The 115343-nt window shown below is 74.1% G+C and carries 96 protein-coding genes and 1 pseudogene (1 of these 97 running past the window's edge); 33 read left to right on the forward strand and 64 right to left on the reverse strand.

Annotated features, from left to right (window positions below):
• Window positions 1–224 precede the first annotated feature (224 nt).
• Entirely contained in the window at window positions 225–1682 is a 1458-nt protein-coding gene (locus P696_RS51210) for an MFS transporter (protein ID WP_157430208.1), read from the forward strand.
• 121 nt (window positions 1683–1803) lie between these two features.
• Here P696_RS51210 and glpK read toward each other — a convergent pair whose 3' ends face one another.
• The 6 genes from glpK to P696_RS51215 all read right to left on the reverse strand — a co-directional run bounded on the left by glpK (window position 1804) and on the right by P696_RS51215 (window position 9045).
• Window positions 1804–3321 carry a glycerol kinase GlpK gene (glpK, locus tag P696_RS0139455; protein ID WP_026416635.1) on the reverse strand — a complete coding sequence of 506 codons (1518 nt, stop codon included), beginning with the start codon at window positions 3319–3321 and terminating at the stop codon, window positions 1804–1806.
• A 43-nt stretch (window positions 3322–3364) separates the two neighbouring features.
• Window positions 3365–4213, reverse strand: a complete 849-nt coding sequence (locus P696_RS0139460; protein WP_026416636.1) for an MIP/aquaporin family protein — start codon at window positions 4211–4213, stop codon at window positions 3365–3367.
• A 370-nt stretch (window positions 4214–4583) separates the two neighbouring features.
• A complete protein-coding gene (locus P696_RS0139465) occupies window positions 4584–6266 on the reverse strand; it encodes a thiamine pyrophosphate-binding protein (RefSeq protein WP_026416637.1) in 1683 nt (560 codons plus the stop codon).
• On the reverse strand, window positions 6263–7075 hold the full coding sequence (locus P696_RS0139470; protein WP_245627981.1) for a cyclase family protein: 813 nt from the start codon (window positions 7073–7075) through the stop codon (window positions 6263–6265). The genes P696_RS0139465 and P696_RS0139470 overlap by 4 nt, the downstream gene beginning before the upstream one ends.
• Before the next feature lie 84 nt (window positions 7076–7159).
• A complete protein-coding gene (locus P696_RS0139475) occupies window positions 7160–7723 on the reverse strand; it encodes a MarR family winged helix-turn-helix transcriptional regulator (RefSeq protein ID WP_051468862.1) in 564 nt (187 codons plus the stop codon).
• Entirely contained in the window at window positions 7723–9045 is a 1323-nt protein-coding gene (locus tag P696_RS51215; protein WP_051468864.1) for an FUSC family protein, read from the reverse strand. The genes P696_RS0139475 and P696_RS51215 overlap by 1 nt, the downstream gene beginning before the upstream one ends.
• A gap of 158 nt (window positions 9046–9203) precedes the next feature.
• Here P696_RS51215 and P696_RS0139485 point away from each other — a divergent pair, with 158 nt between their 5' ends.
• The gene (locus tag P696_RS0139485; RefSeq protein ID WP_084338897.1) at window positions 9204–10070 is read left to right on the forward strand and encodes a siderophore-interacting protein; all 867 of its coding nucleotides are present in this window, start codon (window positions 9204–9206) and stop codon (window positions 10068–10070) included.
• A gap of 60 nt (window positions 10071–10130) precedes the next feature.
• Here P696_RS0139485 and P696_RS0139490 read toward each other — a convergent pair whose 3' ends face one another.
• The 19 genes from P696_RS0139490 to cseB all read right to left on the reverse strand — a co-directional run bounded on the left by P696_RS0139490 (window position 10131) and on the right by cseB (window position 32895).
• Window positions 10131–11489: an ABC1 kinase family protein gene (locus P696_RS0139490; protein ID WP_026416641.1), complete on the reverse strand. Its 1359-nt coding sequence runs from the start codon at window positions 11487–11489 to the stop codon at window positions 10131–10133.
• Between the two features lie 97 nt (window positions 11490–11586).
• Complete coding sequence (lysX, locus tag P696_RS0139495) at window positions 11587–14862, reverse strand: bifunctional lysylphosphatidylglycerol synthetase/lysine--tRNA ligase LysX (RefSeq protein WP_245627982.1); 3276 nt, start codon at window positions 14860–14862, stop codon at window positions 11587–11589.
• 49 nt (window positions 14863–14911) lie between these two features.
• Complete coding sequence (locus P696_RS51220; RefSeq protein WP_084338901.1) at window positions 14912–15844, reverse strand: phosphatase PAP2 family protein; 933 nt, start codon at window positions 15842–15844, stop codon at window positions 14912–14914.
• 78 nt (window positions 15845–15922) lie between these two features.
• On the reverse strand, window positions 15923–18208 hold the full coding sequence (locus P696_RS51225; protein ID WP_084338903.1) for an MMPL family transporter: 2286 nt from the start codon (window positions 18206–18208) through the stop codon (window positions 15923–15925).
• A 165-nt stretch (window positions 18209–18373) separates the two neighbouring features.
• Window positions 18374–19135 carry an acyl-CoA-like ligand-binding transcription factor gene (locus P696_RS51230; protein ID WP_064744284.1) on the reverse strand — a complete coding sequence of 254 codons (762 nt, stop codon included), beginning with the start codon at window positions 19133–19135 and terminating at the stop codon, window positions 18374–18376.
• A gap of 170 nt (window positions 19136–19305) precedes the next feature.
• Entirely contained in the window at window positions 19306–21126 is a 1821-nt protein-coding gene (locus tag P696_RS53455; protein WP_051468865.1) for a serine/threonine-protein kinase, read from the reverse strand.
• A 50-nt stretch (window positions 21127–21176) separates the two neighbouring features.
• Window positions 21177–22334, reverse strand: coding sequence for a 4-hydroxybenzoate 3-monooxygenase (locus tag P696_RS0139520; protein ID WP_026416643.1), 1158 nt, complete (start codon window positions 22332–22334; stop codon window positions 21177–21179).
• A 92-nt stretch (window positions 22335–22426) separates the two neighbouring features.
• Entirely contained in the window at window positions 22427–23263 is an 837-nt protein-coding gene (locus tag P696_RS51240) for an IclR family transcriptional regulator (RefSeq protein WP_064744286.1), read from the reverse strand.
• 5 nt (window positions 23264–23268) lie between these two features.
• Complete coding sequence (pcaC, locus tag P696_RS57715) at window positions 23269–23661, reverse strand: 4-carboxymuconolactone decarboxylase (RefSeq protein WP_026416644.1); 393 nt, start codon at window positions 23659–23661, stop codon at window positions 23269–23271.
• Window positions 23658–24431: a 3-oxoadipate enol-lactonase gene (gene pcaD / locus P696_RS57720; protein WP_026416645.1), complete on the reverse strand. Its 774-nt coding sequence runs from the start codon at window positions 24429–24431 to the stop codon at window positions 23658–23660. The genes pcaC and pcaD overlap by 4 nt, the downstream gene beginning before the upstream one ends.
• Window positions 24428–25633, reverse strand: coding sequence for a 3-carboxy-cis,cis-muconate cycloisomerase (gene pcaB / locus P696_RS0139540; RefSeq protein WP_245627983.1), 1206 nt, complete (start codon window positions 25631–25633; stop codon window positions 24428–24430). Before pcaB ends, pcaD begins: the two co-directional genes overlap by 4 nt.
• The gene (pcaG, locus tag P696_RS0139545) at window positions 25623–26174 is read right to left on the reverse strand and encodes a protocatechuate 3,4-dioxygenase subunit alpha (protein ID WP_026416647.1); all 552 of its coding nucleotides are present in this window, start codon (window positions 26172–26174) and stop codon (window positions 25623–25625) included. The genes pcaB and pcaG overlap by 11 nt, the downstream gene beginning before the upstream one ends.
• A complete protein-coding gene (pcaH, locus tag P696_RS0139550) occupies window positions 26174–26839 on the reverse strand; it encodes a protocatechuate 3,4-dioxygenase subunit beta (protein ID WP_026416648.1) in 666 nt (221 codons plus the stop codon). Before pcaH ends, pcaG begins: the two co-directional genes overlap by 1 nt.
• Entirely contained in the window at window positions 26836–27477 is a 642-nt protein-coding gene (locus P696_RS0139555) for a CoA transferase subunit B (RefSeq protein WP_026416649.1), read from the reverse strand. The genes pcaH and P696_RS0139555 overlap by 4 nt, the downstream gene beginning before the upstream one ends.
• Window positions 27477–28265: a CoA transferase subunit A gene (locus P696_RS0139560; RefSeq protein ID WP_034489138.1), complete on the reverse strand. Its 789-nt coding sequence runs from the start codon at window positions 28263–28265 to the stop codon at window positions 27477–27479. Before P696_RS0139560 ends, P696_RS0139555 begins: the two co-directional genes overlap by 1 nt.
• A 209-nt stretch (window positions 28266–28474) precedes the next feature.
• On the reverse strand, window positions 28475–29452 hold the full coding sequence (locus P696_RS0139565) for a sigma-70 family RNA polymerase sigma factor (protein ID WP_026416651.1): 978 nt from the start codon (window positions 29450–29452) through the stop codon (window positions 28475–28477).
• Between the two features lie 123 nt (window positions 29453–29575).
• A complete protein-coding gene (locus P696_RS51245) occupies window positions 29576–30505 on the reverse strand; it encodes a D-alanyl-D-alanine carboxypeptidase family protein (protein WP_034489140.1) in 930 nt (309 codons plus the stop codon).
• 379 nt (window positions 30506–30884) lie between these two features.
• Window positions 30885–32165 (reverse strand): sensor histidine kinase, encoded by a 1281-nt coding sequence (locus tag P696_RS0139575; RefSeq protein ID WP_026416652.1) that lies wholly within the window; start codon window positions 32163–32165, stop codon window positions 30885–30887.
• A 34-nt stretch (window positions 32166–32199) separates the two neighbouring features.
• Window positions 32200–32895 (reverse strand): two-component system response regulator CseB, encoded by a 696-nt coding sequence (gene cseB, locus P696_RS0139580; RefSeq protein ID WP_026416653.1) that lies wholly within the window; start codon window positions 32893–32895, stop codon window positions 32200–32202.
• A gap of 376 nt (window positions 32896–33271) precedes the next feature.
• Between cseB and P696_RS51250 the strand changes: the two genes are divergently transcribed.
• The 3 genes from P696_RS51250 (at window position 33272) to P696_RS53460 (ending at window position 36318) form a co-directional block, all read left to right on the forward strand.
• Complete coding sequence (locus tag P696_RS51250) at window positions 33272–34573, forward strand: terpene synthase family protein (protein ID WP_157430209.1); 1302 nt, start codon at window positions 33272–33274, stop codon at window positions 34571–34573.
• Window positions 34574–34683: 110 nt separating this feature from the next.
• On the forward strand, window positions 34684–35526 hold the full coding sequence (locus tag P696_RS0139590; protein WP_026416654.1) for a geranyl diphosphate 2-C-methyltransferase: 843 nt from the start codon (window positions 34684–34686) through the stop codon (window positions 35524–35526).
• A gap of 234 nt (window positions 35527–35760) precedes the next feature.
• Window positions 35761–36318, forward strand: coding sequence for a universal stress protein (locus P696_RS53460; RefSeq protein WP_026416655.1), 558 nt, complete (start codon window positions 35761–35763; stop codon window positions 36316–36318).
• A gap of 73 nt (window positions 36319–36391) precedes the next feature.
• On the opposite strand, the gene P696_RS0139600 is transcribed toward P696_RS53460, so the two are convergent.
• Both P696_RS0139600 and P696_RS0139605 read right to left on the reverse strand, forming a co-directional pair.
• Window positions 36392–39646: a GH92 family glycosyl hydrolase gene (locus tag P696_RS0139600; protein WP_034489144.1), complete on the reverse strand. Its 3255-nt coding sequence runs from the start codon at window positions 39644–39646 to the stop codon at window positions 36392–36394.
• A gap of 169 nt (window positions 39647–39815) precedes the next feature.
• Window positions 39816–40868 carry a LacI family DNA-binding transcriptional regulator gene (locus P696_RS0139605; protein WP_026416657.1) on the reverse strand — a complete coding sequence of 351 codons (1053 nt, stop codon included), beginning with the start codon at window positions 40866–40868 and terminating at the stop codon, window positions 39816–39818.
• A gap of 199 nt (window positions 40869–41067) precedes the next feature.
• Here P696_RS0139605 and P696_RS0139610 point away from each other — a divergent pair, with 199 nt between their 5' ends.
• From P696_RS0139610 to P696_RS0139630, 5 genes are read left to right on the forward strand one after another with little or no spacing between them, the layout of a single operon-like run.
• On the forward strand, window positions 41068–42099 hold the full coding sequence (locus P696_RS0139610) for a class I mannose-6-phosphate isomerase (RefSeq protein ID WP_026416658.1): 1032 nt from the start codon (window positions 41068–41070) through the stop codon (window positions 42097–42099).
• Window positions 42096–42884 (forward strand): ATP-binding cassette domain-containing protein, encoded by a 789-nt coding sequence (locus P696_RS0139615; RefSeq protein WP_026416659.1) that lies wholly within the window; start codon window positions 42096–42098, stop codon window positions 42882–42884. The genes P696_RS0139610 and P696_RS0139615 overlap by 4 nt, the downstream gene beginning before the upstream one ends.
• Window positions 42881–43900, forward strand: a complete 1020-nt coding sequence (locus tag P696_RS0139620) for an ABC transporter permease (protein ID WP_026416660.1) — start codon at window positions 42881–42883, stop codon at window positions 43898–43900. The genes P696_RS0139615 and P696_RS0139620 overlap by 4 nt, the downstream gene beginning before the upstream one ends.
• Window positions 43901–43934: 34 nt before the next feature.
• Window positions 43935–44909, forward strand: a complete 975-nt coding sequence (locus tag P696_RS0139625) for an ABC transporter substrate-binding protein (RefSeq protein ID WP_026416661.1) — start codon at window positions 43935–43937, stop codon at window positions 44907–44909.
• Entirely contained in the window at window positions 44906–45811 is a 906-nt protein-coding gene (locus tag P696_RS0139630; RefSeq protein ID WP_211245979.1) for a carbohydrate kinase family protein, read from the forward strand. Before P696_RS0139625 ends, P696_RS0139630 begins: the two co-directional genes overlap by 4 nt.
• A gap of 31 nt (window positions 45812–45842) precedes the next feature.
• Here P696_RS0139630 and P696_RS0139635 read toward each other — a convergent pair whose 3' ends face one another.
• From P696_RS0139635 to P696_RS58975, 4 genes and pseudogenes are all read right to left on the reverse strand, one after another.
• Window positions 45843–46910 (reverse strand): acyl-CoA dehydrogenase family protein, encoded by a 1068-nt coding sequence (locus P696_RS0139635; protein ID WP_026416662.1) that lies wholly within the window; start codon window positions 46908–46910, stop codon window positions 45843–45845.
• Window positions 46907–48100: an acyl-CoA dehydrogenase family protein gene (locus tag P696_RS0139640; protein ID WP_026416663.1), complete on the reverse strand. Its 1194-nt coding sequence runs from the start codon at window positions 48098–48100 to the stop codon at window positions 46907–46909. The genes P696_RS0139635 and P696_RS0139640 overlap by 4 nt, the downstream gene beginning before the upstream one ends.
• Window positions 48101–48170: 70 nt before the next feature.
• Entirely contained in the window at window positions 48171–50276 is a 2106-nt protein-coding gene (locus tag P696_RS0139645; RefSeq protein WP_026416664.1) for a HelD family protein, read from the reverse strand.
• A gap of 127 nt (window positions 50277–50403) precedes the next feature.
• Window positions 50404–50472, reverse strand: a pseudogene (locus P696_RS58975) (SAM-dependent methyltransferase); the annotation flags it as partial.
• An 80-nt stretch (window positions 50473–50552) separates the two neighbouring features.
• On the opposite strand from P696_RS58975, the gene P696_RS0139650 reads away from it, so the two are divergent.
• Window positions 50553–51374 (forward strand): ATP-binding cassette domain-containing protein, encoded by an 822-nt coding sequence (locus P696_RS0139650; protein WP_245627984.1) that lies wholly within the window; start codon window positions 50553–50555, stop codon window positions 51372–51374.
• A 143-nt stretch (window positions 51375–51517) separates the two neighbouring features.
• On the opposite strand, the gene P696_RS0139655 is transcribed toward P696_RS0139650, so the two are convergent.
• Window positions 51518–52318: a class I SAM-dependent methyltransferase gene (locus P696_RS0139655; RefSeq protein ID WP_342669061.1), complete on the reverse strand. Its 801-nt coding sequence runs from the start codon at window positions 52316–52318 to the stop codon at window positions 51518–51520.
• A gap of 151 nt (window positions 52319–52469) precedes the next feature.
• On the opposite strand from P696_RS0139655, the gene P696_RS51260 reads away from it, so the two are divergent.
• Both P696_RS51260 and P696_RS51265 read left to right on the forward strand, forming a co-directional pair.
• A complete protein-coding gene (locus P696_RS51260) occupies window positions 52470–53078 on the forward strand; it encodes a TetR/AcrR family transcriptional regulator (protein WP_034489146.1) in 609 nt (202 codons plus the stop codon).
• 164 nt (window positions 53079–53242) lie between these two features.
• The gene (locus tag P696_RS51265; RefSeq protein WP_051468871.1) at window positions 53243–54412 is read left to right on the forward strand and encodes a cytochrome P450; all 1170 of its coding nucleotides are present in this window, start codon (window positions 53243–53245) and stop codon (window positions 54410–54412) included.
• 38 nt (window positions 54413–54450) lie between these two features.
• Here P696_RS51265 and P696_RS0139670 read toward each other — a convergent pair whose 3' ends face one another.
• Entirely contained in the window at window positions 54451–55515 is a 1065-nt protein-coding gene (locus P696_RS0139670; protein ID WP_026416667.1) for a saccharopine dehydrogenase family protein, read from the reverse strand.
• Window positions 55516–55586: 71 nt separating this feature from the next.
• Here P696_RS0139670 and P696_RS0139675 point away from each other — a divergent pair, with 71 nt between their 5' ends.
• Window positions 55587–56561 carry a helix-turn-helix domain-containing protein gene (locus P696_RS0139675; RefSeq protein WP_211245980.1) on the forward strand — a complete coding sequence of 325 codons (975 nt, stop codon included), beginning with the start codon at window positions 55587–55589 and terminating at the stop codon, window positions 56559–56561.
• A gap of 59 nt (window positions 56562–56620) precedes the next feature.
• On the opposite strand, the gene P696_RS0139680 is transcribed toward P696_RS0139675, so the two are convergent.
• The 8 genes from P696_RS0139680 to P696_RS0139715 all read right to left on the reverse strand — a co-directional run bounded on the left by P696_RS0139680 (window position 56621) and on the right by P696_RS0139715 (window position 69746).
• Window positions 56621–57046 carry an acyl-CoA thioesterase gene (locus P696_RS0139680; RefSeq protein ID WP_034489148.1) on the reverse strand — a complete coding sequence of 142 codons (426 nt, stop codon included), beginning with the start codon at window positions 57044–57046 and terminating at the stop codon, window positions 56621–56623.
• Window positions 57043–62514 carry a type I polyketide synthase gene (locus P696_RS0139685; RefSeq protein WP_051468873.1) on the reverse strand — a complete coding sequence of 1824 codons (5472 nt, stop codon included), beginning with the start codon at window positions 62512–62514 and terminating at the stop codon, window positions 57043–57045. The genes P696_RS0139680 and P696_RS0139685 overlap by 4 nt, the downstream gene beginning before the upstream one ends.
• Entirely contained in the window at window positions 62511–63572 is a 1062-nt protein-coding gene (locus P696_RS51270; protein ID WP_051468875.1) for a hypothetical protein, read from the reverse strand. The genes P696_RS0139685 and P696_RS51270 overlap by 4 nt, the downstream gene beginning before the upstream one ends.
• Window positions 63569–65539 carry an FG-GAP repeat domain-containing protein gene (locus P696_RS0139695; protein ID WP_051468877.1) on the reverse strand — a complete coding sequence of 657 codons (1971 nt, stop codon included), beginning with the start codon at window positions 65537–65539 and terminating at the stop codon, window positions 63569–63571. The genes P696_RS51270 and P696_RS0139695 overlap by 4 nt, the downstream gene beginning before the upstream one ends.
• Window positions 65536–66456 (reverse strand): DUF1702 family protein, encoded by a 921-nt coding sequence (locus P696_RS51275; RefSeq protein ID WP_170026720.1) that lies wholly within the window; start codon window positions 66454–66456, stop codon window positions 65536–65538. The genes P696_RS0139695 and P696_RS51275 overlap by 4 nt, the downstream gene beginning before the upstream one ends.
• Before the next feature lie 298 nt (window positions 66457–66754).
• Entirely contained in the window at window positions 66755–68080 is a 1326-nt protein-coding gene (locus tag P696_RS51280) for an ABC1 kinase family protein (protein ID WP_051468880.1), read from the reverse strand.
• 13 nt (window positions 68081–68093) lie between these two features.
• The gene (locus tag P696_RS0139710) at window positions 68094–68813 is read right to left on the reverse strand and encodes a hypothetical protein (protein ID WP_026416672.1); all 720 of its coding nucleotides are present in this window, start codon (window positions 68811–68813) and stop codon (window positions 68094–68096) included.
• Window positions 68814–69092: 279 nt separating this feature from the next.
• Entirely contained in the window at window positions 69093–69746 is a 654-nt protein-coding gene (locus tag P696_RS0139715; protein ID WP_026416673.1) for a crotonobetainyl-CoA--carnitine CoA-transferase, read from the reverse strand.
• A gap of 242 nt (window positions 69747–69988) precedes the next feature.
• On the opposite strand from P696_RS0139715, the gene P696_RS0139720 reads away from it, so the two are divergent.
• The 7 genes from P696_RS0139720 (at window position 69989) to P696_RS0139750 (ending at window position 79710) form a co-directional block, all read left to right on the forward strand.
• A complete protein-coding gene (locus tag P696_RS0139720) occupies window positions 69989–71491 on the forward strand; it encodes a TldD/PmbA family protein (protein ID WP_051468882.1) in 1503 nt (500 codons plus the stop codon).
• The gene (locus P696_RS51285) at window positions 71488–72975 is read left to right on the forward strand and encodes a metallopeptidase TldD-related protein (RefSeq protein WP_051468884.1); all 1488 of its coding nucleotides are present in this window, start codon (window positions 71488–71490) and stop codon (window positions 72973–72975) included. Before P696_RS0139720 ends, P696_RS51285 begins: the two co-directional genes overlap by 4 nt.
• Before the next feature lie 61 nt (window positions 72976–73036).
• Window positions 73037–74434, forward strand: coding sequence for an aminotransferase class V-fold PLP-dependent enzyme (locus tag P696_RS51290; protein ID WP_157430210.1), 1398 nt, complete (start codon window positions 73037–73039; stop codon window positions 74432–74434).
• Window positions 74431–75693: a DUF885 domain-containing protein gene (locus P696_RS0139735; protein WP_064744290.1), complete on the forward strand. Its 1263-nt coding sequence runs from the start codon at window positions 74431–74433 to the stop codon at window positions 75691–75693. Before P696_RS51290 ends, P696_RS0139735 begins: the two co-directional genes overlap by 4 nt.
• Window positions 75690–77168 (forward strand): NDP-hexose 2,3-dehydratase family protein, encoded by a 1479-nt coding sequence (locus P696_RS0139740; protein ID WP_026416676.1) that lies wholly within the window; start codon window positions 75690–75692, stop codon window positions 77166–77168. The genes P696_RS0139735 and P696_RS0139740 overlap by 4 nt, the downstream gene beginning before the upstream one ends.
• A gap of 31 nt (window positions 77169–77199) precedes the next feature.
• Window positions 77200–78405 carry a class I SAM-dependent methyltransferase gene (locus P696_RS0139745; protein ID WP_026416677.1) on the forward strand — a complete coding sequence of 402 codons (1206 nt, stop codon included), beginning with the start codon at window positions 77200–77202 and terminating at the stop codon, window positions 78403–78405.
• Between the two features lie 12 nt (window positions 78406–78417).
• Window positions 78418–79710: a hypothetical protein gene (locus tag P696_RS0139750; protein ID WP_026416678.1), complete on the forward strand. Its 1293-nt coding sequence runs from the start codon at window positions 78418–78420 to the stop codon at window positions 79708–79710.
• Here the strand turns inward: P696_RS0139750 and P696_RS51295 are convergent.
• Together P696_RS51295 and P696_RS0139760 are read right to left on the reverse strand one after the other, a co-directional pair.
• Window positions 79694–80731 (reverse strand): Gfo/Idh/MocA family protein, encoded by a 1038-nt coding sequence (locus tag P696_RS51295; protein ID WP_245627985.1) that lies wholly within the window; start codon window positions 80729–80731, stop codon window positions 79694–79696. The genes P696_RS0139750 and P696_RS51295 overlap by 17 nt on opposite strands.
• Before the next feature lie 17 nt (window positions 80732–80748).
• The gene (locus tag P696_RS0139760; RefSeq protein ID WP_026416679.1) at window positions 80749–81891 is read right to left on the reverse strand and encodes a nucleotide disphospho-sugar-binding domain-containing protein; all 1143 of its coding nucleotides are present in this window, start codon (window positions 81889–81891) and stop codon (window positions 80749–80751) included.
• 257 nt (window positions 81892–82148) lie between these two features.
• Here P696_RS0139760 and P696_RS51300 point away from each other — a divergent pair, with 257 nt between their 5' ends.
• From P696_RS51300 to P696_RS51305, 4 genes are read left to right on the forward strand one after another with little or no spacing between them, the layout of a single operon-like run.
• Window positions 82149–83315 carry an ATP-binding cassette domain-containing protein gene (locus P696_RS51300; RefSeq protein WP_051468886.1) on the forward strand — a complete coding sequence of 389 codons (1167 nt, stop codon included), beginning with the start codon at window positions 82149–82151 and terminating at the stop codon, window positions 83313–83315.
• Window positions 83312–84178, forward strand: a complete 867-nt coding sequence (locus P696_RS0139770) for an ABC transporter permease (RefSeq protein WP_051468889.1) — start codon at window positions 83312–83314, stop codon at window positions 84176–84178. Before P696_RS51300 ends, P696_RS0139770 begins: the two co-directional genes overlap by 4 nt.
• A 30-nt stretch (window positions 84179–84208) precedes the next feature.
• A complete protein-coding gene (locus P696_RS0139775; RefSeq protein ID WP_026416681.1) occupies window positions 84209–84601 on the forward strand; it encodes a nuclear transport factor 2 family protein in 393 nt (130 codons plus the stop codon).
• Complete coding sequence (locus P696_RS51305) at window positions 84598–85416, forward strand: SAM-dependent methyltransferase (RefSeq protein WP_051468891.1); 819 nt, start codon at window positions 84598–84600, stop codon at window positions 85414–85416. Before P696_RS0139775 ends, P696_RS51305 begins: the two co-directional genes overlap by 4 nt.
• A gap of 88 nt (window positions 85417–85504) precedes the next feature.
• Here the strand turns inward: P696_RS51305 and P696_RS53465 are convergent, their stop codons facing one another.
• On the reverse strand, window positions 85505–86383 hold the full coding sequence (locus P696_RS53465; RefSeq protein ID WP_051468892.1) for a class I SAM-dependent methyltransferase: 879 nt from the start codon (window positions 86381–86383) through the stop codon (window positions 85505–85507).
• A gap of 165 nt (window positions 86384–86548) precedes the next feature.
• Here P696_RS53465 and P696_RS51315 point away from each other — a divergent pair, with 165 nt between their 5' ends.
• The 4 genes from P696_RS51315 to P696_RS51320 all read left to right on the forward strand — a co-directional run bounded on the left by P696_RS51315 (window position 86549) and on the right by P696_RS51320 (window position 91265).
• On the forward strand, window positions 86549–87784 hold the full coding sequence (locus tag P696_RS51315; RefSeq protein WP_157430211.1) for a cytochrome P450: 1236 nt from the start codon (window positions 86549–86551) through the stop codon (window positions 87782–87784).
• A 19-nt stretch (window positions 87785–87803) separates the two neighbouring features.
• Complete coding sequence (locus tag P696_RS0139795) at window positions 87804–88955, forward strand: nucleotide disphospho-sugar-binding domain-containing protein (protein ID WP_026416682.1); 1152 nt, start codon at window positions 87804–87806, stop codon at window positions 88953–88955.
• A 94-nt stretch (window positions 88956–89049) separates the two neighbouring features.
• The gene (locus tag P696_RS0139805) at window positions 89050–90249 is read left to right on the forward strand and encodes an SAM-dependent methyltransferase (RefSeq protein ID WP_157430212.1); all 1200 of its coding nucleotides are present in this window, start codon (window positions 89050–89052) and stop codon (window positions 90247–90249) included.
• Window positions 90246–91265: a Nif3-like dinuclear metal center hexameric protein gene (locus P696_RS51320; RefSeq protein ID WP_051468896.1), complete on the forward strand. Its 1020-nt coding sequence runs from the start codon at window positions 90246–90248 to the stop codon at window positions 91263–91265. The genes P696_RS0139805 and P696_RS51320 overlap by 4 nt, the downstream gene beginning before the upstream one ends.
• A gap of 4 nt (window positions 91266–91269) precedes the next feature.
• On the opposite strand, the gene P696_RS0139815 is transcribed toward P696_RS51320, so the two are convergent.
• Complete coding sequence (locus P696_RS0139815) at window positions 91270–91536, reverse strand: ubiquitin family protein (protein WP_026416684.1); 267 nt, start codon at window positions 91534–91536, stop codon at window positions 91270–91272.
• A gap of 1 nt (window position 91537) precedes the next feature.
• Window positions 91538–92455 carry a formylglycine-generating enzyme family protein gene (locus tag P696_RS51325; RefSeq protein ID WP_245627986.1) on the reverse strand — a complete coding sequence of 306 codons (918 nt, stop codon included), beginning with the start codon at window positions 92453–92455 and terminating at the stop codon, window positions 91538–91540.
• A 48-nt stretch (window positions 92456–92503) separates the two neighbouring features.
• Between P696_RS51325 and P696_RS0139825 the strand changes: the two genes are divergently transcribed.
• Window positions 92504–93298, forward strand: a complete 795-nt coding sequence (locus tag P696_RS0139825) for a methyltransferase domain-containing protein (RefSeq protein ID WP_026416685.1) — start codon at window positions 92504–92506, stop codon at window positions 93296–93298.
• 18 nt (window positions 93299–93316) lie between these two features.
• Here P696_RS0139825 and P696_RS53470 read toward each other — a convergent pair whose 3' ends face one another.
• The 8 genes from P696_RS53470 to P696_RS0139865 all read right to left on the reverse strand — a co-directional run bounded on the left by P696_RS53470 (window position 93317) and on the right by P696_RS0139865 (window position 101948).
• A complete protein-coding gene (locus tag P696_RS53470; protein ID WP_051468901.1) occupies window positions 93317–94201 on the reverse strand; it encodes a class I SAM-dependent methyltransferase in 885 nt (294 codons plus the stop codon).
• 13 nt (window positions 94202–94214) lie between these two features.
• Window positions 94215–96026, reverse strand: a complete 1812-nt coding sequence (locus P696_RS0139835) for a hypothetical protein (protein WP_026416686.1) — start codon at window positions 96024–96026, stop codon at window positions 94215–94217.
• Window positions 96027–96134: 108 nt separating this feature from the next.
• Entirely contained in the window at window positions 96135–96902 is a 768-nt protein-coding gene (locus tag P696_RS0139840; RefSeq protein ID WP_051468903.1) for a sugar phosphate nucleotidyltransferase, read from the reverse strand.
• A complete protein-coding gene (locus tag P696_RS0139845) occupies window positions 96899–97783 on the reverse strand; it encodes a class I SAM-dependent methyltransferase (RefSeq protein ID WP_026416688.1) in 885 nt (294 codons plus the stop codon). The genes P696_RS0139840 and P696_RS0139845 overlap by 4 nt, the downstream gene beginning before the upstream one ends.
• A 1-nt stretch (window position 97784) precedes the next feature.
• A complete protein-coding gene (locus P696_RS0139850) occupies window positions 97785–98702 on the reverse strand; it encodes a homocysteine S-methyltransferase family protein (RefSeq protein WP_026416689.1) in 918 nt (305 codons plus the stop codon).
• Window positions 98702–99868, reverse strand: coding sequence for a trans-sulfuration enzyme family protein (locus tag P696_RS51335; protein ID WP_051468975.1), 1167 nt, complete (start codon window positions 99866–99868; stop codon window positions 98702–98704). Before P696_RS51335 ends, P696_RS0139850 begins: the two co-directional genes overlap by 1 nt.
• A 53-nt stretch (window positions 99869–99921) precedes the next feature.
• The gene (locus P696_RS0139860; RefSeq protein ID WP_026416690.1) at window positions 99922–101166 is read right to left on the reverse strand and encodes an aminotransferase class V-fold PLP-dependent enzyme; all 1245 of its coding nucleotides are present in this window, start codon (window positions 101164–101166) and stop codon (window positions 99922–99924) included.
• Window positions 101163–101948, reverse strand: a complete 786-nt coding sequence (locus P696_RS0139865) for a hypothetical protein (protein WP_051468905.1) — start codon at window positions 101946–101948, stop codon at window positions 101163–101165. The genes P696_RS0139860 and P696_RS0139865 overlap by 4 nt, the downstream gene beginning before the upstream one ends.
• 91 nt (window positions 101949–102039) lie before the next feature.
• On the opposite strand from P696_RS0139865, the gene P696_RS0139870 reads away from it, so the two are divergent.
• Window positions 102040–103815, forward strand: a complete 1776-nt coding sequence (locus tag P696_RS0139870; RefSeq protein ID WP_051468907.1) for an ABC transporter substrate-binding protein — start codon at window positions 102040–102042, stop codon at window positions 103813–103815.
• A gap of 78 nt (window positions 103816–103893) precedes the next feature.
• Here P696_RS0139870 and P696_RS0139875 read toward each other — a convergent pair whose 3' ends face one another.
• The 6 genes from P696_RS0139875 to P696_RS0139900 all read right to left on the reverse strand — a co-directional run bounded on the left by P696_RS0139875 (window position 103894) and on the right by P696_RS0139900 (window position 109497).
• Window positions 103894–104634 (reverse strand): DUF899 family protein, encoded by a 741-nt coding sequence (locus tag P696_RS0139875; RefSeq protein WP_084338911.1) that lies wholly within the window; start codon window positions 104632–104634, stop codon window positions 103894–103896.
• A gap of 48 nt (window positions 104635–104682) precedes the next feature.
• On the reverse strand, window positions 104683–105198 hold the full coding sequence (locus tag P696_RS0139880) for a hypothetical protein (RefSeq protein WP_026416694.1): 516 nt from the start codon (window positions 105196–105198) through the stop codon (window positions 104683–104685).
• Between the two features lie 29 nt (window positions 105199–105227).
• Complete coding sequence (locus tag P696_RS0139885) at window positions 105228–106553, reverse strand: ABC1 kinase family protein (protein ID WP_245627987.1); 1326 nt, start codon at window positions 106551–106553, stop codon at window positions 105228–105230.
• Window positions 106546–107190: a YncE family protein gene (locus P696_RS0139890; protein WP_245627988.1), complete on the reverse strand. Its 645-nt coding sequence runs from the start codon at window positions 107188–107190 to the stop codon at window positions 106546–106548. Before P696_RS0139890 ends, P696_RS0139885 begins: the two co-directional genes overlap by 8 nt.
• Window positions 107187–108062: a class I SAM-dependent methyltransferase gene (locus P696_RS0139895; protein ID WP_026416697.1), complete on the reverse strand. Its 876-nt coding sequence runs from the start codon at window positions 108060–108062 to the stop codon at window positions 107187–107189. Before P696_RS0139895 ends, P696_RS0139890 begins: the two co-directional genes overlap by 4 nt.
• Before the next feature lie 235 nt (window positions 108063–108297).
• On the reverse strand, window positions 108298–109497 hold the full coding sequence (locus P696_RS0139900; protein ID WP_026416698.1) for a DUF6004 family protein: 1200 nt from the start codon (window positions 109495–109497) through the stop codon (window positions 108298–108300).
• A gap of 670 nt (window positions 109498–110167) precedes the next feature.
• On the opposite strand from P696_RS0139900, the gene P696_RS0139910 reads away from it, so the two are divergent.
• Both P696_RS0139910 and P696_RS0139915 read left to right on the forward strand, forming a co-directional pair.
• Window positions 110168–110701 carry an SRPBCC domain-containing protein gene (locus tag P696_RS0139910; RefSeq protein ID WP_026416699.1) on the forward strand — a complete coding sequence of 178 codons (534 nt, stop codon included), beginning with the start codon at window positions 110168–110170 and terminating at the stop codon, window positions 110699–110701.
• A gap of 130 nt (window positions 110702–110831) precedes the next feature.
• Entirely contained in the window at window positions 110832–111875 is a 1044-nt protein-coding gene (locus P696_RS0139915; protein WP_026416700.1) for a cobalamin-independent methionine synthase II family protein, read from the forward strand.
• Window positions 111876–111891: 16 nt separating this feature from the next.
• Here P696_RS0139915 and P696_RS0139920 read toward each other — a convergent pair whose 3' ends face one another.
• From P696_RS0139920 to P696_RS0139935, 4 genes are all read right to left on the reverse strand, one after another.
• A complete protein-coding gene (locus P696_RS0139920) occupies window positions 111892–112452 on the reverse strand; it encodes a carboxymuconolactone decarboxylase family protein (protein ID WP_026416701.1) in 561 nt (186 codons plus the stop codon).
• 3 nt (window positions 112453–112455) lie between these two features.
• Window positions 112456–113559 (reverse strand): o-succinylbenzoate synthase, encoded by a 1104-nt coding sequence (gene menC / locus P696_RS0139925; protein WP_026416702.1) that lies wholly within the window; start codon window positions 113557–113559, stop codon window positions 112456–112458.
• Window positions 113560–113569: 10 nt separating this feature from the next.
• Complete coding sequence (locus P696_RS51340; RefSeq protein WP_051468910.1) at window positions 113570–114403, reverse strand: hypothetical protein; 834 nt, start codon at window positions 114401–114403, stop codon at window positions 113570–113572.
• Between the two features lie 96 nt (window positions 114404–114499).
• A protein-coding gene (locus tag P696_RS0139935) for a cytochrome P450 (protein ID WP_026416703.1) crosses the window boundary here: on the reverse strand, window positions 114500–115343 show its 3' portion. 386 nt of this gene lie beyond the right edge of the window; the window shows 844 of its 1230 coding nt (coding positions 387–1230); the start codon falls outside the window, past its right edge; it ends in the stop codon at window positions 114500–114502.

Below are 115343 nucleotides of genomic sequence, written 5' to 3' on the forward strand. Positions count from 1 at the left end.
GATCCAGGTGCTGTCAATACCAGGATCGACCACCACCTGATTGTCCGATCGCGTTCATACCGGCAAGAACGCCACATCACCGGGAAATTGCGGACTTGCAAGCCGGACGGCCACACCTGCCTGCCGGACACGCCGTCGGACGCATGGCGTGCGAGCCAGGTGGTGTCAGTACCAGTATCACGGGGCTCTCGGCACCCGTATCGCATCGGACGGAAGCTACATGCATGACATTTCCGACCGAACGCATGAAGGGCGTGCGGGCGTCCTCCGCACGGTCTACCGGCCCGATGCTGGCGTTGCTGCTGCTCGGGCAGTTCATGGCCATTCTCGACGTCAACATCGTCAACGTCGCGCTGCCCACGCTGCGCGCGGACCTGCACGCCAGCGGCGCCAGCCTGCAGCTGGTGGTCGCCGGATACATCATCGCCTACGCGGCGCTCCTGATCACCGGGGCCCGGCTCGGCGACCTGCTCGGGCACCGCAGGGTGTTCCTCGGCGGGCTCGCGGTCTTCACGATCGCCTCCCTGGCCTGCGGGCTCGCGCCCACGACCGGGTTCCTCATCGTCGTGCGGTTCCTGCAGGGCATCGGGGCGGCGCTGATGACGCCGCAGGTGATGAGCATGATCCAGCGCGGGTTCCAGGGTCCCGCGCGGGCCCGGGCGCTCAGCATGTACGCGATGGTGATCGCGGGCGGTGTGGTCGTCGGGCAGGTGCTCGGCGGACTGCTGGTCAGCGCCGACCTGTTCGGGTCGGGCTGGCGCCTGGTGTTCCTGGTGAACGTGCCGATCGGGGCGGTGCTGTTCGCGGCCGGGCCGCGGCTGCTGCCCAAGGCGGACGAGGACCGGCGCGGCGGCCTGGACCCGGTGGGGCTCGCCGTCCTCACCCCGGCGCTGGTCCTGCTCGTCGTGCCGCTGATCCTGGGGCACGAGCTGGGCTGGCCCGCGTGGGGCTGGGCGGCGCTGGCGGCCAGCGCCGTGCTGTTCGTCGTGTTCGCGCTGGTCGAGCGGCGGTTCGCGGCGCGCGGCGGACGTCCGCTGATCTCCGGGCGGGTGCTGCGGGCGCCGGGCGTCGTGGTCTGCGCGTTCACGCTGCTGTTCGGACCCGGATCGTGGGGCTCGTTCCTGTTCACCACCACCCTGCACCTCCAGGGCGACCTGAAGATGACGCCGCTGCGGTCCGGCCTGGCGTTCGTGCCGTGCGTGCTGGCCTTCGCCGTCGTCAGCCTCTACTGGCAGCGCATGCCCGTGGGCTGGCACCGTCGGGTGGTCCCGATCGGGTTCACGATCGCGGCCTTCGGCTACCTGTGGGTCGGGCCGCTCGCGTCCGGGGGCGCGGCCTACCTCGCGCTGACCGCGGTGATCGGGTTCGGGCTCGGCGTGATGCCGATCGTGATGACGATCGCGCTGGCGGACGTCCCTCCCGAGGACGCCGCCGACGCCAGCGGGCTGCTGCTGACCGTCATGCAGGCCGGGCAGGTGCTCGGCGTCGCGACGATCGGCACGCTGTTCCTCGTCGGGTACGAGGACAGCGGCTCCACCCGGCACGCCGAGTACGCGACCGGCTGGTCGCTGGCCGCGCTGGCGGCGGTCGCCGCGTTCGGCGCGCTGCTGATGAACCTGCGCCGGAAGGCCCCCGCCCCGGACGGCGAGGCGGAGCGCCGCCCCGTCGCCGTCGAGGTGTAGCCGTCGGGGTGTGGCCGTCCGGAGTGGCCATGGCGGGACGCGGAACCGCCCGCACCGGATGTCACGGTGCGGGCGGTTCCACGTTCACAAGGCGGTTGTTCCGGCAGGACGGGCTAGGACGTCACTCGACGTCGACCCAGCCGTAGGTGCGTTCGACGGCCTTGCGCCAGCCCGCGTAGCCGGACTCGCGCTGCGCCTCGTCCCAGCGGGGGGACCAGCGCTTGTCCTCGTTCCAGTTCTGCCGCAGCTCGTCGGTCGAGTTCCAGAAGCCGACCGCCAGGCCCGCCGCGTACGCGGCGCCGAGCGCGGTGGTCTCGGCGACCACCGGACGCGACACCGGGACGCCGAGGATGTCGGCCTGCATCTGCATGCACAGCTCGTTCGCGGTGACGCCGCCGTCCACCTTCAGCACGTCCAGCGAGACCCCCGAGTCCTCCCGCATCGCCTCCACGACGTCGCGGGACTGGTAGCAGATCGCCTCCAGGGTCGCGCGGGCCAGGTGGGCGTTGGTGTTGAAACGGGACAGCCCGACGATCGCGCCACGCGCGTCGCTGCGCCAGTACGGGGCGAACAGGCCGGAGAACGCGGGGACGAAGTAGACGCCGCCGTTGTCCTCGACCTGCGCGGCGAGCGCCTCGCTCTGCGCCGCGCCGGAGATGATGCCGAGCTGGTCGCGCAGCCACTGGACGGCCGATCCGGTGACCGCGATCGAGCCCTCCAGCGCGTACACCGGCGCGGCGTCGCCGAGCTTGTAGCAGACGGTGGTGAGCATGCCCGCCTTGGAGCGGACGAGTTCCTGGCCGGTGTTGAGGAGGAGGAAGTTGCCGGTGCCGTAGGTGTTCTTGGCCTCGCCCGGGGAGAAGCAGACCTGCCCGACGGTGGCGGCCTGCTGGTCGCCGAGGTCGCCGGTCAGCGGCACCGCGCCGCCGAGCGGGCCGTCCGGGCGGGTCGTGCCGTAGGGGTCGGGCGCCGACGACGGCCGGATCTCGGGGAGCATCGCGCGCGGGACGCCGAAGAACGACAGGAGCTGGTCGTCCCAGTCGAGGGTCTCCAGGTCCATCAGCATCGTGCGGCTGGCGTTGGTGGGGTCGGTGACGTGCACGCCGCCGTCGGTGCCGCCGGTGAGGTTCCACAGCAGCCAGGTGTCGATGTTGCCGAAGACGGCCTCGCCGTTCTCGGCGGCCTCGCGGACGCCGTCGACGTTCTCCAGGATCCACTGGATCTTGCCGCCGGAGAAGTAGGTGGCGGGCGGCAGCCCGGCGCGGTGCCGGATCGTCTCGCCGCGCCCGTCGCGCTCCAGGGCGGAGGCGATGCGGTCGGTGCGGGTGTCCTGCCAGACGATCGCGTTGTAGTAGGGACGGCCCGTCCGCCGGTTCCACACCACGGTCGTCTCGCGCTGGTTGGTGATGCCGAGCGCGGCGAGGTCGGTGTGGGACAGGTTCGCCCGGTTGAGGGTGGACTGGATGACGGCGCGGGTGCGCTCCCAGATCTCGGTCGGGTCGTGCTCGACCCAGCCCGCCCGGGGCAGGATCTGCTCGTGCTCGAGCTGGTGGCGGGCTATCTCGTTGCCGCCATGGTCGAAGATCATGAAGCGGGTGCTCGTGGTGCCCTGGTCCAGGGCTCCGACGAAGTCGGCCATCGGCACTGCTCTCCTCGCTGGTCGGGGTGGGGGCGGACGGCGGTCAGGCCTTGCTCGGCACGTCGTACTGCGGTTCCGGGTGCTCGCCGGGGCCCTCGGCCTCGTCGGGCCCGGGGAGGTGGTTCCCGATCAATACCAGGTAGAGGCCCGCGCCGACGACCCCGCCGATCAGCGGGCCGACGATCGGCACCCAGAAGTACAGGTCGTGGTTCTGGTCGCGCCACGCTCCTCCGTAGCCGGTGATGTACTCGGCCAGGCGCGGGCCGAAGTCGCGGGCGGGGTTGATGGCGTACCCGGCGTCGGTGCCCCAGGCCATGCCGATCGCGACGACGAGCAGGCCGATGATGACGGGCGCGAGGTTGGCGAGCGGCGGCTGGTTCTTCAGGTCGGTGAGGGCGAGGACGAGGAACAGCAGGATCGCGGTGCCGATGATCTGGTCGCGGAGCGCGCCCCAGGTGCTCACCGGGAGCGTTCCATTGCCGGGCAGCGTGGAGAACACGCCCTGGGTCTTGACGGTGTGGCCGGGATCGGCCTTGGCCAGCACCTCGGTGTAGTTCCACCGGACGATCAGCGCGGCCACGAACGCCCCGGCGACCTGGGCGGCCGCGTACGGGACGACCTTGCGCCAGGAGAAGCCCTTGAACACCGCGAGGGCGAGGGTGACGGCCGGGTTGAGGTGTCCGCCGCTGATGGTCGCGGACGCGTACACGCCGAGGGTGACGCCGAGGCCCCAGGCCCAGGCGATGCTGTCGTGGTTCCCGATCCCTCCCGCGACGACCTGGGCCACCACGCCGACGCCGAACAGGATGAGGATCAGGGTTCCGGCGAACTCGGCGGCCATCTCTCGGCCCAGCCCGGTCAGCCGGAAGGACGTTCTCAGTCGTTCCGCCATGGTCTCCTCCTCAGGGGCGGTGTGACGTGAGACACAACTGCCGCGAAGGTAAGTTCGGCGGGCGAAAACGGTCAAGCCCTATCCCCCGAGCCGGATCGGGTATATGGGCGGCGTTGGCCGACCGTGTTCCGCCGGGCATGAGGGCCGTCGCGGCGATCACGTGCGGGACGGCCGAGGACGTGCCCCGTCCCTGACGTCCCCCCGGGAAGGTGCTGCTGTGGCCTGCGGTGGCCGTGTGGGGCGTTGTGGCGGCCGGTGCGGCGCGGACACAGGTCCGCGCGAATCAGGGGCTCCACGGAGACTGATCGGCTCTCAGAAAGCGCGTCAGCGGCGGCTGGGCGCGACCGGCGCGGCGTTCGGGAGGCGGGCGTCAGCGGGGGCGGAAGGCCTCCGCCAGCCACCAGGACGGGTGGTCGGAGGTGACCTTCGCCTGGACCACCATCGGACGGTCGCGGGGCCCGGACAGCCAGTCCCGCACCGGTTCGAGGTCCTCCACCCGCCGGACGGCCAGCGCCTCGCAGCCGTAGGCGCGGGCGACCCCCGCGAGGTCGGCGGGCGGGAACGTGACCGTGTCCAGGGGGTGCCCGTGCGGGCCGAAGTGGTGCACCTCCGCGCCGTACGCCTCGTCGTCGTAGACCACGACGAGCAGGCCGAGGCCGAGCCGGGCGGCGGTGTCCAGCTCGACCGCCGACATCATCGCGCCGCCGTCGCCGAGCGCCGCGACCGTCAGCCGGTCCGGCCGGGCGAGCGCCGCGCCGACCGCCGTCGCGAGGCCGAGGCCGATCGCCTGGAACCCCTGCGTGAAGACCAGGCCGTCCACGTCGGGGACGTCGAGGTACATCGTGGGGTACCCCATGAAGTTGCCCGAGTCGACGGCGACGGTGCGCTCGGCGGGCAGCAGGTCGTCCAGGGCGACGCTGAGGGTGCGCGGGTCGATCCGGACGCCGTCCGAGCGGTCCTTGAACGGCAGGTCGCGCCAGCGGCCCTCGGCGGCGACGCGTCCGGCGACCGCGCGGGTGCGGTAGCCGCGGATCCGGTGGCCGCGCCGGGCGAGCTCGGCGTCCGCGGCGAGCGCGGTCTCGGCGGCGTCGCCGATGAGGCTGAGGTCCACCGGGCGGTGCGCGCCGAGCGCCTCGGCCTCCACGTCGACCTGGACGAGCCGGGCGCCCTCCCCCACCAGGTCGCCGTGCCGCAGCGTCCAGTCGTTGAGCGCGCAGCCCCAGCCGACCAGCAGGTCCGCGCGGCGGATCAGCTCCGCGGCGACCGGGGTGGCGAACCCGCCGCTGACGTCCAGGTCGAAGGCGTCGCCCCGGAACAGGCCGCGCGCGACCGCCGAGGTGGCCAGCAGCGCGCCGCAGCGTCCGGCGAGCGTGCGGAGCGGGACGCCCGCGCCGGACAGCCGGGCGCCGCGTCCGGCGAGGAACACCGGGCGCTCGGCCGAGGCGAGCGCGTCGGCCAGCCGGGCGAGCGCGGCGGGCGGCGGCACCGCGAGCGGCGGGACGGCGGGCTGCCAGGCCGTCCCCGTCGCGTGCGGGGCCTGCGGGACGCACTCGTCCGGCCCGTCGTAGGGCGCGGCCTGGACGTCCAGCGGCAGGCCGAGCACCACGGTCCGGCGGGCGGCGACGGCCGTCCGGCAGGCGCGGGCCAGGTCCGACAGCGCCGTCTCCGGCGAGTGGATCCGCTCCGGGACGGCCCCGACCGCCCGCGCCAGCGCCCCCTGGTCGATCCGGAAGTTGGACCGCACCGCCGACGCGGCGACCTCGCCGGTCAGCACCAGCAGGGGCGTGCGGCTCTTGGCGGCCTCGGCGATGCCGGTGAGCGCGTTGGTGAGGCCCGGCCCCTGGTGGACGCTGAGCACGCCGAGCCCGCCGCCGGCCCGCGCGTAGGCGTCCGCCATCGTCGCCGCGCCGCCCTCGTGCCGGGCCGCGACGAACCGGACGCCGCCCTCGACCAGCGCGTTCGTCACCTCGGAGTTGCCGCTGCCGACGACCCCGAACACCGTCTGCGGGCCGAGCCGGGCCAGCGCCCGCCCGACCGCCCGGGCGACGTTCACCGGTCGACCAGCGCGAGGACCCGGCAGGGGCTTCCGGAGCCGCCGACGATGGGCAGCGGCGCGGCGACGAGCACCGCGCCGCGCGCCGGGAGGCGGTCCAGGTTCCGGAGCTGGGTGAGGCCGTACTTGCCCGCCCCGAGGAAGTGCGAGTGGCAGGGGAACGGCGGGTCGAAGCCGTGCGCCGCGCCCGCGTCCGTGCCGACGGTCTCGACGCCGATGCCGAGGATCGGGGTCTCCTCGGCGAGCCAGCGGGCGCATCCGGTGGAGATGCCCGGCCAGACGCCGCCGTTGAGGAACGCGCCCGCGTCGTCGGAGCGCGCGTCCCAGCCCGTCCGGTAGAGGAGCCAGCCGCCGTCCGGCAGCGGCCCGTGCCGCTTCTCCCACTCCCGGACGTGGTCGCTCTCCAGCAGGAAGCCCGGGTCGTCGGCGGCGTGCCCGGACGCGTCGAGCACGACGGCGGGCGCGACCAGGCGGCTCGGCGCGACCTGCGAGACGTCCTCGCCGCCGCGTCCGGTCGCCCAGTGGACGGGCGCGTCGAAGTGCGTCCCGACGTGCTCGCCGGTGACGATGTCGTTCCAGTACCAGGCCGGTCCGCGCTCGTCGTAGCGGCTGATCTCGCGCAGCGAGAAGGGGACGGTGTTCGCGAACGGCTCGGGCAGCTGGAGGATCGGCGTCCGCTCGGTCAGGGGCGCGGTCAGGTCGACCACCTCGAGCGAGCCGGCCGCGACGGCGGCGGCCACGGCTCCGGCTGAGAACGCGGACTCGGTCACGGCGGCCTCCTCGATCCCCGGGATGTGCGCGACGCTCACGTCTCCCCGAACGTAACCGGACCGCTGCGCCTTGAAAAGGATCCTTCCCGGCCCGGCGGGTTCACCCCACGTGACGGCCGAGGTTCACCCCACGTGACGGCCCAGGCTGCCCTCCAGGAGCGCCAGCAGCTCCGCCAGCGCGGACGCCAGCTCGGCGTTCCGCTCCGCGCCGAGGCCGTCCAGCAAGGACGCCTCATAGGCGACCTGCTCGGACAGCAGCCGGTCCAGCAGCGCCCGGCCGTCCTCGGTCAGGGACACGTGCTGGACGCGCCGGTCGCGGTCGTCGGCGCGGCGCTCGACCAGGCCGCGTTCGGTCAGCGCGCGCAACCGCTTGGTGACCGCCGCGCCGGACGCGAACGTCTCGCGCGCGAGACGTCCCGGGGTCACGTCCGGGCCGAGCCGGTACAGCGCGGTGAGCGTGTCGTATTCGGGACGGGCCAGCCCGGCCCGGCCGAGCGGGGTGTCGGTGGCGTGCTGGAGCAGCGCCGCGCACCGGGTCACCCGCCCGATCACGGCCATCGGCGTGGTGTCCAGGTCGGGCCGCAACTCCCGCCACTGCCGCAGCACCTCGGTCACCGCGTCCCGCGTGGGCGGACGTCCGGCCGTGTCCCCTGCGTGCTCTTGGCGCTCTGCGTGCTCAGCGGTCATCAGGCGGCCTCTCGGTCGGCGCGGGTGGTGGCGGCGAGGGTGGCCAGGGCCCGGCGCCCGGCGCGTTCGGCCCGCTCGACGCGCTCGGCGGGGAGGGCGCGCTGCCACCACTCGCCCTCGGCGACGGCCACGGCGTCGCGCAGGTCGGCGAGGGCTGCGGTGACACGGTCGCGGAGCGCCGCAGCCGTCCCGGGCGCCACGCCGGTCAGGGCGTGCGTCTCGGCGACGGCGGCACCCAGCCGGTCCAGCGCGCCGTCGACGCGCGCGGACGCGCGCCGGTTGGTGATCAGGACGCAGCCGAGCAACCCGACCGCCGCGCCCACGCACGTGTCGAGCCACCGGTCGCCGACCAGCTCGCCCGCGGGCCGGTACCCGGCGAACTCCACCATCGTCAGGGCCATCGGCGTCACGAACACCGAGCCCAGCCAGTAGTTGCGGGACATCGTCGCCTCCGCGGCGAACTGCGTGGCGAGCGCGACGAGGACCAGCGCGAGCGGGCCGATCCCGATCATCGGCAGCAGCGCGGTGAACAGCGCGAGGCCGAGCAGGTTCCCGAGCACCCGCTGGAGGGCGCGCCGCCAGGTCAGCACCAGGTTCGCCTGGAAGATCGCGGCGGCGGTGACGACCGCCCAGTAGGGACGTCCGACGCCGAGCAGCATCGTCAGCCAGCCCGCGGCCGCCGCGCTCACGCCGACGCGGGTGGCGACGGGCAGCAGCGGCGAGCCCCAGCGCAGCTCGGCCAGGACGGCCCGCGTCCCGGGCTCGCGGTCCCCCGTCCACACCCTCAGGGCCGCCGGGAGGGAGCGTGGCCCGTCCTCGCGGACGAGGGCGGGGGCCATGCACACCAGCCAGGAGATCACCGCCCCGGCGAGGCCCAGCAGGACGTGGACGGGCACGTCCGCGAGCCTCTGCGGGACGAACGCGCAGCTCGAGGCGACGAAGGTGAAGATCACGTTGCCGGGCGGGCCGAACCGGGCGGCGTCGCCCGCCAGCTTGTGCCCTGCGGCGAGCAGGGCGGCGACCGCGACGCGGACCGCCACGTCCTCGGTCAGCGCGGCGGTGCAGAGCGCGACCGCGAGGCTCACCAGCATGACCAGCGCGACCCGGGCGAGCGTGCGGGCGCGGGCGGCGTAGGGGCGGTCGTGCGCGTAGAGCGCGACGAGCGAGCCCGCCGAGGTGTAGAGCGCGAGGTCGAGGCGGCCGAGCGCGAGCAGCGTCAGGTTCGGGATCGCCGACGCGACGACCGCGCTCGTCGCCGCCCGGTGCCAGGTGTCCGAGCGCCGGCCGAGCCTCAGCACGCCGCTCACCGGCAGCGGGCGCACCGGCGGCCCCTGCCTCGGCCTCGTTCCGGCCCCTTCCGCCACGTTCCCCCTCACATCTTTACAAGTATTTCACTTGTAAAATATCAGACAGAACGGGATGCTGTCGACAAGGGGTGGATTAGGCTTACCTAAGAAGACACGAGAACAGCGGAGGGCGCATGGCAACCGAACCAAGGACGGCGGAGCGCGAGCGCAGGGGCGGCCGGAAGACGCATCGCGGCGTCGTGCTGCGCACCGAGCGGCTCACCCCGCACATGGTCCGGGTCGTCCTCGGCGGGGACGGGCTGGCGGAGTTCGAGGCGGGCGAGTACACCGACCACTACGTGAAACTGATGTTCGGACGGCCCGGCGTGGCCTACCCCGAGCCGTTCGATCTGGAGCGGATCCGGGCCGAGTTCCCCCGCGACCAGTGGCCGACCACGCGCACCTACACGGTCCGCTCCTGGGACGCCGAGACCCGCGAGCTGGCCATCGACTTCGTGATCCACGGCGAGGAGGGCCTCGCCGGACCGTGGGCGGACGCGGCCGCGCCGGGCGACGAGATCTCCTTCATGGGCCCCGGTGGCAAGTACGCGCCGGCCGCCGACGCCGACTGGCACCTGTTCGCCGGAGACGAGAGCTCCCTGCCCGCGATCGCGGCGGCGCTGGAGCGCGTCCCGTCCGGCGTGCGCGCCTTCGCCTTCGTCGAGGTCCCGGACACCTCCGAGGAGCAGGAGCTGTCCACCCCGGCCGACGCGAAGATCGTCTGGCTGCACCGCGGCGACCGCCCGGTCGGCGCGGCCCTGGTCGAGGCCGTCCGCGAGCTGGACCTCCCGGACGGCCGCGTCCAGGCGTTCGTGCACGGCGAGGCCGGGTTCGTCAAGGAGCTGCGGCGCTACCTGCGGGTCGAGCGGACGCTCCCGATGGATCTGATGTCGATCTCCGGCTACTGGCGCGTCGGCCGCGACGAGGACGGCTGGCAGGCCGGCAAGCGCGTCTGGAACCAGCAGGTCGAGCAGGAGGAGGAGCGGGCCCTCTCCTCCTGACCCCACCCTCCGTCCTCAGAACCTCGGCCTCCCCAACCCCCGGCCTCCCGGCGGCCGGGGTCAGGACGCGGCCTCGGCCTCCAGCTCGCCCGGATCGGGGTCGTCGTCCGCGAAGCCGGGCAGCCAGCGGATCGCCTCGTCCCGGAACCGGCCCTCGGCCTCCAGCTGGCACAGCACTCCGCCGCAGCCCGCCATCGCCCGCCACACCGCGAGGTACTGCGGCGGCAGCCGGAGCTGCCGCGCGATGCCGCCCGGCCGCATGTCGGTCGCCATCGTGAGGCTCCGGCCGGTCTCCCGGCGCAGCCACTCCCGGGTGTACTGGAAGGTCTCCTGGGCGAACGGCGTGGCGTGCGGGACGACCAGGTCGGCGAACTGCTCCGGGTCGACGTCGGCGTCCTGGGCGAGGAAGCCCTCGGCGACGGCGTTCTCGACCATCTCCTCCGGGTCGCCGCCGGTGCCGATCGCCACCATCCGGCCGAGCGACCAGAGCAGCTCGTCCGAGACGTGCGCGGCGCCGCCGAAGTCCATGACGCCGAGACGGCCGTCCGGGAGCAGCCGGAAGTTGCCCGGGTGCGGGTCGATGTGGATCAGCCCGCACCGGGACGGCCCGGACAGCAGGAACCGGAACAGCAGCACCCCGGCCCGGTCGCGCTCCTCCTTGGTCCCGGACGCGATGACCTTCGACAGCGGCGTGCCGTCCAGCCACTCGGTGACCAGGACGTTCCCGGACTGCGCGACGACGGCGGGGACGACGAAGTCGGGGTCGCCGTCGTAGGCGTCGTGGAAGGCCGTCTGCGCGGCGGCCTCGTCCACGTAGTCGAGTTCCTTCTCCAGGCGGCGCCGCAGGTCGGCGATCACCGGCTTGGCCTCGATGCCGGGGAACAGCGGGTTGATCAGGCGGCTGAGCCGGGAGATCTGGTTGAAGTCGCTCATCAGCGCCGCGCCCGCGCCCGGGTACTGCACCTTGACCGCGACCGTCCGGCCGTCCTCCCAGACCGCCTTGTGGACCTGCCCGATCGACGCCGCCGCCGCGGGCCTGTCGTCGAACGAGGCGAACCGGTCGCGCCAGTCGGCGCCCAGCCCCTGCGCCAGGACCTTGTGCGTGGTCGCGGCGGGCATCGGCGGGGCCGCCTCCTGCAGCCGGGTGAGGCTCGCGCGGAACGGCGCGGCCAGCTCGTCCGGCAGGCCCGCCTCGAAGATCGACAGCAGCTGGCCGACCTTCATCGCGCCGCCCTTGAGCTCGCCGAGCACCGAGAACAGCTGCTCGGCGGTGCGCCGCTGAACCTCCAGCGCGACCGCCTCGGCGGGTTTGCCCAGCGTCCGCTTGCCCAGGCCGAGCGCGGTGCGGCCGGCGAAGCCGAGGGGCAGGCTCGCCAGCTTGGCGGTGCGGGTGACCGCACGCCGGGGGATGTCGCTCACGTCGCGGACCGTCCTCACTCCCGTAGGGAATCCATCCCTATTTTCCCCGTCTTCCTCCGAAATCGTCATAGCGAACGGGAAGATCGCCGGTCCTCTCTCAGCGGCTCGGCCTGACCAGCGGGAACGCGATCGTCTCCCGGATCGACCGTCCGGTGAGCGCGATGAGCAGCCGGTCGACGCCCATGCCCATGCCGCCCGCCGGGGGCATGCCGTACTCCAGGGCGCGCAGGAAGTCCTCGTCCAGCTCCATGGCCTCGGGGTCGCCGCCCGCCGCGAGCAGCGACTGCTCGGTGAGCCGCTTGCGCTGCAGGACCGGGTCGATCAGCTCGGAGTAGGCGGTGCCGAGCTCCATGCCGAAGACGATGAGGTCCCACTTCTCGGCGAGCCGCGGATCCTTGCGGTGCGGGCGGGTGAGCGGGGAGGTCTCGGCCGGGAAGTCGCGGACGAACGTCGGGGCGGCGAGGTGGTCCTCGACCAGCGCCTCGTACAGCTCCTGCACGACGCGTCCCTGGCCCCATCCGGGGTCGACCTCGACGCCCGCGCGCGCCGCGTGCCGGACGACGTCCGGCCGCGGGGTGTCGGTGGTGACCTCCTCGCCCAGCGCCCGCGACACCGAGCCGTACACGGTGATCTGGTTCCAGGGCTCGGCGAGGTCGTGCTCCACGCCGTCCCGGACGACCACGGTGGTGCCGAGCGCGGCGCGGGTGCCCGCCAGCACCAGCTCGCGGGTCAGCTCGGCCATCGTGTCGTAGTCGCCGTACGGCTCGTACGCCTCGAGCATCGTGAACTCGGGGTTGTGGGTGGCGTCCACGCCCTCGTTGCGGAAGTCGCGGCCCATCTCGAAGACCTTGCCGAGCCCGCCGACCAGCAGCCGCTTCAGGTACAGCTCCGGCGCGATCCGCAGGTAGAGCCGCATGTTGTAGGCGTTGATCCGGGTCGTGAACGGACGGGCCGTCGCGCCGCCGTGGATCGGCTGCAGGATCGGCGTCTCGACCTCCAGGTAGCCGCGCGCCCGCAGGACGTCCCGGACGGCGCAGACCGCGTCGCCGCGCATCCGCAGCATCCTCCGCGACGCGTCGTTGACGATGAGGTCGACGGCCTTGTGCCGGACCCGCGCCTCGGGGTCGGCGAGCCCGGCGCGTTTGTCCGGCAGCGGGTGCAGGCACTTGGCGGTCAGCTTCCAGCCGGACGCCAGGACCGACAGCTCGCCCGTCCGGGTCGTCATGACCTCGCCGGTCACGCCGACCTGGTCGCCGAGGTCGACCAGCGTCTTCCAGCGGCGCAGCGCGTCGCGGCCGAGGACGTCGGCGGCCAGCATGACCTGGACGTCGCCCGACTCGTCGCGCAGCTTCGCGAACACCAGCCCGCCGTGGTCGCGTTCGAGCATGACCCGCCCGGCGATCGCGGCCGTCTCCCCGGTGCGGGTGTCGGGGGCCGGAGCGCCGAACCGCGCGCGCAGATCGGCGGCGAGGCCGGTGCGGTCGAACCCGAGCGGGTAGGGCTCGATGCCCGCGGCCTCGATCCGCTCCAGCTTGTCGTGCCGGACGCGCTCCTGCTCCGACAGGCGGCGGCGCGGGGCGCGGTCCTTCTCGGCGGCCTCCTCCAGCCGCTCGATCTCGGCGACCAGCTCGGGGCTCGGCGCGGCGTTCGCGGCCCGGTCCAGGCGGCGGCGGGACAGGCTCGGCAGGAAACCCTCGGCGCGGGCGTAGCCCAGGCCGAGGTGGATGAGGCCGCCCGCGCCGGAGCTGAAGCAGACGTACCGCGGCACCCACTCGGGGTGGTACTTGGCGTTGGACAGGTACAGCGACTCCAACTGCCAGAACCGGGACGCGAACGACAGCGCCCGGTAGGCGGCGCGGACCAGCGGCCCCGCGCCGATCTGCGAGCCGCGCTCGAACACCGAGCGCAGCATCGCGAAGTTCAGCGAGATCCGTCCGGCCCCGACCGACCCGGCCTTCTCGATCAGCCGGACGACCATGAACTCGTTCAGGCCGTTCTCGGCGGCCCGGTCGCGGCGCATCAGGTCCAGCGACAGGCCCGTCCGGCCCCACGGGACGAACGACAGCAGCCCGCGCAGCCGTCCCTCGGCGTCGAACGCCTCGACCATCACGCAGTGGCCGTCGGCGGGGTCGCCGAGGCGGCCGAGCGCCATCGAGAAGCCGCGCTCGGTCTCACCCTCGCGCCACTGGTCGGCCCGCTGCACGATGCCGGCCATCTCGGCCGCGGGGATCTGCGCGTGCCGCCGGATCCGCACGGTGTACCCGGCCCGCTCCACCCGCCGGACGGCCTGCCGGACCTGCCGCATCTCCCGGCCCTCGAGGTTGAACTCGGCCACGTCGATGATCGCCTCGTCGCCGAGCTCCAGGACGCCGAGCCCGTGCCGGCGGTACTCGACGGCGGCGCGCTCGCCGACGCTGACCGCGCCGGGCGTCCAGGAGTGGCGGCGGCACTCGGCGAGCCACGCCTCGATGGCCTGCCCCCACGCCTCGGGGGCGCCGAGCGGGTCGCCGCTGGCCAGGCAGACCGAGCCCTGCGCTCGGTAGGCGATCCCGGCCCTGCCGTTCGGGGCGGTGATGAAGTCCTTGTCGCGGCGCAGCGCGAAGTAGCCGAGCGAGTCCTCGTCGCCGTAGCGCAGCAGCAGCTCGCGGGCGCGCAGCTCCTCCCCCGGGCTGAGCACCGCGTCGCCGCGTGAGGGCCGGAACAGCGCCCACACGGTCGCGACGAGCAGGCCGCTGCCGAGGACGCCGAGGATCAGGTCCACCCAGCCGGGGACGTCCACGTCCAGGGTGTGGCCGGTGACCCGGGCCCCGAGGACGGTCTGCAGCGCGGCGTAGAGCGGCTGGGTCGAGAACCCGCCCGCCGGGTTCCGGTCGGTCAGGGCCACCAGCAGCGTGCCGATGACCCCGCTGACCAGCACCATCGCGCCGCCGACCCGCCAGGCCAGGCGGAGGTTGGCGCGGTCCGGCAGGGCGGTGAACTCGTGCCGCGCGGCCCACACCCCGACCAGCGCGAACGCGTAGCAGACCGGCGCGACGTAGTCGCCGACGCCGAGCGGGACGTCCGGGTCGGGCGCGATGGTGAAGACCACCGCGATCGCGAGGTAGAGCAGGAAGAACAGGCCGAGCAGGGCCAGCGTCAGCCGCCAGGCGGACTTCTTGCGCCGCCGCACCCCGGTCGCCAGCAGCATCAGCAGCAGGCCCCAGGTCATACTGGGCACCCAGGCGAAGTAGCCGATCCAGCGCAGCAGCCAGATGGCGTCCAGGTCCTCGATGAGGCCCGCCGACAGCCAGGACAGGACCGACACGACGCCCGACAACGTCAGGTACCACGACAGTCCCGTCGGAACGGCCTGGATCACAGCTCTGGCTCGCACTCGTCCCCCGACACGATCGCCCCGAAGGCCCGTCCCACCGGGCCCCCGGTCAGCGTACCCGCGCGTTCCCGGGGTCGGCCCGCACCCCCGCCACCTGCGCGGACCGCGCCGCCCGGTAGAACGGGAGCAGCGCCAGCATGGTGATCGCCAGGAGGACGGAGACGACGATCCCGTCCAGCCAGTAGTGGTTCGCGGTGCTCACGACCACCAGGACGGTGAGGACGGGGTGCGCCAGCCACAGCCAGCGCCAGCGCGTCCGGCAGGCGACGATCAGCCCGACCGCCACGATGATCGCCCAGCCGATGTGCAGGGACGGCATCGCCGCGTACTGGTTGGCGACCGTGTCGTTCTGCGGCGCGCCGTAGACCGACGGCCCGTACTCGGCGGCGGTGTCGATCAGGCCGGTGAAGGTGAGCATGCGCGGCGGCGCGAGCGGGACGGTCAGGTGCAGGACGAGCCCCGCGCCGGTCAGCCCGACGACGACCCAGCGCACCCACCGGTAGTAGGCGGGACGCCGCAGGTACATGAACAGCAGGAACGCGGCCGTCGCAGGGAAGTGCACGTAGGCGTAGTAGGAGTTCGCCACCTCGATCAGGGTCTGGCTGTGCAGCAGGCCCTGCTGGACGTCCAGTTCGTTCGGGAGGTGCAGCCAGCGCTCGATGTCCCAGACGTCGCGGGCGTTGCGGAACGCCTCGGAGACCCGTCCGGTGGCCGCCAGGCGGCCCGCCTTGTAGACGCCGAAGAGCACCGCGATCAGCAGCAGTTCGCGGAGGGCGTGGGGCCGGGACACGCGGGCCGGGCGCTCCCGCTTCCCCGGGGTCTCCGGGTTCTGCGGGGCCTGTGGGGCGCCGGAGGCGTCGGGTGGGGCCGAGGCGTCCGGAGAGACGTCCGTGGAGGTGGCGGGCGACGGCTCCGCGCCCGTCCCGGACTCGCGGCGCGGTGAGGGTACGCGCGGCCAGACCGGCTGCGGGAGGAGGTTCATGTCCGGTTCCTTGGGGGGTGGGCGGAAGGGAGGGAGAAGAAGGGCCGCCGCCTCGGATCACGAGGCGGCGGCCCTGGGTCATCTGCCGGACGTGACGGACCGGCGCGCCCCGGCGGAGGGCGCGTCTCCGTCCCCGCCATGGCCGCCGTCGGCGTCGTACCCGGAACCGGCGCCGTCACCGGAACCCGCGCCGTCACCGGAACCCGCGCCGTCGCCGAGGACGTGGCGCAGCTTCTCGCCCTCCACGTCCACGTCGGGCAGGAGCCGGTCCAGCCAGCGCGGCAGCCACCAGGCGGCCTTGCCGAACAGCGCCATCACGGCGGGCACCACGGTCATCCGGACGACGAAGGCGTCGAAGAACACCCCGGCCGCGAGGGCGAAGCCCATCAGCTTGATCATCGACTGGTCGTCGCTGATGAACCCGGCGAACACCGCCATCATGATCACCGCGGCGGCGGCGACCACCCGCGCGCCGTGCCGGAACCCGGCGACGACCGCGTCCCTGGGCTCCGCGCCGTGCACGTGGTCCTCGCGCATCCGGGTGACCAGGAACACCTGGTAGTCCATGGCGAGCCCGAACACCACGCCGATCATGAAGATCGGCATCAGGCTCATGATCGGCCCGGTGGTGTCCACGCCGATCAGCGACGCGCCCCAGCCCTTCTGGAACACCGCGACCACCACGCCGAAGGTGGCCGCGACGGTGAGCAGGAAGCCCAGGGTCGCCTTCAGCGGCACCAGGATCGACCGGAACACCAGCATGAGCAGGATGATCGCGAGCCCGACGACCAGCGCGAGGTAGGGCGCGAGCGCGCCGGACATCTTCGCCGAGATGTCGATCCCGATCGCGGTCTGGCCGGTGACCATCGCCTCGGCGCCGGTCGACGCGCGCAGCCCGTCGCTCATGTCCCGGATGTCCGAGACCAGATTCTCGGTCGCCCTGGTGCTGGGACCGCTCTTCGGCACCACGGTGAGCAGCGCGGTGTCGCGCGCCTGGTTGGGCACCGGCGGGGTGACCGTCGCGACGTCCGGCATGCCCTTCAGCCGGCCGGACAGCTCACCGGCGGCCTTGGTGACGTCCCCGGATCCGTGCACCACGACCATCAGCGGGCCGTTGAAGCCGGGGCCGAAGCCCTCGGAGACCATCTGGTACGCCTTGTGCTGGCTGCTGGACGTCGGCGACGCCTCCTCTCCCGGCATGCCGAGCCGCAGGTCCAGCGCCGGGAGAGCGAGCACGCCGAGCCCGACCACCGACAGCAGCAGCACCGCCAGCGGGCGGCGGACGACGAACCGCGCCCAGCGCTCCCCCGCCGCGGCCTTCCCGGGCTTCGGGCCGCCGCGCAGGCCGGGGATCCGGCCGCCGACGACGCGGCGTCCGGCGAAGCCGAGCATCGCGGGCAGCAGGCTGAGCGCGATCAGCACCGCGACGATCACCGCGAACCCGGCGGCGACGCCCATCTCGGTGAGGATCGGGATGCCGACGACGCCGAGGCCGACCAGCGCGATCACGACGGTCAGGCCCGCGAACACCACGGCCGACCCTGCGGTACCCACGGCGCGTCCGGCGGCCTCCGCGCCGGATCTGCCCTCGGCGAGCTCGTGCCGGTAGCGGGAGGTGATGAACAGGGCGTAGTCGATGGCGACGGCCAGGCCGAGCATCAGCGCGAGCGTCGAGGTCATCGAGCTCATCTCGATCAGGCCCGTCGCGGCGGTGATCCCGGCCATCGCGATCGCCACGCCGAGGATCGCGTTCAGCAGCGGCAGCCCGGCCGCCACCAGCGAGCCCAGCGTGATGAGCAGGACGACGGCGGCGACGGCGAGGCCGATCAGCTCCGACGCCCCCTGCTTGGGCATCGCCTCGGTGGCGCTGCCGCCCATCTCGACGGTCAGCCCGGCGGCGCGTCCGGCGTCGGCGGCGTGGTCCAGGGCGTCGCGCGAGGAGTCCTTCACGTCCACCGGGGTGACCTTGTAGGTCACCTGGGTGAGCGCGGTGCGCTGGTCCTGGGAGAGCGCCTTCGCCTGGTAGGGGTCGACGACCTGGCCGACCTGCGGGTCCGTCCGCAACTTGCCGACGACGTCCTCGACGGCGGCCTTGGCGGTGGGCTCGGCGAGGGTGTGACCGGCGGGCGCGCGGATCACCACGCGCGCGGTCGCGCCGTCCGCCGACGCCTGGGGCATCTTGTCCTGGAGCAGGTCGATGGCCCGCTGGGCCTCGGTGCCCGGGATGGAGAAGTCGGTGGACGTCGGGCCCTTGAGCACGGCCGCGCCCACGCCGAACAGGACGAGCAGCCCGACCCAGAGCAGGGCGACGAGGCCACGCCGTCGGTAGGAGAACCGGCCGAGCCGGTAGAGGAAGGTTGCCAAGAGAGGAGATCCCATTCGATGCCGGACGCGCCGGGGGCGGTCAGGACTCACGGACGATGCACGGTCGATGACCCGACGACGGCTGGTCGTCAGGCTCTCAGGGGTGGGTCCGCCGAAGGGGGGTGTCCGGACGGGGCAGGGCGGCGAGCCCCGGCCGGAGGCGTGTCATCCGGACGGATCGGCCGAGGCCGCCGCTCCGACGGCCATGCGATCCGGGTCGTCCGGATCGGCCGTGGGGAGGCCGGTCGAGGGCCGACCCGCGGTCGGCTGGTCCGGGACGGCCCGGTCCGGACGGGGCTGGTCCGGGGTGGGCCGGTGGGGCGCCGAAGGGTTCGGCGCGGGCAGGCCCGCGCGGAACTGGGCCAGGGCCGAGTCGATCAGCTCGGGCAGGTCGGCGGTGCCGCCGCCGTCCACCCAGAGGTTGACGACGACCCGCATCGTCATCCCCATGACCCCGGCGACCAGGTGGGGGTACAGGTCGCACGCCGGGTCGGTGCCGGTGCGGGCGGCGATCACGGCCGCCGCCTCCGCCTGCATCTGGCCGAGGCCGCAGAGCTGGGACGCGACGAGCGAGGGGTCGGCCTTGACGATCCGCATCAGCGCGACCGTCTCCTCGAACAGCTCGGGCGGCGCGACCACCTCGTGCAGGACGGCGCGGACCGAGTCCCAGACGGGCTCGTCCGCGGGACGGCCGGCGAGACCGGCGAGCAGCGCCCGCGCCCGGTCGGTCAGCGGGGCGACGATCGCCTCCTCCTTGCCGGGGAAGTAGTTGTGGAAGGTGCGCGCCGACACGCCCGCCGAGGCGGCGATCGCGTCGACGGTGACGCCCTCCACGCCGTGCTCGAGCGCCAGCCGCGTCGCGGCGCGGCTCAGCGCGTCGCGGGTCGCGGCCTTCTTGCGCTCGCGCAGGCCCATCTCCACCGTCATGCCATCGACTCTAGGACTTCTTTGCAGGCTCTGCAAAATTACAGAGGCTGTCTTCTTGCGTGACGTGCAGCACACCGCACGCCACACCGCACGCCGAAAAGCCGACCGCCCGGCCCTCCGACCGGGGAGGTCGGGGGCCGGGCGGTCGCTCGGGCCGGTGGTGAGGGCCGTCAGTAGGTGAGGGTGGGGCTCTCCCGCCCGTCCCCCTGGTAGATGTTCTGGTACGAGAACTTCGGCAGGGTCCGGTAGTCGCCCTTCGGGGGGACGGTGGAGACGTCGAACGTGCAGACCAGCGTGGTACAGGGCGGGGAGGTCCAGTTCCCGGCGTTGGTCTGGTCGGCGGCCCGCTTGAGCACCAGCATGATCTGCATGTGGTTGCTCGCGATCAGCTTGGGATCATCACGGGACGCCACCGGGTCCAGGATCCCGCGCAGCCACACCTGGTGGCCGTCGTAGCGGATGCACGCCGTCAGGTAGTGGCTCCTCCGGTCGGCCATGACGCGCGGACCGCACATCCAGCCGGTGGGCTGCCGGGCGTTCCCGCCGCCCGCCCCGGAGCCGGAGCCCTGCTTCGGCGCGCCCGAGGAGGGGGACGCGCCCGGCGAGTCGCCCGGCGACGCGGAACCCGAGCCGGACGCCGACGGCGTCGCCCCGGGCGAGCGCTTCTTCCCCTTGCCCGAGGGCGTCGCCGAGCCGTTCGGCTTCCCGGACACGAGGCTCCCGGTGGGCGCCTGGCCCGCCGCGGCGACCTGCTCCTTCTTGGGGTCGCCGTCCCCGCTGGTGAGGGCGAGCGTGACGCCCGTGGCGGTGACCGCCGCAACGACGGCCGCGCCCACGCCGATCAGCGCGCCGCGCCGGGGGCCTCCGCTCTTCGGAGGCCCGGCGAGCGTGCCGTCCAGGGAGCCTGCGGAGCCGGGAAGCCCGCCCTGGTTCATCGCGGACGCGCCCTGCGGCATGAACACGCCCTGAGGCAGGGAGGCTCCCTGAGGCAAGGACGACCCGGGCGGCAGGGTGACGCCCTGCGACAGCGAAGCCCCGTTGGGCAGAGAGGCGCCGTTCGGAAGCGACGCGCCGTTCGGAAGCGACGCGCTCAGCGTTCCGGACGGTCGGCCCGGCGCGGACGGCGTCCGCGAACCGGCCGGAACGGTGATCGCGAACCGGCCCTGGTGGTTCGCGCGGGCGTAGTCCATCAGGCGGCGGCCCAGGTCGTAGGCGCCGATGCGGGCCATGGGCTGCTTCTCGAGGCTCTGCTCGAGAAGCGTCCACAGCTCGGCGGGCAGGCCGGGCAGCGGGGGCGGTGGGACGTGCAGGTGCTCGTGGAGGACCGCCGAGATGCTGCCGCCGCCGAACGGCTGGCGTCCGGCGAGCAGCTCGTACAGGGTGACGCCCGCGGCGTAGACGTCGGCGGGCGGTCCGGGCTCGGCCCCCTCCAGCACCTCGGGCGCCATGTAGCGGGGCGTCCCGACGATGTTGCCGGTGGCGGTGAGGTCGTCGCCGGACGCGATCCGGGCGACGCCGAAGTCGGCGAGCCGCACCGGCGCCTCCGGCGCGGTGTGGTCGAGGAGCACGTTCGCGGGCTTGAGGTCGCGGTGGACCAGGCCCGCCTCGTGCACCGCGACGAGGGCCGCGCAGACCTGCCCGACCAGCCAGGCGGCCTCGGCGGGCGCCAGCGCGCCCCCGCGCCGCCCCCGGTACTCGCCGAGGTCCTCACCGGTCACAAGGTCCATGACCAGGGCGAGCCGGTCGCCCTCCACGACCAGGTCGTGGACGGCCACCACGCTCGGGTGCCGGACCCGCAGCAACGCCGTGCGCTCCCGGACGAACCGGGTCACCGCGGCCGGGTCGGCGGCCAGCTCCGGCCGCAGCACCTTGACCGCGCGTTCCTCGCCGGTCACCCGGTCCACCGCCCGCCACACCACGCCCATGCCGCCCTGGCCGATCATGCCGGCCAGTGTGTAGCGGCTCCCGAGCGCCGTGCCGTCCCCGTCCATCCTGCCCTACCCCCATAGTGTGAAGATCAGGTCATTATGGCGGTGACCGGTCACTTCAAGGGAAGGCCTGCATAGTTTTCTGCAAGCGAGGCCAAGGCGGACGCCGATCCCGCCACGTACTCCAGGTGGGCCCGCTGCAGCCGCCGGGCGAACGCGTCCGCTTCCGGATCGGCGTGCAGCAGCGTCGTCATCCAGTACGAGAAGTGCTCGGCCCGCCACACCCGGCCCAGGCACGTCGCCGAGTACGCGTCCAGCAGGGCGCTCGAGCCGGAGGCGTACCGCTCGGTCAGCGCGCGGGCGAGGATCGTCACGTCCGACACCGCGAGGTTGAGGCCCTTGGCCCCGGTCGGCGGGACGATGTGCGCGGCGTCCCCGGCGAGGAACAGCCGGTCGTGCCGCATCGGCTCGGCGACGAAGCTGCGCATCGGCGTGACCGACCGGTCGGTGATCGGGCCGGTCCGCAGCTCCCAGCCGCCGGGCGCGCCGAACCGGGTGGCCAGCTCGTCCCAGATCCTCTGGTCGGACCATGCGGCGAGGTCCTCGTCCGGCGCGACCTGCAGGTAGAGGCGGCTGACCGACGGCGAGCGCAGGCTGTGCAGCGCGAAGCCGCGCTCGTGCTGGGCGTAGATCAGCTCGTCGGTGGACGGCGCGACGTCGGCGAGGACGCCGAGCCAGGCGAAGGGGTAGTCGCGCGCGAACGTCCGGACGTCCGGGACGGCCGCGCGGCTGACGCCGTGGAAGCCGTCGCAGCCCGCGATGTAGTCGGCCTCCAGTTCGCGGGTCACGCCGTCCTGCCGGAAGGTGACCGTCCCGGTGGACGGGTCGACCCCGAGCACCTCGGCCTCGTACCGGACGTCGCCGCCGTCCGCGACGCGCAGCGCGGCCAGGTCCTTCACGATCTCGGTCTGGGCGTAGACGGTGACCGTCCGGCCGGTGAGGTCGGTGATCGGGACCCGGTGCCCCGCGCCGCCGAACCGCAGCTCGATGCCGTGGTGGACCAGGCCCTCCCGGTCCAGCCGCTCGCCCGCGCCGCTGTCGCGCAGCACGTCGGTGGTGCCCTGCTCCAGCATTCCGGCGCGCTGCCGCCGCTCCACGTAGGCGCGGTCGCGGCTCTCCAGCACCACCGACGCGACGCCCTGCCGGTGCAGCAGGTGGGACAGCAGCAGACCCGCCGGTCCTCCGCCGACGATCGCGACCTGCGTGCGCATGGATCCTCCTAGGTCCGGCCGTCCCGCCCGGGGGGCGGCGGACGGCCCTCTGCCACGGGAGCGGGTCCCGGGGTTCGGTCGGTGGGCTCGTTCTACTCCGCGTCCGGTTCGGAGGCGGAGTCAAGGGGGTCCGGCGTGAAGACGGCGTCCTGCCGGAGGGCGGCGGCGCCCGCGTCCCAGTGGACGGCCAGGTCGCGGGACAGGGCGCGCGCCGCCGTGGCGAGGGGTGGCAGGAGCCGCCGCGGGTCGGAGCCGCGCGTGCGCGCGACCAGCGACAACGCGGCGACGACCTCGCCGTCCCTGTCCCGGACGGGCACGCCGACCGAGGACGCGCCGGCGGTCATCTCGTCCCGTGTCACGGCGTAGCCCCGGCGGCGCGTGGCGGCGAGGTCGCGGCGCAGCTCGCCGGAGTCGGTGAGGGTGGTGGGGGTGTGCCGGGTCAGCGGCGCGGCGAGGACGGCCTCCCGCACGGCGGCGGGCGCGTACGCCAGCAGCACCTTGCCCGCGCCGGTGGCGTGCAGCGGCAGGTCGGAGCCGACCACCGTCACCACCGGCACCGAGCGGCGCCCGCGCAGCCGCTCCACGAACAGCGCCCGCCCGTCGCGCAGCACGGCGAGCTGGACGTTGTCGTGCGTCGCCTCGTACAGGTCCTCCATGTGCGGCAGCGCCAGCTCGCGCAGGCCGCTGACGGCCGGGGCCCGGCTGCCGATCCGCCACAGCCGGGTGCCGATGCGGTAGGTGCCGTCGTCCGGCGTCCGCTCCAGGAACCCGCCCGCCGTCAGCTCGCCGACCAGGCGGTGCCCGGTGGACGGCGGCAGCCCGGCGCGCCGGCAGATCTCGCTCAGCGTGAGCCGGACGTCCCCGGGCGCGAACGCGTCCAGGATCGCCATGACCTTGCCCGCCGCCGTCGGCGGACGCCGCGCGTCCACGCCCGCTACCCCCGCTCGTCGATCTCGGCCAGGACCCGCTGCGCGACGGCGAACGCCGAGTTCGCGGCGGGCACGCCGAGGTAGATCGCGGTCTGCAGCAGGACCTCCTTGATCTCGTCGCGGGTGAGGCCGTTGCGCAGCGCCGCGCGGATGTGCATGGCGAGCTCGTCGTGATGCCCGCCCGCCACCATCGCCGTGAGGGTCACGCAGCTGCGGGTCCTGCGGTCGAGGCCGGGACGGGACCAGATCTCACCCCACGCGTAGCGGGTGATGAGGTCCTGGAAGTCGGCGGTGAAGTCGGTCGTGCGGGCGACCGCGCGGTCGACGTGCGCGTCCCCCAGGACCTCCCGGCGGACCGTCATCCCGTCGGCGTGCCGCTGGCTGTCGTCGCCGGTCACTCGGCGGTCCCCTTCCAGGTTCGGGTGAGGTGGTGCAGGAGCGCGTCGGTGACGGCCCCGGGCTGTTCGACGTTGGCGAGGTGCCCGGCGTGGTCGGCGATCGTCAGCACCGAGTCCGGGATGTGTGCGGCGAGGACGTCGGCGTGCCCGCGAGGCGGGGTCGCCACGTCCTGCGCGCCCGCGACGACCAGCGTCGGCGCGGTGATCCGGTCGAGGCGGCCGGTGAGGTCGAAACCGGCGAGCGCCTCACAGCAGGCGGCGTAGCCGTCGGGCGCGGCCGTCCGGTTCATCGCGACGTACGGTTCGGCGCCCTCGGGCGCGAAGTCCGGCGTGAACCAGCGGGACGGCGCGGACGCGGCGACGCTCTCGACCCCCTCACGCCGCACGAGCGCGGCACGGTCGCGCCACGGTCCGGGCTCGCCGAACCTCGGCGACGTGCAGAGCAGGGCGAGGCTCGCGACGCGTTCCGGCGCGCGCAGGGCTGCCGTCATCGCGACGGCCCCGCCGAGCGAGACCCCGGCGACCGCCGCGCGCGCCGCGTCCGCGCGGTCCAGCAGGTCGATCACGGCGTCCGCGAGGTCGTCTATGCCGAACGGGCCGTCCGGGACGGGCGCGCCGCCGTGGCCGGGCAGCTCGTAGCGCAGCACGCGCCAGTGCCGGACGAGCGCGGGGAGCTGCGGTTCCCAGAGCGCGGACGTCGTGCCGAGCGAGGGCCCGAGGACGACCAGAGGGGCGTCCTCCGGGCCGTCGAGGCGGTGGACGAGTTTCACGTGCGGGTCTTCCTGTACTCGATGAGGGCGCGGTCGGTCAGGACGCCCGCCGCGCGGACGTCGGCGGACGGGTCGTGCCCGGGGAGCAGCGCGACGAGGTCGTCCAGGTGCGCGCGCATGCGGTCGGGACGCACCTCGAGTCCGTCCAGGAGCTCGGCGGTGGTCGCGGCGGCGCCGCCGGTCAGCCGCAGGCACTCGCGAAGCGGCTGCCATTCGGCGTGCCACTCCCCCGCCGGACGCTCGTGCCCGGCGGCCTGCGCGGTCAGCAGCACCTGGACCTGCGCCGGGACCTGGAGCGCCGCCGACCGGACGAGCGTCGCGAGCGCCGGGTTCCGCTTGTGCGGCATGGCCGAGGAGCCGCCCCGGCCGGGCGCGGCCGGCTCGGCGAGCTCGTCCACCTCGCTCTGCGCGAGCAGCGTCACGTCCGTCGCGATCTTGCCGAGTGCCCCTGTGACCAGCGACAACGCGGTGCCGAGCTCGGCGATCGGGGTGCGCCGGGTGTGCCAGGGCAGGACGGCCCGGTCGAGTCCGAGCTCGTCGGCGAACGCGTCGGCGAGCGCGGGACCGTCCGCGCCGTAGGCGGCGAGCGTGCCTACCGCGCCACCGAGCTGGACGGGCAGCGCGACCGCCGCCAGCCGGTCGCGCGCGTCCAGGCAGCCGAGCAGCCACTGCGCCGTCTTGAGCCCGAACGTCGTCGGCAGCGCCTGCCGGGACAGCGTTCGCCCCGGCATCGGGGTGTCCCGATGCCGTTCGGCGAGGCCCGCGAGCAGCGCCAGGACGCGGTCGAGCGTCCCGGCGATCTCCCGGCGGGTGCGCGCGGCGACCAGCATGGCGGCGGTGTCCATGACGTCCTGGCTGGTCGCGCCGTGGTGGACGTGCCGTCCGGCGTCTCCGGCGAGCGCGCGCAGGTCGGCGACCAGCGGGACGACGGGGTTGCCCGCGCCGCGGGCCCTTCGGGCGAGCCCGGCGGGGTCGGGCCGCGCGGCGCGGGCGGCCTGGGTGATCGCGTCCGCGGCGTCCGCCGGGACGAGGCCGAGCCGCGCCTGCGCGCGGGCCAGCGCCGCCTCGGCGTCCAGCAGGGCGCGCAGCCACGCGGCGTCGCCGGTCAGCGCCTCGGCGGCCGTCCCGGCGCGGACCGGGGACAGCAGGCCGGCGTCCACCGGCCCCTCCCCGGCGGCCCCGGACGGCTGGTCAGATGTCAAGGAAGACCGTCTCCCGCTCGCCCTGCAGCTGGATGTCGAAACGATACGTCCGGGCGTCCTCCGCCTCGGCCACCAGGGTCGGACGGCGTCCGGCCGGGACGGCCGCCAGCAGCGGGTCGTTCGCGTGCGCGTCGGCGTCCTGCGGGAAGTACAGCCGCGTCCGGACGGGCTTCAGCAGCCCGCGCGCGAACACCAGAACCGCGATGTGCGGGGCGTCCTGGCCGTTCGCGCCCGGCTTCACCGTCCGGAACCAGTACCGGCCCGCCGGATCGGTGCCGCAGCGGCCGAAACCGGAGAAGTCGTGCGACTCGCGGCGTAGCCCGCCGAGCCCGGACGGGGTCCGGCCCTCGGCGTCGGCCTGCCAGATCTCGATCAGGGCGTCCGGGACGGGGTCGCCCGCGCCGTCCAGCACCCGGCCCCGGACGGTGATCGCGTCCGGGTGCCAGCCCGGGACGACCTCGGGGCCCTCCGCGTAGGGCAGCGCGTAGCCGAAGAACGGCCCGACCGTCTGCGAAGGCGTCGGCTCGAGGATGTCGGTCATCACGCCTCCATCGGGGTGTCGCCGAGAACGATGTCCCACTGGTAGCCGAGGGCCCACTCGGGCGTGGTGGTGTCCAGGTCGAGGCGGGACACCAGCCGGTCGCGGTCCTTCTGCTCGGGGATCGACCGCAGGATCGGGTCGTAGGCGAACAGCGGGTCGCCCGGGAAGTACATCTGCGTGACCAGGCGCTGCGTGAACGCCGTCCCGAACACCGAGAAGTGGATGTGCGCCGGACGCCAGGCGTTCGTGTGGTTGCGCCACGGGTACGCGCCGGGCTTGATCGTGACGAACCGGTAGCGGCCGTCGTCGCCCGTCAGGCAGCGTCCCGCGCCGGTGAAGTTCGGGTCGAGCGGGGCCGGGTGCTGGTCGCCGAGGTGGGCGTACCGCCCGGCGGCGTTGGCCTGCCACAGCTCGACCAGCGCGCCGCGCACCGGACGGCCCGACGCGTCCAGCAGCCGTCCGGTCACGATGATCCGCTCGCCGAGCGGCTCGCCGGAGTGCTGCCTGGTCAGGTCGTCGTCCAGGCGGCCGAGCTCCTGGTGCCCGAACACCGGGGACGCCAGCTCGATGCTGTCCGGCCCCAGCCGGGGCATCACGAGGTCCTGCCCGGGCGCGCGCAGCACCGTGCTCTTGTAGTCCGGGGACAGGTACGGGGGGTGGGTCATGCTCTCTCCTCCACGCGGACGGGTGCGGCGGTCCGCTCGCGGACCTCGGCCTCGGTGACTCCGGGGGCGGTCTCGACGAGCACGAGGCCGCCGGGGGTGACGTCCAGGACGGCGAGGTCGGTGATGATCCGGTCGACGCACGCCGCGCCGGTCAGCGGCAGCGTGCAGGTCTCCACGACCTTGGACGCGCCGGACCGGTCGGTGTGCGTCATCACCGCGATCACCCGGCGCGCGCCGTGCACCAGGTCCATCGCGCCGCCCATGCCCTTGATCATCTTTCCGGGGACCGACCAGTTGGCGAGGTCGCCGCGCGCCGACACCTGCATCGCGCCCAGCACGGCGACGTCGATGTGCCCGCCGCGGATCATCCCGAACGACAGGGACGAGTCGAAGTAGGCCGCGCCCGGGAGCACGGTCACCGTCTCCTTGCCCGCGTTGATCAGGTCCGGGTCCACCTCGTCCTCGGCCGGGTACGGGCCGACGCCGAGGACGCCGTTCTCGGCGTGCAGCACCACGTCACGTCCGGCCGGGACGTGGTTCGGGATGAGCGTGGGCAGGCCGATGCCCAGGTTGACGTACGCGCCGTCCGGCAGCTCGGCCGCGGCGCGCGCCGCGATCTCGTCTCGGCTCCAGGGCATCAGTCCCGCACCTCACTCGCAGTCCGGGCGGTCCGGACGGTCCGCTTCTCGATCGGCTTGTCGGCGGCCTGCTCCCGTGTCAGCGCGACGACCCGCTGGACGAACACGCCGGGCAGGTGGACGTGGTCGGGGTCGATCGCGCCGGGCTCGACCAGCTCCTCGACCTCGGCGATCGTGACCCGGCCGGCCATCGCGGCCAGCGGGTTGAAGTTGCGGGCGGCCTTGTCGAACACGAGGTTGCCGTGCCGGTCGCCCCGGGCCGCCCGGACCAGCGCGAAGTCGGTGGTGACGGACTCCTCGAGCACGTACGGCCGGCCGCCGAACTCGCGCACCTCCTTGGCGGGGGACGCGACCGCGACCGAACCGTCCGGCGCGTACCGCCAGGGCAGCCCGCCCTCGGCGACCAGCGTCCCGACGCCCGCGGGGGTGTAGAAGGCGGGGATGCCCGCGCCGCCCGCGCGCAGCCGCTCGGCGAGCGTGCCCTGCGGCACCAGCTCGACCTCGATCTCCCCGCCGAGGTACTGCCGCGCGAACTCCTTGTTCTCGCCCACGTAGGAGCCCATCGCGCGGGCGATCCGGCCGGCCCCGAGGAGCCGCCCGAGGCCCCGGCCGTCCAGCCCGCAGTTGTTGGACACCACGCGCAGGCGCTCCGAGCCGCGCTCGTACAGCGCGTCGATGAGCACCGCGGGGACCCCGCAGAGCCCGAACCCGCCCACCGCGAGCGAGGCGCCGTCGCCGACGTCGGCGACCGCCTCCGCCGCCGAGGCCACGACCTTGTCCGAACCCACTGCCGTTCCGCCTCCCGATCGCCCGACCCGCCCGAACCGCTCCGGGACGTCCGGCGGTGCGCGCGGAGGCGCGGGACCGCCGGGAGTGCCCGTCGGCACACACCCTCCCAGCGGCACGCGAACGGACAAAGCCCACTTTTCCGCCCAGCGGAAAGCCCGCTGGGCGGAAAAGTGGGCCCGCGGGGCTCCAGGCCCCGTCCCGTCAGGGATCAGGCGGTCTCAGGCAGGCCGAAGAACGCGAACAACCGGGTGTCGAAGAACACCGAGGCGTGCTGGATGCCACCGCGCGCGATGTCGAAGACCTGGATCTGAAAAGGGCGGTACGCCCCGTCGCCGCCGCGCTTGTAGACCGCGTAGGCGGGCTGCCCGTTCGCGCCGGTCGGCAGCAGCCGGAACGTCGCGGGCTCCGGGCCGCACTTCGACCTGATGAGCCGCGCGATCCGCTCGGGCCCGACGAACCACTCGGGGTAGGGCGGCATCTCCCACACCGCGTCCTGCTTGAACAGCTCGACGAGGCCGTCGATGTCGGACTCCTCGAACGCCTTGGCGTAGCGCTCCAGCAGGTCGCGCTGCTCCGGGTCGGTCGGCTCGACGAGCCGGTCACGCTGCGGGCCGACCTCCGCCAGCTGCGCGCGGGCCCGCTGGAGGGCGCTGTTCACGGCGGCGGTGCTGGTGCCGAACAGGTCGGCGACCTCGGCCGCCCTCCACTTCAGGACGTCCCGCAGGATCAGCGTGACCCGCTGCCGCGCGGGCAGGTGCTGCAGCGCCGCGACGAACGCGAGCCGGGTGCTCTCCCGGGCCGCGACGATCGACGCCGGGTCGGCCGGGTCGGCGCCGAGCAGCCCGTCCGGCGCGGGCTCCAGCCACGGCACCTCCGGGGTGGCGACGACCGGGCGCTCCGGCTCGTCGGTCGGCCCGCCGAGCCCGGTCGGCATGGGCCTCATGCCGCGCTGCTCGATGGCCGTCAGGCAGGCGTTCGTCGCGATCTTGTACAGCCAGGTGCGCAGCGAGGACCGCCCCTCGAAGCGCCCGTAGGACCGCCAGGCCCGCAGGTAGGTCTCCTGGACCAGGTCCTCCGCGTCGTGGACCGAGCCCAGCATCCGGTAGCAGTGCGCGAGCAGCTCGCGACGGTACGGATCGACGAGCTCCTCGAACTCCCGCTCCTGCGTGGCGGTGTTGTTCGCCATTCGGGGTCACCCTCACTGACCGAGGCGGTGGGTGTCGGATCGACGCTCCGACCGTAGGCGCCGCCACCGACATTTTCAGCCGAAGCCACGCACCAGCCCCCTCACCTCCCACGAACCCCCAGCTCAGAGCCCGTCCCCAGCACTCTGCGCGGCATTCTGCGCGGCGAGCAGGCGGCGGGCGGCCGCGAGCAACCGGCGGCTGCCGTCGAAGGCGGCCCCCAGCTTCCGGTCGAGGCCCGCCTCCGAGCCGCCCTGCCGCAGGACGACCCCGAGGACCAGCCGCGCGCGGTCCCCGGACGGCACGCGCGCCGCCCACATCAGCGCGCCGCCCGCCGGAGTGCTGGACCCGGTCTTCAGGCCGACCACGTCCGGCTCGTCGAGGAGCCGGTTGGTGTTCCGGACGACCCCGACGCCCGGCACGGTCGCCTCCTTCGCGGCGACGACCGCGGCCAGCGCGGGTTCGCGCATCGCCGCCCTCGCCAGCGCGAGCTGGTCGACGGCCGTGCTGACCGTGCTCGCCTCGTAGCCGCTGGCGCCGGTGTAGACGGTGTCGCGCATGCCGAGCCGCGCGGCGGTCGCGTTCATCTTCCGGACGAAGGCGTCCTCGGACCCCGCGTCCCAGCGGGCCAGCAGCCGCGCGACGTTGTTCGCCGAGGGGAGCAGCATGAGCTGCAGCATCCGCCGCTGGCTGAACCGCTGCCCCTCCCCCAGGTAGACCGTCGACTCGTCCCGGTTGCCCGATTCGTTCGACGCCGTCCGGTCGATCTCGATGGACGGGCCGTCCTCGCCCGCCCGCAGCGGATGGCCGCTCAGGACGACGTAGGCCGTCATCACCTTCGTGACGCTGGCGATCGGCACCCGCTTCCGCTCGCCCCCGGCGACCGGCCCGCCCATCCCCTCGATCTCGACCGCCGCCTGCCCGGTCTTCGGCAACGCCGATTCCAGCCGGTTCCCGGCCTCCGCGTCGCCCGCACCCGGAACCGGCCCCAGCCCAAGGCCGAACGCGAGCCCCGCGGCCAGCAGCCCGACGAGCAACGCACCGACCAGAACCATCAGGGCAAGCGCCCTGGAGCGCCCGCCGCGCCGGGCAGACGAAGGAGTGGTCACGACATGCCTCCAAGTGATCGACGTGCGCCTCTCGCGCACACCGACCACCCTCCGACCAGCGCATATCAGCGCCGTCGAAGCCATGTAGCAACCAGCGCTTGACCACGTATCAGCCGTGTATCACCGCCAACGCGCCACTCAGCCCCGCGCCACCCGGCCGCGCCCCGCCCGGCCTCACGCCATCCGGCAGCGCGCTCCACCCGGCAGCGCCCCGCCCGGCGGCGCGTGCAACCCGGCCCCGCGCCACCCGGCGGCGCGTGCCGCCTGGCAGCGCTCCACCCTCAGCGCGCGCCACCTGGCGGGGCGCGCCGCCCGGCAGGGCGGCTCACCCGGCGGCGTCGATCGTCGGAGAGTCGGAGGCGGGGAGGCGGAGGGTCACGAGTGCTCCGCCGTCGGGGGTGTTCGCGAAACGCAGGCGTGCGCCGATCACGGCCGCCTGTCCGGCGGCGATGGTCAGGCCGAGGCCGTGCCCCCGGCCGCGCTCGGGCGTCCCGGTGCGGAACCGGCGCGGGCCGTCCGCCCGCAGCTCGGCGAGCAGTTCGTCCGGAAAGCCGGACCCATGGTCACGGACGGTGACCACGACGTCCCCGCCGTCCGCCGCCACCCGCACCTCCACCGGCGGGCTGCCGTGCCGGTGCGCGTTGATCACCAGATTCGCCACGATCCGGTCGAGCCGCCGCGGATCGGTCTCGGCGACCGGCGCGCCGTCCACCTCGACCCGCGCGACCAGGCCCGTGCGCCGCACCGACTCGGCCACGATCTCGCCCACCGGCACCGGCGCGAGGTCGGCCCGCTCGACACCCGCGTCCAGGCGGGAGATCTCCAGCAGGTTCTCCACCAGCGCGCGCAGGACGCCGACCCTGTCCCGCACGAACCCGGTCGCCTCCCCCTCGGGCAGCAGCTCAGCGGATGTCACCAGCCCCATCAGGGGCGTGCGCAGCTCGTGCGCGACGTCCGCGGTGAAGGACCGCTCGGCGCGCAGCCGCTCCTGAAGGGCGGCGGCCATCGTGTCCACGGCCGCCGCCATCTCGGTGATCTCGTCGTGGACGCGGCCGGTCGCGCCGATGCGCGCGTCCAGGTCGCCGTCCGCGATGCGCCGGGCCGTGGCCGCCGCGCCCCGGACCCGCCGCCGCAGCCGCAGCGCGACCAGGATCCCGGCCGGGACGACGACCGCGAGCGCGAGCGCGCCCGCCCCGACGAGGTTGCGGTCGAGCGCCCGGAGACTGCGCCGCTCGGCGCTCATGTCCACCCACGCGGCCACGACCCCGCCGCCGTCCAGGGGACGGACCGCCCACATCCGCGGGCCGTTCCGGACACGCTCGTCGTACCAGACGCCCTCCTGCCCGGAGCGTCCGATGGCGGCGACCTCGGGCGGCATCTCCGCCGGGTCGATGATCACGTCCCGCATCTCCGCGCCGGTCCGCTCGTGCGTGCTGATCTCCTGCGTCAGGCTCGACATCGCGCGGGCGCGCCCCTCGCCGAGCATCCGGTCATGGCTCAGCCGGTGGACGAGCAGCCCGTCGGCCACCGCGACCGCCAGCGCCGCCGCCGCGACGAGCGAGCCGAGCTTCCACGGCAGGGACCGGAACGCGAACCACCGCGCCACCGGGCCCCACCCGCCGGTCCTCCCCGTCCCCATGTCAGCGCCGCAGCTTGTAGCCGAAGCCGCGGACCGTCTCGATCCGGTCGGCGCCGATCTTGGCCCGGAGCCGCTGGACGGCCAGGTCCACGACCCGGCTGTCGCCGTCCCAGGCGTGGTCCCACACGCTGCCGAGCAGCGTCCGGCGGCCGAGGACGACGCCGGGCTGCGCGGCGAACTCCAGCAGCAGCCGCAGCTCGGTCGGGGTCAGCGGCACCGGACGGCCGCCGCGGCGCACCTCCATGCCCGCGGTGTCGACGGCGACATCGCCGAAGGTCAGCACGGTCGCGGACTCCCCCGGCACGGTGGCGGCGGCCCAGTCCGAGCTGCGCCGCAGCACCGACCTGATCCGCGCCACGAGGACGGCCGTGTCGACCGGCTTGACCACGTAGTCGTCCGCGCCCGCCTCCAGCCCGGACACCACGTCGAGCCCGTCGCCGCGCGCCGACATCATCACGATCGGGACCAGGCTGGTCTCCCGGATCCGGCGGCACAGCCCGATCCCGTCCAGGCCCGGCAGCATGACGTCCAGCACCAGGACGTCGTGGCGCGGCCCCCGGTCGCCGCCCGCGCGGAACGCCTCCAGCCCGGCGAGCCCGTCCGGCGCGGTCTCGACGGTGTAGCCGTAGCGCTCCAGCGTCAGCCCGACCGTCCTGCGGATCACCTCGTCGTCCTCGACGAGGAGCACGTGCGTCATCGCACCCCGTCCCCCTGTGTCGTCCCCGGCGCACGAGGCTACCCGCCCCCTTCCACACCCATGTGACCCGCAGGACCGATGGACCTCACCCAAGGGTTATTCACGTCGGGAATCCACGTCACTACGTTGTGTAATCGCGGCGTGGCGGTCACGTCCGGTCGTTCCGGCGGAAGGCAGGTCAGTGGTGGACACCCGTTCCGAAACGACCCCGGCGGCACCCCCGACCCACCTGACGGCCCCGGCGGCCCTGCCGGACCCGGCGAACCTAGCGGCCCTGGCAGACCTGACGGTCCTGGCTGACCCGGCGGACCTGGCGCCTCCAGCGGACCTGCCGGAGCCCGTGGACCTGTCGGCGCCGGTGGCCCCGTCAGCCCCCATGGTCCTGCCGGAACGGATCGGCGGCCTGCCCAGCGGGCCCAGCGGGCTCGGCACCTCCGGCTGCCGGATCGGCCCGATCACGCCGGTCCTCGACGTCCCCGAGCCCCCGGCGCCACCGGCCCCGCCGCCGACGCCGGAACCCGTCGAGGTCCTGGAGACCCCTCCCGTCCAGGTCCCGGAGACCCCTGAGGCGTCGCCCGTCGAGGTCGCCGCCCCTGCCGAGCCCCAGCCCGAACTCCGGTCCGACCTCCAGCCCGAGCTCCACGCCGACGTCCGCGTCGCGCCGGAACCGTCCTCTCCGTCCGAGGACGGCGAGGACGTCGAGTCCCGGCGCATCAAGGGTCTCAAGTTCCACCCGCCGCTCCGCGACGACCGGGGCCTGGCCGACCGGGTCAACGAGCGGCTCATGGAGTGGGCCGAGAAGGAGGTCGAGCTCTACCCCGACGACGAGCTGCGCGCGATGTTCCTCGCCTTCGACCCCGGGCGCTCGGTCGTGATGTGCCATCCGGACTCGGCGTCCTTCGAGCACCTGGTCGCCGCCGGGATGCTCTACATCGGCGAGAACGCCGTGGACGACTACTTCTGCGAGCCCGACCTCGGCGGCACGCCCGACGGGCTCGGCGCCCGGCTGCTGGTCGCGCAGACGGCGATCGACCCGCTGCACACGGCCAAGGAGCAGGTCCCGAAGTGGCTGGCCGGGATCGCCTCGCACCCGGCGCTGCGCTGCATGCGGTCGGCCATGAACTACTTCGAGCGGATCGCCACGCCCGCGCAGGCGCACCGGTACCGGCATGACATCTGCAACCTCTACCTGGGGTACTGCGCCGAGGCCGCCTGCATCCAGACCGGCCGGACGCCCGCCGTCTGGGAGTACCTGGCGCACCGGCAGTTCAACAACTTCCGGCCCTGCCTGACCATCACCGACGCCGTCGGCGGCTACGAGCTGCCCGCGGGGATGTTCGCCCGCCCGGACGTGCAGCGCGCGACCGGGCTCGCCTCGAACGCCAGCACGATCGTCAACGACCTGTTCTCGCTGCGCAAGGAGATGGCGCAGGAGCGCGTCCACCACAGCCTGCCCACCGTCATCGCCGACGAGGAGGGCTGTGACATCGACGAGGCGTTCCAGAAGACCATCGACATCCACAACGAGCTGATGGACGACTTCGAGTCGCTGTCGGCGCTGCTCGCCCCGACCGACCCCGTCCTGGCCCGCTACCTGGCGGGACTGTCGAACTGGGTCGCGGGCAACCACGAGTGGCACTCCGGGCTGGTCGGCACCAGGTACGCCACGTCCCCCTGAGCCGGCCGCCCGAGCCGTCCGAGCCGTCCCACCCGGCGGCCCCGGCACCGGGGCCGCCGCCTCCAGCCTCTCCTTCCCCCCTTTTCCGAGAACCAACGAGGAGATCATCCATGTCCCAGCCCGCTCTGACCTCCTACCAGGGTGACGTCGCCGCCTACTGGAACGCCGAGGCCGACCCGGTGAACATCCGGCTCGGCGAGGTGGACGGGTTCTTCCACCACCACTACGGCATCGGCGAACCGACCCCCGGCGTCGCCGAGGCGGGCGACGAGGCGGTGATCGCCGACCTGCACCGGCTGGAGTCCGCGCAGGCGCAGCTGCTGCTGGACAACCTGGGCTTCGCGGGCGGCGGGCTCGGCCCCGCGCACCGCGTCCTGGACGCAGGGTGCGGGCGGGGCGGCAGCAGTTTCCTCGCCAACCAGCGGTTCGGCTGCCGGGTGGACGGGGTGTCCATCTCCGCCAAGCAGGTGAACTTCGCCAACGAGCAGGCCGCGCAGCGCGGCGTCGCCGACCGGGTCACGTTCCACCTGGCGAACATGCTCGACACCGGCCTGCCCGCCGGGGAGTTCCACTCCATCTGGAACAACGAGTCCACCATGTACGTCGACCTTCACGACCTGTTCGGGGCGCACGCCAGGCTGCTGGCGCGCGGCGGACGCTACGTCACGATCACCGGCTGCTACAACGACGTGTACGGGCAGATCCCGTCCAAGGCGGTCTCGACGATCAACGCGCACTACGAGTGCGGCGTCCACTCGCGACGGACCTACTTCGCCGCGCTGGCCGCGAACCGGCTGATCCCCGCCCGCGTCCTCGACCTGACCGCCGCGACCATCCCCTACTGGGAGCTGCGCGCGAGGTCGTCGGTGGCGACGGGGATCGAGGAGGCGTTCCTGTCGTCCTACAAGGACGGGTCGTTCCAGTACCTGCTGATCGCCGCCGACCGGGTCTGAGCCGTCCCGGTCCGAGCGACCGGGTCCGAGCCGACCGGGTCTGAGGGGCGCCGGAAGACGTCGGAACGCGGCCCGCTCGGAGGCCATCCGGCGGGCCGCGCGGGTCAGGTGGACGTCTCCGGCGAGAAACCCGCGGTTCAACGCGTGTAAACACTTCCACCCGAGCGGGTAAGGCTGCACCCTGGATGGCACACATGCCGCAGGGACGGTGGCAGGCTCCCGCAGGAGGGGACCGTGATCGTGAGACCGGAGGGCGGACCGCGCGTCGTCGTGGGCGTGGACGACTCGCCCGGGGCGCGCTGCGCCCTGTCATGGGCCATCGGCGAGGCCCGGCTCCGGGGCCTGCCCTTGCTGGTGGTGCACGCCGCCCCGCTGCCGCCGCACGTGTCGGCCGCGGGGCAGATCGGCTGCGGCATCACCGAGGCGCTGCGCGCCGCCGGGGCCGAGTTGATCTCCCGGACGCTCGCCGAGGTCGCGGGCGGCACCCCGCCCGGGGTGGAGCTGACCGAGCTGGCGCTGGTCGGCGAGCCGGGCGCGACGCTGGTCCGGCTGGCCCGCGACGACGACATCCTCGTGGTCGGGCACGGCGACCGGAGCCTGCTGTCCCGGATCGTCCGGCCGTCGGTGCGGCTGCACTGCGCCCGGCGGACGCGGGCGACGCTGGTGTGCGTCCGGCCGCCGTCGTTCGACTCGCTGATCGACTCGCTCACCGTCCCGGACCATCCGGAGGCCACGGCGTCGGACCCGCCGCTGTTCCGCCGCCTGGCCCGCCGTCGCCGCCGGACGGTCTGACCCCGCGCTTCGACGTCAGAGAGCGGCCCCCGGAACCGGCAGCGGTTCCGGGGGCCGCTCTCTGACGTCCGGGTCAGGAGAAGGACCAGGCGAAGACGTGCAGTGAGCCGCCGCTCGCCGGGGCGTTCAGCGTGAAGCTCTTGACCTGCTTGCCCGCCGCGAGGTCGATCGGCGTCGCGGCGAACACGTAGACGTTGATCTTCTGCGTGCCGCCGTCGGCCGAGTTCCGGTAGGGGGTCTTGAGGACGGTCTGGTTGCCGTACCGGGGCGGGTAGGCGTCCGCGCCGAGCGCCCAGTCGGAGAACGCCAGGTCGGACTTCTGCGTCGTGCCGTCGGTGTAGGTGATCGTGACGCTGGACGGGCTGTCGCCGTTGCCGCCCGCGCCGAGGAACGCCAGTCGCGTGCCCTGCGGAGGCTGCGGCAGGTCGACGGTCTGCCCCTGCGCCTGGACGTTGTCGAACTGGCCGGGCCGCCGGGACGGCCAGGTGAAGGTGAAGCCGTTCCAGGTCAGCGGCGATCCGGGCTTGGCCCCGGCGGACGCCAGCGCCTGCGAGGAGTAGGACCAGCCGCCGCCGTCGAAGTCGGCCGCGCCGGACGTCCCGTCGGACGAGATTCCCGGGTTGTTCTGGTACCACTCGATCGTGCCCTTGTGCGCGACGTTGACCGACACCGCCGCCTCGCCCGCGCCGGAGATGTCGAACGGCACGGAGTGGACGTCGACCTGGGCGTCGGCGGCGACCGACAGCGTGACCGGCTGTTCGGCCTGGCCGTGGTCGGGCACGGTGAGCGTCCCGGAGGACGGGCTGACGGTGACGCCCGCCGGGGGCCTGGCCGTCCAGGACACGGTCCCGCCCTTGGCGAGCGCCTGCACCTTCAGGGTGGTGGTCGCGGTGCCGCCCGGCTCGACCGCGACGATGCCCGGGTCGGCGGCCGAGATGAACGCGTGCGCGCCCTCGTTGAAGGACGGCGGCTGGTCGCCGTCGGCCGTGCCGAGTGTCGTGTTCGGCTGCGCGCCCATGGTGAGGTCGAGCCGTCCGCCGCCGGTGGCGAACGACTCGGGCACCCACAGCCTGGACGAGTCCTGGCCGTTCACCTTGAGGGACTGGATGTAGGGGGCCGTGGACGCGCCCGGCGCGTTGATCGTGAAGCGCTGCCCGGACGAGCGGCTGATCTCGACCCTGTCGAAGGCGGGTCCGTTCACGACGAGGTCGGCGCGTCCGGGGGTCACCGGGAACATGCCGATGGACGCCCACACGTACCAGGCGGACATCGTGCCGAGGTCGTCGTTGCCGACGAGGCCGCCCGGCGTCGGCTTGTACAGCTCGTTGCGCGCGCGGTTCACGACGTCCTGGGTCTTGTAGGGCGTGCCGCTCCACGCGTAAAGCCAGGGCGTCTGGATGGACGGTTCGTTGCCGAGGTAGGCGTACGGCTCGTGCGGACCGGCGTTGAGCTTGGTGAAGAACCCGTCGAGCCGTTTGGCCGCGGCGTCCCGTCCGCCGATGAGGTCGAACAGGCCGCCGACGTTCTGGTAGGCCATCCAGCTGTACTGGGCGCCGTTGCCCTCGACGTACTGGCTGGAGTCGCCCGGGTCGAACGGGCTGAGGAAGGAGCCGTCCGACAGGCGCGGCTGGATCCAGCCGTTCGACGGGTTGAAGACGTTCTGCCAGTTCTGCGCGCGGCTCATGAACGTGTCGGCGGTGCTCGTGTCACCGAGCCGCTTGGCGAGCTGCGCGATTCCGAAGTCCGCGAGGCCGTACTCCAGCGTCGTGGACGTGTCGCCCGGCACGAAGCCGCGCTGGAGGTACTGGGCGTTGCCCGGACGCTCGGTGTAGCCGGACTTCGCGCCGACCCGGTTCGCGCCGTCCACCATGGCGGCGAGCGCGCCCCTGGCGTCGAAGTCGCGCGCGCCGAAGGCGTACGCGGACGAGACGATCGAGTGGTAGGGGTCGCCGACCATGACGCCGGTGACGGTGTTCTGGTGCGACCAGCGGTCCCACACGTTCCCGATCTGGTGCGCGTCGTCGTACATCGACTGGGCGATGTCGGAGCCGACGTCCGGGGCGAGGAACGAGATGAGCTGGGCCTCGCTGCGGTAGATGTCCCAGCCCGAGAACGTCGCGTACTGATGGTGGCCGGGTCGCACCTTGTGCGTGCGGTAGTCGAAGCCGGTGTAGGTGCCGTCCGCGTCGTCGAACACGTACGGCTGGAGCAGCGCGTGGTAGAGCGCGGTGTAGAACGTGCGCAGGCGGTCGTCGGACCCGCCGGTGACCCTCACCTGGCCGAGCCTGCTCCGCCACGCGTCGGACGCGGACGAGCGGACCTGGTCGAAGCCGCGTCCGCCGATCTCGGCCTTGAGGTTGGCGCGCGCTCCGGCGACGCTCACGTACGACAGCCCGGCCCGCATCTGGACGGGCTTGCCGGGATCGAACTGCAGGTAGACGCCAGAGCCCGGGCCCTTGACGTTGACGCCGCCGGTGAAGGCGCGCTGGTTCTGGACGGGCTTGCCGGTCGGCGTGTTGTTCAGGCGTCCGTTCGGTTTGGGCGACTGCGGGACGCGGTCGGGCGACGTGCCCCGGGCGACGGCGTCACCCGGCTCGACCGAGTCGTCCTTCCAGGTGCCGAACGCCTTCACCGGCTGGTCGAAGGTGGCGTGGAAGTACACGTAGTAGCGGGTGCCCGCGCCGCAGAAGCCGCCGGTCTTGGCCCAGCCCTCGACGGTGTTGCCGTTGACGGTGGCCTCGGCGTCGTCCACACCGTGGATGGAACCGGTGACGTTCAGCAGGAGCGTGCCGGGCTTGCCGGTCGGGAAGGTGAACCTGCCGACACCGCCACGGGTGGACGCGGTCAGCTCGGTCTTCACGCCCGCGTCGTCGGTCACGGAGTAGTAGCCCGGGTCGGCCTGCTCGTTGTCGTGCTTGAACGTCCGGACGTAGTCGTCGCCGTGGGTGGCGGGTGAGCGTCCGACCGTCCCGGACAGGGGGATGACGGGGAAGTCCTGCGCGCCGGTGCAGCCCGGGCCGGAGATGTGGGTCATGGAGAAACCGCGCAGGCGGTCGTCCTCGTACTTGTAGCCGCCGCCCGCGTTGCGCACGGTGTCGGGGCTCCACTGCATCATGCCGAACGGGGTGACCGCGCCGGGGAAGTTCTCCCCCGCGCCGCCGCCGTGGCCGAAGTCGGGGCCGCCGTCCTGGGTGCCGACGAACGTGTTGACGTAGGAGACCGGATCGGACGCGGCCTGGACGGTCTGCGCGACCGCGACCGGAAGCAGAGGGATCAGGAGCAGGGCGGACGGGACGGCGAGGCGCCTTCCGAGGCGGGATCCTTGCATACGCGCTCCCTCGAGACAACGTTGTCAGGACGCCCTAGATCGTGCGGCCCGACCTCGGGCGCGTCAAGGGCCCAATCAAGCATCAAGGACCTCAACCAGGCCGAAAACACACACCGGCCTCGGCCAATACCGATGACAACGTTGTCCTGATCTTGACCGTTCGGGCCGGTCAGGAAGCGGGGCGGCGGGGGCCGCGGCGGACGAGCCGGGTGGGGAGGACGGTCTCGGCGGGCCAGGAGCGGTCACCGCCGATCCGGTCGAAGAGCCGCGCGGCGGCGGTGCGGCCGAGTTCGCCCACGTCGTAGGCGATGACGGTGAGGGGGCGGGGCATGAGGTCGGCGAGTTCGAAGTCGTCGAAGCCGAGCAGGTCCACGTCCGTGTCACCACGAGTGTCACCGCGCGCGTCGTGGTCGCCGTCCAGGCGGCCGAGGGCGGCCAGCACGCCGACGGTGATCCGGTTGTTGCCGCAGAAGAACGCGGTCGGCGGATCGCCGCCGCGCATCATCGCGGTGGCGGCTGCGGCGGCCTGGTCCGGGTGCGCGACGTCCGTCCTGACCAGGGCGTCGTCGTAGGGGACGCCCGCCCCGGCGAGGGCTGCGCGGACCCCGGCGAGGCGTTCGCGGGCGGTGTAGATCGTGGTGGAGTCGCTGATCACGCCGATCCGGCGGTGGCCGCGGCCGAGCAGCGCCTCGACCCCGGCGCGGGTGCCGCCCGCGTTGTCGATGAGGACGCTGTCGGCCAGGATGCCCGCGGGCGGCCGGTCCAGGAACACCACCTGGGTGTTCATCTCCAGCTCGGGACGCATGTAGGAGTGGTCGCCGCCGGCCGGGACGATGATCAGGCCGTCCACCCGGCGCTGGCACAGTTCGAGGAAGAGCCGCCGTTCGAGCTCGGGGCTCTCCTCGGAGCTGGCGGTGATGAGGTGGGTGCCGCGTTCGCGCGCGTACCGTCCGACAGCGGCGGCGAGCGCGGAGTAGAACGGGTTGGCCAGGTCCTCGATGATGAGGCCGATCGTGGCGGTGGCCTGGCCCGACCTCAGCGAACTGGCGATGTGGTTGCGGCGGAAGCCGAGCTCGCCGATCGCCGCGAGCACCCGCTCGGTGACCTCGGGACGCACCGAGGGGGCGTTGTTGATGACCCGGGACACCGTCTTGACGCTCACCCCGGCGGCGGCGGCCACGTCGGAGATCGTCGGGCGGCGGGGCTTGTCCTCGTTCGTCACGGTCCAACGTTATCCCCGGCGGGCTCGGGCGGGACGGGCGCGGCGGCGGATCGTCCGGTTCCGGAGAGGCCGTGCGAGCGGGGGTTTCAGGGGACCGCGAGGGCCAGGGAAGGCCGTGGTGTCCGGCCGGGGTGTTGACAACGATGTCATTCGGACCGAGGGTGTCGGCGACGGCCCCGAGCGAGAGGCGGACCGACGCGTGCGACCCCTCCCCCTGCCCGCCAACCAGCCGCGCCACTTCTACCGGGGCGGTTCGTCGATCGCCCGGTTCCGGGGCCTGCGGCCTCCCGACGACCGGCGTCCCGAGGACTGGGTCGGCTCGGCGACCGGCCGGATCGACGACGCGTCCGCCGGGGTCACGGTGCTCCCGGACGGCCGCAGGCTGCCCGACGCGGTCGCCGCCGACCCGCTCGCCTGGCTCGGCCCCGGGCACCTGCGCCGCTGGGGGACCTCGACGGCGCTGCTGGTCAAGCTGCTCGACGCCGGGCAGCGGCTCCCGGTGCACTGCCATCCGAGCCGGGCGTTCGCGCGGGCGCACCTCGGCAGCGCGTTCGGCAAGACCGAGGCGTGGCTGGTGCTGGAGACCGCCGATCCCGGCGGCGGGTGGGTGCGGCTGGGGTTCCGCGACGAGATCCCCGAGGAGCGGCTGCGGGTCTGGTCGGCCGAGCAGGACGTCGGCGCGATGCTGTCCGCCACCAACCTGGTGCGGGTGCGGGCGGGCGACGCGGTGCTGATCCCGGCAGGGCTTCCGCACTCGATCGACGCGGGCGTGTTCGTCGTCGAGCTCCAGGAGCCGACCGACTTCAGCGTCATGCTGGAGTGGAAGGGGTTCGCGCCGGACGGCGACGAGTCCGGGCATCTGAGGCTCGGATGGGACGTCGCGTTGCGGTGCGTCGACCGCAGGGCCTGGACTCCCGATCGCGTGGCCACGCTCGTGCGCACGCGCGACCAGACGCCCGTCACCGGCGGGGGCGCGCGACGCGTCCTGCCGGAGGCTGCCGATCCGTTCTTCCGTGCCGAACTCGCTGGGGACGAGACCGTGTTCTCGCCGAGTTTCGCGGTGCTGGTCGTCCTGCGGGGTGAGGGCGAGCTGCGGTTCGACGGCGGGAGCCAGCGGGTGCGGAGCGGGCAGACCGTCCTGGTGCCGTACAGCGCGGGCCCGACGAGCCTGCACGGGCGCGGGCTGGACGTCCTGCGCTGCCTGCCGCCCTCCCCAGAGGAGGCCGGATGAGCGGCGCCGGATCGGACGCGCCGCTGCTGGAGGCCGTCGGCGTCGTGAAGAGCTACGGGCACGTGGAGGCGCTGCGCGGCGCGGACTTCGCCGTCCACGCGGGCGAGGTCGTCGCGCTCATCGGCGACAACGGCGCGGGCAAGTCCACCCTCACCAAGATCCTCTCCGGGGTGGAGCGGCCGGACGCCGGGACGATCCGGATGGACGGCGCGCCCGTCGCGTTCGACCGGGTGGAGCGGGCCCGCGCGGCCGGGATCGAGACCGTCCACCAGGACCTCGCGCTGTGCCCGCAGCTCACCCCGGCCGCCAACTTCTTCCTCGGCCGGGAGGTGCTGCGCGGCGGGCCGCTCGGGAAGCTCGGCTTCCTGGACCATCGCGCGATGCGCGAGCGCGCCCGCGCCGAATGCGAGCGGCTCGGCGTCCGGCTGAGGTCCGACACGGTCCCGGTCTCGGCGCTGTCGGGCGGGCAGCGGCAGGGCGTCGCGGTGGCGCGGGCGGTGACCTGGGCGCGGCGCGTGGTGTTCATGGACGAGCCGACCGCCGCGCTCGGCGTCGTCCAGACCGGGCGCGTGCTGGACCTGATCCGGCGCGTCCGGGACACCGGGGTCGCGGTCGTCCTGATCAGCCACAACATGCAGGACGTCACGGCGGTGTCGGACCGGATCGAGGTGCTCCGGCTGGGCACGCGCGTGGCGCGCTTCGACACCGCGCGGGTCTCCATGGAGGAGCTGGTGGCCGCCATGACCGGCGCCACGTCGGGCGCCCGGCCCGGGGAGGACGGATGAGTGTGGAGGTCGGCGGGCCGGTGACCGCGCGCGAAGGGCGCGTGCGAGGCCGGGCGGTGCTCGAGCGGGTCGCGGGCAGCCAGGTGGTGTGGATCGCGCTGGTCCTGGCCGTGATGCTCGTGGTGTTCGGGGTGCTGCGCCCGCACAGCTTCGCGACGAGCTTCAACCTGCTGAACCTGGTGAGCGACGCGGCGATCCTGCTGCTGCTCGCGGTCGGCATGACGTTCGTGATCGTCACGTCCGGGATCGACCTGTCGGTGGGCGGGGTGCTGGTGTTCTCCGGCGTGACCGCGGCGAAGGCCATGAGCGCGGTCGGCGCGGAGTCCGGGACGGCGCTGTGGCTGGGGCCGCTGGTGGCGGTCGCGACCGGCCTCGCGTGGGGCCTGCTGAACGGGTCCGTCGTGGCGTACGGGCGGATCCCGGCGCTGATCGTCACCCTCGGGACGCTCGGCATGTCGCTCGGCGGCGCGCTGCTCATCACCGGCGGGGTGGACCTGCGGGCGTCCGGCCGGCTGAACCTCGGCCTCGGGCTCGACAAGGACCTCGGCGTCCCGGACATCGTGTGGATCTCCGCGGCGGTGACCGTCGCGCTCGCCGTGCTGCTCGCGCAGTGCCGGTTCGGGCGGCACACCTACGCGATCGGGTCCGACACCGAGGCGGCGCGGCGCGCGGGCGTGCGGGTCGAGCGGCAGCTGGTGAAGGTGTACGGGCTGGCCGGGCTGCTGGCGGGACTCGCCGGGTACCTGTCACTGGCCAAGTACGGGATCACCGGGGTGTCGGCGCACTCGACCGACAACCTCCAGGCGATCGCGGCCGTGGTGATCGGCGGGACGAGCCTGTTCGGCGGGGCCGGCACCGTCCTCGGCACGGTCATCGGCGTGTTCATCCCGGCCGTGCTGCAGAACGGCTTCCAGATCCTCGGGGTCAAGCCGTTCTGGCAGCAGGTCGTCGTCGGCGCGGTGCTCATCGTCGCCGTCTACCTGGACCAGTGGCGCCGCCGTTCGGGCGACCACTGACCTCTCTCCCCCCCCCCCGACAGAAAGGCGAACCATGCGCAGGTTCATCGGCGTGCTGACGGCGGCGGCGCTGGTCGCGGCGGCGGCCACGGCGTGCTCCGACTCGGGCTCCGGGTCCGGGTCCGGCGGCAGGGTGAGGCTCACGCTCGTGCAGGGCATGGCGGGCGAGGAGTTCTACGAGACGATGGCGTGCGGCGCGAAGCGGCAGGCCGCGGCGATGGGCGTGGACCTGAAGGTGCAGGGCCCGCAGAAGTTCGACCCGACGCTCCAGACCCCCATCGTGAACTCGGTGGTGGCGAGCCGTCCGGACGCGATGCTCATCGCGCCGACCGACACCAAGGCGCTCATCGCGCCGCTGAGGCAGGCCAAGGCGGCGGGCGTCAAGACCGTCCTGGTCGACACGGTCGTGGACGACCCGTCCATCGGCGTGTCGCGGATCAGCACCGACAACCTGAAGGGCGGGGCGACCGCCGCGACGGCGCTGGCGAAGCAGGTCGGCGACAAGGGCAAGGTGCTGGTGATCTCCACCGATCCGGGAGTGAGTACGGTGGACGCGCGGATCAAGGGATTCGAGCAGGAGATCAAGGCGAGCCATCCGAACGTGACGTACGTGGGCGTGCAGTACTCGCACAACGACGTGTCCGAGGCGAGCAGGATCGTGAACGCGGCGCTGGCCCGGAACCCCGACCTCGCCGGGGTGTTCGCCACGAACCTGAACTCGGCGACCGGGGCCGGGTCGGCGCTGCAGCAGGCGGGCAGGCTGGGGAAGGTGAAGATGGTGGGGTTCGACGCGGGCCCGGCGCAGGTGAAGCAGCTCCAGGACGGGGTGGTGCAGGCCCTCGTCGCGCAGCTGCCGGGCGAGATCGGCGCGAAGGGCGTCCAGCAGGCCGTGGCGGCGGTGCGGAAGCAGGCGGTCACGCCGTCCATCCCCACGGACGCGACGGTCGTCACCAAGGACGACCTGACCCGGCCCGACATCCAGAAGATCCTCTACAAGGCGACCTGTTGAACCGCGTCACCGTTCTCGGCGAGGCGCTCGTGGACCTGGCCCCGGCCGGGGACGAGCGCCTCTTCCGGGCCGTCCCGGGCGGGAGCCCCGCCAACGTCGCGGTCGGGCTCGGACGGCTCGGCGTCTCGTCCTCGCTGGTCACCGGCCTCGGCGCGGACGCGTTCGGGCGGCTGGTCGTCCGGCACGTGGAGGACGCGGGCGTGTCGGTCGTCGTCCAGCCGTCGCCGTTCACCGGCATGGCCGTGGTGACGCTGGACGACGCGGGCCGCGCGTCCTACGACTTCGCGCTGTCCTGGGAGCCCGCCGAGGAGCCGCTGCCGGACGGCACGGTCGCCCTCCACACCGGCTCGCTCGCCGCCGCGCTCGGCGACGGGCCCGCGCGCGTCGAGGCCGTGATGGAGGCGGCGCGTCCGGTCGCGACGGTGTCGTTCGACCCGAACATCCGTCCGGCGCTGATGGACGACCTGGGGCGCGAGGTCGACCGCGTGGTGCGGCAGGTCGCGCTGAGCGACGTGGTGAAGGCCAGCGAGGAGGACATCGCCTGGCTCCATCCGGGCGTGGATCCGCTGGACGTGGCCCACGGCTGGCGCGCGCTCGGCGCCGCGCTGGTCGTGGTGACGCACGGGGCGGGCGGCGCGACGCTGGTGGGCGACCAGGAGGTGCACCGGCCCGCTCCCCCGGTGCCGGTCGTCGACACCGTCGGCGCGGGCGACGCGTTCACGGCCGCGTTCCTGGCCGGGCTGGACGACGCCGACCTGCTCGGGCCGGACCGCCGGGACGCCCTGTCCTCCGTGCCCGTGGACGTCCTCGAGCGGGCCGTCCTCGCAGCGTCCCTGACCTGCACGCGGCCCGGCGCGGATCCGCCGACCCGCGCCGAGCTGGACGCCTTCGCCGCCGTCTGACCCGCGCCCCGGCTCGTGCGCGGGCCGGGGATCAGGCGGGCGGGAGGTCCACGAGGCGGGCCAGGGTGGCGCGGTGGTGGCCGGGGGTGCCGAGGGCGATGGCGTCGGCCTTGGCGCGCTTGAGGTAGAGGTGCGCGGGGTGTTCCCAGGTGAAGCCGATGCCGCCGTGCATCTGGACGCACTCCTCGGCGGCGCGGACGGCCACCTGGGAGCAGTGCGCCTGCGCGAGCGCGGCGGCGACCGGCAGGTCGGCGTCGCCGGTCGCGAGGCAGGACGCCGCGTGGCGGGCGACCGCGCGGGCCTGAGTGATGGACGTCCAGAGGTCGGCGAGGCGGTGCTTGAGCCCCTGGTACGAGCCCACCGGACGGCCGAACTGGTAGCGCGTCCTGAGGTAGGTCGTCGTGGTCTCCAGGCAGCGCTCGGCCAGGCCGAGCTGCTCGGACGCCAGCATCGCCGCGCCCGCCGTGAGCGCGGCCCGGACGGCCTCCTCACCCTTCGCGACGACGCGTCCGGGGGCGCCGGTGAGGGTGAGGTCGCCGAGCCGCCGGGTCATGTCCAGCGAGGTGACCGGGGCGCGGGTGACGTCGGCCGCGTCCACGGCGTAGAGGGCGTCCGGCGCGGGGACGAGCAGGACGTCGGCGGTCAGGGCGTCGGCGACGTCGCGGATCTCGCCGGTCAGGCGGCCGTCGATCGCGTTGACGGAGGGCAGCGGCCCGTCCGGGGCGGTCCCGAAGGGGAGGGCGAGGACGGCCGTCCGCTCCCCCGAGGCGAGCGCGGGCAGCAGCTCGTCACCGGCCGCGAGCAGCGCGGCCGTCGCGATCACAGAGCCGGTCAGGAACGGGACGGGCGCGACCGCACGCCCCAGTTCCTCCATGACGACGGCGGTCTCCCGCCACGTCGCCCCGCCGCCGCCCCGCTCCTCGGGCGCGGGCAGGGCGAGGACGCCGAAGTCGGTCAGCACGCGCCACAGGGACGCGTCGGACGGCTCGTCCTTCTCGGTGCCCGCGAGGACGTCCGGCCAGGCGCAGCGCTCGTCGAGCATGCCGCGCAGGCCCGAGCGCAGGTCGTCCTCGATCTCGCCGTACAGCAGGTCGCTCACTTCGGCAGGTCCTTCCACGGGACGTCCTTGTCCACCCGGATCTCGCCGGGCAGGCCCAGCACGCGCTCGGCGATGATGTTGCGCAGGATCTCCGACGTGCCGCCCTCGATGGAGTTCCCCTTGGCGCGCAGGTAGCGGTAGCCGGGCGAGCGGCGGGTGAAGTCCACCTCGGTCGGGCGGCGCATCGTCCAGTCGTCGTAGCGCAGGCCCTCCGAGCCGAGCAGTTCCAGCTCCAGGCCGGAGATCTCCTGGTTGAGGCGGGCGAAGGCGAGCTTGGCGGCCGAGCCCTCCGGGCCGGGGCCTCCGGCCGCGAGCTGCTGGCGGAGCCGCTCGCCGGTGAGCCGGGCCGCCTCGGTCTCCACCCACAGCCTCATCAGCTCGTCGTGCGCGGCCGGGGTGCGCAGCTCCGGACGGTCGCGCCAGAGGCCGGTGACGACGCCGATCATGCCGCCCTCGCGCGGGGCGGCGCGTCCGCCGATCGCGACGCGCTCGTTCATCAGCGTGGTCGTCGAGACCCGCCAGCCCTCCCCGACCTCGCCGAGGCGGTGCTCGTCGGGGATGACGACGCCGGTGAGGAAGACCTCGTTGAACTCGGCCTCGCCGGTGATCTGCCGCAGCGGCCGGACCTCGACGCCCGGCGCGCGCATGTCGCACACGAAGTACGTCATGCCCCGGTGCTTGGGGACGTCCGGGTCGGTGCGGGTGACCAGGATGGCCCAGCGCGCCTCGTGCGCCATGGACGTCCAGACCTTCTGGCCGTCGACCGTCCAGGAGTCGCCGTCCCGGACGGCGCGGGTGCCGAGCGCGGCGAGGTCCGAGCCCGCGCCGGGCTCGGAGAACAGCTGGCACCAGATCTCCTCGCCCGTCCAGAGCGGGCGCAGGAAGCGGCGCCTCTGCTCCTCGGTGCCGAATGCCAGGAGGGTCGGCGCGGCCATCCCGAGCCCGATGGCGTTGGCCTCGGGACGGTTGGACGGCGCGCCCGCCCGCTCGAACGCCGCGTCCACGGCCTGCTGGAGCGCGACCGGCGCGCCGAGCCCGCCGTGTCCCTCCGGGAAGTGGACCCAGGCGAGCCCGGCGTCGAACCGCGCGCGCAGGAACGCGAGCGGTTCGGTCTCGGCCGGGTCGTGCGCGGCGAGGAACGCGGCGACGCGCCGTTCCAGTTCCTCCGCGCCGGGCGGTGCAGTGCTCACGGACGGACCTCCGCAGGGGACATACCAACCGGTCGGTACGCGTCACCCTAGGGAGCCGTCCGCGCACCCGTCAACGAACCGGCGCCGCCGACAGGGGCCCGGGGAGCGGTTCGGCGTGCAGGACGGTCAGGGAGGTCACCGCGCGGGTCAGCACGACGTACAGCCGGGCGAGGCCGCGCTCCTCGGCGGCGGCGATCGCGGCGGGCTCGGCGACCACGACGTGGTCGAACTCCAGGCCCTTGGCGAGCGTGGCCGGGACGACCTGGAGCCGCTCGTCCTCGCCGGTGGACTCGGTGTCGAGGACGCCGTGCGCGATCCCGGCGGCGACGAGGGCGGCGGAGTGCGCGATGACGCCGGCGTCCGGGACGATCAGCCCGACCGTCCCCTCCAGCTCCAGCAGGCCGCGGGCCGTGTCGGCCGCGTCCCTCTCCGGGGCGGCGCTCGGCCGGACGGTCAGCGCTCCCGCCCCCGGACGCAGCGAACGCGGCGCGGCGAGGCCGGACGCGATGTGCGGGAGCAGCGCGGCGGCGAAGTCGAGGACGGTCCCGGGGACGCGGAACCCGACGGCGAGCTCGGTGACCTCGCCCTCCTGCCCGAGGTGGCCGAGCACCTCGTCCCAGGAGCGCGCGGACCAGGGGGTCGTGCCCTGCGCGATGTCGCCGAGGACGGTCGCGGACCCGGCGGCGCAGCGGCGGCCGAGGGCGCGCAGCTGCATGGCGGACAGGTCCTGCGCCTCGTCCACGACCAGGTGGCCGAGGGAGCGGGTGCGCTCGATGAGGTCGCCCAGCTCGTCCAGGAGGGCGCGGTCGGCGGCGGTCCACTTCGCGGACCGGTGCGAGCGCGGCGGCCTGGCCCACAGGATCGTCGCCTGCTCGTCGTCGGTGAGGATCCCGCGCGCGGCGGCACGGAGGGCGTCGGCGTCGGACAGCAGGCCGTGCAGGACGATCTCGGGCGTGACCTTGGGCCAGACCGCGTCGAGCAGCCGCTTCATCGGACGCGACCGGACGACCTGGTCCTGGACGCGGTCGTCGGGCGCCCCGCCGCGCCGCTCCATCAGGACGAGGACCCGGTGCGCGAGCCGCTGCGCGAACATGTCGCGTCCGGCGGCGTAGCGGGTCGTCCCGCGCAGGCCGGCGGCGATCTCCCGCACCTCGTGGTCGGGGACCCGGAACTTGGCGACCCCGCTCGTGTGGACCAGGCCCTCCTCGGGCTTGCGGATGTGCCGCCACAGGGCCTTGCGCAGCACCTCGGCCATCCGGGCGTCGCCCTTGACGGCGGACGCCTCGGCGGGCTCGGTCCCGGTGGGCGCACCGAGCAGGTCGTCCACGGTGGCCTGGTCGACCCGGACCTCGCCGAGCGCGGGCAGGACCGACGAGATGTAGGCGAGGAACGCGCGGTTCGGCCCGACGATCAGCACCCCGGACCGGGCCAGCCGCTCCCGGTGGGTGAACAGCAGGTAGGCGGCGCGGTGCAGGCCGACGGCGGTCTTGCCGGTGCCGGGCGCGCCCTGGACGCACACCGTCCGGCCGAGGTCGGCACGGACGATCACGTCCTGCTCGGGCTGGATGGTGGCGACGATGTCGCGCATCGGGCCGGTGCGCGGACGCTCGATCTCGGCGGTGAGCAGCGCGGAGGTGTGGACGGGCGCGTCGAGCGGCTCGTCCTCGAACGCGGTCAGCTCGCCGCCGTGGAACCCGAACCGGCGGCGCAGCGCCCAGCCCATCGTGTCGGCCGGGCCCGCCTGGTAGAACGCGCGGCAGACCGGGGCCCGCCAGTCCAGCACCAGGGGGCGCCGCTCGCCGCCGTCGTCGTGGACGTGCCGCCGCCCGACGTACATCAGCGGCAGCCCGGCCTCCTCACCGGACTCCAAGGGACCGCCGGACTCGCCGCGGGACGCCGACTCGTCGTCCGGGCTGTCGCGGGCCTGCTCGGCGTCGCGGTCCATGCGGCCGAAGAACAGGGGCGTGTCGGGATGGTCGGCCAGCGCGGCGACCCGCTGGTCGAGCAGCGACTCCAGATACTGCCGCGACACCCAGTCGGCGGCCATGTCGGCCGACAGGCTCGCGGCGTGTTCGCGCATCCGCCGCAGGGCCTCGCGGGCCGCCGCGAGATGGGCGCGTTCGGCGGTCAGGACGTCGGGCGACGCTCCTGCTGGCTGGGGTGTTCCTCCGGGCATGCGAACAGACCTCCGGTCGGAGAAGGGTCGATGGCGAAACCATCAACATTACCGGCCCGGACGGCCCGCGACCTCCTCGAGCATCGCCGCCACGGCCTGCGGGACAGGGCTTCCCGGGCGCGAGGACGATCGGGTCGTTGTCGACGTAGACGACGCGGGCGGCCGGGACCGTCCGCTGCGCGATCTCGTGGACGTCCCGTCCGGAGGGGTCGCTCCGGGGTCGGCCGCGCCGTTATCGTAGGCTCGTCGTGATCTGGATCACGTGACGGAGTTCACATGGCGATGCGGATGAGTGAGCGGCGGGCCCCGGTCCCGGCGGCCCCAGGCGAGGGGCTGAGGGCGGCGGGCGTGACGGTGCGGTTCGGCGGGCTCACGGCCGTGGACGGCGCGGGGCTGACCGCACCGCCCGGCGCGGTGACCGGGCTGCTCGGCCCGGACGGCGCGGGCAAGACGACGCTCTGCGACGTGATCTGCGGGCTGCGCCGCCCGGCGTTCGGCAGCGTCCGGCTGGACGGGGCGGACCTGCTCGGCCGCTCCCCAGGCGAGGTCGCCCGGCGCGGCGTCGCCCGCACCTTCCACCGGCCGCCCCCGCCCCGCGGCCGGTCGGCCCGGCGGACCCTGCGCGACGCCGTCCAGGCCGCCGCCGAGGCCGAGGTCGCCCGCCGCGAGATCGCCGGACGCGACCGTCTCGACGCCCGGCGGCGGCGCCGGGACGCGCTGGCGCGCACGGGCGAGACCGCCGACGCGCTGCTCGACCGGCTCGGCATCGCCGAGTTCGCCGCGCACCGGGCGGGCGCCGTCCCACCCGAGGTCGCGCGGCTCGCCGAACTGGCGGGCGCCCTCGCGGCCCGTCCGCGCGCGCTGGTGCTGGACGAGCCGTCCACCGGACTCGGCGAGGCGGCGGCCCGCTCGCTGGAGGTGCTGCTCCGCGACCTCGCCGCCGAGGGCCTCGCCGTCGTCCTGGTGGAACGCGACCTGGAGCGGGTCCTCGGCGTGTGCGACACCGTCCACGTCCTGTCGCGGGGACGCGTCGTCGCGTGCGGACCACCGGCCGAGGTCCGCTGCGACCGCTTCGTCCGGACGGCCTGCGCGGGCTGACCTGAAGCGAGCGCGCGAGGCCGTCCGGCGGTGGCGTGGGCGGCCCGGACGTGAGCGCGAGCCTGTCCTGGCGTCGGCGCGGGCCGATCGGAAGCAAGCACGTGGGGCCGTCCCAGCAGCGGTGCGGGCCGGTCGGGGGCGGGTCAGGGGCGGGTGGCGCGCAGGGAGTACATCATCGGGACGCGCGGACTTCCCTCGGGCAGCCGGTACCTCTGGCCGTTCTTCTCCAGGTTCGCGTGCCGGGCGAAGAGGGTGTGGTCGTGCTCGTGCAGGAACTCCAGGCGCAGCCCGGCGGCGATGACGGCGCTGACCACGTCGCCGATGCCGTGCTGGAACGAGATCGACCGGTTTTTGCTGGTCTTCGCGTCGCGGTCGGTGTAGGTGCCGGACTCGTTCCACTCCTGGGGCGCGCGGTCGAAGTAGTCGTACGTGACGGTCGTGCCGGTCTCATCGTCCAGGGTGTCCGCGAACGGGTGGAACTCGGAGAGGTAGAGGAACCCGCCCGGGTTCAGCAGCGCGGCGACCGTCTCGGCCCACCGGCGGAGGTCGGGCAGCCAGCACAGCGCGCCGAGCCCGGTGTAGACGATGTCGTAGGTCGCGCCGAGCGCCTGGCGCGCGGCGTAGACGTCGGAGACGACGAACCGGGCGTCGAGGCCGGTCTCGGCCGCGATGCCCCGGGCGGCCTCGATGGCGGGCTCGGAGAAGTCGAGCCCGGTGACCGTCGCGCCGCGCCGGGCCCACGACAGCGTGTCGAGCCCGAAGTGGCACTGCAGGTGCGCGAGGGTCCGGCGGGAAACGTCCCCGACCTCCGCGGTCTCGAAGTCGCGCAGCGCGTCCTCGCCCGCGCGGAACCCCGCCACGTCGTAGAAGTCGCTGCGGACGTGGATCGGGACGCGCTCGTCCCACAGCTCGCGGTTGACGTCCAGGTATTCGTCGCTCGTCACGCGGGTGATCATAGGGAGGGCCGGTCCTTGACAGCGAACGGGTTTCCGTGAGGCCATGCGTACGTCACCGTCCGCAGTCCTCCGTCTCCCGTCCGCCCGGGCCCGGGCCGCCGCTCCCGCCCGCACGCCGCCCTCGAGCCCGGAGTCGTCGATGACCCCGTCCGAACCCGCCGCTCCCGACCGTTCGAGCCCGGTCCGCGAGGCGCTCCTCGACGCCGCCGCCGAGCTGCTCGTCCAGAACGGCTACAAGGGACTGCGCATGCGGGACGTGGCCGAGGCCGCCGGGGTGAGCCGCCAGACCGTCTACAACGAGTTCGGCGACAAGTGGGGACTCGCGCAGGCCGTGGTCCTGCGCGACAACGAGCGCTACCTGGACGGCATCGACCGGGTGCTGGCCGAGCACGACGACCTGTACGCGGCGGTCGGGGCGGCGGTCCGCTACACGTTGCTCACCTCTGCGGACGACCCTCTGAAGAAGGTGGTGCTGACCGGCGCGGGCGGCGACGAGCTGCTGCCGCTGCTGACCACGCAGGCCGAGCCGGTGCTGTTCACCGCGTCCGCCCGCATCGTCGAGCACGCCCTCGCCCGCTGGCCGCACCTGGACCGGGAGGCGTTCGCCGAGGTCACCGACGCCGCCGTCCGGCTGACCATGAGTCACCTGATCCTGTCGGAGGGCCCGCCCGACCGGATCGCCGGGTTCGTCGCCCGGATGGTCGTCCGCTACCTCGGCGTCCCCGAGCCGGAGGACGGTTCCCGGTAGCCCCGCGGTGTCGCTGGCGCGGGCATGCCCGGATCCGGTCACGGTGAGAACGTCCCCTGCGGGACCGGTCGTGCTCGACGTGCGGCGGGCCGTCCGGGAGCATGGAGGAGCCGGACGAGGGAGGCGACGTGAACTCCGAACCCGCAAGGAACGCCGTACCTGCGATGGACTCCGAACCCGCGACGGGCCCCGAGCCCGCGGAGGGCTCCGGGGGCGCGGGCGGCGGCCCGCCGGAGATCAGGGTGCCGAGCGGGGACGTCATGCGGGCGGTGTCGGCGCACGCCGACGTCCGGCGGGTGCTGTCGGACCCGCGGTTCAGCCGCGAGCTGCGCCGCGGCGGGCCGCGCCTGGCCCGGGGCGGCGACGTCAGCGACGACCGGCACTCGCTGCTGAACATGGACCCGCCGCGGCACACCCGGATCCGGCGGATCGTGTCCGGCGCGTTCACGCCGCGCCGGACGGCCGCGTGGCGTCCGCGCGTCGAGGCGATCGCGGCCGGGCTGGCCGACGCGATGGCCGGGCGGGAGCCGCCGTGCGACCTGCTCACGGCGTTCGCGTTCCCGCTCCCGGTCCAGGTGATCTGCGAGTTGCTGGGCGTCCCGCACGGCGACCGCGAGCGGTTCCGGCGGTGGGCGGACGTGGCGCTGTCGACCGGCACAGCCGGCGCGGCGAGCCGCTCGGCGAACGGGCGGGAGTTCCGCGGCTACGTGGAGGCGTTCGTCGAGGCCCGCCGGGAGGAGCCGGGCGACGCCCTCATCGACGTGCTGATCGCCGCCCGGGATGAGGGCGAGGACGGCGACGGCCGGGGGCTGTCCGGGCCTGAGCTGGTCAGCATGGTGATCAACATCATCACGGCCGGGCACGAGACGACCGCGCACATGGTCGCGTCGGCGGTGTTCACGCTGGTGACCGAGGGCCGCTGGCCCGCCGAGGCCGGTCCCGGGCTGCTGGAGGAGGTGCTCCGGCACGACACGCCCGCGACCGTCGCGATGCCGCGGCTGGCGACCGAGGACGTCGAGCTCGCGTCCGGGACCGTCCGCGCCGGGGAGACCGTCCTGCCGATGCTCGCCGAGGCCAACCGCGACGCGGCCGTCTACCCCGCCCCGGACACGTTCGCGCCGGACCGTCCGTCCGACGGCGTGCCCCTGGTGACGTTCGGGCACGGCCCGCACTTCTGCCTCGGCGCGAACCTGGCGCGGCAGGAGCTCGAGGTGGCGCTCGGCACGCTGGCCGAGCGGTTCCCGAAGCTGGAGCTGGCCGTCCCCGCGGACGAGATCCCGTGGCGCACCGGCGGCATCGTGACCGGCCCCGCGAGGCTCCCCGTCCGCTGGTGACGCCCCCGCCCCCGTTCGATGTCGCTCGGCGTCGCCCGCTACGCCCGGGCCCCCGAGGACGCGGCGTGGTGGTGGACGGTGATGTGCGGTGACAGGGCCTCCAGGAAGTCGCGGGCGTCGAAGAGCTCGCCCGCCGAGGCGACGCCGGTCGTCCTGGTGCGGCCGGTGAGGATCCGGTGGACGGCCTCGACGGCCAGGGGCGCGCTGACGGCGTAGATGTCGCGGCCGGACGCCGTGGCGCGGCGTTCGGTGGAGCCCGAGACCACGACGACGTCCACGACGAACGACTGCGCGGACCGTCCGTCCTCGTCGGCTGCGACGGGGGCGGGCGTGTCAGGGGACGACAGGTCCTTCGCCGCCTCGACGGTCATGTACGAGCGCACCTCGGGGACGCGCAGGTGGCTCGGGATGGTCACGACATCGGCCATCGTGAACTCGCCGAGGACGTTCCGGTCGCCGGTCGGCTCGGGGAAGGTCCACGTCCGGGTCGGCAGTTCGTCGTCGTGGTACCGCAGGGCGCCTGCGGTGAAACGGACGCGTCGTCCGTTCCGGCGGCTGTGGGAGACCGCGCCCGCGGCGCGGGTCCCGGACGTCGGGTGCCAGCTGTCGAGGCCGTAGGCGACGTGGACCTCGTCGGCCTCGGTCCAGTCGTCCATGGCGGCGGTGGCGAGCAGGTCGCCGAGCCCGCCGAAGAACGCCATGGCGGGCAGGACCACGGTCCCGGCCTCGCGGGCGCGGGCGGCGAAGTGGTCGAAGGTGTCGCGGTTGGCCTCGATCTCGGCCGCCACGTCCACGTAGGGGATCCCGGCGCGCAGGGCGGCCTCGATCACGGGCGCGGCCGTGTCGGCGAACGGACCGGCGGCGTTGATCACGGCGTCGGCGCCGGTCAGCGCGCGGTCGAGCGCCGCCGGGTCGTCGGCCGGGGCGGGCCGGGCGTCGAGTCCCGGGTGGGTCGCGGCGAAGTCGTTCAGCTTCGCGGCGTCGCGGCCGACCAGGACGGGCACGAACCCGCGCGCCAGAAGCTCGGCGACGACGAACCGGCCGGTGTGCCCGTACGCGCCGTAGACCGCGACCGTCGGGGTGTTCTCAAGAAGATCGTTCACGGGATCATCGTCGCGGCCGGACGGGACGTCGCGCGAGTGTCCGAAACGACAAGATGCGTACACTTTCGGACATGACCACAGGTGTGCACACGGTCGCGGTGGCCGTCGCGGACGGAATCCTGCATTTCGAGCTGGCCCTGGCGTACGAGCTGTTCGGCTCCCCTCCACCGGCCGCCGCCGGGTCCTGGTACGAGCCCGTCATCTGCGGCGCGGGCCCGGTGCGGGCCGACGGACGCTTCCTCCTCGAACCCGACGACGGCCTCGACCGGCTCCCGCTGGCCGACACCGTGATCGTCCCGGGGTGGGCGGAGGTGGACGCCGCTCCCCCGCCGGACCTGGTCGCCGCCGTCCGCGCGGCGCACGAGGCGGGCGCCCGGGTGGCGTCGCTGTGCACGGGCGCGTTCGTGCTGGCCGCCGCCGGGCTGCTGGACGGACGCCGCGCCACGACGCACTGGGCGCACACCGACGAGCTGGCCGCCCGCTTCCCGGACGTCGAGGTCGACCCGGACGTCCTGTACGTCGACAACGGCAGCGTCCTCACCTCGGCGGGGAAGGCCGCCGCCCTGGACCTGTGCCTGCACCTCGTCCGGCGCGACCACGGCTCGGCCGTCGCGAACGCGGCGGCGCGCAGGCTCGTCGTGCCCCCGCACCGTGCGGGCGGGCAGGCCCAGTTCGTCGCGTCCCCGGTGCCCGAGCGCGGCGACCATCCGCTGAGCGAGCTGCTCGCCTGGGTCTCCGAGCGGCTCGACCAGCCGCTCACGGTCGAGGACCTGGCGCGGCGGGCGAACATCAGCTCCCGCCACCTGGGACGGCACTTCCGCGCGACGGCGGGCACGACCCCGCTCCAGTGGCTCCTGACCCAGCGCATCCGCCGGGCCCAGGAGCTCCTGGAGACGACGGACGAGAGCGTGGACGCCATCGCGGCGGCGACCGGCATGGGCACCGCGGCGACGCTCCGGCGGCATTTCAACCGGACCGTCGGCGTCCCGCCCGACGCCTACCGCCGCACCTTCCGCAGCCGCCTCACCGACGCCCGCCGGGCCTAGCTTCGGACGCCGGTCGGGCGCAGGGACGGACGCCGGTCAGGCGTAGGGGCGGGCCCCGGTCAGGCGTAGGGGCGGAGGGCCAGGAGGAGGTCGTCGGGGATCGCGGCGGGGGTGAGGCCCGACGGGGTGCGGGTCATGCAGGCGATGGTCTGCGTGCCCCGCGCCGCGAGCAGCGCCGGGCCGCCGCCGGTGCGGTAGTAGTCGAAGCCCATCGTGACGCGGTTGTCCTCCAGCGCGGAAAGCGTCATGCGCACCGAGACGCGGTCGAACGCGCTCAGCTCGGCCAGGTAGTCGCAGGCGCACGACACCGTGACGAGGGCGAGGTCGTCGTCCAGCCGTTTGACGACGCCGGGTGCGTGGTCGGCGAGGAACAGCTCGCGGCAGGCGCCCTGCCAGGCGAGGTAGGACGCGAAGTAGACGTTGCCGACGACGTTGGTGTCGGAGAACGTCACGCGGTGGCTGTACTCGTAGAAGCGTCGCGTCACGGGCCCGTCCCCTTCCTGGCCGCCGCGGCGAGCACCAGCGGCGTGTCCCGGCCGGTGACGGTGACGACGGCCGAGGCGATCTCGTGGGTGCCGGTGCTGAGCGTCACCCAGCCGTTCTCGTACACGCCGCCCGCCACCGGACGTTCGGACGGGTCGCCGCCCGCGGCGCGCAGGCACGCGGCGACCGTCCGGAGGCGTTCGAGCGACCGCGCGGGCGGCTCGCCGACGAGCCGGGCGAGCCGTTCCGCCTCGCCGGGCCAGGGGTCCGGGTCGTCGTCCGGGGCGACGGCCAGCGCGGCGCCCTCGGCGACGGCGAGCCCGTCCTCGCCGGGACGCGCGGCGGCGCGGGGCAGCAGGTCGTCCAGGTGGCGCTGGACGTACGGGCCGACGAGGACGGACGGCAGGTCCTGGCCGTCCAGCAGCGGCCCGACGTCCCGCAGTCGCAGCCCTGCCCAGCTCAGCACCGGAGCGCCGGAGGCGTCGGTGAGCTGGACGTCGTAGGTGTGGTCCGCCCCGTGATGTGAGCGTTCCCTGGCCGTCAGGGTCAGCGGGCCGCCCGCCTTCGCGGCGGCTTGCGGGGCGTGCACGGCGAAGCGGTCACAGCCGACGGGGAGCAGGCGCCGGTGCGGCACGCACGCCTGGAGGACGTGGATGGACGCGTCGTTGCGGAACAGATCCCCGAGAACCCCATCCGAGGAGGCGGTGCCGGGGTCGAGCACCGCCCGGCAGCCGCGTGCCTCCAGCCGCTCGAAGCGCCGGAGCCGTTGGAACGCCGGGCCGTGGAAGAACAGCGGTCCGTAGAGCGCCCGGCCGTCGTGAGCCGGGACGGCGCCCTCGGAGGCGGGTACGGCGGGCGGCGCGGACGCGGCCGTGACCGTGCCGGTGAAGTGGTCGAGGGCGAAGCCCGTCTCGTCGCTGCGCAGCGCGACGCGGACGCCGCCGCCGCCCTCGCCGGTGAGCGCGCACACCCGGACGACGCGTTCGCCCTTGTCCGGGATGATGAGCGGTCGCGTGAACGCGCCGCCGGTAACGCCCGCGAGGGGTGCGCCGGTGAGCTCGCGGGCGGCCCGGGTCATCAGCTCGAGCGCGGCCACGGCCGGGAGGACGAGCAGCCCGTCGATCCGGTGATCGGGCAGCCAGGGCAGGTCCGCCACGCTCAGCCGGGTCTCGGTGACGGTCTCGACGCCGGGCGTGTGCGTCAGGGCCCGCTCCGCGCGGGCCTCCAGCGCGGGGAGCCGTCCGCTGGCGACGACGGACGCGGGTCCGGCGGACGACTCGGCGACGCGCGCGAGCAGCCGGACGCCCTCCTCGACGGGGATCGGGTCGACGCCCGTGCGGGTCAGCGTGGACAGCACCGCCAGCCGCTCCCCCATGCCCGCGCCGGACCAGGCCGTCCAGTCGATGTTCCGCACCCGGCAGCCGGGGAGCTCGCGCGCCAGGACGCGGGCCAGTTCGCGCTGCCTGCCGTTGGCGAGGGCGTAGTGCGCCTCGCCGGGGAGTCCGAAGCGTCCGATGACCGAGCCGTAGGTGACCAGCAGGCGCAGCCCGGCGGGGTCCAGGACGTCCAGGAGAGCGCGCAGGCCGAGCCGCTTGGGCGCGTCGTGGTCGGCGAAGTCGCGCTCGGTGAGGTCGGTGAAGCGGGCGGGGCGGTTGACGGCGGTCCCGTGCACGACGCCCCGCACCGGGCCGAGCCGGGCGGTGAGCCGGTCCAGCGCGGCCCGCGCCGAGCGTGCGTCGCGGAGGTCGGCGGGCGCGTAGTCGAACGTCGCGCCCTCGGCGTCCAGCCGCGCCAGGTTCGCGGCGAGACCGGGATCGTCTCCGGGGTCGGAGCGCCCGAGCAGCGCGAGCCGGACACGCCAGCGTCCCGCCAGGTGGGACGCCGTCTCCAGGCCGATGCCGCGCCCTCCGCCGGTGACCAGCAGGACGTCGCCGGGCGCGAGCGGCGGGCCGTCCGGGGGCAGCGCGAGCGGCCTGTGCGCGGGTGTGAAGCGGGCCCCGGACGCGTCGACCAGCAACTCGGCGAACCCGTCCCACGTGCCGGACAGCGCGCCCGCGACCGCCGACGCGGGGGCGTCCTCGACCGCGATCCGGCGGAGCGCGAGGCCCGGGTGTTCGAGCGCGAGGCCGCCGAGGAAGCCCGACGCGGTGTCGCCGTGGTCGACCACGGTCAGCGGGACATCGCCGCGGACGGCCTCGGCCGCCGCCTCGAGGAGATCCGCGACGACCTGGTCGGCCGGGTCCTCGGAGAGGAACACCGCGAGGGCGGGAGGGGCGTCCGGGTCGTCCTGGAGGAGCGGCGCGACGGCCTTCCGGAGCGGCCCGTGACCGCTCAGCCGCCACGCCCGCGCTCCCCCGTCCCCCGCCGGACGCGCCGGACGGCGCTCCAGCGCGAACACGCGGAACCAGCGGTCGACGCCTTCGACCGTGTCGCGGGCGCCGTCCGAGGCGGGGAGCGCGGCGATGGTCTCGGCGAGCGCGGCCACGGTCGCGGACGCGAGTCGCGGCGGCGCGGAGGGGGCCGTCCGGCCGCAGCGGACGGCGGCCTCGGCGGCGAGCTGGGTGACGCGCAGCGAGTTCAGGTGCAGGTCGGCGAGCAGGCCGTCGCCGTCCCCGATCATCCCGGCGGGCAGCTCCAGCGCCTCGGCGACCAGCGCGCGGACGACCGCGAGCGGGTCGCCGCCGTCCGGCGCCGGAGCGGCCGGGGGCTCCACCGGACGGTCGCCCCCGGCCTCCGTCCTCGGGACCGGGACGGCGGGGGCGCTCTCGCACGGGTTCGTCAGGAAGGCCGGAGGCCGGTCGAGGTCGAACGGCCGGTGGACGCGCTCCGCGAACAGCGGCCGGACGTCGTGGGCGGCTCCGGCGGCGAACAGCGCGGCGACCGTCCGCGCCACCGGTTCGCCGGAGACCGAGCCCGCGTCCAGCGCCACGACCGGGACGCCGGTGATCTGCTCGGCCAGCGCGGTCAGCGAGTGGCCCGGCCCGCACTCCACCAGCAGGTCGCAGGCGGCGGCGAGGGCCTCCAGCGCCGCGGCGAACCGCACCGGGGCCGTGACCTGCCGGACCAGGAGTTCACGCAGGTCATCGGCTGGTTCGAGGGTACGGCCGGTGACCGTCGACAGCACCGTCCGGCGCGGGCGGTCGAACTCCGTGCGCTCCAGCACCCGCCTCACCCCCGGGACGGCCGCGGCGACGGCGGGCGTATGGAAGGCGTGGCTGACGCGCAGCACCCGGGCGCCGACCCCGGCGAGCCTGGCGCGCTCCACGACCGCTTCGAGCTCGGCCAGCCGACCGGCCACCACCTGGACGGGCCCGTTGTCGGCGGCGACCGCGACGCCGGTGCCCGCGACGAGCTCCGCGACCGTGCCGGCCGGAGCCGCCAGCGCGGCCATCCCGGTGTCCCTGTCACCGGTGGCGGCCATGATCCGGCCGCGTTCGGCGGCCAGGTCGACGGCCTGCCGCGCGGTGAGGGCGCCCGCCCAGCACAGCGCGGTGATCTCGCCGAGGCTGTGCCCGGACGCGCCGGACGCCACGACGCCGAGCGCGTCCAGCAGCCGCAGCCCGGCCAGTGAGGACCGCAGGACGGCGGGCTGCGCGACGGCCGTGTCACGCCCGTCCGGCGCATCCACGGCCGGCGCCGGAACGGGTTCGAGGCCGGGCAGCAGCGCGCCGAGCGCCCCGTGGCTGCCGCGAACCGGCGCGCTCTGCCCGGGGAACAGCAACCCGACGCGCCCGGGCGGTCCGCTGCCCAGCCAGTGCCCCGGCCCGCTGACCAGCCCGAACGCCACGCCCTCCGCCAGCCGTGCCGCGACCTGCCGGGCCCGTTCGGCGAACTCGGCGGGCGTTCGCGCGACGACCGCTGCCCGCACGGCCGCGTTCGCCTCATCGCCGTCGCAGGCGACATCGGCCAGGGCTGCGGCCATGTCGAGGTGTTCAGCAAGCGCGCAGACGTCGGCGCGCTCGGCCAGCCGCTCCAGCTTCCCCGCCAGCGCTTCGGAGGACGCCGCGCCCACCACGAACACCTCGGCGTCCAGCGCGCCCCGGGGAAGGCTGCGCGGACACGTCGGCCTCCGTGCCTCGGCCGCCTCCAGGACGACGTGGGTGTTGATCCCGCCGAACCCCATCGCGCTCACCCCGGCCCGCAGCGGCGCGTCCGGCCACGGGGCCGCCTCGCGGACGGTCCGCAGCGGCGCGTCCGGCGTGCGCAGCAGGTCGTGCTCGGTCTCGCAGCCGACGGTCGGCGGGACGGTCTGGTGGTGCAGTGCCAGGACGGCCTTGAGCAGCCCGGCCGCACCGGCCGCGGCCTTGGTGTGCCCGATGTTGGCCTTGACCGAGCCGAGCGCGGCGGGCGGAAGGCGGCGCCCGTCCTGGACGGCGATCAGCGCCTCCAGCTCCGTCCGGTCGCCGACGTCGGTCCCGGTGCCGTGCCCCTCGAACAGCGCGACGGTGTCCGGCCCGAACCCGGCTCGCCCGTACGCGCGGCGCATCGCGAGAACGTGCCCGTCGCGGGCGGGCCTGGTCAGTCCCCCGCTCCCGTCGGACGACACGCCCCACCCGCGGATCACGGCGAGGGGGACCCGGCCCGCCTCGGCCGCGTCCCCGGCCCGCATCAGCGCGACCATGCCGCAGCCCTCGCCGGGCAGGAACCCGGTGGGCCGCGCGTCGTAGATCCGCATCTCGTCCCCGCCCAGCGCGCCCAGGCGCGCGAAGCCGACCAGCTCGAAGGGGTCGAGGCTGGCGTCCACGCCGCCCGCCAGCACCAGGTCCAGGTCGCCGGACGCGAGCGCCGCGCACGCCGTCGTCACCGCCAGCAGCGACGACGCGCACGCGCCGTCCACGGTGTACCCGCCGCCGCGCAGGTCGAAGTGGTTGCAGACGCGGCCCGCGACGGCGTTGGCGAGCCCGCCGACCAGGCTCTCGCCGGTCGGTTCGGGGAAGGGGGCCTTGAACCCGCGTTCCAGCCGGGCCATCAGCGCGGCGGCCTCGGCATCGCCGAGGCCGCCGTCCGCCAGCGCGTCCCGGACGACGCGGGCGACGTACGGCCAGCGCAGCCGCAGCAGCCCGGCCCGGCTGAACTCGCCGGTCAGGGAGTTGCCGAGCACCACGCCGACCCGGTCGCGGGACAGGCCGCGCGCGTCCGGGAACCCGGCGTCCTCGAGGGTCTCGGCGGCGACCTGCAACGCGAGCCAGTGCACCGGATCGGTGACGCGGTGGCTCGCCCCGGACACCCGGTGCCGGGCCCGGTCGAACGTCCAGTCGGTGAGGACGGCCGCCGACCGGACGTTCGTCGAGTCGGGGCCGTCCCCCGCGTAGTCGGCGAGGTTCAGCCGTCCGGGAGGGAGCGGACGGAACGCCCGGCGTCCCGTCAGGACGTTCTCCCACAGCTGCGCGGGGGACGTGGCGTCCGGATACCGGCAGCCGACACCGACGACGGCGATCGCGGGCCCGGACGTCCCGGGCACCCCGCTCACCGCCCCTCACCGGCCGAACCAGCCGAACCGGCCGCACCTGCCGAACGGGGCGCGGCAGCCGCACCCGCCGCATCGGCATCGGCGTCGCGCTGAGCCGGGACGACCGGGACGGCGGCCGGATCCGCCGCGTCCACCCGCCGCCGGTCGCGGAACGACAGGAACGCGAGGCCGATCGCGCGCAGCACGCACACCGCGACCAGCGCGAAGAACAGCCCGAACACCACGTGGAAGCTGACCAGGACGCCGTACGCGGCGGCCGTGGCGAGCCCGAACCACACCTGGTTCCGCGGCCTCACCGGGGTCGTCCCCGGGTCCGTGATCATGTAGTTGGTGAACAGCACGAACGCGACGCCGGTCACCGGCAGCAGCGCGCTGAGCACCGCGGTGTCGGTCAGGGACGCGCGCAGGACGGCCTGGAGCAGGAACCCGCCCACCCAGCCCGCGATCAGCGGCATCTTCCGGGTGAGCATCGCGTTCAGCACCGTCCCGGACGCCAGGATGAGCGCCGGGACGACCCAGTCGAGCGGCCCGCCGATCCACTCGGTGAACTGGTAGGGCGGGGCGATGCCGACCCACGGGAACATCAGCAGCACGACCGCGATGCCCAGGTTCGACGGGTTCAGCACGTGCCGGACCCGGCCGTTCACCCGCACCCGGACCAGGTACTTCGAGGTGATCCCGATGGTCACCGCGAACACGACCGGGCCGAGCCTGCTGTCGGCGAACAGCAGCATCGCGCAGGCGAGCGCGGTGATGTGCGCGGGCAGCAGGAACTCCGCCAGCGCGCGGGGCCCGCCCGCGTACTTGCGCGGCCGTCCGGTGGCCCACGCGTCCAGGGTCTCCAGGCCGATCTCCAGCAGGTACGCCGTGGCGAGCGCGACGACCGGCGTCGCGTACGCCTGCTCGAAGCCGAGGACGGTGTGCCCGAGGAGGGTGAAGGCCGAGATCGAGATCGCGAACCGGCGCAGCGCGACGACCCGGGGGTCCTTGGCGGGCCGGGCGGCCCCGGCCGCGGCGGTCGTCGCGCCGGTCGTGGTGGAGCTGGTCGTGGAACTCACGATCCCGCCTCCCGGATCGATCCGTCAGAGGTCAGCAGAACGGTGTGCCAGCCCGGCGCGAGCCGGGCCTCACCGGTGTGGAGCGTGCCGCAGGCGTCCCGCCAGGAGAGCCGCACCGGGACGTTCGCGGCACCGCCGTCCAGGCCGAACAGCAGCTCGGGAGCGGACACGCCCGCGTGCCCGTTGGCCGGGTAGACCTGGCCCGTCCGGACGCCGCCGGTGCCCCCGAGCAGACGCGCGGACGCCCCGATCGCGGGTGTCACCGGCCCGCTCGCCCTCCCCACAGGGGCCTTGGCCGGGACGGTGCAGCCGCCCGCCGGGCGGACGAGACGCAGCCCGAGGTACGGCGACCGGCTCGTCCGGACGTTCCGGTAGAAGAACGACCGCCGCCACTGGTTGGCGACCGCGTAGTCGAGCCGCCCGTCGTGCTGGACGTCGGCGAGCGCGATGCCGCGCGAGACGCTGCGGTCGTCGACGCCGAGGCGTCCGGAGATGTCCAGGAACCGGCCGCCGGGCAGCCGCGCGAAGAACGGGTCGTGGTCGTGGCCGGAGACGTCGTCGCGGCCGGGCCTGAAGTCGGGCCACGCGCCCGGGCGGTTCAGCAGGTCGTCGTTGGTCATCGCCAGCTCCTGGAGCTGCGGCCAGCGGTTCACCCTCCCCTTGACGAACCCGGTCGCCTGGACGATCTCGGTGCGGCCGTCCCCGGCGAAGTCGCCCATCTTGACGTCCCAGGCCCAGCCGGAGCGGGCCAGCCCGAGCGACTCGCTGTGGTCGTCGTACCGGACGGTCCCGCCCTGGAAGATCTTCCGGCCCTGGCTCAGCCACGCGAAGTTGCTCTCCAGCAGGCCGTACTCCTGGGTGATGTTGCTGACGAAGATGTCCGGGACGGCGTCGCCGTCCAGGTCGCCGAACGCGACGCCCATGCCCTTGAACGAGTCCCGGCCGATGACCTTCGACTTCGGCGTGGTGAAGTGCCGGACACCCTTGACCTCCTCGAACCTCGGCCGTCCCCGCGTGGACACGTTGCGCAGCAGCCGGTCCGGGCCGAAGTCGTTGGCGAGGTAGAGGTCCGGGAGGCCGTCGCCGTCGATGTCCTGGACGCCGGTCGCGAGCGTCCACCCCTTGGACGTCCGGTCGGGCAGCGGGCTCGGCGGTTCGGTGTAGGTCGCGGACGGCCGCGCGCCGCCCTGGCCCGACCTCCACAGCAGGATGTGCTTGCGCCCGCCGTTGTAGGCAGCCGACATCGACCGCTGCATCACGAGCCGTCCGTGGCTCGCGTGCGGGTCGAGGACGCGCGCGCCGTCCGGGAAGTAGTTGGCGATGACGAGGTCGGCGTGGCCGTCGCCGTCCACGTCGGCCACCGACACGGCGTTGGTGTTCCAGGTCTGGCGGGGCGTCACGAGTTCCTGCGGGACGAACGCGCCGGGCCTGCCGAGCGCGTGGGGCGTCCGCATGAACAGCACGGGCGAGCGTCCCCAGTAGTAGACGAGGACGTCGGTCAGGCCGTCCTCGTTGTAGTCGCCGGGCGTGCAGCCCATCGGCGCCATCGTCGCGTCGAACGGCAGCCCGGACGGCGTGAGCCTCGTGGTGGGCATCCGCCCGCCGGAGCCGGGGACGGGCGCGAGCGTCACCGAGTCGTCGCGCGGGTCCACGACGCACGCGTCGGCCGGACGGCCCGCGCCCTCGACGTCGGCGAGCGCGACGGCCGCGCCGACCGAGGAGATCCAGTGGTCGATGTGCCGGTAGGCGGGCGCGACCTGCCGGACGTCCCGGGCGGCGGCGGCGCCGTTCAGCGGGACGCGCTCGAACGCGAACCGCCGGGCCAGGCGCACCGCGTCCGCGTCGGAGGTCTCGGGCAGGCTCGCGACGAACCAGCCCGCGACCAGCAGCAGGACCGAACACACCTGCACCAGCCGGGATCGCGGGAACCGGCCGTTCAGGATCCCGCCCTTCGGGACGCCGTTCACCGCTCCACCCCGCCGTCGTGCCGTCGCCACTCGCGGCGGACCAGGGCCCGCCAGTACTGGTACTCGGCGAGGGTGTCGCCGTGGTGGGCGGCCTCGTCGTGCGCGGCGTCCGTCCACTTCGCGGCGGTGACCGGGGACGCCGAGCACAGCGTCTCCACCGCCGCGCGGACGTCGCCGGGGACCTCGCCCGACAGCACGCGCGCCTTGGCGGCGAACGCCGCGCCCTGCGCCAGGTCGGCCCGGTGGCCGCCCGCTATCCGCGACAGCGAGCCCAGGACGTCCGGGGGCCGCGCGCCGGTGTAGGCGGCGGCCAGGCCGATCCCCGCCCACAGGTCGCTGCGGCGGTGCGGCGGGAACCCGGCGACGACGCGTCCGACGACGTCCGGGTCGGCGCAGGCGTGGAACCACAGCGCGCGGCCCACACCCTGGTCGCGGACGGACGCGGCCGGACCGCGCGCGGCGCGTTCCGTCCGGTGCTCATGCAGCACCGGCCCGGGGCGGAAGTAGGCCTGGTGGAAGCCCCAGCCGTCCCACACGAGCCAGCGCGGCAGGCCGCGCGCGCCGGGCACGCCGAACCAGGGCGGCAGCCGCAGCCGGGCGTACGCCCAGCCCACGCCGACGTGCACGAGGTGGAAGTGGCGGCGGCCCGGCCCCTCGAGCAGCCCCGCCACACGGCGGCCCCGGGTGCCGGTCAGCACGTCCAGCAGGGTGCGGCTCATCGCCGCGCCCTCGTGCGCGAACCCGTCCAGCGCGGGCGGGACGCCGACCGGCCCGAGCGGCCCGCGGCCGGTCGCGAGGCCGGTGTTGTACCCGGCGGCGAACGCCGCGACCACCGTGTCGAGCCGTTCCCGGACGTCCGGGTCTCCGGACGCATGACCTGTCTTGTCGAGCCGGATAGATCGGTCGTCAAGGACCAATGGGCGAAAAAGGAATGGGGTCCGCTGGGCAGGGACGGACGTGGCCAAGTCAACCTCCTCTGCAGAACACACACAGGACTAACAAAACCTAAAGTGAAGCGTCAAGGAGGGGCATCTTCCACTGTCCAGATGCGGCCATAATGCAAGCGTCACCGCAGGTCACTGAATATCTATCTCCCGCACACCCGCTTTACGGGAAGTATTCGGAGCGATATTCGATAGGACCGGACGGAAAAGACCGGCCGTCCCCCCGTAACCTCGTTTCCGGTTGTCCCCATCGTTCTGCGGATTTTCCGCCTCACGGTCGGCCGAGTAGTCCCTCCAGGGCGTAGGGAGCCGCCTCCAGCTGGAAGTCCATGCCCGGGTGGTCGCGCCTCACCGTTCCCTCGACGGCCAGCAGCGACAGCATCGGGAAGGCGAACTCCGGCTCGGCGTACAGCCGGTGCCGGCGCTGCAGGTCGAACAGCCGCAGGCAGAACGCCGACAGCCGGAACTCCCCCGCGGTCGCGCCCGAGTTCCGGGCGACCAGGTCGGCCACCTCGCGCCGGAACACCGCGACGTCCCGTGCGCCGCCCGCGCCGCGAACACCGTCGAAGCCGACGCCGGGGACGCCCGGGGCGCCGCCGCGGACGGTGGCCAGCAGCGCGTCCGCGCACGCGCCGCCGTCCCCGCGGACCATGCCGCCGAAGAACTCGGCGAACCCGTGCCGGGCCCGGGCGCTGAACCGCCGCACGAGGCCCGCGTCCAGCAGCACGACCGTGCCGTCCGGGAGGAAGTAGACGTTGCCGTGGTGCAGGTCGACGTGCACCAGCCCGTCGACGAACAGCAGCCGGTAGACCGCGCGGACCAGCGTCGTCGCCCGCGCCCTGCGCGCCTCCGGCGGCAGGTTCGCGGGCGTCCGCCGATCCAGCCCCGGGACGTACTCCATCGCGATCACCTCGTCGTCGGACCACTCCGGCAGCGGCGCGGGGACGAGGACGCCCGGCTCGTCCGCCAGCGCGTCCCGCAGCCGCGCGAGGTTCTCGGCCTCGGCGCGGAAGTCGAGCTGCGCGAGCAGCAGGCCGCCGAGCTCGTCCAGGATCTCCGTCAGCGGGACGCGCCGCAGCCCCGGCAGCCGCGCCGCCACCCGGGCGACGCGGCCCAGCAGGGCCAGGTCGTCCGCGATCTCCGACGCCACGCCCGGCCGCTTCACCTTCAGCGCCACCGGCGCGCCGTCCGGCCCGTCGGGAGGCCAGGCCCGGTACACGACGGCGACCGAACCGCCCGCGACGGGACGGGCCGTCCAGTCCCGGAAGCGTTCGGGGAGCGGCGGCGCGGCGTCGAACCGGACGTCGTCGTGCAGCCTGCCGAGGGCCGTCGCGAAGGGCTCCCCGACCAGGTCGACCCTCGTGGCGAGCAGCTGCCCGGCCTTGACGAACGCGCCCCCGAGCCGTTCCAGCAGGCCCGCGATCTCACCGGCGACCCGCGCCGGCCGCCGCCCGTCCGGCGCCAACGCCGCGACCGCGATCCTCGGAACCGCCGGAACGCAGAGCAGGACGACCCGCACGCACCGCCGCACCGGAAACCGCCTCCACCCACCGCCGCCCTCGCGCGTGCCGTCGGACATGCCGTTCCAGGAAGTCATGGCACGGCCTCCGTCAGCGCGCCGGGGCCAGGGTGGGGATGCCGCGGCCGACCGCGTCCCACAACGCGCGCGGCTCCTCGTCGAACACCCCCTCGGGGATCTCCACCGGGTCCCCCAGGCGGCGGAACTCCGTGGCCGACGCGCGGGCGTCCGGCCCGCCGACCCCGATCCGCGCGGGCAGTTCGGGCGGGCCGGGCTCCAGGACCTGCCAGCGCCGCTCGGGCACACCGCGGCGGTCGACCGAGCGGGCGACGACCGTCCCGCTGGCGGGGTCGACCGCCTCGGTCACCGTCAGCCCCGGCATGGAGGCCGGGCCGAGGTAGCAGCGGGCCCGCGCGCCGGGCCAGCCGCTCCACGACACGTCGGCCTCCCGGTCCTCCGGGACGTCGCCGAGCGCCGGGTGCCGCCACGCCATCAGGTCGAGGTAGCCGACGCGGGTGAGCGGGAGGCAGCCGAAGACGTGCCGTTCGACGATCCGCACGGCCCTGCGCATGGTCGGCACGTAGGTCCACACCTGGCAGTCGGCGTTGGCGCGGTCCTCGCGGATGGTCACGTACGTTCCGGCGAGCTGGTCCGGTTCGAGGACGAGCAGGCAGGTCAGCGCGGTTTCCCCGGCGAACCTGCGGGCGACCAGGTAGCGCAGCGGACGGCGGCCCAGCGCGGACTCGACCCCGAACGCGAACGAGGTGAGCGTCCCTGCGGTGAGGAACGGCCGCTCCGGCACTTCCGGCATCGCGCACCTCATCCGTTCTCGGTGTGGAGCCCGGAACGGGCACCGGGGTCGCCGCGCGTCCGGACGGCCTCGCCGGCGGGGCCGGGATCCGCCCGAACGGCGCACGAGGGGATATCGTTCGTGCCCGTCCAGGGGATCACTTCACTTACATGTAGTCAAGCCAGAACGCACTGCCCGCGAGGAGAGGCGAACGGGACGTGCGGGACTCCCGCGCGACGCCCGGCGTGACGCCCGACGCGTGCGCTTCGCGCGTCCGTCGGGGCGCGGGACCGGGCGGCGTCAGCCGACCAGGCCGAGCAGCCGGGAGCAGCGCAGGGTGGCGTCGGCGTCGCCGTCCATCACCAGGCGGTGGGTGAGGGTGGCCTCCAGCGGGGTCAGCCGACCGGAGCCGATCTCGACGAAGGTGCGCGCGTCGGTCGTGACGACCAGCGCGGGGTCGAGCGCGGACTTGCCGTGCCGGACGCTGACCTCGCCGCCCGCGACCTCGACGTGGAAGACCTCGTCGTCGATGCGGAACTCGTAACGCTCGTCGGGCCCGGCGGCGGACGGGTCGATCATCGCCTCGACCGCGAGCGCGCCCCAGCGCGGGCGGACGACGTCCTCGGCGCCGGGCGCGCCGAGCAGGCCGAGGCCCCAGCGGGCGAGCGCGAGCACCGGTTCGCGCAGCGCCTCGCCCTGCGCGGTGAGCTCGTACATCCTCACCTTGGAGCCGTCCCTGGCGCGCTGCCGGACGAGGCCGATGTCGACCAGGAAGCGCAGCCGCTCGGCGAGCAGGTTGGTGCCGATGCCGGGCAGGTTCGCCTGGAGTTCGTTGTAGCGGCACGGCCCGGTGAGCAGCTCGCGGACGATCAGCAGGGTCCAGCGCTCGCCGACGACGTCGAGGGCCCCGGCGAGCCCGCAGTACTGACCGTAGTTGCGACGTTGCTGCTTCATGACCGAACCTCCACGTTCCACTTCACAACTATATCCCGTTCGGAAGCGTGGACACGGGAACGGCCCCGGCCCGGCCGACTTCGGCCGGGCCGCGGCGGGAGGCCCTCCGCGCCGATGGGAAGGCGGGAGCGGGGGTTCGCGTCACCTCCCTGGATAACGTCCGGAAGTCAGGATCGTCAACCTCGGAGTTCCTCTGAGCTTCATGTAAATATAGTGACCCGGCGTGCGTACCGGAGGTGGTCATGACCCTGGACCCGGATTTCACCGGCGCCCCTCCCGCAGCGGTCGCGGCGGCGGCGCTCGACCGCGCGGCGGCGCTCGGCGCGCGGCACGCGTCCGTGCGGGTCGAGCGGCGCCGCTCCGGGCTGGCGCTGTTGCGGGACGGGCGTCCGGCGGGCGTCTCCGACGAGGTGCACACGGCCGTCGGGGTGTCGGTCGTGTGGAAGGGTTTCCGGGGGTTCGCGGGCGTGGCCGGGCCGTCCCGGGAGACCGCGGCGCTGGCGGCCGAGCGCGCCGTGGCGGTGGCCCGGGCCTGCCGGGCCGCCGGTGGCGAACGGGTCGAGCCGGTCGGCGAGCCGGTGTACCCGGACGCGGAGTGGACGTCCGGCCACCGCGTCGACCCGTTCGCCGTCCCGCGCGGCGAGTGGACCGAGCCGCTGGCCGCCTGGAGCCGCGCGCTGCTGGCGGTGCCGCACGTCGCGCACGTCCACGCCAAGCTCAAGGTCGCGGGCGAGACCACGTTCTACGCCGACCTCGCGGGCACGGTGACGCTCCAGCACCGGCTGCGGGTCCATCCGCAGCTGCTCGCCGTGGGCGTGGACGAGCGCACGGGCGCGGTCGCGACCCTGCGGACGCTCGGCCCACCGACCGCGCGCGGCCTGGAGTACCTGGCGGGCGAGGGCTGGGACTGGGCCACCGAGGTCGCCGGAATGCCCTCCCACCTGGCCGGGAAGCTGTCCGCGCCGCCGGTCGAGCCGGACCGGTACGACCTGGTGGTCGACCCGTCCAACCTGTGGCTGACGATCCACGAGACGGTCGGCCACGCGACCGAGCTCGACCGCGCGCTCGGCCACGAGGCGGGCTACGCCGGGACGACGTTCGCGACGCCCGACCGGCTCGGGCGGCTGCGGTACGGCTCGGAGCTGATGAACGTGGTCGCCGACCGCACCACCCCGCACGCGCTGGCCACCACGGGTTTCGACCACGAGGGCGTGGCCGCCACCTCGTGGGACCTGGTCACCGAGGGCGTCCTGACCGGCTTCCAGACCGACCGGGCGACCGCGCGCGTCCTCGGCGCGGACCGCTCGACCGGCTGCGCGTACGCCGAGTCGGGCCTGCGCGCGCCGCTGGCGCGGATGCCCAACGTGTCGCTGCGTCCCGCGCCGAACGGGCCGTCCACGGCGGAGCTCATAGCGGGCGTGTCCCGTGGGCTGCTGGTGGTCGGCTCGGACGGCTGGACGATCGACGGGCAGCGGCGGAACTTCCGGTTCACCGCCCAGCGCTGCCACCTGATCCGCAACGGACGGCTCGCCGGTCAGGTCCGGGACGCGGCCTACCAGGGCGAGACCACCGAGTTCTGGCGGTCGCTGCGGGCGCTGGGCGGGCGGGACGACTACCGCGTGTTCGGGGCCGACCTGTGCGGCAAGGGGCAGCCCGTCCAGGCGTCGGCGGCGAGCCACGGCGCGCCGCCCGCCGTGTTCGCCGGGATCGAGGTCGTCAACGCGGCGCGGGAGGCCGGAGCATGACCAGCACCGAGGACACCGACAGGGACACCGGCGGCAGGGCCGGAGACTCCGCCTGGGACGTCGCGGAACGGGCGCTGGAGGCGAGCCGCGCCGACGGCTGCGTCGTGGTCGTGGACGCGGAGGACGCCGCGCAGTCGCGCTGGGCGGCGAACGGGGTGACCACGGCGGGCCTGGTCCGCGACCGGCGGGTCACGGTCGTGGCGTTCGTGGCGGGCCGCCGGGGCACGGCGACGGCGGCGACGAGCCGCCACGGCGATCCGGCCGAGGACGTCGCGCGCCTGGTCGCGGACGCCGAACGCGCGGCCCTGGAGTCGCCGACGTCCCCTGACACGATGCCGTTGATCACCCCGGCCGAGGCCGGGCACGACACCGGGCACGAGGCCGGGTCGGAGGCGGCGGGCGGCCTGCCGGAGCAGGACGGCGCGGAGTGGCTGACCGCTTTCGGCGGCGGCTTGAAGGCCGCCTTCGCGCGGGCGCGCGAGGAGGGGAACCAGCTCTTCGGCTATGCCGAGCAGGTCGTCCGGACCACGTATCTGGCCACGTCGGCAGGGGTCAGGCTGCGGCACCGGCAGCGCGAGGGGCTGATCGACCTCACCGCACGCGACGCGAAGGACGAGCTGGCCTCCGCCTGGAGCGGAGTGCCGTTGCCGAGCACCGGCCGGTTCGACTCGGGGGCGGCCCTCGCGTGCCTGCGCGAAGACCTCGCCCAGCGGATCCGGTGGGCGAGACGGCGCGTCGAGCTCCCGGAGGGCGACTACGAGGTGCTCCTGTCGCCGTCCTGCGTGGCCGACCTGCTGCTGCACGTCTACCAGGCCATGGACGCGCGCGACGCGCTGGAGGGCGCGTCGCCCTTCGCCACCCCGGACGGCACGCCCAGGCTCGGTGAGCGCCTCACCGCGCCCGGCCTCACGCTGCGCAGCGACCCGGCGCTGCCCGGCCTGGAGTGTGCGCCTTTCGCGCTGGTGCGCACCCCTGGCGGCGACATGTCGGTGTTCGACAACGGGTTTCCGCTGCATCCCACGCGCTGGCTGGACGACGGTGTGCTCACCGCGCTCGTCCAGACGCGGCACACGGCCGCGGCGTGCGGGCTGCCACCGACGCCCCGGATCGGCAACCTCGTCCTGGACGGCCCGGCCAACAGCCCGGCCAACGGCGTGGCGCGCGGCGCGAGCCTCGGCGAGATGGTGGCGAACACGCGGCGCGGGGTGCTGGTGAACAGCCTCTGGTACCTCCGCCCGACCGATCCGCGGACGCTCGCGCTGACCGGCTCCACCCGGGACGGCGTGTACCTGGTCGAGCACGGCGAGGTCGTCGGGGCGGTCGACGACTTCAGATTCAGCGAGCGGATCGTCCGGATGCTGGAGCGGGTCACCGAGATCGGGCGGAGCGTGCCCGCACTGGCCCGGGAGTGGGACGACGGGCTCTCCCGGACGTCCGTCCCGCCCCTCCGGATCGCGGACGTCGCCATCCGAACCACTAGATAATTTTAAAGTGAAATTGTAGAGTGCGGAAGCAGTCGTGACCGTGTCCCGAGGGAGGCTTCTCGTGGAGGACAAGGGAACCGAGTCGGCGATCGTGGCGATGGCGCGCCGCCGCACCGAGGGCGAGACGGGGGCGTCCGCACCGGCCCCGAGCGGCCCCCGGGAGTGGGCGGACCGGGTCCCGTCCGGCCCGCTGGACGATCCGGCCACGCACGCGAGACTGAGACGGCTGTTCCCGCTCACCCCCGACCTCGTCCACCTGAACGTCGGGACGCTCGGCTCCACCCCGTACCCGGTGCTGGACATCCTGCGCGCCGCCGACACCGAGTACGCCCGCTACCCGCGCGACCCGTACCCGCCGACGACGCTCACCGAGCCGCGCGCGACGCTGGCCCGCTGCTACGGCTGCGACCCGGACGAGATCGCCGTCGTGCAGGGCGCGACGGACGGCAACGCCCGCATCCTGAACGGCCTCGACCTGGCCGAGGGCGACGAGGTCGTCACGACCACGCACGAGTGCTACACGATGCAGGCGCCGCTGAACCTGCTGCGCAACCGGCGCGGCATCAAGGTCACCAAGCTCACCCCGAGGCTCGGCCCTGACCAGACCGCCGAGGAGATCGTGGAGATGTTCGCCGCCGCGATCACCCCGCGCACCAGGGTCCTGGAGTGGGCGGCGGTCACCTTCACCGTCGGCACGACGATGCCGACCCGGGCGCTCGCCGAGCTCGCGCACGAGCACGGCCTGACCACGGTCGTGGACGGCGCGCACCTGCCCGGCCAGTTCGACATGAGCCTGCGCGAGCTGGGAGTCGACTTCGTCAGCGGGTCCGGCGCGAAGTACCAGTGCGGGCCGATGGGCACCGGCGTCCTGTACGCGCGCAACAAGGTGCTGCCCGAGCACAACCCGCTGCCGCTGCCGGGCTTCTGGCCGGTGATCTCCCTCTGGTACCCGATCGAGGGCGGGCTGCCGCCGCGCGCCACCGGCCGCGAGCCGACCTACGACATCGGCACGTTCCTGCAGAAGACCGGGTCCGCGGACCTGTCGCGGGGCCCGGCGCTCCAGACGGCGGCGGAGATCTGGGAGCACATCGGGCGCGGGGAGATCCAGCGATACGTCCACGGGCTGTGCGACCACCTCAAGGAGCGGATCGCGGCGCACTGGGGCGAGGAGTCGTTCTTCAGCCCGCTGCACGACCGGCGGCTGCACTCGGGGATGGTCGCGTTCCAGCCGTTCCGCGACCCCGCGCACGCGGTCGACCCGCAGCGGTTCATGGAGTTCGAGGAGCGGATGGAGAGCGAGCACGGGATCAACCTGCGCTTCACGTTCTTCCCCGTCCGCGACGACGGTTCCGAGCGGTTCGCGATCCGGCTCGCGCCGCACCTGTACAACGACCGCGACGAGCTCGACCGCACGGTCGACGCGATGATCAAGCTGACCGACGAGATGGAACGGCGGTGACGTCGGCCGGTTCCGGGGCGTCCGGCCCGGCCTCCTCGCCCGGGAACCTGGTGGTGGACGGCTACCTCGCGCTCGGGCTGCGGCTCGGCAGGCTGGTGGACGGGTTCGTCGACTGCTGGTTCGGCGATCCCAGCCTGGCCGCACGCGTCGCGTCCGAGCCCGTCCCGGTTCCGGCCGAGCTCGCCGCGGACGCCGTCCTGCTTCAGCGCGCGCTTCCGGACGCCGGGCTGCCCGAGCCGCGCCGCGCCTTCCTGGAGGCGCAGCTCAGGGCACTGGAGTGCGTCGCGCGGCGGCTGGACGGCCGTCCGCTCGGGTTCCTCGCCGAGGTGCGGGCGTACTTCGATGTCGACATCGAGCCGGTCCCGGCCGACCGGTACGCGGAGGTCCACGACAGGATCGACGAGCTGCTGCCGGGGTCCGGCGGGCCGCGCGCGAAGCTGGCCGCTTTCCGGGAGCGTGACCGGCTCGCCCCGGAGTCGCTCGGACGCGCCGTCCGGGCCCTGTCGGACGCGTTGCGCGGGCTGACGGCGGAGCGGTTCGGGCTTCCGTCCGGGGAGACGGTGGAGTACGAGGTCGTCCGCGACCGTCCGTGGAACGCCTTCAACCACTACCAGGGCGGCTACCGGTCGCTGGTGACGATCAACGCCGACGCGGGTCACGGCATGTCGGCGCTCCCCCACCTGGCGACGCACGAGGTCTATCCGGGGCATCACACCGAGCGCTGCGCGAAGGAGGCCGGGCTGGTGCGCGCGCAGGGGCAGGACGAGCAGGCCATCGCCCTGGTCAACACCCCGCAGTGCCTCATCGCCGAAGGGATGGGCGAAGCGGCGCTGGACGCGGCCCTGGGCGAAGGCTGGGGCCCGTGGACCGCTGAAGTACTGGCCGCCGAGGGCCTCCACCTGGACGGCGAACTCGCCGAACGCCTGCTGCCGCTCACCGCGCAGTTGCTGTCCGCGCGGCAGGACGCGGCCATCATGCTGCACGACCGGCACGTCGATCCCGAGGCGGCCGTCGCCTACCTCGAACAGTGGATGCTCGTGGACGAAACGCGGGCGCGGCACATGGTGCGGTTCCTGACCGATCCGCTGTGGCGCGCCTACACCGTCACCTACATCGCGGGTTCCGCGCTCGTGCGCGCGTGGATGCACGCGGGCCGGGACGAGTCGGCAGCCGATCGCTACAGACGCCTGCTGAACGAACCCCTGCACCCCTCCGCCCTGACGTCCGATCTGGCCGCCGCGCGCCGGGGAGCCGCATGACCCCGTCCCCGCGTCGGCCGCCTCCCGTCCTCGGTGGCGGCACCGGCCGGACGTGCCGCGCCCCCGAGGCCGGGCCGCTCCACGTGCGTCTCGCGCGTTCGGCGCTGTGTCCCGACGGCCTGACCAGCCCGGACGCGGTGGAGGCGTGGCTCGCGGAGGCATGCGACGGCAACCGGATGACCGTCCGGCGGTCGCCCCTGTCCGAGCTTCCGGGCTGGAACGTCGATCCGGTCACCGGCGACCTCACGCACGAGAGCGGGGCGTTCTTCACCGTCCACGGCCTGGAGGTCGAGCATCGTGACGCGGTGGTGCCGCGCTGGGAGCAGCCGAGCTGGGAGCAGCCGATCATCGACCAGCCGGAGATCGGGATCCTCGGGCTGCTCGTCCGCGAGTTCGACGGGGTGCCGCACTGCCTCGTCCAGACGAAGGCGGAGCCCGGCAACGTCGGTGGCGTGCAGATCGCGCCGACCGTGCAGGCGACGCGCAGCAACTACACGCGTGTGCACCGGGGCAGGCCCGTGCCGTACCTGGAGCAGTTCCGGACGCCGTCCCGGGGGCGGCTGCTCGTGGACGTCCGGCAGTCGGAGCACGGCGCGTGGTTCCTGCGCAAACGGAACCGGAACATGGTCGTCGAGACCACCGAGGACGTCGAGCTCCTGCCCGGCTTCCGCTGGTTGACGCTGCATCGGCTGCACCGGCTTCTGCACCGCGACGACCTGGTGAACATGGACCTGCGGTCCGTGCTGGGCTCCCTGCCGGTCTCCGGGTCGGGGCTGGCGGCGGTGCAAGCGCCCGCCGACGGGTTCCAGGACGCGCTGACCAGGTCGCTCGAAGCGTCGGAGAGCCTGCACTCGGACACCGAGGTCCTGCACTGGATCACCGAGCGGCGGACGCGTGCGGGCGTCCGGGTCCGCCGCGTCCCGCTGTCCGGGATGGCCGGGTGGCGGCACGACGGCGTCACGGTCACCCCCGAGGGCGACGGGCCCTTCGAGGTCGTCGGTGTGACGGTCGGGACGGCCGGACGCGAGGTGGACGGCTGGTCGCAGCCGGTGATCCGGCCGCTCGGGACGTCCGTCGCGGCGTTCCTGGTGAGGCCGGTCGACGGCGTCCTGCACGTCCTCGCTCAGGCGCTCGCCGAACCGGGGTGCGGTGACGTGCTCGAACTCGCGCCCACCGTGCAGTGCACCGCCCAGGACCTCCACCGCCCGGACAGACCGCCCTTCCTTGACGACGTGCTCGCCGCCGCGCCGGAACGCGTCCGCTATGCGGCCACGCTGTCGGAGGAGGGCGGGCGGCTTTTCCACGCACGCGCCCGCTACCTGATCGTCGAGGCCGCCCCCGGCGACGGGGCGGAGCACCCGGATTTCCGCTGGCTGACGCTGCGCCAGTTCGCGGCGCTCCTGCCGCACAGCCACTACGTCAACATGCAGGCGCGCACCTTGCTCGCCTGCCTCTATTCCCTGGCCTTCGCATGACCCCACCACCTCTCCGCCGAGGGACCCGTCGATGACGAGATGCCGCGTCTGCTCCGGTCCGGTCCGCGAGTTCCTCGACCTCGGGCGGCAGCCCAGGTCCGACGCGTTCCTGCCGCCCGGTGAGCTGGACGGGGAGTTCTTCTTCCGGCTGGCCGTGGGCGTGTGCGGGGACTGCGGGATGGCACAGCTGACCGAGCCCGTCCCCGCCGAGGCGATGTTCCACCGCGAGTACCCGTACCGGACGTCCCAGTCGGCCCGGATGAGCGAGCACTTCGCCCGCACCGCCCGGCGGCTGATGGACGCCGTCCGGGGCCGGCCCGATCCGTTCGTCGTGGAGGTCGGCTGCAACGACGGCGGCGTCCTGCCGACGCTCGCGCGCGCGGGCGTACGGCACCTGGGGGTCGACCCGTCCGGACGGGCCACCGGGGAGGCGGCCGGACGCGGCGCGCGGGTGCTGACGGCGTTCTTCGACAAGGCGTCCGCCGCCGAGATCCGCGGCGCCGAGGGGCCCGCCGACCTGATCTTCTCGGCCAACACGGTCAGCCACGTGCCCGACCTCGCATCGGTCTTCGCCGGGGCCGACCTCCTCCTCACCCCGGGCGGACGGATGGTCTTCGAGGACCCCTACCTCGCCGACGTCCTCGCCCGGACGGCGTTCGACCAGGTCATCGACGAGCACGTGTACTTCTTCACCGCCACGTCCGTGCGGGAGGCGGCGCGCCGGTCCGGGTTCGAGCTGGTCGACGTCGAGCCCCTGGACGTGCACGGCGGGCAGCTCCGCTTCACCGTGGCGCGCCCCGGACGGCATCCGGTGAGCGGCGCCGTCACGGCGGCCCTGCGCCGCGAGGAGAGGGCCGTCCCGGCCCTGGACGGGTTCGCCGCGCGGGTCGAGCGCGTCCGGGACGAGCTCGTCGCCCTGCTGCGCAAACTGCGCGACGACGGCCGCAGCGTCGTCGGATACGGCGCGACCGCCAAGAGCGCGACGGTGACGAACTACTGCGGCATCGGCCCTGACCTGCTGCCCTTCGTGTGCGACTCCACTCCGGCGAAGCAGGGGCTCGTCACGCCCGGAACGCACATCCCGGTGCGTCCGCCCGCCGCGTTCGCCGACCCGTATCCCGACTTCGCGCTGCTGTTCGCCTGGAACCACGCCGAGGAGATCACGGCCAAGGAGCGCGCCTTCGGCGCGGCGGGCGGACGGTGGATCCGGTACGTCCCCGACGTCCACATCGTGTGAGGAGGCGGTCCGGTGCAGCTCACGGGATGGGCGGCGGGGCTCCTGCCCGGCCTGGCGTTCACGGGCTCCGCGATCGTCGCCGCCGCCGCGTGCGCGCGCCCGTTCACCGGCCCGCCGAACCGGGCCGTCGGACGGTCCGTCGCGGTCGCGGCGTCCGTGGCGGTGCCGTGCGCGCTGCTGGGCGTCCGGCCGCCCGCGCTCGCGGTCCTGCTGATCGCGCTCACCCTGCTGGCCGCGTTGTCGCTCGCGCGGACGCGCTGGGCGGCGCTGCTCGGCTTCCCCCTCGTCGGCACGATCCTCACCGGAATCGTCGTGCTGCCGGACGTCGGCGTCCCGGCCGAACCCGGCGTTCCGCTGGCGCGCGTCGTGGTGCGCGACGGCGGGCCGGTCGTGGTCGTCCCGCACCGTCCCGGCTGGAACATCGTCGGAGTGGACGCGCGGACCACGGCGGTCGGCGTCGACCACGACCACCTGATCGCGACCGAGCCCGTCGCCGGATCGGACGGCCGCTGGGCGAACGTCCCGCTGCCACCCGGACGCGGCCGTCTGTGGGTGCGGACGGGAACCCGGACGGTCTCCCTCCCCATCGATCCAGGTCACGGCGCTCCGGCGTCGGCGTCCGCCCTCGGCGACGCGCCCGAGTGCGCCAGCGCCGCCGTCGCCGCGCTCGCCTCCGGGCACGCCGGACGCTTCGGCGCCTGCCCGGCGGCGGCGCTGCGCCCCGAGGACGCCGCCGACCTGCGCGCGGTCGTCGCCTTCGTGGCCACCCGGCGCGTCCCGGCGATCACGGTCGTCGCGGACGGCTCGGCCCGCTCGCGGGCCGCGGCACAGGTCGTCCGGGAAGCGGCGCGCGCGGAACACGTCACCGTGGCCCGGGAGCCGCGCGCCGACCGTCCCACCTTCCTCGTCTCCGGTTGGGCGACCGCGTACGCCCGGCTCATGGACATCGCACGCGGACGAACGCCGTCCCAGGGCAGCTACCTCGCGCCCTGGCTGCTCGCGTCTCCGCTGCTGACCGTCCCGGCGGGGCAGCTCGTCCCGCTGCGCTTCACGCCGGAGGACCCGATGCCGCGTCGGTACGAGGCGGCCCTCCAACGCCGCTACCCGGGTCAGCCGCCGACCGGGACGGGCTACACGGCGTGGCTGTCGGCGCTGCGCGTCCAGCCCGCGACGGCGATCCGGCTGTACGCCGCGACGACCGTCCAGGTGCCCGGGCCGGTCGGCCACGACCACGGCGACGGCGGCGCGTGGCTGCCCGGCGGCACGATCACCGAGGTCGCGGGCCCGCTCAACAACCCGGCGTGACGTCCCGCCCTGCCGGGGCAGGCATGCTCGCGGCGGCGCGGACGGCGTCGAGCAGGGACGCGCACCGCACCGCGTCGTCCAGCGCGGTCTCCAGCGCCGCGCGTTCCGGACCGTCCTCGAGTACGGCCCCCACGAACCCTTCCAGAGCCGCCTGGTAGTGGTTGGCGGGACGCAGGGTCAGCCGCTCCTCACGGTCCTGCTGCTCGAGGTGGAGGACGGGCTGCCAGGTCGCGGGCGGGGTGAACGCTCGCTCCAGGATGATCCGCCCTCGGCTCCCCCACACCTCGTACCGCGACCGGTAGGAGTGCCGGAAGCCGAACGTCAGGTGCGCCGCGACATCGCCCTCGCCACGCAGCAGGACGTCCCCGCCGGTGTCCACGCCCGCGCCCTCGTCGTGGTGGAGCACCGCCCCGGCGACCGTCAGCGTCCCCGGCAGCAGCATCATCGCGGCCTGGACCGGGTAGTAGCCGACGTCCAGCAGGGCGCCGCCGCCGAGCACCGGGTCGTAGCGGATGTCGTCCGGCGGACGCGGCGGGAAGGCCAGCGCGGCGTTCAGCGACCGCAGCTTCCCGATCGCGCCGTTGGCGATCAACTCGCGGACCCTGGTGTGCTGCGGGTGATGGGTGAACATGCGGTTCTCCATCAGCCGCAGCCCGAGCGACCGGGCGAGCGCCGCCAGCCGGGCCGTCTGCTCGTGTCCGGTGGTCAGGGGCTTCTCGACCAGCACATGCTTGCCCGCGCGCAGAGCCCGTTCCGTCCATTCGGCGTGCATGGCGGCGGGCAGCGGGATGTACACGGCGTCCACGTCGTCGCGGTCGAACAGCCGCGCGTACCCGTGGACGGGCGCACCGCCGAACCGGTCGGCGAACTCGTGCGCGCGCGCGTGGGTGCGGCTCGCGACCGCCGTCAGCGTCGCGTCCGGTACGCGCGCGAGCGCGGGCAGAACCTGGCGTGCGGCAATGTCGGCGCAACCGAGCATCCCGATCCGCAGCGGTCGCCGGTGCGCGGCGGGGTCGTCCACAAGTCCTCCCGGACTCGTCAGGCCGGGGCCACCAGGTCCAGCAGACGCGGAACCATGGCCGCCGGTGACGGCAGTGTCTCCATCTCGGCGCGCACCTGCTCGGTCGCCTTCCGGATCGCCTCGTCCGCGAGCAGTGTACGCAGGAGGGCCGGGGTGACCGCGTCCTGGAGCGCGACCAGGCCGACGCCGCCCCGCTCGACGGCGGGCGCGAGCGTCTTGTGGCCCAGGTAGCGCGGATCGAGCGCGACCAGCTGCGGGACGCCCGCGCAGATCGCCGCCAGGGCCGTCCCGCCGCCGCCGTGGTGCACGACCCCGGCGCAGGTCGGGAGCAGCAGGTCCATGGGCGTCCAGCCGATGGGGCGGACGTTGGACGGCAGCGGGCCGAGCGGGGCCGGATCGGCGTCGCCGAGCGCCAGCAGGAACTCGGCGTCCACCTCGGCCGCCGCCGTGACGGTCGCCTCCAGCGGGCCGAGCCCGTGCATGTCGGGCCGGACGCTGCCGAGCGTGACCACCACGCGCGGACGGTCGCCGGGCGCGGGCAGCCGCGCCATCCCCGCACCGCCGCTGTACGGGACGTACCGCATGAACTCGCCCTCGGGCGCCGGGAAGGGCAGCATGCCTGGCGGGACGAACTCGATCGTCATCGCGGGACGGGACGGCACCTCGGTGACGCCGAGCCCCGCCAGGTCGTCTGCGAGGAGGCCGAGCACCGCGTCGTGCGTCCCGGCGGTGCGGATCGTCCCGAGGTTGCGCTGGACGGCGGGCACGCGGGCGCGCGCGGCGGCGACCAGCCCGTACGGCGCGGACTGCTCGAACACCACCAGGTCGGGCCGCCAGTCGTCGGCGAGCTCGACCGCGGTCGCGAGGAACGGGCGGTTCAGCGCGGCGACACCGGGGGCGAGCTTGGCCGGGTCGTCGCCGAGCGGCTCCGTCCAGCGCTCGATCAGCTCCGGCCGCGCGGTGAACAGCTCGGCCAGGATCGCGTTGCCGGACGTGCCGGGCGCGGCGTCCACGACCTGCAGGCCCGTCTCGGCGGCCAGGGCGGTCTGCTCGGAGTAGGTCAGCAGCGTCTCATGGCCCGCCGCGCGGAACGCCCAGGCCAGCGGCGCGAGGGCGAACACCTTGCTGATCGGCGGGGTGGCGGCGAACAGTACGCGCATCCTGCGCGCCCCTTCCTGGAGTAGCCGGGAGGTCCGTGAACGCAGAGCGACAGTAACGCTACTACAAATTCAAGTCAATCTTGCGGTTCACTGGAACATAGCCGGGTGTCACCATGCTGGAGAGTGACCGGGGCCACTATGGTTTGGGATAGTCAGTACCTGCCCCGCCGGTCCCGGCCCTCCGGACCGGTCCGTCACACCGGCCGACCGCACCCGCGCGCCGCGCCTTCCGCCGACCCCGCCGCCTGGAGGACGTCTTGGCCCCCGCATCCGACCTGGCCATCGAGACGTCGGGCCTCGTCAAGACCTTCGGCGAGACCCGGGCGGTGGACGGCGTCGACCTCGCCGTCCGGCCCGGCACCGTCCAGGGCTTCCTCGGCCCGAACGGCGCGGGCAAGACGACCACGATCCGCGTCCTCGCCACACTGCTGCACCCCGACTCGGGCACCGCGCGGGTGTGCGGCCACGACGTGGTGCGCGAGGCGGCGGCCGTCCGCTCGAAGGTGAGCCTCACCGGCCAGTTCGCCTCCGTCGACGAGGACCTCAGCGGCTCCGACAACCTCTTCGTGCTCGCCCGGCTGCTCGGCTACAAGCCCCCGCAGGCCCGCGCCCGCGCCACCGAGCTGCTCTCCGCGTTCGGCCTGGAGGAACAGGCGGACGTGCTGGTCAAGAACTTCTCCGGCGGGCTGCGCCGCCGCCTCGACGTCGCCGCGAGCCTGGTCGTCCGGCCGGACGTGCTGTTCCTGGACGAGCCGACCACCGGCCTCGACCCGGTCAGCCGCAGCCGGGTCTGGGCCGTCGTCCGCGCGATCGTCGACACCGGCACCACGGTCGTCCTCACCACCCAGTACCTGGAGGAGGCCGACCAGCTCGCCGACCGCATCGCGGTCATCGACCGCGGCCGGATCATCGCCGACGGGACGTCCGACGAGCTCAAGGCGTCCGTCGGGTCGAACGCGCTGCGCGTCCGGCTGCGCGACCCGGCGCAGCGCGGGATCGCCGTCCGCGTGCTGGAACGCGAGCTCGGCCCGGACGGCGAGATCACCGCCGACACGTCCCGCCGCGGCCACTCCCCCGGCGTGCAACCCCCCGGGCCACCGGGCGGACGAACCGCCGCTGGGCCGTCCGACGCCGGGCACGATGGCACAAACAACGGCGGGCGCGAGGGCGGGCCGCACAACGGCGATCCGGCCGCGCTGTCGATGCGCGTGACCGACGGGGGCGACGGCAAGGGCGTCGAGCGCGCCACGCGGGCGCTCGCCGAACTCACCCGCGAGGGCGTCGCGCTCGCGGACTTCACCTTCGAGCGGCCGAGCCTGGACGAGGTGTTCCTCGCCCTCACCGGCCACCACGCCGAGACCCGCGGCAAGGCCGGGAGGAAGGGCCGCGCGGCGGACCCCCAGGGCGGACGGGACGGATCATGAGCGGACCCGGCACCGGCGGCGGGGGCTCCGTGCTCGCCCTCGACGGCGACGGACTCGACGCGGCCGTGCGCTCCGCGCTGCGCACCGGCGAGGAGCGTCCGCCGCGCCCCGGCGCGTTCGCGATGTGCCTGATCTTCTGCCAGCGGGCGCTGTTCAAGATCCGGCGCGACCCGCAGCAGGTGTTCGACGCCGTGCTGTTCCCGGTCATGGTGACCCTGGTGTTCACCTTCCTGTTCGGCGGGGCGATCGCCGGTTCGACCGACCTGTACCTGCAGTTCCTGCTGCCCGGCGTGGTGGTGCTGACCGTCGTGATGATCAGCATGAACACCGGGGTCGCGCTGAACGTCGCGGTGTCGAGCGGCATCGACGACCGGTTCCGGTCCATGCCGATATGGCGGCCCGCCATGCTGGTCGGCGAGCTGCTCAGCGACGTCGTCCGCTACCTCATGGCGTCGGTGGTCGCGGTGCTGCTCGGGCTGCTGCTCGGCTTCCGGCCGCACGGCGGGCTCCTCGGCGTCGTGGCGGCGCTGGCGATGGTCCAGGTGTTCGCCTTCAGCCTGGCCTGGGTCTGGACGGCGCTCGGCCTGGTCGTCGACAAGCCGCAGACCATCATGACGCTGAGCGGGATCGGGGTCTTCCCGCTGCTGTTCGCCAGCAACATCTTCGTCTCCACGCACAGCATGCCCGGGTGGCTGCAGGCCGTCATCAACGTCAACCCGGTGACGCGCACGGTCACGGCCGTCCGGGGGCTGATGGCCGGGGACCCCACCGCGTGGCACATCACCACGGCGTTCGTGGCCGACGCCGTCCTGATCGCGATCTTCGGGCCGCTGACCGTCTACCTCTACAACCGCGAGCGCTGAGCCGGAACCCACCACACCAGGAGGAGCGCCATGCCGCACGCCAACGAGCAGATCATCCACCGCTTCTTCGACGCCTACGTGAAGCGTGACATGGACGCGCTCCGCGAGGTCATGGCCGAGGACGTCAGCTGGAACTTCCCCGGGCACAGCCAGGTCAGCGGCGTCACCCGGGGCCTGCCCGACGTCATCGCGCTGTTCGACCGCATCTCGGAGTTCCAGATGCGGTCCGACACCCACGTGACCGGCGTCAACGACGACTTCGTCGTCGAGGCCCAGCGCACCTACTGCGCCGCGCCGGGCAGCGACTTCGAGATGGAGTACGCCGTGCTGTGGCGGTTCGCCGACGGGAAGATCGTCAACGGCACGCACCTGTGCGCCGACCAGCACAGCGCCGACGCGTTCTTCGACGGGTCCGCGCGGTGACGCCGCCGGAGGCCGGGCCCGGGGTCGCCGAGGCGGCCCGGGAGCCGGAGCGGGCGAGCGTCGCCCGGGTCTACGACTTCTACCTGGGCGGCGACCACAACCTGCCGGTCGACCGCGAGTTCGCCCGGCAGATGATGCTGCGCGTCCCGGAGGCCCCGGAGGTCGCCCGGCTGAACCGGGCGTTCCTGCGGCGCGCGGTGCGGGACTGCGCCCGCGCCGGGATCCGCCAGTACCTCGACATCGGCTCGGGCATCCCGACGGTCGGGAACGTGCACGAGGTCGTCGCCGAGGTCCGCGCGGACGGCCGGGTGGTGTACGCCGACCACGATCCGACGGCGGTGTCGTACGGACGGGAGATCCTCGCCGGGCGGGACGCGGCGTCCATGGTGCTCGGCGACCTGCGCGACCCGGACGGCCTGCTCGCCGACCCCGAGGTGCGGCGGCTCATCGACTGGGACGAGCCGGTCGCCGTGCTGATGCTCGGCGTCCTGCACTACGTGCCCGACTCGGGCCGTCCGCGGGGGCTGGTCGACCGGTACACCTCGCCGATGGCGCCGGGCAGCGCCCTGGTGCTGTCGCACGGCACCGAGGACGCGCTGCCCGAGCACGTCCGGTCGATGACGGACCTGTCGAAGAAGCGGCAGAGCGAGGCGTTCATGCGCTCGCGGGCCGAGGTGGCGGCGTTCCTGGACGGCCTCGACGTCCTCGATCCGGGCGTGGTGTTCCTGCCCGAGTGGCGTCCGGACGCCGGGGACGAGGCGGGCTCGCCGAAGGCGCGGGTCATGGCCTACGGCGGCGTCGGCCGCAAACCCTGATCGTCGCCGGCCCCGCCCCTTCCTGATCCAGGGGCGGGGCCGGCGACTCCCCCTGCGCCGGTGGCGCGGGCGGCGAGGCGGGCGTGGGTCAGGCGGGCTTGGTCCCGCAGGCGAGGAGGATCTCGCCGGTCGGACGGACCGGGCCCTCCGGGAACGCCTCGGTGAACACCCGGACGGCGTCCTCGTCCATGGCCTTCCGCGTCTCGGGCGGCAGCGCCGCGAAGAGCTTGAGGAACGGCCCGGCCGTCTCGGTGAACAGGTCCCACGCGGAGGCCGCGTCGGGGGCCTCGAAGATGGGCGCCTCGAACACCTCGGTGCGGATGCGGGTGAACCCGGCGTCCGCGAGCAGGCCGGTCAGCTCGTCCAGCGACGACAGCGACACCGGGCCGGGGCCCGCCTCCGGATCCACGGCGGGCAGCGGGACGTGGCGGGAGACGATGCCGTTGGTCAGCCGGAACGGCACGCAGCGTTCGGCCGCGCCGAGCGTCATCACGACGAACCGTCCGCCGGGACGGAGCGCGGCGTGGACGGCGCGGACGGCGGCGGGACGGTCCGGCATGTACTGGAGCCCGGCGCGGCAGGTCGCCAGGTCGTGGCCGCCGTCCGGGACGCCGAGCGCGCCCTCGTCCGGAACGGTCCGGAACTCGACGTTGGTGACGCCCTCCTCAGCCGCGACGGCGGTCGCCTCGGCGACCATCTCGGGGCTGAGGTCGAGGCCGAGGACGTGCCCGCCGGGGGCGACGCGCGCGGCGAGGGCGAGCGCGGGGTTGCCGACGCCGGAGGCGAGGTCGAGGGCGCGTTCACCGGGACGCGGCGCGGCGAGCCGCAGCATGCCCTCGGTGATGGCGCGGCCGGGACCGGTGAAGGCGCCCCGGTGCCGCCGCCAGGCCGCCGAGCAGAGCGCCCACTCCTCCCGCTGCCGGTCCCGCTCGGTCTGTGCCGCGGTGCGCTGGTCCGCCGTGGTCATGGCCGCTCCTCAGGTACGCAGGATCGCTATAAAATAATGTAGCGAACAAGGGAAGTAATGCGCTTGTGCTGGGCTTCAGGTCGCCAAGACTAGTTATTTTTGAAGCTGTTGGATAGTCTGCGGATGTCGTGATCCCTCGATCTGGCGACGACGGGAGTGCCGCTGGTGAGCACCGTGGACGAACCGGCCACCCTCAACGGGCGGGCCGAGCAGGTCTTCTTCACCCTCCTCGAGAACCCGCCCGGCAGCGACCCGGCCGAGCACTACCGCTGGCTGCACGAGCACGCCCCCGTGTTCACCACGGGCAACGGCATGACGGTGCTGTCCCGCTTCGCCGACGTGGACGCCGTGCTCCGGCACCGCGACCTCGGCCGCGGCGAGGAGTCCGTGCAGCACCTCACCGACCTGCCCGCCGACCTGCTCGAGCCGGTGATGGCGAGGTGGAAGCGGACCATGGTGTTCGCCAACCCGCCGCTGCACACCCGCATGCGGCGTCCGGTCGCGAACGCGTTCACGCCGTTCCATGTGGAGCGGCTGCGCCCGGTGGTGCACGACCACGCGCACCGGCTGCTCGACCGGCTCGCAGACGAGCCGGGCGGCAACTTCGTCCGGCGGGTGAGCTCGCCGCTCGGCGCGGCGGTCATCGGCGAGATGCTCGGCGTCCCGGAGCCGGACCGGGGCGAGCTGGCCCGCCTGTCGCCGGAGTCGATGCGGGTGTTCGACCCGCTCACCGCCGTCGAGGACCTGCCCGCCGCCGCGTCCGCCGAGATCCGCATGGCCGACTACTTCGCGGAGCTGCTGCGCGAGCGGTCCCGCGAGCCGCGCGACGACGTGCTGTCACGGCTCGCGCGGGCCGCCGCCGAGGGCGAGCTGGAGGAGATCGAGGTCGTCGCGGCGTCGGCGAACCTGATGAACGCCGGCACCGACACCGCGGTCAACCTGATGAGCAACAGCCTGGGCATCCTGCTGGAGCATCCGGACCAGCTCGCCGTGCTCCGCCGCGAACCGGGCCTCGCGCCGCGCGCCGTCGAGGAGATGGCACGGCTCGACCCGCCGCTGAACCTGAACCCGCGCACGGTGCTGCGCCCCACCCGGGCCGCCGGGCTCGACCTCGTGCCCGGGCAGATCCTCATCGGGATCCAGGGCGCGGCGAACCGCGACCCGGCCCGCTTCACCGATCCGGACCGGGTGGACGTGACGCGCGACGAGGGGCCCTCGCTGTCGTTCGGCGGCGGCATCCACTTCTGCATGGGCGCGCACCTCGGGCGGCTCATCGTCGGCGAGCTGCTGACGTGCCTGGTCACCCACTTCTCGGCGGTGGAACCGGCCGGGCCCGCCGAGCGGCGCCGCGGCCACAATCTGCGGGGGTACACCGACCTGCCGGTCACGCTGCGCCGGTAGGGGCCGAGGAGGACGACGGATGCGAACGCTGTTCCTCTCCACGCCGCTGGAGAGCCACCTGTACCCGATGGTCCCGCTCGCCTGGGCGCTGCGCGCCGCGGGGCACGAGGTGGTCGTCGGCACGACCGGCCCGGCGCTGTCGGTGGCCGGGGCGGGCCTGGACGTCATCGACTTCGATCCGGAGGGCCGGCGGCCGTCGGTCGCGAACCTCAACGCGACCCGGCCCGACCTGGTCCGCAAGTGCGCGACGAAGGTCGCCGACGGCCGTCCGCTGCTGGTCGAGGCGACCCGCGCGTACGCCGACGACATGATCGCCGCCGCGCGGCTGTGGCGGCCCGACCTGGTCGTCCACTCGCAGCTTCAGGGCGGGGGGCCGCTCGCGGCGGCGGCCGTGGGCGTGCCGTCGGTGGAGCACGCGACGAGCCTGCTGCGCACGGACGACTTCTACGAGCGACTGCCGGACCTGCTGCCCGGGGTGTTCGCCGCCCACGGCATCGGCGGGCTGCCCGACCGGCGCGGCTGGATCGACGTCGCGCCGCCGAGCATGGCCGAGCGGCGGCCCGGCACCTGGTCGATGCGGTACGTCCCGTACAACGGCGGTGGCAGGCTGCCCACGGAACTCGCGCGGCGGCCGGGCGGGCGGCGCGTCGCGGTCACGGTCGGCACCGGGGTGATGGCCCCGAACGCCGACCGGCTGCTGGGCCGGGTGCTGAAGGTCGCCGAGGAGTCGGACGCCGAGTTCGTGCTGCTGCTCGGCGCGGGCGCCGATGCCGACGCCGAGGTCCGGCGCAGGCTCGGCGATCCGCCGCCGAACGTGCGGGCCGTCCGGGAGTGGGTGCCGCTCCGCGCGTTGCTCGACACCTGCGACGCGCTCGTCCACCACGGTGGCGCGGGCTCGACGCTGGCCGCGCTGGACGCCGGGGTCGCGCAGGTGGTGATCCCGTCGGGCGCGCCGAACTACATCCAGGCCGCGTCCGTGCGGGACCGCGGCGTCGGCCTGACCGCCGACGTGGACGACCTGGACGCGCCGCTCGTCGAGCGCGCCCTCACGGACGCCCGGCTGCTCGCCGCGGTGCGGGAGGTGAGGGCGGAGATGGCCGCCCTGCCGTCCCCCGCCGACACGGTGGCGCGGCTCACCGACCTCGCCGACCCCCTCGGTCGCGCGGGATGAGCGGGGCGGCGTCCCCGGTGCCGTGCGTCCGGGGCGGTCGGCGGCCCGGTGACGAACCTGCAAGGTGACGAGCGCGGAAGCGGCGGGAGCGGACATGAGCCTAGACGCGGTACCGGCGGGACTCGCCGGGCACGTCCCCGATCTCGCCGGCACGGACGCGGCCCGCGTTCCCGGCAGGCCGGAAACGGCTGCGGACGCGGTGCACGCGGCGTTGTTCCACGGGGCCGCGCTCGTCCGGGACCGGGTCTCCGTCGAGATCAACGGGCATCGGTACGCGGTGTCGCCCGTCTCGGCGGGTTTCCTGGCGCTCGGCGTGGAGGCGTTCCCGCGCGCGCGTGACGTCGCCGCCGCGGCCCTCCGGATGGGACGGCCCGTCGCACTGATCGGCGAGCTGGCCGGTACGGCGCTCGCCCTGGCGGGCGTCGCGGGCAGCACCTGGATCCACAGTCCGGAGCCGAGCGAGGCGCATTTCCTGCTGCCCGCCCGGTTCGTCCGGGATCGGGCGTGGTTGCTGCGGCGGCGGCTGTCGTGCGCGCACACCCGTCCGGACGGGCCGCCGCAGCGGCTCACGGCCGTCGGCGTCGGGCCGCGTCCGTTCTCGTCCCCGGCCGAGCTGCGCGCGCTGGTCGGACGGGCCGAGGCGGTGGTCGCCACCGACTGGACGTACCTGCACACGCTGCCGCGCCTGCTCGGGACGCCGTCGCCGCCGCCGGGGCCCCGGCACCGGTCCGTCCCGTACGACAGCGCCGACTACGACGCGACGATCAGGCAGGTCAGCACGGCCCTGAACGAGCTCCAGGACGAGGGCGCGCGGGACGTGGCGCTGCTGGTCGAGGGCAACCCGGACACCTACGACATCCTGGACGGTGTCTGCCTGGACCGGCGGCGGCTCGACGTGCGGCCCGGCGTCCCGATCGCGCTGGTCGCGGCGGGCGAGGCGGGCGCGCCCGCGGCCCCCGCCCGGATCGCCTACCTGTCGGGACTGCCGCACCGGCACGGCCAGACGCGGCGACAGCTCCGGGACGAGCTGGAGCTGTACGTGCGGGCCGGGATAACGTGCGTGCTCGTGGAGATGACCTATGGCGACCTGGACCTGGCCGTCCAGGTCGCGCGCCGTTCGCCGACGCCGAGGACGCTCGTGCTGCTCAGCGACGCCTACACGCCGGACGCCCGGCGGCTCGTCACGACGAGCCGGTCCGCGGCCGGAACGCGGACGATGCTGGAGCGGGCGCGCGGCACGCTCAGCACCCTGGCGATCTTCGACGGCCCCGGCGGCCTGACCGGGCGTCCGTGACGCGCGTCGCGGACGTCACCGCGCTGCTGGAGGCGGATTCTCCAGGCGTCGGGCTGGTCTGCGGGGAAGGCGACGCTCCCGTCCGGCACGTCCTGCTCGCGGTGGACGCCGTCCCCGCGACGGGCGCCGAGGCCGGGCGGCTGGACGCCGACATGCTGGTCACGCTCGGCGGCACGGTCACGGCGGAGCTCGGCTACCGGCTGGGGGCGGCGGGCACCGCGCTGTGCGTCGTCCCGTCCACCGATCGGGACGAGTGCTCGGAGGCGGTCGCCGGGCGGCTCGGGGTGGTGGACGCGGCCCCGCTGACCCCGAGGGACGAGGCGCTCGACACGGTCGTCGCGTTCGTCCCGAAGCCGGACGTGGAGCGGGTGATCGACGCGCTCGCGGAAGCTGGCGCGGGCGCGATCGGTGACTACGCCCGGTGCGTCTGGACGGCCGAGGGCGTCGGGTCGTTCGTCCCGCTGGACGGGGCGCGGCCGGTGATCGGCGCGGTCGGCGAGGTCGAGTCCGTGGCCGAGACCCGCGTCGAGATGGTGCTGCCCCGCGCGCGGCGCGCCGAGGTCGCGGCGGCGCTGCTCCGCGCGCATCCGTACGAGGAACCTGCGTTCTACCTGTGCGAACTCGCGGCACGTCCCGGGCGGGACGGGCTCGGGCGGGTGGGCGACCTGGCGAGCCCGGTGCCCCTGTCCCGTTTCGCTGCTCAGGTCGCTAGGCGGCTGGGGGGACGGCCGGGCGGCGTCCGGGTGGCCGGTGATCCGGACCGTCCGGTGCAGCGGGTCGCGGTGGTGGCCGAAGCCGCGGCTGCGGGAGATCTCCTGCGCCTCACGGCGGACGCGGACGTGCTCGTCACCGACGAGCTGCCCGCGAGCGTGGTGGGCGCGGGCCCGGCCGTGGTGTGCGCGGGGACGTGGGCGACCCGCCGTCCCCGGCTCGACGCGGTCGCCGCGCGGCTGGGGCCGCTCGTCCGGGTGACGGTGTCGGACGTCGTGACCGATCCCTGGTCACTGCACGTCTGAGTTGTCAGCCGCCCGCGAGCGGCGGGACGATCACGACGACGCTGTCGGCGCCGATCTCGGCCGCGGCGCGGTCGGCGCGGGCGACGGGGTCGTCGTCCACGTAGACGTTGAAGTAGGCGAGCGGCTCGCCGTCGTCGCCGAGCAGGCGGCGGCGGTGCGCCGGATGGGCGAGGGCGAACCCCTTCAGCACCTCGGTGAGCGGGCCGTCCGGGACGTCGAACTCGGTCTGCGTCCCGTGGGTCCATCCGGCGGGCAGCAGGATCTTGGCCATCTCATCCTCCGGACTCGTGACGCGCGGGCGCGGGCGCGGCGCAGCGGAACCCGAGCGCGAAGTTGGACCATCCGCCCGGGTCGCCGTGCATGCGCTCGCTGCATCGGACCTGGTAGCGGAAGTTCATCCACGAGCCGCCCCGGATCACCCGGTAGTGGCCCATGACGCGGCGCAGGGCCGGGTCGCACGGCGCGTCGTCGGCGTACAGGCGCGACGGGCTGGCGGTCCACTCGTAGACGTTGCCCGCCATGTCGGAGCATCCGTGCACGCCGTCACCGGCGGGTGAGAACGTGCCGACCGGCGTCGTCCGGGGCAGCGGGCCGTGCGTCCGGCAGGTGTCGCGCCACCAGTCGAGCCACGCGTCCAGGGCGTCCAGGCGTCCGGCGTGGAGTTCGGCGGTGTTGGCCGCGCCGGGCAGCCACTGGTCGCCCCAGGGCCAGATCCGGTACCGGACGCCGCGTGCCGCCAGTTCCCACTCGGCCTCGGTGGGCAGCCGCTTGCCCGCCCAGCGGGCGTAGGCGGACGCGTCGCTCCAGGACATGTGGACGACCGGATGGTCGGCGCGGCCGTCCACGTCGGTTCCGGGGCCTCCGGGCGTCCGCCAGCAGGCGCCCGCGCGTTCCTCCCAGAACCGCTCGCCGTACACCATCCCGTACCCGGCGCGCTCGGCGTCGCTGACATATCCGGTGGCGTCCGCGAACGCCGCGAACTCGGCGACGGTCACGGGACACCGGTCGATCCGGAAGGCGGGGACCTCGACCTCGATCTGCGGCGTCTCGTCCGCGAACCACATGCCGGGCAGCGGCTGCGGCTCGGACTCCAGCCAGCGGGCCATCCAGGGCGGCGACCCGAGCCGGAGGACCGTGCCCGGCACCGCCGCCATCCCGGTCTTCCCGTCTCTCGGGACGTCACTCGGCACGCTATCTATATTAGAAGTGATTCGGCCCGGAGGGAAGGAGTGGACGGCATGGACGCAGCCCACGACCCGGCCGCGTTCGACGAGCGCACGGACGCCTGGGACCGGTGGCGCGGGGCCCCCTGGAACCGGCTCCGGTACCGCCTGGTCGCGCACACCCTCGTCCGCTCGGCCGACGTGGCGACCGGCCGCCCGCTCCGCGTGCTGGACGTCGGCGGCGCGGACGGCGGCGACGCCCTGCCCCTCGCGAGCCTCGGGCACCACGTGACCGTCCTCGACCGTTCCGCCGCGCTCCTCGACCGGGCGGAACGGGCCGCGGCGGACGCCGGGCTCGCGGGCCAGGTGCGCGTCGTCCTCGGCGACCTGGACGACGCGGCGTCCCTCGGCACCGCCTTCGACCTGGTCCTGTGCCACAACGTGCTGCACTACCGGGCCGACCTCGCGCGCTCGGTGTCGGCGGTGGCCGGGGCGGCGCGGCCGAACGGGGTGGTGTCGCTGCTCTCCCCCAACCCGGCGATGGACGTGCTGTCCCGCGCCGTCCGGCTCGCCGACCCGGACGCGGCGCTGGAGGTGCTGGACGCGCCCACCCTGCGCTCGGAGACGTTCGGGCAGGACATGCGCCGGGTGGAGCCGGAGGACGCCGCGCGGGTTCTCGGCGCGGCGGGCTGCGTGGTGACGCACCGGTTCGGGATCCGGTGCGTCACCGATCTCGTCGCGGACGACGGCCTGAAGCACGAACCGGCGTTCGCCGAGCGCCTGGAGCGTCTCGAGCTGGCGCTGTGCGACCGCGAGCCGTACCTGCGCACGGCCCGGTTCTGGCACCTGGTCGCGCGACGCGTCCACTGACGGTCCGGACCGGAGGCGTCACCCGGGGTTGGTTCCGCAGAGCAGCACGACCTCGCCGGACGGGCGCACCGGGCCGTCGGGGAACCAGGCGGCGAGCGTCCGCACGGCCTCGCGGTGGACCGCGTCGCGCGAGCGCTCGTCCAGGCCGGAGTACCAGGACAGCAGCGCGCCGGACGTCCGGACGATCAGCACCCACGCGGCGGCGGCGTGCTCGGCCTCGAACACCGGCGCGCGGCGCGCCTCGGCGCGGACGCCGGTGAACCCGGCCGACTCCAGCAGGGCCGTCCACTCGCCAAGGCCCCCGTGCCGGGCGCGGCGACGGCCCGTCCCGGCCGCCGGGCCGCGCCGGGTGACGACGCCGTGCCGCACCCGGAACGGGGAGACGACGCCCGGCTCGTCCGCCAGCAGGGCGCTGAACCGGCCGCCGGGACGCAGCGCCGCGCGGACGGCCCGCAGCGCGCCCGCCCGGTCCGGCATGTACGGGAGCCCGGCCCGGCAGACGGCGGCGTCGAACGATCCGGGCGGCACGCCGAGCTCGTTCTCGGCGGCGACCGTGCGGAACTCGGCCTGGACGGCGCCGCGTTCGCGCGCGAGCGACCGGGCCGCGGCCACCATCGGCGGGGCGAGGTCCAGGCCGAGCACCCGGCCGCCGCGCCCGACGCGTTCGGCGGCGGCGAGCGCGGGCCCGCCCGCGCCGCAGGCGAGGTCGAGCACCCGGTCGCCCGGGCCGAGCCGCGCGAGCCGGAACATCCGCTCGTCCACCCGGCGGGCGGGCGCGGCGAGGTCGCGCCGGTACTCGGCCCAGCCGGGGGCGGCGAGGGCCCAGGCGGCGCGCTGCTGCGCGCGGACCGCCTCGTCGAGCAGGCCGTCCGCGGCCCCGGGAGCGGTCCCCGTCGTGGTCATGGCGCGGGCCGGGTCACCGGATGTCGGAGTCGGAGACGACGAACAGCACGCCGTGCGGGCGGGCGTGCCCGACCGTGCCGTGCGGCCAGGCGTCGCGGTCGAACGCGACGCACGGCTGCCCGGTCCTCTCGTCCTTGAACGAGGTGTCGAGGGCCAGCCCGGTGCGCGCGTCGAAGTCGGTCATGCAGATCTTGTGGTCGCCGTCGATCCCGGCCTTGGAGAGGAAGTAGTCGGCGGTGACGACCCGGTGGACCTGCGTGGACTCGTGGTAGTAGCCGTCCTTCCCGATCTGGAAGTGGTCCATCGAACCCCAGTGCGGGCCGATGCCGACCCGGCCCTGCGGGCCGCCGATGCCGCCCTTGATCTGCTCGACGCCGACGAGGGCGGGACAGTCCGGGTCGGCTCCGCCCGCGCCGATCTCGGCCTGGGTGTCGATCCGGCACTCCGGGTGCGGGCCGGACCTCAGGAGCTTCTGGACGTCCAGCACGAACAGCATGCCGCTGTTCTTGGCGAGCGGCCACCGGGGGTCGGAGCCCATGACGGTCTGGAACAGGTACTTGTCGTCCGGGGTGATGGCCAGCCAGCTGCTTCCCGCGTTGGAGCCGGTCAGCGGCGGGTCCAGGCCGAGCCGCCTGTAGGCGGCGGAGCTGTCGAAGACCTCCTGCCAGGCCGGGTGCGGCGACATCACGTCCGGGGTGAAGTAGATGACGCCGCCCGCCATGGTGGAGGCGAACAGGCCCCGGTGGGACGGCAGGCTGGTCAGGGCGTTCTCCATGACCATGCGGTCCTCGTCGAACGCGGGCAGCATGTCCTTGCGGGGGCCGGTCGGCAGGTACGACACCGACAGCAGCCTCGGACGGTCCCGGTTCGCGATGTCGAAGATCCGCAGCGAGTTGCGCAGCAGGGTCGGGTCGGTGAGCTTGGTGTCGGGGTCGAGGTAGTTGCGGGCCTCGGCGAAGTCGCTCAGGACGAGGCGGTCCAGGTCCTCGCGCACCTGGATGCCGTGCGGGTTGGCGCAGGACGCCACGGGAATCTGCGGGACGCTGTGGCACCGGTCCGGGTGCTCGCTCTCCCGCGTCGCCGCCGGGGTCTCGCTGATGACCCGGCCCCTGGTGTCGAGCCGGATCACCTCTCCGGGCGTCCCGCCGAAGCCGTTGCCGACCCGGACCTCGCCGTTGGTGTACCGGCAGGGCCCGGCGACGTCGGGTCCGCCCAGGTAGGAGCCGTAGGCGTTGCCGTCCCTGGTCGTCCAGAACGCGTCGGGCACCGAACCGCAGGGCGTGTCCCTGCCGAGCGCGATCCCGGTGAGCCTCACCTCGGGGAGCCTGCTCACGTCGAACACGTAGTCGGTGTCGGCGAACATCGCCCCGGCGTAGACATGCTGGCCCTTGCGCCAGGTGTACTGCATGTGGTGGGGCTCGCTCTGGGTGAGCGGGCCGAGGGTGGCGGTGTTCACGACCTTGCCGTAGGTCGGCGAGCCCTTGGTGGCGTCGATGACGGCCAGGAAGTCGGGCGGGACCTTGCCGCTCGCGGAGGCGGACGGCCCGTGGGTGTGCCCGGCGCCCGTTCCGGCCGCCTTGCCGCGCAGGCCCTCGGCACCCGCCCAGGCGAGCACCCATTCGCGCCGGCGCGGCCCGCTCCGGTCGCGGACGATGTGGTTCTCCACCCAGTAGGTCTTGCCGTCGGTGCCCTTGACCGACGATCGGACGACGCGCGTGCCCGGTGGATCCGAGCCGCACGCCACGAGGACGAGGGCGGCGGCCAGCAGCGACGCGGCGGCCGGGACTGACAGGCGGCGCCGGTTCGGCGCGGCGAACACGTGCACGGGATCTCCTCTGCCCCTGGCGGCACGGCTACTTTAAAAAGATATAGTTTCTCGTGACCGGAAGACAAGAGCGCGACCGCGGACGGTGAGACGGTTCCACTTCGGGACTCACGAGGTCTGCCGCATGGTGAACCGCTCGTCCGCCCGCCGGTAGACCTCCGGGCTCGTCCCGACGTCGGACCACCAGCCCTGCACTTCCATGTAGCGCAGCGTTCCCGCGTCGGCGTAGCGGCGGTTGAGGTCCCAGATCTCGAGCTCGCCGCGCGGTGACGGCCGCAGCGCCCGGACGTGGTCGAACGCGTCGCGGTGGTAGAGGTAGCAGCCGAGGTCCGTCCAGCCGGGGGCGTGCCGGTCCGGGTCCTTGTCGCCGAGCGCGGTGATCCGTCCGTCCTCGATGCGCAGCGGGGTGTACCCGGCCGTGTCGGCGGTGCGGGCCGCCACGACCAGGGCGCCGTCCGGCTGGGCGGCGAACGCGCGCACGGACGGCCCGAGCGGCGCGTCGATCAGCACGTCCCCGCAGGCGACCAGGAACCGGTCGGTGCGCAGGTGCGGCTCGGCCCGCGCGATCGCCGCGGCCATCCCGGCCCCGGACGGCGGCTGCCACACGTAGCCGAGGCTGCGCAGGCCGAGCTCGCGGCCGTCGCGCAGCTCGCGCAGGAAGTCCCCGGCGTGCCGGTCGTCGATGAGCAGCAGCACGTCCTCGACGCCCGCCCGGACGAGCTGGCCGATGACCCGGGCGACCAGCGGACGGCCCCCGACGGGCAGGAGCTGCTTGCTGGTGCGGTCGGTCAGCGGACGCAGCCGGGTGCCGCGCCCGCCCGCGAGCACGACGCCGGTCACCGCGTCCGGCGGCGGCACGCCGCCCCCCGAACTCACCCGCCGTCTCCGGGGTTGGACGCCTGGACGCACAGGGCCTTGGACGGGATGTAGAGGCCGCCGCTCCCGGTACGGAAGCGGGCGGCGGCGGCCTCGACGGCCCGCCACGCCTCACGCGCGTCCGGGGAGCCGTGACGCTCGCGGATCCGGTCGAGCAGGAACGGCGGGGTCACGGCACGCGTGAACGCCACGAACGCGCCGACCGAGTCGAACGCGAACGGCACCCGCGTCTCCAGGACGGACACCCCGGAGAAGCCCGCCGCCTCCAGTTCACAGGTCAGGACGTCGGGGTCGGTCATGCTGAACGGGCCCGGCGCGTCCGGCGGCGCGGGGGGCAGGTCCAGCGAGGCGCTCAACGAGGCGAAGCCCAGCGCCATCACCGGGGCGTCCTCCGCGGGCCCCCAGACCGCGGCGGCGAGCACCCCGCCGGGCCGCAGCAGGCGGCGCAGCCCAGCGAACGCCGCGACGTGGTCGACGGCGAACATCAGGCCCCAGCGGCTCAGCACCACGTCGAACGCGCCCGGCGAGAGCCCCTGGGCCTCGACGTCCGCCTCGACGAACTCGATGTTCGCGGCGACGTCGCCGAGCCCGCCGGCGCGCCGCCGCGCGATCCGCAGCATCTCCGGGGAGATGTCGGTCGCGACGACGCGTCCCGTCCGGCCGACGCGGCGGGCGGCGGTCAGCGCGGGTTCGCCGAGGCCGGTCCCGACGTCCAGGACGGTCTGCCCCGGACGCACGTCGCCGAGGTCGAGCAGCCGCCCGGTCACCAGGCCCGCGCCGCGCTCGAACACCTCCTGCGCCTCGGCCCAGCCCGCGCTCAGCGCGTCCCAGGTGGCGCGCTGCGCGTCCTTGACGGCCCGCCGGTCGAGTGACGTCCCCACCTCAGCCCTCCGTTCCAGCGCCGGACGCGCCGCTGATCCTGGCGTCGGGCGCGACGTCCAGACGGGCGCGGGCCGCCGCGAGGTGCTCGGCGGTCGTGCCGCAGCAGCCGCCGAGGATGTCGGGGGCGTAGGCGTCGTGCCATCCGGCGAGCAGGTCGGCATACACGTCCGGGGTGAGCGCGGACGGCATCGGCTCGTCCACGTGGGTCCAGCGGTGCGCGGCGTCCCTGACCTCGTTGTTCGGGTAGCAGCCGATCTTTCCGGGGCACGCTGCGCGCAGCTCGGCGAGGGCCTTCTCGGCGTCCGCCGGGGCCGTGCAGTTCACCAGGACCGCCTCGGCGCCGTCGCGGGCCACGGCGGACGCCGCGTCCGCGAGGCGCTCCCCCGACAGCAGCCGGCCGTCCTGCTCGCACACGAACGACACCCAGGCCCGTCCACCGGCCCCCTGCACCTGCTCCAGGGCGATCCGGGCCTCCCGCGCCGTGTTCATCGTCTCGATCAGGACGAGGTCGACCCCGACCCTCATCAGCTCGGTGGCGAGCCAGCGGTGCTCGGCGGCGAGCTCCTCGTCCGGCGGGACGAGGTCGGGCCGGTAGCAGTCCTCGACCGGGGCCATGGACGCCGCGACCAGCGCGGTCCCGGTGCCGCGCGCCGCGCGGGCGACGCCGACGGCGGCGTGCACCATCCACGCGAGCCCGGCCTCGTCCAGCCCGATCCGGCGCAGCGCCCGCAGGTTGCAGCGGAACGTCGCGGCCGTGATCACGTCGGCCCCGGCGGAGAGGTACCCGTCGTGCACCGCGCGCAGCGCCTCGCGGCGCGGTTCGGTGGTGAGCGCCCGCGTCGTCCACCACGGCGCGCTCAGCGGCAGTCCGCCGCGCCGCAGTTCGGTGGCCGTCGCGCCGTCCAGCCAGGTGGTCATCACTCGCCCTCCTCATGGTCGCGGTCAGGGTCGGGGTCGGCGTCGGGCGGAAGCGCGGCCGTCAGGTCGGCCGCCAGGTCGGCGGGGTCCTCGATGCCCGCCGACACCCGGACCAGGCGGCTCGTGATCCCGAGCGCGCGGCGGACGTCCGGGGCGACGCCCGCGTGCGTCATCAGGGCGGGCACCTCCATCAGCGACAGCACGCCGCCGAGGCTGACCGCGCACGTGAACAGCCGGACCCGGTCCATCAGCTTCTCGGCGTCGTCCAGGTACTCGAAGCTGAGCACCGCGCCGGGCGCCGCCATCTGCCGGGCCGCCACGCGGCGTCCGGGATGGCCGGGCAGGCCCGGGTAGTGGACGGCCCCGACGTACGGGGACTCGCGCAGCAGCGCGACGATCCGGGCGGCGTTCGCGACCTGCCGTTCGGTGCGCAGCGACAGCGTCCGCAGCCCGCGGTGGACGAGGAAGCAGTCGAACGGGCTCGGCACCGCGCCCGCCGCCGCGCGGTAGGCGGTGAGCTCCCGGTGCAGGCGCTCGTCGTCGTGGACCAGCGCGCCGCCCAGCGCGTCGGAGTGTCCCGCGATCGACTTGGTCGTGCTGTAGAGCGTGACGTCGGCGCCGTGCCGGAGCGGCTGCTGGAGCGCGGGACCGGCGAACGTGTTGTCCACCAGCACCAGCGCGCCCGCCTCGTGCGCGCGCTCGGCGACGTCCGCGAGGTCGGCGATGCGCAGCATCGGGTTCGTCGGCGTCTCCACCCACGCCATCGCGGCGGGCTCGGCGAACACCGCCGCGACGACGGCCGGATCGGAGAGGTCGGCGTGCTCCACCCGGACGCCCTGCCGCTCCAGCAGGCCGAACAGCGCGCGGGTGCCGCCGTACACGTCGTCGGACGCCACCACGCGCGCCCCGCGAGGCAGCGCCGACAGCGCCGCCATCCCCGCGGCCTGCCCGGACGCGAACGCGGTCGCGAACCGGACCTCCTCCAGCCCGGCCAGGCACCGCTCCAGGCCCTCGCGGGTCGGGTTCTCACCGCGTCCGTAGAAGTAGCGCGGCGGATCCTGGACGCGCCGCTCGTAGGTCGCCGCGACATGGATCGGCGGGACGACGTCCCCGGTGCCGGGCTCGGGCTCCTGGCCCAGCCGGACCAGCCTCGTGTCGAACCGCATCGTGTCCGACCACCGCGACCGCCCGTTGCCAGTGCTCACCTCGTCGGGCGGGGTCACAGGAACCTCGCCGTCGGGTGCTCGGCCGTCCAGGCGCCGGGACGGACCGTCCGCAGCAGTTCGGCCACCCGGTCGACCTCGGCGACCGTGTTGTACACCGCGAACGACAGCCGGACGGTGCCGAGCAGGCCGAGCTCGTCCAGGAACGTGCTCGCGCAGTGCACGCCGCTGCGCACCGCGACGCCGTGCCGGTCCAGATGCCCGCCGACGTCGTAGGGGTGGACGCCGTCCACGACGATCGAGACGATGCCGCTCGGCGTCTCCCCGGGCGCGCCGACCACACGGACGCCCGGCACCGTGCCCAGCGTGCCGACGGCGTGCCGGACGAGCAGCTCGTCCCGCCCGCGGACCTCGTCCCAGCCGAGCTTGTCGACGTACCGCAGGGCGGCGGCCAGGCCGACCGCGCCCGCGACGTTCGGCGTTCCCGCCTCCAGCCGCGCCGGAACCGGGACGTACCGGACCGGCTCGTCCGCGCTCACGCCCTTCACCGTGCCGCCGCCGACCTGGTACGGCGGCAGGTCGGCGAGCAGCTCGCGCCTCCCGTACAGCACGCCGACGCCCTGCGGCCCGTACACCTTGTGCCCGGAGAAGCAGTAGAAGTCGGCGTCCAGGTCCCGGACGTCCACCTGCCGGTGCGGGACGGCCTGCGCGCCGTCCACCAGCACCGGGACCCCGGCGCGGTGCGCGGCGGCGACCATCTCCCGGACGGGGTTGACCGTGCCGAGCACGTTGGAGACGTGCGCGACGGCGGCCATCCGGGTGCGGGGGCCGAGCGCGGCGGCGAAGTCCGCGACGTCCACCCGGCCCCGGGCGTTGACCGGCACGACCGTCAGCCGCGCCCCCGCGCCCTCGCACAGCCGCCGCCACGGCAGCAGGTTGGAGTTGTGCTCCATCCCGCAGACCACCACGTCGTCGCCCCTGCCGACACGGCCCCGGCCGAAGGTCTCGGCGACCAGGTTCACCGAGTCGGTGGTGCCCCGGGTGAAGACGATCTCGGCGGGGTCGGCCGCGCCGAGCGCGCGCTGCACGACGGCGCGGGCCTCCTCGTAGCGGTCGGTCGCGATCCGGGCGAGCGCGTAGTGGCCGCGGCCGATGTTGGCGTTGGCGCTCGTGTAGAAGTCGGTGAGCGCGTCCAGGACCGCGCGCGGCTTCTGCGTGGTCGCCGCGTTGTCCAGGTAGACCAGGGGTCTGCCGTCGAAGGTGGCCGCGAGGATCGGGAAGTCGGCTGCCAGGTCGGTCATGATGGGGGTTCCTCCTCCGCATGCCGGAACAGGCCGGCGAACGCGTCCAGGAATCGGTCCGGGAAGGCGAGGACCTTCTGCTCCGGATAGGGGCGGCGGCCCGGCGGGAGCGCCCGGTGCGGGCCGTGGTAGAACCAGCAGACCTGCCCGACCTGCTCGGCGAACACGACCGGCCAGGCGGCCCGCGGGTACAGCTGCATCTGGCAGCGCGCCGCGAGCAGCTCCCCCGCGGGGCCGAACGAGTGCCCGAACATCACGTGGCCGAACAGGTCGTGGACGACCCGGAACAGGTCGTTGTGCTGGAGGTCCGTCCCGTCCACGCGGACGCCGGACGGCCCGCGCAGCGGATGCCCTCCGCCACCACCACCCACGCCACCACCGACGCCTAAGGGGCCGTGGCCGCGGGCGGTGAGGAAGACCTCCAGGGCTCCGGTGCGGACGACCCGCCCGCGCAGGTCGCGGGAGTCGCGGTAGGGCTGGCCGTCCCGCGTCCACGGGCGGACGGCGACACCGGCGGCCGTGACCTCGTCGTACAGCATCCGGTTATGAAACTTCACTATCTCATAGCGTTCGAGCAGTCCCGGATCGCACTCAAATCGGACCGCGCGCTCGTACAGGACGGCCACCTCGCGGCAGAACCCCTCGTCCACCGTCACGCGCAGGCGGCCCAGCTCGGCGACGTCCGGAACGCCGTCAGGGCCGACGACGCCGCCCGACCAGCGATCGATGTGGTGCTGCGCGATCCGCCGCAGGCCACCGGGAAGCCGCACGGGCACGGTCACCCGCCCCCGTGGCGCGAGCCCCGGCCGTCTCCTTGCCATTCCTCACACATCACTTGATAATCCTATAGCAATCCAGGGAAGGCGGACAGTGATGACCAACACCGCGTCAGAGTCCACGCGGGAGCGCGCTGCCGGAACCCCGGCACGACCCGGAGACCCCCGGTACGGCGGCACGCTGCGGCTGCGCGGCCCGGGCGGCGTGGACCACATCGACACCGCGAGCGCCTACTACGCCACCTCGGCCCAGATCCTGCGCGCCCTCACCCGGCACCTGTTCGCCTATCCGGCCCAGGACGACCTGTCCGCGCCCGACCGGTCGTTCATCCCCGAGCCGGACCTGGCCGCCGAGGTGCCGACCGTGGAGAACGGCGGGATCAGCGCCGATCTGCGGACCTACACGATCCGGCTCCGCGAGGGCGTGCTGTGGGACTCGGCGCCGCCCCGCGAGGTCACCGCGCACGACGTCGTCCGGGCGTTCAAGCGGCTGCCCAACCCGGTGAGCGGAGCGGGGGCGCTGCCGTACTTCACCACCACGATCGAGGGCATGCGCGAGTACTGCGACGCCTACCGCGCGGCGTTCGAGGAGGTCGACCCGACACCCAAGGCGCTCGCCGAGTTCCAGGACACCCACGACATCGCGGGGCTGCGCGCCCTGGACGACCACACCGTGGAGTTCCGGCTCCGGCGTCCGGCCAACGACATGCTCAACATCCTCGCGACCGGGTTCACCGCGCCCGCGCCCGCCGAGTACGACGCCCACCTGCCCGACAGCATGGAGTTCCGGCGGAGCACCCTGTCGTGCGCGCCGTACCGGCTCGTCCAGTACGCCGAGCACGGCGAGCGGATCGTCATGGAGCGCAACCCGGTCTGGCGCAAGGAGACCGACCCGATCCGCAACCAGTACGTCGAGCGGATCGAGATCGAGGTCGACACCTCGCCGGTGCCGGAGATGGAGCGGCGGATGGACGCCGGCGAGGTCGACCTCGCCTGGTCCTACACGGCCGTGTCCTGGGACCGTCCGAAGCCCGGCCAGGACGCCCCCGCGCGCAGCTACCCCGGCTTCGCGCTCAACCCCTACATCGTGTTCAACCTGCGCAGCCCGAACGCGGGCCGCGCGACGAGCGACCGCCGCGTCCGCGAGGCGATCGCCTACGCCCTCGACAAGGTCGCGATCGGCGAGATCCTCGACGCGCTCGACGCGCCCAACCGCCCGCTCGGCTCGATCATCCCGGTCGGCAGCATCGGCCACCGGGACGACTTCGACCCCTACCCCACCCCCGGCTCACGCGGCGACCTGGAGAAGGCCCGCGCGCTGCTCGTCGAGGCCGGGTACGGGGACGGCCTCACGCTCATCGCCGCCGTCCGGAGGATCGGCATCCACCAGAAGGTCATGGCCTGCGTGGAGGCGAGCCTGGAGCGGATCGGCATCACGCTCGACTACCGCTACTTCAGCCAGGCCGAGTACTACGGGTCGGCGCTGTCGAACCCCGCGGCCGGACGCGCCGGAGCGTGGGACATCGCCGAGCCCGGCTTCACGCCCGACTGGTTCGGCAACAACGGCCGGGTCATCGTCCAGCCGCTGTTCCAGACCAACGACGTCCCGGGCACCACCAACTACGGCGGCTACAGCAACCCCGAGGTGGACGAGCTGATCGAGCGCGCCCTGGAGGAGCCCGACCCGGCCGCCGCCGAGGAGCTGTGGCACGCGGTGGACGCGCGGATCATGGCGGACCTGCCCGTCGTGCCGATCCTGTCGTTCGCCGCGATGACCTCGCGCTACCACGGCAGCCGCGTCCGCAACCCCGTGCACGTGCCGCAGATCCAGTTCTTCGACATCACCAACATCTGGCTCGACCCCGCCACCTGACCACTCGGGCGATCCGGCCTTCGCCTCCACTGACCGCCCTGGGGCGGGAGGGGGCGGGCGCGCGGCGGGGCGGGGTGGTCACCCCCGCCGCGCGCCCGCGTAGTCGTTGGCGGCGTACCAGGCGCCGCGCCCGCCCGGGAGCAGGTCGAGCACCTGCCAGACCGGCGAGAGCGGGTCGATGCCGCGCTCGGGCAGATCGTCCGAGACCGACGCCTGCATCGTGTAGCGGTGCCGGACGCGCCCGTCCCCGTCCTTGTCGTAGACCGAGATGCCGGGGTGCTGCGCGCCGTCCGCGCTCTCGGCGCCCATGTCACGGTTGAACGCCGAGTCGTGGCTGGACAGCAGCCGCAGGCCGTCCCAGCCGCGGCGCCGTCCCCAGGCGCGCAGCTTCGGCAGCGGCGCCTTCGCCACGACGGCGAAGCCGGTGTGCCGGGCGAGGTGGTGGGACACGCCGTGGAAGCCGTCCACCCACAGGGAGCACATCGGGCACGCCTCCTCGGCGTCCGGCGCGTACATCAGGTGGTAGACGACGAGCGTGCCGTGCCCGTCGAACAGCTCGCCGATCGCGGTGAACGTGACCGGGCCGTCGGCCGACAGGTCACGCGGTCCCTCGGCGAAGGCGTAGCGCGGCAGCACCGGGCCCGGCGGCAGCGCGCGGCGGGCCGCCGCGACGCGTTCGGCGTGCGCGAGCAGCTCCCGTTCCTCCTTGAGGAGCGCGTCGCGCGCCGCGACGTACTCCGGGCCCGCCCCCTCGGGCCACAACCTCCTCGGCGTCATGCCGTCGCTCTTCACTCCGTCGCTCTTCACGCCGTCGCTCATCGCGGTTCCCCTCGTCCGGACGGTCCGACGGGAGGAGGCTATACAGATCTAAACCGACACGCCCGCTCTTCGGCACCGCAACACCAGGCCGGTCGGCAGGCCGCCGGAGCCGCCCTCGGAGAGCTCGACGAGCTGGAACCCGCACAGGCTCAGCTCGTTCAGGTAGCTCGCCATCGTCCGGTGCCGGACGAGTTCGCCGCCCGCCTTCCGCTCGCCCTCGCGGAAGTACGCGGGAGGCCCGTCCCCCGCCGCGGCGGTCGCGAGCGGATGCGGGACGGCCAGGACGAGCCGTCCGGCGGGCCGGAGGTGGTGGTGGACGGTCCCCAGCAGCCGCGCGAGGTTCCGCGTCCGCTGCACGGCCATCCACGAGGCGACCAGGTCGAACGTCCCGTCGGCGTGGCCCGACCAGCCGTCCAGGTCGTCCTCGGGAAGGGTCCGGTAGGCGGACGCGCGGCCGTGCGCGGCCCACCTCTCCAGGCTCGTGCCGCCGAGTTCCAGCACCCGGGCGTCCCGGGCGCGACCGAGGAACGCACGGAACGTCCCGGCACACGGATCCGCTGTCATGACAGTCCTCTCCCGTCCACTCGCCGTGCTCAGGCGCGGGCGCCGAACAGCCCGCGGTTCAGGACCGGCCTGGCGACCTCCTGGAAGTCGATCCCGGGGTCCAGGTCGCGGATCGTCCCCTCGATGACCAGCAGCGACAGCAGCGGGAAGATCAGCTCGGACGCCGCGTGGACGCCGTGCCGGCGCTGCAGGTCGAACATCTCGGCGGCGAACGCGATCAGGCTGAACTCCCGCGCGGGCAGCCCGTGGCTGCGCTCCACCAGGTCGGCCATCCGGACGGTGAACGACTCCAGGTCGGCGTCCGGGCGGACGCCCGCCGCGCTCTCCAGCACGATCTCGGCGCAGCGGCGGCCCCGCCCGGTCGCCATGTTCAGGAAGAACTCGGCGAACAGGCGGCGCAGCCGGTCCGACAGCTGCACGCTGAACCCCGCGTCCAGCACGACGACCTGCCCGGACCTGGTGAAGTACAGGTTCCCGGGATGCATGTCGCAATGGACGAAACCGGTGACGAAGAGCATGTGGTAGACGGCGGTCAGGGCCGACCCGGCGAACGCGCGGCGCAGCGCGGGCGGGCAGGACGCGGCGGTGTCCAGCTCCAGGCCGGGGATGAACTCCATGACGATGCAGCGCGGGCTCGACGCGTCCGCGTGGACCTTCGGCACCCACACGCGCGGGACGGTCGCCAGCGCGTCCCGCAGCCGGGCCAGGCTCTCGGCCTCGCGGCCGAAGTCGAGCTGGCCGAGCACCGCGGCGCACATGCCGTCCACGACCTCGGTCACCGGCACGCCCCGCAGCGGACGCGTCCGGGCCGCGATCCGCGCGCCGCCGCGCAGCAGCGCCAGGTCGCGCCGCATCGCCCGCTCCACGCCGACGCGGCGCAGCTTCACCGCGACCCGCTCCCCGGACGGCAGCGTCCCGGCGTACACGCAGGCCACGCTGCCGCTGGCGACGGGACGTCCGGGCAGGCCGCCGAAGGGCGCCGGGCCGGACGCGCCGTACGCGGCGTCCAGCCCGCGGCGCGACTGCGCGGGCGTCATCGGGGTCGTCGCGTCCTGCAGCAGGGAGAGCTCGTCGCAGAGCGCGCCGGGCAGGACGTCCCGGCGCGTCCCGAGGACCTGGCCCGCCTTCACGAACGCGGGGCCGAGCAGCATGAGCAGCACCGTCAGCCTCCGGTAGAGGTGGCGGAGCCCCGCGTCGCGTCCGCGCACCAGGGCGAGCGCGAGCGCGGCGGGCAGCGCGACCGCCGCGACCAGCGCCGTCGTCGCGGCGACGCGCACCGCCCGTCCGGTGAGCAGCAACGCCTCCGCCGCGGGCCCGCCGGGACTCGCCGTCCGCCCACCGGGCCGGTCAGTCACCGGCGATCCCCGGGATCTCGATGGCCCGCAGCTGGAGCGTGGTGTAGTCGCAGTACCAGATGCGGGTGCCGTCCCAGGCGATGCCCGTCGGGTTGCCCGCGACCGACACCGAGGCCACCTCCACGCCGCGCGCCAGGTCCAGCAGGTTGATCGTCGCACCCCGGTAGTCGGAGTAGGCGACGAAGCCGTCCGACATGGTGATGCCCGCGACCGGGCGGCGGACCGGGTAGGACGCCAGCAGCCGCAGGTCGGCCGGGTCTCGCAGGTCGATCTGCCGCAGGTCCTCGTAGCCGAGCCACAGCCCGTGCCGGGTCGCCTCCAGCCCGCACAGCACGTTCCCCGGACGCGGGTTCGGCCGCTCGCCGAGCACCTCGCCGCCGTGCCGGTCGAGGACCCGCAGATCCCGGTCCGGCCCGGCGACCTGCACGAGGTCGCCGTCCAGGGTCGTCAGGTCGGTGCGGACGTCGGCGCACGGCACCCGGTGCCGCACCTCGCCGGACGCCGGGTCGAGGGCCATGATCTGGTTCGAGACGGCCTCGGAGAACCACAGGTCCTGCCCGGTCCAGGTCAGGCCGCACAGCTTGAACGCGCGGACCGGGATGTCCCGGACCGTGCCCGCCGCGAACGGCATCGTCATCTCCCCTTCCTCAGGCCGCACTCCATGCGCCACCGGCCGACGTCCCGGACGTCCGGCGGCGGCACGAGGCGGATCCGGAGCATGTCCCCCGCCTCGACCGGCGTGTGCCGCAGCGGCCACACCCACACCGCCCAGTTGCAGCCGGGATAGGACGGCAGGTTGGACAGCGTGATCCCCTTCGCGAGGGTCGCGGTGAAGTACCCGACGACCGCGTGCAGCCGTCCGGGCCTGGTGATGGTCAGCGAGCGCCCGGCGTCCAGCCGGGACGCGCCGCCGGGGCGCTGGTCGGCCACCGTCGCGGGGCGGCTCAGCAGCGTCGGGGGGCGCTGGAAGAAGTGCAGCTGCGCGGCAGGCTCGGCGGCGTCCTGGACGGCGTCCAGCGTGTAGCCGTAGAAGTCGCCGTTCCACAGGCCCCAGCCCTCGCCGTCGAACTGGACGGCCGCCAGCCGCGTCGCCAGCCGGTGCGGGACGGTCCGTCCGCCCGGCGCGAGGTTGGCCGCGTTGAACGCCCCGAGGACGTCCATCATCTGCTCCTCGGGGCCGAGGTTGCCCATCATCTCCGACACGACCACGTCGGCCCGCTCGGGCAGCTCCACGGTCCGCGCGTCGCCGCGCACGACCGTCAGCCGCCCCCGCAGCCCGTTGCGTTCGGCGATCTCCCCGGCGAGCTCGGCCGTCGCGGGGTCGGCCTCGACCGCGTAGACGCGCGAGGCGCCGTTGCGCAGCGCCAGCAGCGAGAGCGCGAGCGTGCCCGCGCCGACGTCGGCGACCACGCCGCCCCGCACGGACGCCGCCAGCGCCTTGTCGTAGGCGTCCAGCCTGGGCCGGTCGGCGAGCATGGCCTGGTGCATGAGCACGAGGCGCTGGTCCACGGACGTCCTCCCGGAGGCGCGGCCCGGAACGGCGGGTCCCGGGCGGAACGGATCAGGATCGGCGGTCGTTTGCGGGCTCGTGTCTCGGTTCGCGTCGGTTCGCGTCTGCTCGGGCGGGCGGACGCGCGTCCCTCCCGGGGTTTCGTGGACCCGGGAGGGACGCACCTTCCGAACGCTATCGGAATTTCAAGTAACTCCGATTCCGGCCGCCGCGTCAAGCGGCGGCCGGGGCGGCTCAGATGTTGACCGCGGCCGTCTCGCCGACGTGCGCGTCGCGCATGACGAGCTTGAGGCCGGTGAGCCGGGCCTTGACGACGCCGTCCGCCGAGAGGAGCGCCGAGTCGGCGCCCACCAGGGACAGCTCGGTACCGGTCGCCTCGAGGTCGGACAGCTTGCCCGTGACGTGCACGGCGTTCGCCGCGTACAGGGTCGCCTCCGGCGCGACCAGCTCGAACTCGCCGTCGATGTGCAGGTCGGACGGGAAGCGGAGGCGGCTGAGGCTGTCCTCGGTGCCCTCACCGAGGGTGCCGCCGGACGGCCGCGGCCAGCTCGCCCGCAGCATGACCCGGCCACCGAGCAGGTTGCTCTGCCCGGACATCGCGACCCGCGCCATCTGCGCGAGCACGCCCTGGCCGTCGTGCTTCTCGGGGCCGAACAGCAGGATCTCGGTGCCCGCGGCCTTGCGGTAGTCGCCCGCGAGGTCGACGGTCTCGGTCCGGCCGTCCACCTCGATCTGGACCGAGCCCTCCATGGAGACCTGCATGATCAGGGACGGGTCGACCAGCATGGACATGCACGGTCCGGCGCTCTCGGCGAAGAACACCGTCGGGGTGATGCCGACCGGCTCGTTGTCGTCGTTGGCCGGGTACCACGCCTCGGGGAGGGTGGTGCCGCGCACCACGTTCGGCGCCTGCACGACGTCGAACGGGCCGTCGCCGCGCGGGGAGCCCAGGTAGGGGCCGGTGAGCGGCTTCTTGTACGGCGGGATGCCGTCGACCACGCCGTAGATGTCGATGACGTTGCGGTGCGCCAGCCGCAGTGTGCTGGTCTCGAGGATGCCGAAGCGGCGGATGTAGAACTCGGCCGGGAAGTTCTTGCCCGGCACGATCTGCCGCACGTGGCCGGTGTTGGGCAGGAACGGGTTGGACAGGACCTGGATACGGTCGTCCAGCTCGTAGCTGTAGCCCTTGATGCCGACCTCGGGCGCGCTGATGAGCTCGAGCTCGAGCTCGGCGTGGCCCTTCTCGTCGACCCGGTGTTCGAAGCCCGGCATGGGCCACTTGTTCAGCTGCACGAACCCCGAGAGGTTGATGGTCTCCCGGCGGCCCGCGTAGTAGTCGTCCCCGAACACGACCGTGGCCGCCGCGAGAATGTGCGGCCGGATCGGCTTGGGCTCGAGATTGAGGGACTCGTACGTCTCACGGAGAGAACTCAAGCCAGACACCTCCAGCGTCTGATGAGATCGTCGTGCGGGGCCTCGGTCGCGCGAGCCCGAAGACCCTGATGACGTCACTATAACTTTTTATAGTGACCGGTCAACCCTCACGCGGACCGCCCGAACCCGGACGACGCCGCACCGGCACCGCGGGGCGACGTCCTCCCAACTCTCCGGCAAGATGGACCCGCACCTCACGCCCCTCCGCCACACCACCCAGATCTCCCAGCTCAGCTGGGTCAACCACCTCAACCATGGGGTGTTTCTCCAGAGCCATACGACCCCTTTCCGGACCGGCCGGATCACCCACGCCCGGTGGGCGCCGACCCGCCGTCCTCTGCACACCGCCTCAGCGAATCACTTGAAAAACAGATAGTAACTCTGGCTCTGAGGGAGTGCGCAAGACGTTCCGGGGCGTCGGCGCGCGACCTTGACAGCCCTTGCCGTGCATGGAAGATTACAGAGAGTGAGTGCTTTCGCGGTGCTCGCGCACGCGCGAATCGGGCCCGGCCCGCTCGCGGGCCGACGCCCGGCGCCGGCCGTTCCGCGCCGCCCCGGCCCGCCGCCGGAGACCGGCGCCCGGCCCGCCGCACCACCGCGACCTCCGGTCGCGCGGGCCGGACGCGCTTCCATCTCGACGCCAAGGATCGACGCCAAGGAGCAGCAGCACATGACCGACGACGGCACCATCCAGCGCGACGGCGACCGGGCCCTGTTCACCTACGAACGGCGCCTGGACCATCCGGTCGCGGAGGTCTGGCGCGTCATCACCACGCCGTCCGAGATCGCCCAGTGGATGGGCGTGGAGGTCGAGAAGTACGACCTGCGCCCCGACGGGAAGATCGTGATGGTCCACATGGGCGCCCAGCGGGTCGAGGACCGGGTCGTCAAGGTGGAGCCGCCGCACCGGCTGGAGCACACCTACTTCAACGAGATGAACCCGAGCGCGGTGGTCATCTGGAAGGTGGACGAGGCCGGCGGCGGCTCGACGATCACCCTCACCCACACCATGGACCTCGGCGAGGTCAGGGCCGCCGCCCAGGGGCAGGACATCGACCCGGTCATGGTCCTGGCGCGCAACGGCGCGGGCTGGCACCACCTGCTCGACATGATCGGGCTGCGGCTGCGCGGCGAGGAGATCCCGGAGTGGACCGAGGAGGACCGCAAGGCCCTCCAGAAGCACTACGCCGAGCTGGTCCCCTGACCGACCGCTCCCCCGGTCGGCCGGCCGCTCGGGCGGCCCGGCCGACCGGGTCCGGCCAGCGCGAGACCCTTGACTTCCTGCTTCACGACAAGTGATTGACCCGTCATGGAGCGTCACTTAGGGTCGCGCCATGGGCATACCTACCGAACCGATCGGCAGCATTCCCCGTCCCCCCGAACTCCTCGCCGCGATGGCCTCGGGCGGCGACGCCACCGCCGCACAGGAGAAGGCCGTCGCCGACACCATCTCGCGCCTGGAGCAGGCCGGCTCGCCGGTGGTCACCGACGGTGAGCAGGCCAAACCGAGCTTCGCGACCTACCCGATCGCCGGGCTCGCGGCCCTGGCCCCCGACGGCGTCGTCATCCCGTTCGCGGACGGGCACACCCGGCAGCTGCCGCGGCTGACGGCCGGTCCGTTCCGGTACCAGCAGCACGCGGTCGACTACCTGCGGGCCGCGAAGCGCCATGCGACCCGGCCCGTCAAGCAGGCCGTCATCGCCCCGTCCGCGCTCAGCCTGCTCTACCCGGCCGACGGCATCCCCGGCTACCCCCGTGAGCAGTTCCTGGACGACCTGGTCGACGAGGCCGAGGCCGACATCCGCGGGTGCCTCGACGCGGGCGCGCACGTCGTCCAGCTCGACTTCACCGAGGGGCGCCTGTCCCTCAAGCTCGATCCCAGCGGGGGCGTGCTGGACGACTTCGTCGCGCTCAACAACCGCGTCCTGGAGCGCTTCGACTCCGGGGAACGCGCCCGGATCGGCGTGCACACCTGCCCGGGCGGCGACCAGGACTCCACGCACAGCCTTGACGTCGACTACGCCGGGCTGCTGCCCAGGCTGTTCCGGCTCAGGGCCGGGAACTTCTCCGTGCAGATGGCCAGCGAGGCCGACCCGGACCGGGCGCTGAGCGTCATCGCCGACCATCTGCCCCCCGACGCGCGCGTCTTCGTCGGGGTGACCGATCCGATCGACCCCGTGGTCGAGACCCCCGAGCAGGTGCGCGACCGGATCCTCGCAGCGGCCCGCCACCTGCCGGTGGACCGGCTGGGGACGTGCGACGACTGCGGGTTCTCCCCGTTCGCCGACGACACGTCCACCTCCCGGGAGACCGCGTTCGCCAAGGTCGCGGCGCGGGTCCAGGGCACCGCCCTGGCGTCGGAGGTCCTCGGGGCCTGAGCCTCGGGCCGGTCGCTCAGCCCTCCTGGTCCGGCTGCGCGAAGAGGTGCATGTAGCCGAGGTTGACGATCGGCTCGGCCATCGCGGCGTAGGCGGCCGGATCGGTGGGGGTGAGGGCGCCCAGGCCGTCCACGTACCGGTTGAACATGCAGAACGCGGCGGCGATGAGCACGGTGTCATGGATCTCGAGGTCGGTGGCGCCGTGTTCGCGCGCCGCATCGATCTGCTTGGGCTCGACGTGGCTTCCGCCGCGCCACACCGACCCGGCGATCGCGAGCAGCGCCTTGAGCTTGTCGGACACCGGCGCGGTGGCCGGGTCGCGGCGCGTCCGCTCGACGACGTCGGCGCCGCCGTCCAGCTGGGCGGCGGCGAAGGCCGAGTGGGAGGACGCGCAGAACGTGCACTCGTTGAGCCCGGACACGTAGGCGCCGATCAGTTCGCGTTCGCCGCGTTCGAGGGTTCCCGGCCCTCGCAGCAGCACCTCCGCGAGTTCGCTCATCGGGCGCGCGGTCTCGGGGCGGTACTGGAACAGTCCGACGATCCCGGGCAGGTCATTGTCCAGATGAATGTGCGGCATGCCTCAGATACTGATCCACTCCGACGCCGTGGTGAAGGCCCGTAGCCGATCCTGGTCGGGTTCGGTGCCGATACCGGGCCCGGTGGGTACGGTCAGGTGCCCGTCGTCCAGGACGAACGGCTCGGTGACGTCCTCGGCGAAGTAGCGGCGGGACGCGGAGGTGTCGCCGGGCAGCGTGAACCCGGGCAGGGCGGCGAGCGCGACGTTGGCGGCGCGGCCGATGCCGGTCTCCAGCATCCCGCCGCACCAGACCGCGACGCCGTGCGCGCGGCACAGGTCGTGGATGCGCTTGGCCTCCAGGTAGCCGCCGACGCGTCCGGGCTTGATGTTGACGATGGACGCGGCCCCGAGGGTGATCGCGGCGGCGGCGTGCGCGGCGGACTCGATCGACTCGTCCAGGCAGACGGGGGTGCGCAGGCGGCGGGCGAGCTCGGCGTGCTGCACCATGTCGTCGTCGGCGAGCGGCTGCTCGATCAGCAGCAGGTCGAACGCGTCGAGCTTCGCCAGGTGCGGGGCGTCGGCGAGGGTGTAGGCGGCGTTGGCGTCCACCTGGAGCAGCAGGTCGTCGCCGAACCGCTCGCGGACGGCCCGCACCGGCGCGACGTCCCGGCCCGGCTCGATCTTCAGCTTGATCCGGACGTAGCCCTCGGCGAGGTAGCCCGCGACGGCGTCGAGCAGCTCGGGGATCGAGTCCATGATCCCGACCGACACCCCGCACGGCACCCGGCCGCGGGACGCGCCCAGGTAGCGGGCCAGGGGCTGGCCGGACTCGCGGAGCTGCGCGTCCAGGACGGCGGTCTGGAGCGCGGCCTTCGCCATCCGGTGCCCCTTGAACGGCTCCAGCGCCCGCTCGACCGCGTAGGCGTCCACGTCATCCTGGGGAAGGGCGGGGATCAGGAAGCGGCGCAGCACGTCGGCGGCGCCGTCGGCGTACTCGGAGCTGTAGAGCGGCAGGTCCATCGCGACGCACTCGCCCCAGCCCTCGGCCTCGCCCGTGACGACGCGGACGAGCAGGACGTCGCGGGCGGTCTCGGTGCCGAAGGACGTGCGGAACGGCGCGACCAGCGGCATCGCGATCCGGCGCAGCTCGATCCCGTTGATCTTCATCGGCGGCTCCTCACGGACGGCCCGCCTCCACGGCGGACGACGGCTCTGCGGCTGGACGGAGGGTCTCGGCGCGGTCGACGACGTAGGCCGTGCGGTCGTGGAAGCCGGTGACGCGGGCGCCGTCCGCGAGCAGGCCGCCCAGCACCTCGCGGACGGCCATCCGCCAGGCGCGCGCGGCGTCCGGGTCGGTGCGGCGCAGCGTCTCGATGTCGGCGGGCAACTCGATCAGGACTCTGCGGGCGCCCGTGTCCATGGTCTCGGGGCGGCCGTCGCGGTCGCGGAGGGCGTACTCGGCGGGACGGCCCGGATCGCCCAGCCGGGTTTCGGTCTCGTTGATGTCCCAGGCGGCCAGGACGCGGTCGCTCTCGTCGCCGCTGTTGATCGCGTCGCCCATCGCGCCGTAGAAGGACGGCAGGTACTCGACCGGCCGCGCGCCGAGTTTGACCAGGTTGAAGTAGGCGTTGCGACGGACGAGCGGGTCGAAGGTCCAGGTGATGCGGGACAGGCCGCGGGCACGGGCCCAGTCGCGCTGGTGCAGCTTGAGGGCCAGGCCGACGCCGCGTCCCGCGCCGGACACGCCGGTGAGGTGCGAGTGCAGGGACGTGCCGATGGGCGTGGCGAAGAACGCGACGGACGCGCCGACGAGCCGTCCGTCCTGATAGGCGCCTGCGACGTAGTTGCCCGCGTGCGACAGGGCCCGCATCATCTCCGCCGAGACCGGGTCGCCGTCGGCGTCGACGCCCCAGATCTCCTCGACCAGGCGCACCACGGCGTCGAACTCGGCCAGCTCGCGCAGTTCGCGCACCACCGGCCCGGCCCGGTGTCCCTCGTGATCAACCGGCACGTCCGTCCTCCCAGGAAGCGATCACTCCGACGCTATGCCGCCGTCGCGGGTGTTCACGCCTGCATGAGGACAAAACATCCTCAAAGTCTGCGGGTGTCAGGTGAGGACGCAGCGGATCGGAAGGCGCTTCAGGCCGCCGACGAACGTGGTGGCGACGCCGACCGGCTCCCCGGCGAGGCCGATGTCCCGGATCCGGGGCAGCAGTTCCTCGAAGAACGCCCGGATCTCGATGCGGGCGAGGGCGGCCCCGAGGCAGTAGTGGACGCCGGACCCGAACCCCAGGTGCCGGTTGGGGTCGCGTCCGACGTCGAAGAGGAACGGGTCGGTGAAGACCTCCTCGTCGCGGTTGGCGCTCGGGTAGGAGAGCAGGACGGCCTGTCCCGCGCGGACGGTCCTGCCGCGGAGTTCGACGTCCTCGGCGGCGGTGCGCATGAAGCTCCTGACCGGCGAGACCCAGCGGACCATCTCCTCCACCGCGGACGGCATGAGGCCCGGGTCGGCCCGGAGACGTTCGAGCTGGTCAGGGTGCTGGATGAGCGCGAGCAGCCCGCCCGCGACGGTGGCGGACGTGGTGTCGTGCCCGGCCGTCGCGATGATCACGTAGTAGGACGCGGTCTCCAGGTCGCTCAGGGGCTCGCCGTCCACGCGGGCGTTGGCGATGGCCGAGGCGAGGTCGTCCGTCGGGTGCTCGCGCCGGGCCCGGGTGAGGTCGGCGAAGAACGCGAACAGGTCCCGCCGGACCGCGCGGCGCTGTTCCGCGCCGGTGCCGCGGCTGCGCTCGGCGTCGTCCGCGCCGAAGAGCTCGCGGGTGAGCGCGAGCATCCGGTCGTACTCGGACTCGGGCAGGCCCAGCAGCGAGAGGATGACCTGCAGCGGGAACCGGACGGCGACGTGCTCGACGACGTCGCACTCGCCGTCGAGGTCCGCCATCCGGTCGACA

Origin of the sequence: Actinomadura oligospora ATCC 43269, from assembly GCF_000518265.1 — a bacterium.
GTDB lineage: Bacteria > Actinomycetota > Actinomycetes > Streptosporangiales > Streptosporangiaceae > Spirillospora > Spirillospora oligospora.

Bases quoted from the DNA above. Each gene is read 5' to 3' on its own strand.
- P696_RS51210 (WP_157430208.1), top strand. From the start codon at position 225: ATGACATTTCCGACCGAACGCATGAAGGGCGTGCGGGCGTCCTCCGCA.
- glpK (WP_026416635.1), bottom strand. From the start codon at position 3,321: ATGGCCGACTTCGTCGGAGCCCTGGACCAGGGCACCACGAGCACCCGC.
- P696_RS0139460 (WP_026416636.1), bottom strand. From the start codon at position 4,213: ATGGCGGAACGACTGAGAACGTCCTTCCGGCTGACCGGGCTGGGCCGA.
- P696_RS0139475 (WP_051468862.1), bottom strand. From the start codon at position 7,723: ATGACCGCTGAGCACGCAGAGCGCCAAGAGCACGCAGGGGACACGGCC.
- P696_RS0139485 (WP_084338897.1), top strand. From the start codon at position 9,204: ATGGCAACCGAACCAAGGACGGCGGAGCGCGAGCGCAGGGGCGGCCGG.
- P696_RS51220 (WP_084338901.1), bottom strand. From the start codon at position 15,844: ATGAACCTCCTCCCGCAGCCGGTCTGGCCGCGCGTACCCTCACCGCGC.
- P696_RS51230 (WP_064744284.1), bottom strand. From the start codon at position 19,135: ATGACGGTGGAGATGGGCCTGCGCGAGCGCAAGAAGGCCGCGACCCGC.
- P696_RS53455 (WP_051468865.1), bottom strand. From the start codon at position 21,126: ATGGACGGGGACGGCACGGCGCTCGGGAGCCGCTACACACTGGCCGGC.
- P696_RS0139520 (WP_026416643.1), bottom strand. From the start codon at position 22,334: ATGCGCACGCAGGTCGCGATCGTCGGCGGAGGACCGGCGGGTCTGCTG.
- pcaG (WP_026416647.1), bottom strand. From the start codon at position 26,174: ATGACCGACATCCTCGAGCCGACGCCTTCGCAGACGGTCGGGCCGTTC.
- pcaH (WP_026416648.1), bottom strand. From the start codon at position 26,839: ATGACCCACCCCCCGTACCTGTCCCCGGACTACAAGAGCACGGTGCTG.
- P696_RS0139555 (WP_026416649.1), bottom strand. From the start codon at position 27,477: ATGCCCTGGAGCCGAGACGAGATCGCGGCGCGCGCCGCGGCCGAGCTG.
- P696_RS0139565 (WP_026416651.1), bottom strand. From the start codon at position 29,452: ATGGCGAACAACACCGCCACGCAGGAGCGGGAGTTCGAGGAGCTCGTC.
- P696_RS51245 (WP_034489140.1), bottom strand. From the start codon at position 30,505: ATGGTTCTGGTCGGTGCGTTGCTCGTCGGGCTGCTGGCCGCGGGGCTC.
- cseB (WP_026416653.1), bottom strand. From the start codon at position 32,895: ATGACGCACGTGCTCCTCGTCGAGGACGACGAGGTGATCCGCAGGACG.
- P696_RS51250 (WP_157430209.1), top strand. From the start codon at position 33,272: ATGGTCCTGCCGGAACGGATCGGCGGCCTGCCCAGCGGGCCCAGCGGG.
- P696_RS0139590 (WP_026416654.1), top strand. From the start codon at position 34,684: ATGTCCCAGCCCGCTCTGACCTCCTACCAGGGTGACGTCGCCGCCTAC.
- P696_RS0139600 (WP_034489144.1), bottom strand. From the start codon at position 39,646: ATGCAAGGATCCCGCCTCGGAAGGCGCCTCGCCGTCCCGTCCGCCCTG.
- P696_RS0139615 (WP_026416659.1), top strand. From the start codon at position 42,096: ATGAGCGGCGCCGGATCGGACGCGCCGCTGCTGGAGGCCGTCGGCGTC.
- P696_RS0139620 (WP_026416660.1), top strand. From the start codon at position 42,881: ATGAGTGTGGAGGTCGGCGGGCCGGTGACCGCGCGCGAAGGGCGCGTG.
- P696_RS0139625 (WP_026416661.1), top strand. From the start codon at position 43,935: ATGCGCAGGTTCATCGGCGTGCTGACGGCGGCGGCGCTGGTCGCGGCG.
- P696_RS0139645 (WP_026416664.1), bottom strand. From the start codon at position 50,276: ATGCCCGGAGGAACACCCCAGCCAGCAGGAGCGTCGCCCGACGTCCTG.
- P696_RS0139650 (WP_245627984.1), top strand. From the start codon at position 50,553: ATGGCGATGCGGATGAGTGAGCGGCGGGCCCCGGTCCCGGCGGCCCCA.
- P696_RS51260 (WP_034489146.1), top strand. From the start codon at position 52,470: ATGACCCCGTCCGAACCCGCCGCTCCCGACCGTTCGAGCCCGGTCCGC.
- P696_RS51265 (WP_051468871.1), top strand. From the start codon at position 53,243: ATGGACTCCGAACCCGCGACGGGCCCCGAGCCCGCGGAGGGCTCCGGG.
- P696_RS0139675 (WP_211245980.1), top strand. From the start codon at position 55,587: ATGACCACAGGTGTGCACACGGTCGCGGTGGCCGTCGCGGACGGAATC.
- P696_RS51280 (WP_051468880.1), bottom strand. From the start codon at position 68,080: ATGACTTCCTGGAACGGCATGTCCGACGGCACGCGCGAGGGCGGCGGT.
- P696_RS0139710 (WP_026416672.1), bottom strand. From the start codon at position 68,813: ATGCCGGAAGTGCCGGAGCGGCCGTTCCTCACCGCAGGGACGCTCACC.
- P696_RS0139715 (WP_026416673.1), bottom strand. From the start codon at position 69,746: ATGAAGCAGCAACGTCGCAACTACGGTCAGTACTGCGGGCTCGCCGGG.
- P696_RS0139720 (WP_051468882.1), top strand. From the start codon at position 69,989: ATGACCCTGGACCCGGATTTCACCGGCGCCCCTCCCGCAGCGGTCGCG.
- P696_RS51285 (WP_051468884.1), top strand. From the start codon at position 71,488: ATGACCAGCACCGAGGACACCGACAGGGACACCGGCGGCAGGGCCGGA.
- P696_RS0139740 (WP_026416676.1), top strand. From the start codon at position 75,690: ATGACCCCGTCCCCGCGTCGGCCGCCTCCCGTCCTCGGTGGCGGCACC.
- P696_RS0139745 (WP_026416677.1), top strand. From the start codon at position 77,200: ATGACGAGATGCCGCGTCTGCTCCGGTCCGGTCCGCGAGTTCCTCGAC.
- P696_RS0139760 (WP_026416679.1), bottom strand. From the start codon at position 81,891: ATGCGCGTACTGTTCGCCGCCACCCCGCCGATCAGCAAGGTGTTCGCC.
- P696_RS0139770 (WP_051468889.1), top strand. From the start codon at position 83,312: ATGAGCGGACCCGGCACCGGCGGCGGGGGCTCCGTGCTCGCCCTCGAC.
- P696_RS0139775 (WP_026416681.1), top strand. From the start codon at position 84,209: ATGCCGCACGCCAACGAGCAGATCATCCACCGCTTCTTCGACGCCTAC.
- P696_RS53465 (WP_051468892.1), bottom strand. From the start codon at position 86,383: ATGACCACGGCGGACCAGCGCACCGCGGCACAGACCGAGCGGGACCGG.
- P696_RS0139795 (WP_026416682.1), top strand. From the start codon at position 87,804: ATGCGAACGCTGTTCCTCTCCACGCCGCTGGAGAGCCACCTGTACCCG.
- P696_RS0139805 (WP_157430212.1), top strand. From the start codon at position 89,050: ATGAGCCTAGACGCGGTACCGGCGGGACTCGCCGGGCACGTCCCCGAT.
- P696_RS0139815 (WP_026416684.1), bottom strand. From the start codon at position 91,536: ATGGCCAAGATCCTGCTGCCCGCCGGATGGACCCACGGGACGCAGACC.
- P696_RS0139825 (WP_026416685.1), top strand. From the start codon at position 92,504: ATGGACGCAGCCCACGACCCGGCCGCGTTCGACGAGCGCACGGACGCC.
- P696_RS53470 (WP_051468901.1), bottom strand. From the start codon at position 94,201: ATGACCACGACGGGGACCGCTCCCGGGGCCGCGGACGGCCTGCTCGAC.
- P696_RS0139850 (WP_026416689.1), bottom strand. From the start codon at position 98,702: ATGACCACCTGGCTGGACGGCGCGACGGCCACCGAACTGCGGCGCGGC.
- P696_RS51335 (WP_051468975.1), bottom strand. From the start codon at position 99,868: ATGCGGTTCGACACGAGGCTGGTCCGGCTGGGCCAGGAGCCCGAGCCC.
- P696_RS0139860 (WP_026416690.1), bottom strand. From the start codon at position 101,166: ATGACCGACCTGGCAGCCGACTTCCCGATCCTCGCGGCCACCTTCGAC.
- P696_RS0139870 (WP_051468907.1), top strand. From the start codon at position 102,040: ATGACCAACACCGCGTCAGAGTCCACGCGGGAGCGCGCTGCCGGAACC.
- P696_RS0139875 (WP_084338911.1), bottom strand. From the start codon at position 104,634: ATGAGCGACGGCGTGAAGAGCGACGGAGTGAAGAGCGACGGCATGACG.
- P696_RS0139880 (WP_026416694.1), bottom strand. From the start codon at position 105,198: ATGACAGCGGATCCGTGTGCCGGGACGTTCCGTGCGTTCCTCGGTCGC.
- P696_RS0139890 (WP_245627988.1), bottom strand. From the start codon at position 107,190: ATGACGATGCCGTTCGCGGCGGGCACGGTCCGGGACATCCCGGTCCGC.
- P696_RS0139910 (WP_026416699.1), top strand. From the start codon at position 110,168: ATGACCGACGACGGCACCATCCAGCGCGACGGCGACCGGGCCCTGTTC.
- P696_RS0139915 (WP_026416700.1), top strand. From the start codon at position 110,832: ATGGGCATACCTACCGAACCGATCGGCAGCATTCCCCGTCCCCCCGAA.
- P696_RS0139920 (WP_026416701.1), bottom strand. From the start codon at position 112,452: ATGCCGCACATTCATCTGGACAATGACCTGCCCGGGATCGTCGGACTG.
- menC (WP_026416702.1), bottom strand. From the start codon at position 113,559: ATGAAGATCAACGGGATCGAGCTGCGCCGGATCGCGATGCCGCTGGTC.